This is a genomic window from Streptomyces sp. NPDC048277 (genome assembly GCF_040652235.1).
Classification (GTDB): domain Bacteria; phylum Actinomycetota; class Actinomycetes; order Streptomycetales; family Streptomycetaceae; genus Streptomyces.
Window position 1 is genome coordinate 1 of the sequence record NZ_JBEZLQ010000018.1, and the last position, 112,000, is coordinate 112,000.

General features: G+C 71.5%; 109 protein-coding genes (1 of these 109 cut by a window edge). 51 read left to right on the plus strand and 58 right to left on the minus strand.

Translation table 11 applies throughout. The features are described 5' to 3' along the window. Both AB0D85_RS33000 and AB0D85_RS33005 read right to left on the minus strand, forming a co-directional pair. The coding region (locus AB0D85_RS33000; protein WP_351219746.1) for a biotin carboxylase N-terminal domain-containing protein at window positions 1-93 on the minus strand (93 nt) is incomplete at its 3' end. Window positions 94-449: 356 nt separating this feature from the next. Continuing rightward, window positions 450-1,067: a response regulator transcription factor gene (locus tag AB0D85_RS33005; RefSeq protein ID WP_362328780.1), complete on the minus strand. Its 618-nt coding sequence runs from the start codon at window positions 1,065-1,067 to the stop codon at window positions 450-452. Between the two features lie 686 nt (window positions 1,068-1,753). Here AB0D85_RS33005 and AB0D85_RS33010 point away from each other — a divergent pair. Continuing rightward, entirely contained in the window at window positions 1,754-2,464 is a 711-nt protein-coding gene (locus AB0D85_RS33010; RefSeq protein ID WP_362328355.1) for a ScbR family autoregulator-binding transcription factor, read from the plus strand. Here AB0D85_RS33010 and AB0D85_RS33015 read toward each other — a convergent pair. Then, entirely contained in the window at window positions 2,410-3,510 is a 1,101-nt protein-coding gene (locus AB0D85_RS33015; RefSeq protein WP_362328357.1) for an NAD-dependent epimerase/dehydratase family protein, read from the minus strand. The two genes, AB0D85_RS33010 and AB0D85_RS33015, sit on opposite strands and share 55 nt — an antisense overlap. Beyond that, on the minus strand, window positions 3,507-4,649 hold the full coding sequence (locus tag AB0D85_RS33020; protein WP_362328359.1) for a ScbA/BarX family gamma-butyrolactone biosynthesis protein: 1,143 nt from the start codon (window positions 4,647-4,649) through the stop codon (window positions 3,507-3,509). Before AB0D85_RS33020 ends, AB0D85_RS33015 begins: the two co-directional genes overlap by 4 nt. Window positions 4,650-4,920: 271 nt before the next feature. Between AB0D85_RS33020 and AB0D85_RS33025 the strand changes: the two genes are divergently transcribed. Beyond that, on the plus strand, window positions 4,921-5,724 hold the full coding sequence (locus AB0D85_RS33025; RefSeq protein WP_362328361.1) for a ScbR family autoregulator-binding transcription factor: 804 nt from the start codon (window positions 4,921-4,923) through the stop codon (window positions 5,722-5,724). Between the two features lie 444 nt (window positions 5,725-6,168). Here the strand turns inward: AB0D85_RS33025 and AB0D85_RS33030 are convergent, their stop codons facing one another. Then, window positions 6,169-6,867 carry a response regulator transcription factor gene (locus AB0D85_RS33030; protein ID WP_362328363.1) on the minus strand — a complete coding sequence of 233 codons (699 nt, stop codon included), beginning with the start codon at window positions 6,865-6,867 and terminating at the stop codon, window positions 6,169-6,171. A gap of 63 nt (window positions 6,868-6,930) precedes the next feature. After that, window positions 6,931-7,623: an antibiotic biosynthesis monooxygenase gene (locus tag AB0D85_RS33035; RefSeq protein ID WP_362328365.1), complete on the minus strand. Its 693-nt coding sequence runs from the start codon at window positions 7,621-7,623 to the stop codon at window positions 6,931-6,933. Window positions 7,624-7,882: 259 nt separating this feature from the next. Between AB0D85_RS33035 and AB0D85_RS33040 the strand changes: the two genes are divergently transcribed. The 3 genes from AB0D85_RS33040 to AB0D85_RS33050 are packed head-to-tail and all read left to right on the plus strand — an operon-like array spanning window position 7,883 to window position 10,192. Further along, complete coding sequence (locus AB0D85_RS33040; RefSeq protein ID WP_362328367.1) at window positions 7,883-8,326, plus strand: nuclear transport factor 2 family protein; 444 nt, start codon at window positions 7,883-7,885, stop codon at window positions 8,324-8,326. Continuing rightward, window positions 8,323-9,642, plus strand: coding sequence for a cation:proton antiporter (locus tag AB0D85_RS33045; protein ID WP_362328369.1), 1,320 nt, complete (start codon window positions 8,323-8,325; stop codon window positions 9,640-9,642). Before AB0D85_RS33040 ends, AB0D85_RS33045 begins: the two co-directional genes overlap by 4 nt. Before the next feature lie 13 nt (window positions 9,643-9,655). Further along, a complete protein-coding gene (locus AB0D85_RS33050) occupies window positions 9,656-10,192 on the plus strand; it encodes a flavin reductase family protein (protein WP_362328371.1) in 537 nt (178 codons plus the stop codon). A gap of 105 nt (window positions 10,193-10,297) precedes the next feature. Here the strand turns inward: AB0D85_RS33050 and AB0D85_RS33055 are convergent, their stop codons facing one another. Further along, window positions 10,298-10,708, minus strand: a complete 411-nt coding sequence (locus tag AB0D85_RS33055; RefSeq protein ID WP_362328373.1) for a helix-turn-helix domain-containing protein — start codon at window positions 10,706-10,708, stop codon at window positions 10,298-10,300. Between the two features lie 171 nt (window positions 10,709-10,879). On the opposite strand from AB0D85_RS33055, the gene AB0D85_RS33060 reads away from it, so the two are divergent. From AB0D85_RS33060 to AB0D85_RS33080, 5 genes are all read left to right on the plus strand, one after another. Continuing rightward, window positions 10,880-12,382, plus strand: a complete 1,503-nt coding sequence (locus AB0D85_RS33060) for an MFS transporter (protein ID WP_362328375.1) — start codon at window positions 10,880-10,882, stop codon at window positions 12,380-12,382. Between the two features lie 13 nt (window positions 12,383-12,395). Next, complete coding sequence (locus AB0D85_RS33065; RefSeq protein ID WP_362328377.1) at window positions 12,396-12,791, plus strand: TIGR03618 family F420-dependent PPOX class oxidoreductase; 396 nt, start codon at window positions 12,396-12,398, stop codon at window positions 12,789-12,791. A 179-nt stretch (window positions 12,792-12,970) separates the two neighbouring features. After that, the gene (locus AB0D85_RS33070; protein ID WP_362328379.1) at window positions 12,971-14,455 is read left to right on the plus strand and encodes an FAD-dependent monooxygenase; all 1,485 of its coding nucleotides are present in this window, start codon (window positions 12,971-12,973) and stop codon (window positions 14,453-14,455) included. 61 nt (window positions 14,456-14,516) lie between these two features. Next, entirely contained in the window at window positions 14,517-16,244 is a 1,728-nt protein-coding gene (locus AB0D85_RS33075; RefSeq protein ID WP_362328381.1) for a tryptophan 7-halogenase, read from the plus strand. A 130-nt stretch (window positions 16,245-16,374) separates the two neighbouring features. After that, window positions 16,375-17,907, plus strand: a complete 1,533-nt coding sequence (locus tag AB0D85_RS33080) for an FAD-binding protein (protein WP_362328383.1) — start codon at window positions 16,375-16,377, stop codon at window positions 17,905-17,907. A 147-nt stretch (window positions 17,908-18,054) separates the two neighbouring features. Here the strand turns inward: AB0D85_RS33080 and AB0D85_RS33085 are convergent, their stop codons facing one another. After that, a complete protein-coding gene (locus tag AB0D85_RS33085) occupies window positions 18,055-18,642 on the minus strand; it encodes a TIGR03086 family metal-binding protein (RefSeq protein WP_362328385.1) in 588 nt (195 codons plus the stop codon). A gap of 75 nt (window positions 18,643-18,717) precedes the next feature. Here AB0D85_RS33085 and AB0D85_RS33090 point away from each other — a divergent pair, with 75 nt between their 5' ends. From AB0D85_RS33090 to AB0D85_RS33100, 3 genes are all read left to right on the plus strand, one after another. Then, complete coding sequence (locus AB0D85_RS33090) at window positions 18,718-19,686, plus strand: YafY family protein (RefSeq protein ID WP_362328387.1); 969 nt, start codon at window positions 18,718-18,720, stop codon at window positions 19,684-19,686. Window positions 19,687-19,776: 90 nt separating this feature from the next. Then, complete coding sequence (locus tag AB0D85_RS33095) at window positions 19,777-20,622, plus strand: NAD(P)H-binding protein (protein WP_362328389.1); 846 nt, start codon at window positions 19,777-19,779, stop codon at window positions 20,620-20,622. A gap of 147 nt (window positions 20,623-20,769) precedes the next feature. Beyond that, window positions 20,770-21,087: a chaplin gene (locus AB0D85_RS33100; RefSeq protein ID WP_362328391.1), complete on the plus strand. Its 318-nt coding sequence runs from the start codon at window positions 20,770-20,772 to the stop codon at window positions 21,085-21,087. 63 nt (window positions 21,088-21,150) lie between these two features. On the opposite strand, the gene AB0D85_RS33105 is transcribed toward AB0D85_RS33100, so the two are convergent. From AB0D85_RS33105 to AB0D85_RS33135, 7 genes are all read right to left on the minus strand, one after another. Next, on the minus strand, window positions 21,151-22,017 hold the full coding sequence (locus tag AB0D85_RS33105) for a tyrosinase family protein (protein ID WP_362328393.1): 867 nt from the start codon (window positions 22,015-22,017) through the stop codon (window positions 21,151-21,153). Beyond that, window positions 22,001-22,489 (minus strand): tyrosinase cofactor, encoded by a 489-nt coding sequence (locus AB0D85_RS33110; protein ID WP_362328395.1) that lies wholly within the window; start codon window positions 22,487-22,489, stop codon window positions 22,001-22,003. Before AB0D85_RS33110 ends, AB0D85_RS33105 begins: the two co-directional genes overlap by 17 nt. A gap of 124 nt (window positions 22,490-22,613) precedes the next feature. Next, on the minus strand, window positions 22,614-23,138 hold the full coding sequence (locus AB0D85_RS33115; protein ID WP_362328398.1) for a hypothetical protein: 525 nt from the start codon (window positions 23,136-23,138) through the stop codon (window positions 22,614-22,616). 109 nt (window positions 23,139-23,247) lie between these two features. Beyond that, window positions 23,248-23,832, minus strand: coding sequence for a vitamin K epoxide reductase family protein (locus AB0D85_RS33120; protein WP_362328400.1), 585 nt, complete (start codon window positions 23,830-23,832; stop codon window positions 23,248-23,250). Continuing rightward, entirely contained in the window at window positions 23,832-24,332 is a 501-nt protein-coding gene (locus AB0D85_RS33125; protein ID WP_362328402.1) for a DUF5949 family protein, read from the minus strand. The genes AB0D85_RS33120 and AB0D85_RS33125 overlap by 1 nt, the downstream gene beginning before the upstream one ends. A 156-nt stretch (window positions 24,333-24,488) precedes the next feature. Further along, window positions 24,489-24,779 carry a hypothetical protein gene (locus tag AB0D85_RS33130; protein WP_362328404.1) on the minus strand — a complete coding sequence of 97 codons (291 nt, stop codon included), beginning with the start codon at window positions 24,777-24,779 and terminating at the stop codon, window positions 24,489-24,491. A gap of 240 nt (window positions 24,780-25,019) precedes the next feature. After that, window positions 25,020-25,259: a chaplin gene (locus tag AB0D85_RS33135; RefSeq protein ID WP_362328406.1), complete on the minus strand. Its 240-nt coding sequence runs from the start codon at window positions 25,257-25,259 to the stop codon at window positions 25,020-25,022. Window positions 25,260-25,522: 263 nt separating this feature from the next. On the opposite strand from AB0D85_RS33135, the gene AB0D85_RS33140 reads away from it, so the two are divergent. The 9 genes from AB0D85_RS33140 to AB0D85_RS33180 are packed head-to-tail and all read left to right on the plus strand — an operon-like array spanning window position 25,523 to window position 35,832. After that, the gene (locus tag AB0D85_RS33140) at window positions 25,523-26,614 is read left to right on the plus strand and encodes a DUF3344 domain-containing protein (RefSeq protein WP_362328408.1); all 1,092 of its coding nucleotides are present in this window, start codon (window positions 25,523-25,525) and stop codon (window positions 26,612-26,614) included. Between the two features lie 57 nt (window positions 26,615-26,671). Then, the gene (locus AB0D85_RS33145) at window positions 26,672-27,805 is read left to right on the plus strand and encodes a glycosyltransferase (RefSeq protein WP_362328410.1); all 1,134 of its coding nucleotides are present in this window, start codon (window positions 26,672-26,674) and stop codon (window positions 27,803-27,805) included. After that, window positions 27,802-29,223: an exopolysaccharide biosynthesis polyprenyl glycosylphosphotransferase gene (locus tag AB0D85_RS33150; RefSeq protein ID WP_362328412.1), complete on the plus strand. Its 1,422-nt coding sequence runs from the start codon at window positions 27,802-27,804 to the stop codon at window positions 29,221-29,223. The genes AB0D85_RS33145 and AB0D85_RS33150 overlap by 4 nt, the downstream gene beginning before the upstream one ends. 2 nt (window positions 29,224-29,225) lie before the next feature. Next, on the plus strand, window positions 29,226-30,524 hold the full coding sequence (locus AB0D85_RS33155) for an O-antigen ligase family protein (protein ID WP_362328414.1): 1,299 nt from the start codon (window positions 29,226-29,228) through the stop codon (window positions 30,522-30,524). Then, window positions 30,521-32,194, plus strand: coding sequence for a lipid II flippase MurJ (locus tag AB0D85_RS33160; protein ID WP_362328416.1), 1,674 nt, complete (start codon window positions 30,521-30,523; stop codon window positions 32,192-32,194). Before AB0D85_RS33155 ends, AB0D85_RS33160 begins: the two co-directional genes overlap by 4 nt. Next, window positions 32,178-32,933 carry a polysaccharide deacetylase family protein gene (locus AB0D85_RS33165; protein WP_362328418.1) on the plus strand — a complete coding sequence of 252 codons (756 nt, stop codon included), beginning with the start codon at window positions 32,178-32,180 and terminating at the stop codon, window positions 32,931-32,933. The genes AB0D85_RS33160 and AB0D85_RS33165 overlap by 17 nt, the downstream gene beginning before the upstream one ends. Further along, entirely contained in the window at window positions 32,934-34,073 is a 1,140-nt protein-coding gene (locus tag AB0D85_RS33170; RefSeq protein ID WP_362328420.1) for a glycosyltransferase, read from the plus strand. It begins immediately after the preceding gene. Next, a complete protein-coding gene (locus tag AB0D85_RS33175) occupies window positions 34,070-34,717 on the plus strand; it encodes a lipopolysaccharide biosynthesis protein (RefSeq protein ID WP_362328422.1) in 648 nt (215 codons plus the stop codon). The genes AB0D85_RS33170 and AB0D85_RS33175 overlap by 4 nt, the downstream gene beginning before the upstream one ends. Further along, the gene (locus AB0D85_RS33180; protein WP_362328424.1) at window positions 34,714-35,832 is read left to right on the plus strand and encodes a GNAT family N-acetyltransferase; all 1,119 of its coding nucleotides are present in this window, start codon (window positions 34,714-34,716) and stop codon (window positions 35,830-35,832) included. Before AB0D85_RS33175 ends, AB0D85_RS33180 begins: the two co-directional genes overlap by 4 nt. Here the strand turns inward: AB0D85_RS33180 and AB0D85_RS33185 are convergent. After that, window positions 35,829-37,127, minus strand: a complete 1,299-nt coding sequence (locus tag AB0D85_RS33185; protein WP_362328426.1) for a glycosyl hydrolase — start codon at window positions 37,125-37,127, stop codon at window positions 35,829-35,831. The two genes, AB0D85_RS33180 and AB0D85_RS33185, sit on opposite strands and share 4 nt — an antisense overlap. Window positions 37,128-37,263: 136 nt before the next feature. Between AB0D85_RS33185 and AB0D85_RS33190 the strand changes: the two genes are divergently transcribed. After that, a complete protein-coding gene (locus AB0D85_RS33190; protein WP_362328428.1) occupies window positions 37,264-38,640 on the plus strand; it encodes an ATP-grasp domain-containing protein in 1,377 nt (458 codons plus the stop codon). Beyond that, on the plus strand, window positions 38,640-39,896 hold the full coding sequence (locus tag AB0D85_RS33195; protein ID WP_362328430.1) for an FAD-dependent oxidoreductase: 1,257 nt from the start codon (window positions 38,640-38,642) through the stop codon (window positions 39,894-39,896). The genes AB0D85_RS33190 and AB0D85_RS33195 overlap by 1 nt, the downstream gene beginning before the upstream one ends. 58 nt (window positions 39,897-39,954) lie before the next feature. Here the strand turns inward: AB0D85_RS33195 and AB0D85_RS33200 are convergent, their stop codons facing one another. The 3 genes from AB0D85_RS33200 to AB0D85_RS33210 form a co-directional block, all read right to left on the minus strand. Further along, window positions 39,955-40,722, minus strand: coding sequence for a chaplin family protein (locus AB0D85_RS33200; protein ID WP_362328432.1), 768 nt, complete (start codon window positions 40,720-40,722; stop codon window positions 39,955-39,957). 129 nt (window positions 40,723-40,851) lie between these two features. Next, window positions 40,852-41,079, minus strand: coding sequence for a chaplin (locus AB0D85_RS33205; RefSeq protein ID WP_362328434.1), 228 nt, complete (start codon window positions 41,077-41,079; stop codon window positions 40,852-40,854). 250 nt (window positions 41,080-41,329) lie between these two features. Continuing rightward, entirely contained in the window at window positions 41,330-41,746 is a 417-nt protein-coding gene (locus AB0D85_RS33210) for a rodlin (RefSeq protein WP_362328436.1), read from the minus strand. A gap of 269 nt (window positions 41,747-42,015) precedes the next feature. Between AB0D85_RS33210 and AB0D85_RS33215 the strand changes: the two genes are divergently transcribed. Both AB0D85_RS33215 and AB0D85_RS33220 read left to right on the plus strand, forming a co-directional pair. Next, window positions 42,016-42,432, plus strand: coding sequence for a rodlin (locus AB0D85_RS33215; RefSeq protein WP_362328438.1), 417 nt, complete (start codon window positions 42,016-42,018; stop codon window positions 42,430-42,432). Between the two features lie 230 nt (window positions 42,433-42,662). Next, window positions 42,663-43,076, plus strand: coding sequence for a rodlin (locus AB0D85_RS33220; RefSeq protein ID WP_362328440.1), 414 nt, complete (start codon window positions 42,663-42,665; stop codon window positions 43,074-43,076). A gap of 78 nt (window positions 43,077-43,154) precedes the next feature. Here AB0D85_RS33220 and AB0D85_RS33225 read toward each other — a convergent pair whose 3' ends face one another. From AB0D85_RS33225 to AB0D85_RS33245, 5 genes are all read right to left on the minus strand, one after another. After that, on the minus strand, window positions 43,155-45,065 hold the full coding sequence (locus AB0D85_RS33225) for an AMP-binding protein (RefSeq protein WP_362328442.1): 1,911 nt from the start codon (window positions 45,063-45,065) through the stop codon (window positions 43,155-43,157). Window positions 45,066-45,194: 129 nt separating this feature from the next. After that, window positions 45,195-46,706, minus strand: a complete 1,512-nt coding sequence (locus AB0D85_RS33230; protein ID WP_362328444.1) for a von Willebrand factor type A domain-containing protein — start codon at window positions 46,704-46,706, stop codon at window positions 45,195-45,197. A 157-nt stretch (window positions 46,707-46,863) separates the two neighbouring features. Beyond that, window positions 46,864-47,727 carry an ABC transporter permease gene (locus tag AB0D85_RS33235; protein WP_362328446.1) on the minus strand — a complete coding sequence of 288 codons (864 nt, stop codon included), beginning with the start codon at window positions 47,725-47,727 and terminating at the stop codon, window positions 46,864-46,866. After that, window positions 47,724-50,375: a CocE/NonD family hydrolase gene (locus AB0D85_RS33240; RefSeq protein ID WP_362328448.1), complete on the minus strand. Its 2,652-nt coding sequence runs from the start codon at window positions 50,373-50,375 to the stop codon at window positions 47,724-47,726. The genes AB0D85_RS33235 and AB0D85_RS33240 overlap by 4 nt, the downstream gene beginning before the upstream one ends. A gap of 366 nt (window positions 50,376-50,741) precedes the next feature. Beyond that, window positions 50,742-52,142: an APC family permease gene (locus AB0D85_RS33245; RefSeq protein ID WP_362328450.1), complete on the minus strand. Its 1,401-nt coding sequence runs from the start codon at window positions 52,140-52,142 to the stop codon at window positions 50,742-50,744. Between the two features lie 306 nt (window positions 52,143-52,448). Between AB0D85_RS33245 and AB0D85_RS33250 the strand changes: the two genes are divergently transcribed. Beyond that, complete coding sequence (locus AB0D85_RS33250; protein WP_362328452.1) at window positions 52,449-52,631, plus strand: hypothetical protein; 183 nt, start codon at window positions 52,449-52,451, stop codon at window positions 52,629-52,631. Continuing rightward, on the plus strand, window positions 52,628-52,765 hold the full coding sequence (locus AB0D85_RS33255; protein ID WP_362328454.1) for a hypothetical protein: 138 nt from the start codon (window positions 52,628-52,630) through the stop codon (window positions 52,763-52,765). The genes AB0D85_RS33250 and AB0D85_RS33255 overlap by 4 nt, the downstream gene beginning before the upstream one ends. A 55-nt stretch (window positions 52,766-52,820) precedes the next feature. Here AB0D85_RS33255 and mmsA read toward each other — a convergent pair whose 3' ends face one another. The 5 genes from mmsA to iolC are packed head-to-tail and all read right to left on the minus strand — an operon-like array spanning window position 52,821 to window position 58,914. Continuing rightward, the gene (gene mmsA, locus AB0D85_RS33260) at window positions 52,821-54,323 is read right to left on the minus strand and encodes a CoA-acylating methylmalonate-semialdehyde dehydrogenase (protein WP_362328456.1); all 1,503 of its coding nucleotides are present in this window, start codon (window positions 54,321-54,323) and stop codon (window positions 52,821-52,823) included. 14 nt (window positions 54,324-54,337) lie between these two features. Beyond that, a complete protein-coding gene (iolD, locus tag AB0D85_RS33265) occupies window positions 54,338-56,209 on the minus strand; it encodes a 3D-(3,5/4)-trihydroxycyclohexane-1,2-dione acylhydrolase (decyclizing) (protein ID WP_362328458.1) in 1,872 nt (623 codons plus the stop codon). Continuing rightward, window positions 56,206-57,021, minus strand: a complete 816-nt coding sequence (gene iolB, locus AB0D85_RS33270) for a 5-deoxy-glucuronate isomerase (protein WP_362328460.1) — start codon at window positions 57,019-57,021, stop codon at window positions 56,206-56,208. Before iolB ends, iolD begins: the two co-directional genes overlap by 4 nt. Window positions 57,022-57,028: 7 nt before the next feature. Then, on the minus strand, window positions 57,029-57,967 hold the full coding sequence (locus AB0D85_RS33275) for a deoxyribose-phosphate aldolase (protein ID WP_362328462.1): 939 nt from the start codon (window positions 57,965-57,967) through the stop codon (window positions 57,029-57,031). Beyond that, window positions 57,964-58,914 carry a 5-dehydro-2-deoxygluconokinase gene (iolC, locus tag AB0D85_RS33280; protein ID WP_362328464.1) on the minus strand — a complete coding sequence of 317 codons (951 nt, stop codon included), beginning with the start codon at window positions 58,912-58,914 and terminating at the stop codon, window positions 57,964-57,966. The genes AB0D85_RS33275 and iolC overlap by 4 nt, the downstream gene beginning before the upstream one ends. Window positions 58,915-59,222: 308 nt before the next feature. Between iolC and AB0D85_RS33285 the strand changes: the two genes are divergently transcribed. After that, window positions 59,223-59,423: a MerR family transcriptional regulator gene (locus tag AB0D85_RS33285; RefSeq protein ID WP_362328466.1), complete on the plus strand. Its 201-nt coding sequence runs from the start codon at window positions 59,223-59,225 to the stop codon at window positions 59,421-59,423. 40 nt (window positions 59,424-59,463) lie between these two features. Here the strand turns inward: AB0D85_RS33285 and AB0D85_RS33290 are convergent, their stop codons facing one another. Beyond that, entirely contained in the window at window positions 59,464-60,507 is a 1,044-nt protein-coding gene (locus AB0D85_RS33290; protein ID WP_362328468.1) for a zinc-dependent alcohol dehydrogenase family protein, read from the minus strand. A gap of 186 nt (window positions 60,508-60,693) precedes the next feature. After that, complete coding sequence (locus AB0D85_RS33295) at window positions 60,694-62,973, minus strand: MMPL family transporter (RefSeq protein WP_362328470.1); 2,280 nt, start codon at window positions 62,971-62,973, stop codon at window positions 60,694-60,696. A 181-nt stretch (window positions 62,974-63,154) separates the two neighbouring features. Between AB0D85_RS33295 and AB0D85_RS33300 the strand changes: the two genes are divergently transcribed. From AB0D85_RS33300 to AB0D85_RS33315, 4 genes are all read left to right on the plus strand, one after another. Beyond that, a complete protein-coding gene (locus tag AB0D85_RS33300) occupies window positions 63,155-63,829 on the plus strand; it encodes a TetR/AcrR family transcriptional regulator (protein ID WP_362328472.1) in 675 nt (224 codons plus the stop codon). Window positions 63,830-63,965: 136 nt separating this feature from the next. Further along, window positions 63,966-64,913 carry a PrsW family intramembrane metalloprotease gene (locus AB0D85_RS33305; protein ID WP_362328474.1) on the plus strand — a complete coding sequence of 316 codons (948 nt, stop codon included), beginning with the start codon at window positions 63,966-63,968 and terminating at the stop codon, window positions 64,911-64,913. A gap of 71 nt (window positions 64,914-64,984) precedes the next feature. Then, the gene (locus AB0D85_RS33310) at window positions 64,985-65,224 is read left to right on the plus strand and encodes a heavy-metal-associated domain-containing protein (protein ID WP_362328476.1); all 240 of its coding nucleotides are present in this window, start codon (window positions 64,985-64,987) and stop codon (window positions 65,222-65,224) included. Window positions 65,225-65,314: 90 nt separating this feature from the next. Beyond that, window positions 65,315-67,585 (plus strand): heavy metal translocating P-type ATPase, encoded by a 2,271-nt coding sequence (locus tag AB0D85_RS33315; protein ID WP_362328478.1) that lies wholly within the window; start codon window positions 65,315-65,317, stop codon window positions 67,583-67,585. 583 nt (window positions 67,586-68,168) lie between these two features. On the opposite strand, the gene AB0D85_RS33320 is transcribed toward AB0D85_RS33315, so the two are convergent. The 4 genes from AB0D85_RS33320 to AB0D85_RS33335 form a co-directional block, all read right to left on the minus strand. Beyond that, window positions 68,169-69,458 (minus strand): citrate synthase, encoded by a 1,290-nt coding sequence (locus AB0D85_RS33320; RefSeq protein ID WP_351690840.1) that lies wholly within the window; start codon window positions 69,456-69,458, stop codon window positions 68,169-68,171. Window positions 69,459-69,636: 178 nt separating this feature from the next. Beyond that, window positions 69,637-71,937 carry an ATP-dependent RecD-like DNA helicase gene (locus AB0D85_RS33325; RefSeq protein WP_362328481.1) on the minus strand — a complete coding sequence of 767 codons (2,301 nt, stop codon included), beginning with the start codon at window positions 71,935-71,937 and terminating at the stop codon, window positions 69,637-69,639. Window positions 71,938-71,966: 29 nt separating this feature from the next. Further along, a complete protein-coding gene (locus AB0D85_RS33330; protein WP_362328483.1) occupies window positions 71,967-72,152 on the minus strand; it encodes a DUF397 domain-containing protein in 186 nt (61 codons plus the stop codon). Between the two features lie 8 nt (window positions 72,153-72,160). Next, the gene (locus AB0D85_RS33335; RefSeq protein WP_362328485.1) at window positions 72,161-72,997 is read right to left on the minus strand and encodes a helix-turn-helix transcriptional regulator; all 837 of its coding nucleotides are present in this window, start codon (window positions 72,995-72,997) and stop codon (window positions 72,161-72,163) included. Between the two features lie 178 nt (window positions 72,998-73,175). Here AB0D85_RS33335 and AB0D85_RS33340 point away from each other — a divergent pair, with 178 nt between their 5' ends. Continuing rightward, entirely contained in the window at window positions 73,176-73,580 is a 405-nt protein-coding gene (locus AB0D85_RS33340) for an ATP-binding protein (RefSeq protein ID WP_362328487.1), read from the plus strand. A gap of 38 nt (window positions 73,581-73,618) precedes the next feature. On the opposite strand, the gene AB0D85_RS33345 is transcribed toward AB0D85_RS33340, so the two are convergent. Further along, entirely contained in the window at window positions 73,619-74,200 is a 582-nt protein-coding gene (locus tag AB0D85_RS33345; RefSeq protein ID WP_362328489.1) for a hypothetical protein, read from the minus strand. Window positions 74,201-74,341: 141 nt separating this feature from the next. Here AB0D85_RS33345 and AB0D85_RS33350 point away from each other — a divergent pair, with 141 nt between their 5' ends. The 3 genes from AB0D85_RS33350 (at window position 74,342) to AB0D85_RS33360 (ending at window position 77,178) form a co-directional block, all read left to right on the plus strand. Then, on the plus strand, window positions 74,342-75,667 hold the full coding sequence (locus AB0D85_RS33350; protein ID WP_362328491.1) for an aminotransferase class I/II-fold pyridoxal phosphate-dependent enzyme: 1,326 nt from the start codon (window positions 74,342-74,344) through the stop codon (window positions 75,665-75,667). Window positions 75,668-75,810: 143 nt separating this feature from the next. Further along, the gene (locus AB0D85_RS33355) at window positions 75,811-76,530 is read left to right on the plus strand and encodes a hypothetical protein (RefSeq protein WP_362328493.1); all 720 of its coding nucleotides are present in this window, start codon (window positions 75,811-75,813) and stop codon (window positions 76,528-76,530) included. A gap of 153 nt (window positions 76,531-76,683) precedes the next feature. After that, complete coding sequence (locus AB0D85_RS33360; RefSeq protein ID WP_362328495.1) at window positions 76,684-77,178, plus strand: proline dehydrogenase; 495 nt, start codon at window positions 76,684-76,686, stop codon at window positions 77,176-77,178. An 87-nt stretch (window positions 77,179-77,265) separates the two neighbouring features. Here AB0D85_RS33360 and AB0D85_RS33365 read toward each other — a convergent pair whose 3' ends face one another. The 7 genes from AB0D85_RS33365 to AB0D85_RS33395 all read right to left on the minus strand — a co-directional run bounded on the left by AB0D85_RS33365 (window position 77,266) and on the right by AB0D85_RS33395 (window position 83,722). Then, the gene (locus tag AB0D85_RS33365) at window positions 77,266-78,105 is read right to left on the minus strand and encodes an enoyl-CoA hydratase/isomerase family protein (RefSeq protein WP_362328497.1); all 840 of its coding nucleotides are present in this window, start codon (window positions 78,103-78,105) and stop codon (window positions 77,266-77,268) included. Beyond that, on the minus strand, window positions 78,102-79,355 hold the full coding sequence (locus AB0D85_RS33370) for a cytochrome P450 (RefSeq protein WP_362328499.1): 1,254 nt from the start codon (window positions 79,353-79,355) through the stop codon (window positions 78,102-78,104). Before AB0D85_RS33370 ends, AB0D85_RS33365 begins: the two co-directional genes overlap by 4 nt. 89 nt (window positions 79,356-79,444) lie before the next feature. Then, window positions 79,445-80,824 carry a cytochrome P450 gene (locus AB0D85_RS33375; RefSeq protein WP_362328501.1) on the minus strand — a complete coding sequence of 460 codons (1,380 nt, stop codon included), beginning with the start codon at window positions 80,822-80,824 and terminating at the stop codon, window positions 79,445-79,447. 8 nt (window positions 80,825-80,832) lie between these two features. Then, the gene (locus AB0D85_RS33380) at window positions 80,833-81,393 is read right to left on the minus strand and encodes an ATP/GTP-binding protein (protein ID WP_362328503.1); all 561 of its coding nucleotides are present in this window, start codon (window positions 81,391-81,393) and stop codon (window positions 80,833-80,835) included. A gap of 4 nt (window positions 81,394-81,397) precedes the next feature. Continuing rightward, window positions 81,398-81,784 carry a DUF742 domain-containing protein gene (locus AB0D85_RS33385; protein WP_362328505.1) on the minus strand — a complete coding sequence of 129 codons (387 nt, stop codon included), beginning with the start codon at window positions 81,782-81,784 and terminating at the stop codon, window positions 81,398-81,400. After that, window positions 81,777-82,604, minus strand: a complete 828-nt coding sequence (locus tag AB0D85_RS33390) for a roadblock/LC7 domain-containing protein (RefSeq protein ID WP_362328783.1) — start codon at window positions 82,602-82,604, stop codon at window positions 81,777-81,779. Before AB0D85_RS33390 ends, AB0D85_RS33385 begins: the two co-directional genes overlap by 8 nt. A gap of 20 nt (window positions 82,605-82,624) precedes the next feature. Next, the gene (locus AB0D85_RS33395) at window positions 82,625-83,722 is read right to left on the minus strand and encodes an ATP-binding protein (RefSeq protein ID WP_362328507.1); all 1,098 of its coding nucleotides are present in this window, start codon (window positions 83,720-83,722) and stop codon (window positions 82,625-82,627) included. 605 nt (window positions 83,723-84,327) lie between these two features. On the opposite strand from AB0D85_RS33395, the gene AB0D85_RS33400 reads away from it, so the two are divergent. Together AB0D85_RS33400 and AB0D85_RS33405 are read left to right on the plus strand one after the other, a co-directional pair. Continuing rightward, window positions 84,328-85,110, plus strand: a complete 783-nt coding sequence (locus AB0D85_RS33400) for a VOC family protein (protein ID WP_362328509.1) — start codon at window positions 84,328-84,330, stop codon at window positions 85,108-85,110. Window positions 85,111-85,226: 116 nt separating this feature from the next. Then, complete coding sequence (locus AB0D85_RS33405; protein ID WP_362328511.1) at window positions 85,227-86,120, plus strand: ferredoxin; 894 nt, start codon at window positions 85,227-85,229, stop codon at window positions 86,118-86,120. Between the two features lie 3 nt (window positions 86,121-86,123). Here AB0D85_RS33405 and AB0D85_RS33410 read toward each other — a convergent pair whose 3' ends face one another. Together AB0D85_RS33410 and AB0D85_RS33415 are read right to left on the minus strand one after the other, a co-directional pair. Beyond that, complete coding sequence (locus tag AB0D85_RS33410) at window positions 86,124-86,309, minus strand: hypothetical protein (protein ID WP_362328513.1); 186 nt, start codon at window positions 86,307-86,309, stop codon at window positions 86,124-86,126. Between the two features lie 35 nt (window positions 86,310-86,344). Continuing rightward, window positions 86,345-89,068: an FUSC family protein gene (locus AB0D85_RS33415; protein ID WP_362328515.1), complete on the minus strand. Its 2,724-nt coding sequence runs from the start codon at window positions 89,066-89,068 to the stop codon at window positions 86,345-86,347. Window positions 89,069-89,294: 226 nt separating this feature from the next. Between AB0D85_RS33415 and AB0D85_RS33420 the strand changes: the two genes are divergently transcribed. From AB0D85_RS33420 to rbsD, 5 genes are all read left to right on the plus strand, one after another. After that, the gene (locus tag AB0D85_RS33420) at window positions 89,295-90,362 is read left to right on the plus strand and encodes a LacI family DNA-binding transcriptional regulator (protein WP_362328517.1); all 1,068 of its coding nucleotides are present in this window, start codon (window positions 89,295-89,297) and stop codon (window positions 90,360-90,362) included. Beyond that, window positions 90,359-91,882 carry a sugar ABC transporter ATP-binding protein gene (locus AB0D85_RS33425; protein ID WP_362328519.1) on the plus strand — a complete coding sequence of 508 codons (1,524 nt, stop codon included), beginning with the start codon at window positions 90,359-90,361 and terminating at the stop codon, window positions 91,880-91,882. Before AB0D85_RS33420 ends, AB0D85_RS33425 begins: the two co-directional genes overlap by 4 nt. Continuing rightward, entirely contained in the window at window positions 91,872-93,818 is a 1,947-nt protein-coding gene (locus tag AB0D85_RS33430; RefSeq protein WP_362328521.1) for a substrate-binding domain-containing protein, read from the plus strand. The genes AB0D85_RS33425 and AB0D85_RS33430 overlap by 11 nt, the downstream gene beginning before the upstream one ends. An 89-nt stretch (window positions 93,819-93,907) precedes the next feature. After that, window positions 93,908-94,810 (plus strand): ribokinase, encoded by a 903-nt coding sequence (locus AB0D85_RS33435; RefSeq protein WP_362328523.1) that lies wholly within the window; start codon window positions 93,908-93,910, stop codon window positions 94,808-94,810. After that, window positions 94,807-95,196, plus strand: a complete 390-nt coding sequence (gene rbsD / locus AB0D85_RS33440) for a D-ribose pyranase (RefSeq protein ID WP_362328525.1) — start codon at window positions 94,807-94,809, stop codon at window positions 95,194-95,196. The genes AB0D85_RS33435 and rbsD overlap by 4 nt, the downstream gene beginning before the upstream one ends. A gap of 398 nt (window positions 95,197-95,594) precedes the next feature. On the opposite strand, the gene AB0D85_RS33445 is transcribed toward rbsD, so the two are convergent. From AB0D85_RS33445 to AB0D85_RS33465, 5 genes are all read right to left on the minus strand, one after another. Then, a complete protein-coding gene (locus AB0D85_RS33445; RefSeq protein ID WP_362328527.1) occupies window positions 95,595-95,945 on the minus strand; it encodes a hypothetical protein in 351 nt (116 codons plus the stop codon). A gap of 228 nt (window positions 95,946-96,173) precedes the next feature. Continuing rightward, window positions 96,174-96,545, minus strand: coding sequence for a hypothetical protein (locus AB0D85_RS33450; protein WP_362328529.1), 372 nt, complete (start codon window positions 96,543-96,545; stop codon window positions 96,174-96,176). A 221-nt stretch (window positions 96,546-96,766) separates the two neighbouring features. After that, complete coding sequence (locus AB0D85_RS33455; RefSeq protein WP_362328531.1) at window positions 96,767-97,834, minus strand: MerR family transcriptional regulator; 1,068 nt, start codon at window positions 97,832-97,834, stop codon at window positions 96,767-96,769. 45 nt (window positions 97,835-97,879) lie between these two features. Beyond that, window positions 97,880-98,146: a hypothetical protein gene (locus tag AB0D85_RS33460; protein ID WP_362328533.1), complete on the minus strand. Its 267-nt coding sequence runs from the start codon at window positions 98,144-98,146 to the stop codon at window positions 97,880-97,882. Beyond that, the gene (locus AB0D85_RS33465; RefSeq protein WP_362328535.1) at window positions 98,143-98,343 is read right to left on the minus strand and encodes a hypothetical protein; all 201 of its coding nucleotides are present in this window, start codon (window positions 98,341-98,343) and stop codon (window positions 98,143-98,145) included. The genes AB0D85_RS33460 and AB0D85_RS33465 overlap by 4 nt, the downstream gene beginning before the upstream one ends. 129 nt (window positions 98,344-98,472) lie before the next feature. Between AB0D85_RS33465 and AB0D85_RS33470 the strand changes: the two genes are divergently transcribed. Both AB0D85_RS33470 and AB0D85_RS33475 read left to right on the plus strand, forming a co-directional pair. Further along, window positions 98,473-99,297: a helix-turn-helix transcriptional regulator gene (locus tag AB0D85_RS33470; RefSeq protein WP_362328537.1), complete on the plus strand. Its 825-nt coding sequence runs from the start codon at window positions 98,473-98,475 to the stop codon at window positions 99,295-99,297. Further along, window positions 99,284-99,493 (plus strand): DUF397 domain-containing protein, encoded by a 210-nt coding sequence (locus AB0D85_RS33475; RefSeq protein WP_362328539.1) that lies wholly within the window; start codon window positions 99,284-99,286, stop codon window positions 99,491-99,493. The genes AB0D85_RS33470 and AB0D85_RS33475 overlap by 14 nt, the downstream gene beginning before the upstream one ends. A gap of 14 nt (window positions 99,494-99,507) precedes the next feature. Here the strand turns inward: AB0D85_RS33475 and AB0D85_RS33480 are convergent, their stop codons facing one another. The 5 genes from AB0D85_RS33480 to AB0D85_RS33500 form a co-directional block, all read right to left on the minus strand. Then, window positions 99,508-99,900, minus strand: a complete 393-nt coding sequence (locus AB0D85_RS33480; protein WP_362328541.1) for a hypothetical protein — start codon at window positions 99,898-99,900, stop codon at window positions 99,508-99,510. Next, window positions 99,897-100,178, minus strand: coding sequence for an Arc family DNA-binding protein (locus AB0D85_RS33485; protein WP_362328543.1), 282 nt, complete (start codon window positions 100,176-100,178; stop codon window positions 99,897-99,899). Before AB0D85_RS33485 ends, AB0D85_RS33480 begins: the two co-directional genes overlap by 4 nt. Window positions 100,179-100,258: 80 nt before the next feature. Further along, the gene (locus tag AB0D85_RS33490) at window positions 100,259-101,056 is read right to left on the minus strand and encodes a sugar phosphate isomerase/epimerase family protein (protein ID WP_362328785.1); all 798 of its coding nucleotides are present in this window, start codon (window positions 101,054-101,056) and stop codon (window positions 100,259-100,261) included. 32 nt (window positions 101,057-101,088) lie between these two features. After that, on the minus strand, window positions 101,089-102,240 hold the full coding sequence (locus AB0D85_RS33495) for a dihydrodipicolinate synthase family protein (RefSeq protein ID WP_362328545.1): 1,152 nt from the start codon (window positions 102,238-102,240) through the stop codon (window positions 101,089-101,091). Then, window positions 102,237-103,388 (minus strand): Gfo/Idh/MocA family oxidoreductase, encoded by a 1,152-nt coding sequence (locus tag AB0D85_RS33500; RefSeq protein ID WP_362328547.1) that lies wholly within the window; start codon window positions 103,386-103,388, stop codon window positions 102,237-102,239. Before AB0D85_RS33500 ends, AB0D85_RS33495 begins: the two co-directional genes overlap by 4 nt. A 239-nt stretch (window positions 103,389-103,627) precedes the next feature. Here AB0D85_RS33500 and AB0D85_RS33505 point away from each other — a divergent pair, with 239 nt between their 5' ends. Further along, window positions 103,628-104,674, plus strand: coding sequence for a LacI family DNA-binding transcriptional regulator (locus AB0D85_RS33505; RefSeq protein ID WP_362328787.1), 1,047 nt, complete (start codon window positions 103,628-103,630; stop codon window positions 104,672-104,674). A 190-nt stretch (window positions 104,675-104,864) separates the two neighbouring features. Here AB0D85_RS33505 and AB0D85_RS33510 read toward each other — a convergent pair whose 3' ends face one another. Beyond that, window positions 104,865-105,260: a hypothetical protein gene (locus tag AB0D85_RS33510; RefSeq protein ID WP_362328549.1), complete on the minus strand. Its 396-nt coding sequence runs from the start codon at window positions 105,258-105,260 to the stop codon at window positions 104,865-104,867. Between the two features lie 361 nt (window positions 105,261-105,621). Here AB0D85_RS33510 and AB0D85_RS33515 point away from each other — a divergent pair, with 361 nt between their 5' ends. Then, window positions 105,622-106,557, plus strand: coding sequence for a bifunctional helix-turn-helix transcriptional regulator/GNAT family N-acetyltransferase (locus AB0D85_RS33515; RefSeq protein WP_362328551.1), 936 nt, complete (start codon window positions 105,622-105,624; stop codon window positions 106,555-106,557). Between the two features lie 17 nt (window positions 106,558-106,574). Next, window positions 106,575-107,393, plus strand: a complete 819-nt coding sequence (locus AB0D85_RS33520) for a sugar phosphate isomerase/epimerase family protein (protein ID WP_362328553.1) — start codon at window positions 106,575-106,577, stop codon at window positions 107,391-107,393. A gap of 106 nt (window positions 107,394-107,499) precedes the next feature. Here AB0D85_RS33520 and aroA read toward each other — a convergent pair whose 3' ends face one another. Further along, a complete protein-coding gene (gene aroA, locus AB0D85_RS33525; RefSeq protein ID WP_362328555.1) occupies window positions 107,500-108,750 on the minus strand; it encodes a 3-phosphoshikimate 1-carboxyvinyltransferase in 1,251 nt (416 codons plus the stop codon). Between the two features lie 376 nt (window positions 108,751-109,126). Between aroA and AB0D85_RS33530 the strand changes: the two genes are divergently transcribed. Then, on the plus strand, window positions 109,127-110,944 hold the full coding sequence (locus AB0D85_RS33530; RefSeq protein WP_362328557.1) for a glycoside hydrolase family 3 protein: 1,818 nt from the start codon (window positions 109,127-109,129) through the stop codon (window positions 110,942-110,944). A 342-nt stretch (window positions 110,945-111,286) separates the two neighbouring features. Then, entirely contained in the window at window positions 111,287-111,892 is a 606-nt protein-coding gene (locus AB0D85_RS33535) for a hypothetical protein (RefSeq protein WP_362328559.1), read from the plus strand. A gap of 33 nt (window positions 111,893-111,925) precedes the next feature. On the opposite strand, the gene AB0D85_RS33540 is transcribed toward AB0D85_RS33535, so the two are convergent. Further along, window positions 111,926-112,000: the 3' portion of a hypothetical protein gene (locus AB0D85_RS33540; RefSeq protein WP_362328561.1), read on the minus strand. It continues 318 nt past the right edge of the window; 75 of the gene's 393 nt are visible here — the last part of the coding sequence; the start codon falls outside the window, past its right edge; it ends in the stop codon at window positions 111,926-111,928.

The window sequence follows — 112,000 nt, forward strand, 5'->3', positions numbered from 1 at the left end:
GTAGACGGCCACGCTCCCGATCCCGGCGTCCCGGCAGGCCCGGGCCACGCGGACAGCGATTTCGCCACGGTTGGCGATGAGCACCTTGCGCACGACGGCCCTCTCCTCATTCGGCAGGAATTCTGGGATGATCAAGCACGTCCGGGGGAATCCCGCTCCCGGACAATCGCCCGAATACCTGTCCATCGTCGGCGCGGCACATCGGTGCGTTCAACAGCCAACCATTAAGCCTTCAGACCAGATCTGCAGGTGGGCTACGACTTTGTTGGCGCACTGCCAGGCCAGTGTCAGAGAACTGTCAGAAGCGGCGCGGAACTCTCCTCGGACGGCGAACAGTCGACCGCCGGCCGAATACACGGGCACCAGGGAATATGGTGCCTGACGGCATACGAAAGGGCGGGCTCCGCCGTCCGGAGCCCGCCCTGTCCGAGGATCTGTGTGCGTGAATGTCAGACCGTTCCGAAGCGGAATCCCACGCCGCGGACGGTGACGATCCAGTCGCTGCCTCCGAGCTTCCCGCGAAGGCTGCTGACGTGGGTGTCCACGGTTCGCCGGGACCAGGAACCACCCCACACCTGCTGCATGATGCGCTTGCGTGTGATCACCGTCCCCGGATGGGCCGCGAGCAGATAGAGCAGGTCGAACTCCTTACGGGTCACCTCCACCGCCTCGCCGTGGAGACTGACCTCGCGGGACGCGGCGTCGATGCGCAGCGGCCCGCACGAGACCACCCGCGCGGTGACCGACTGCGGCCGGGCCCGGCGCATGACGGCATCCATCCGGGCCATCAACTCCCGGAATCCGTACGGCTTGACGAGATAGTCGTCCGCGCCGGCCTGGAGGCCGAGCACACGGTCGAGTTCCGTACCCCATCCGGTGACCGCGATGAGGGGCACATCGCTGAGCGACCGGATCGAACGACACACCTCCAGTCCGTCCAGGTCGGGCAGTTCGAGATCCAGGAGAACGATGTCGGACACCTGGTAGGCCTGGAGAGCGGCGCTGCCGGTGCCCACTCCCTCGACCTGGTGACCGTGCCGCCGCAGTCCGGCGGCCAGGGTCTCCATGTCGCCCTGGTCGTTCTCGACGACAAGAACCCGCCAACTGGTCGAGGGCCTGCGGATCTGTACTGCGAGGGACTTCCTTGCTTCCAGGGTGCTGCTCGTTGCGCCTTGGCTCACTTGCTCTCCCCCTGAACATGTCGTTCACGCTCGAGCGCCTGACGTCTCGAGCTTAAAAACCTACCTCTCGGTTTGTCAAAAAAAGACTCAGTAAACTCACACTCCGTCACAATTCTCGCCCCATTTGCGGCAATTGAGTGGGTATCAGAAGCAAGATCGACATCGAAACGTAACCGGCACCTCCCTTGCGGATCTTGAAAGCTCCTGACTTTCGACCGCAGGTTCCGTTTCCGTGACCCACTGACGGGGGCCGCGGTTTGTTCTCGGCGTCAACCAACTCGCCCCAAACGCCCCGATGTACGCCTCCATGGCCTCGCACATATGCATTGCGCGGCGCCCCGGGCGTTGGTAAACCTTCCGAAGTGTTTTTGACTGTCCGATTCCCTGCTTCCACCCGGCATTCACTCTGGCCAACACGTGGAAAAGCGTGACCTTCTGGGCAGTATTGACAGAGTGTCGACAGTGCGGGCTCCAGGCCGGGCCGACCCTCCCGGCACGAGGGAGGCCAGGAGCCGCTATAAACAGACTGTCAAGTCTGTTCTCTGGATCGCGGGATGGAAGGATGCTGGCAGGTGGGACACCAACAGGAGAGGGCGACCCGCACCCGCCGACTGATGCTGAAGTCGGCGGCGGAGGTCTTCGACCGCGAGGGCTACGCGTCGGCCAGACTGGCCGACATCAGCGCGCACGCCAGAATGAGCACCGGGGCGCTGCACTTCCACTTCGCCAACAAGGAGGACCTGGCCCGTACGGTCGTGAACGAAGCGCGCGGCATCCTGTGGCGCGCCGCCCGGATCCCGTACGAGAAGAACGGCGAGCCGCTGCAGGCCCTCGTCGACATATCGCACACGCTCGGCCAGTTGCTGTCCTGGGACGTGGTGGCCCGGTCCGGGCTCAGGCTGGACACGGAGTGGCCCAGGGGCGGGCGGCAGCAGTTCATCCACGCCTGGCACGCCTGCCTGCAGCGGCTGCTGGACCGGGCGGACGAACGGGGCACGCTCCGGCCGGAGATCCAGCCGCAGCCGCTGATCTGCGCCATCGTCGCGGCCACGACCGGCATGGGGGTGCTCATCAAGGGAGGCACCGGAGAACGGACCCGGATGGGCTTCACCGGGTTCTGGCAGGGCTTCCTGCCGGGGCTCGCCGCGTCGAACGTGCTCGACGGGCTGAACCCCGGCGGAACCACCGATCTGGTGGACTACGCGGTGACCGCGTCCCGTTACCTGCCCTACGACCCGGAGGAGGCGGCCGACGCGGAGAGGGCGGCGAAGGGCCTGCTGTGATCCGGGACCGGCCGCCGGCTGCGGTACCAGTCGGCGTACCGGGACAGCCGCTGGGCGAAACCGGCGCCGGGGTCGCATCCCAGGTCGGTCCAGAGCCGGTCGTCGGTGAACCAGTGGTCCGCCGCCAGGAGTTCCAGGTGGTGGCGGGCCGTCGGGTTGTCCCGGACCCGCGCCCGGGCGGCCTCGGCCCCGATGCCGGGCACGGACGCCGGAAGCAGGCCGTACAGGTCGGCCACCGCCGACATCAGCAGCGAACCCGGCACGGGCTCCGGGTGGTTGACGAAACGGACCCGTGCGGCGGGCGCCGCCGGCGCGAGCGCGGCCGCCATCAGCGCGCGCCCCAGTGTCCCGGCGTCGACCACCGACTGGCGGCCGCCCCAGCCGTGCGGCCCGGCCCCCAGCTCCCGCAGCAGCATCAGCACACCGGGGATCACCCAGCGGTCCCCGACCCCGTACACCAGATGGGGCCGCAGCACGATGCCGCCCGCCGCGAGGACGTGCCGCTCGGCCGCCGCCCGGGTACGGCTGGTGTCCGACACCGGCGCGACCGGCGCCGCCGCGGGCCGGACCCCGTGGAACGGACCGCGTCCGAGCACCGCCGCCGTGCTCAGGTACACGAACCGCTCGACCCCGGCCCGCCGGGCCTCCTCGACCAGGGCGCGCGTCCCCAGGTCGTTGACCTCGCACAGCAGCCGGGGATCGCCGCCGACCTGGGAGGCGCAGTGGACGACCGCGTCCACTCCGTCGCAGACGCCACGCAGCGAGGCGGGGTCGGTGAGGTCCCCCTGCACGTAGTCGATCCGATCCCGCCGCTCCCGCCGCTCCCGTCGTACGGAGCCGGTCCGGTCCCCTGCTCCGGAGCCGGTCCGATCCCCCGGTACCGAGCCGGTCCGGTTCCCTCGTACGGATCCGACCTGGGTCCCGGTTTCCGGTGGCGGCTTCCGGACCAGCAGCCGCAGCCGGACGTCCCCCGCGACGTGGGCCGCGGCCACCGCATGGCCGCCGACGAATCCGCTCGACCCCGTCACCAGGACGAGCCGGCTCACCTGCTCCCCCGCACCGTGCCGCCCAGCGTCGCGGCGAACACGGGCTCCTCCCCCTGCAGTCCCTCCACCCGCAGTACGGCTCCCTGGTCGGGGCAGGTGTCGTGCCGGGCCAGGATCCAGCAGGGCTCGGCCAGTTCGCAGTACTTCTGGAAGGAGACCCGCAGCGACGCCGGGTGGAACACATGCCCGGGCGTGAGCACGGCGGCCGCCTGCCGGGCGGCTTCCAGGAGCACCATCCCGGGGACGTGGTCGTTGGCCCGGGCGAAGAGGGTGGGGTGCGTGGTGTCCAGGCGCAGCCGCCAGCCGGGGCGGTGCTTGGAGAGGGCGAGGACCACGTCCCTGCGGTCGGCACGGCCGGTCTCGTGCGGCGGGACGGCGGGCAGCAGCGGCACCGGACGCCCGACGACGGACATCCGCTCGCCCCGCAGCCTGCCGTAGACACGGGCCGAGGTGACCGTGAGGACGCCGATGCTGGTGGCGAGCAGCCGGCCCAGGCGCTGGAAGCGCAGGTCGACCCGCATGCCCACGAGGCGTCCGGCGCGCAGCTGGACGTCCGAGCAGTCGACCACGACCTCGATCGGGCCCGACGCGCTCGCGACGGTGAAGTCCGGGGTCTCGAGCGTGTACCCGATCTCCCGCATCACGAACTGGTCGCCGACCGGGACCCCGAACGCGGCGTGCGCGAGCATCATCGTCGCCTGCCGGGTGGTCTCGGCCACCAGCATCGGGTCCTGGCGGCCGTCGGGCAGCGGGGCGAAGAAGCGGTGCGCGGCGGGCCACTCCACCGAGACGAGGAAGCGGTGTTCGGAGAGCCGCAGCCACTCCACCGGGAAGAGGTCCTCGGCGTACGGCCGGTGGCACAGCTCGGGCGTGGCCATCCCGTCGGCGGGGTGCAGCGGAACGGCCGGGCGCAGCGGAACGGTGGGGCCGGGGCGGTGGACGGGGGCGTCGCGGTCCGGGATCAGAACCGGCGAGTCGGTCTGGAAACCGGGCGGGAGAGCGATGTCGAGGGTGCCGGACATAACGTTGTGCCCACTGACCGGACCGCTCTGCCCGTTGATCCGGTGACTCTGTCCCCTGTCCTGGCAGCCCTGTCCGTCGCGCTGTTCCACGGTCGCCGCGGAGGCCGCGGCGGACACCGGTGTCACCGTGTTGAGCTGTACTGATGCGGGTGCCGTCAGGGTCGCCGCGGCCGTCCCGGCAGGGGAGTCGGGTCGGCTGGGAGCCGGTTCCGAACCACCATGAGTAGCGACTAACCGGTCGATTACAGATATGTCACAGTCAGACATGGTCTGCCCCCAGAGTCGATGAGTACGGGGTTGGTTGCCCCCCTCGACAAAAGACTGGCAGTCCGGTTCTCTTTGTGGGGCGACCTGACCAAGCTCTGACATAGAAACAGGCACCGAGGCCATGGCACGACAAGCACGAGCAATTCAGACCCGCGAGTCGATCCTGCTGGCTGCCGCCGCGGTGTTCGACGAACGCGGCTACACCACGGCGACCATCACGGAGATCATCGCGAGAGCCGGCGTCACGAAGGGGGCCCTGTACTTCCACTTCTCCTCCAAGGAGGAGCTCGCCCACGGGGTGATAGCGGCGCAGCTCGACCTCGGGCCGTTGCCCGCGCAGCGGACGAGGCTGCAGGAACTCTCGGACCAGGGGCTGCTGTTCGCCTACCTGCTGCAGAACGACCCGTTGACCCGGGCCAGTGTGGGTCTGGCGATGGACCAGTGGAACGAGGGCGTGGAGAGCGACAACCCCTTCCACGGCACGCCGTTCCAGTCCTGGGCGGACCGGCTGACCGAGGTCCTGATAGAGGCGCGCGACCGGGGGGAGTTGCTGCCGCACGTCGATCCGGCGGAGACGGCGGAGCTGCTCGCGGGTTCCTTCACCGGCATCCAGTGGACGTCCCAGGTCCTGTGCGAGCGCAAGGACCTGACGCGCCGGGCGATCGTCATGTTCCGCCACCTGCTCCCCAGTATCGCGATGCCGCAGATACTGCCCACGCTCGACCTCGCCCCGGACCGCGCCGAACGGCTGCTGGCCTCCCGTGACGCGGTCCTGGAGGGACAGGTGACGCCGGTCGAGGAGGAGAGCGGGGGCATCTCGGAGGCCGACGCCCTGCCGGAGGCCGGGGTCTTCGCGGAGGGCAAGGAGGCAAGGCGGGACGGAAAGAGCGGAGCTGCCCCGGAGGGGGAGGACAGCTCCGCCTGATCCAGGGGTGTCGGTTTCGCACGGCTCTCGAAACCGGCACCCAGGTCTGCTCCCGGCACGCCCGGGGCAGGGGCGGCTTCGGCCAGGTGCACGGCTTCGCACAAAGCCGAACACCCACGGCCGGCGGCCCGATTCACCCACCGGCCACCCACCCGGCAGCGGCCCGTCACACCACCGCCGAGACCCGCCACACGAACACTCCGCCCCGCCCCGTGCACGCCTCGGCCCACCATCGCGCCGAGACGCCCCTCAGACACCGCCCCGACCACCGCCCCCCGCACGGACCGGCGGTGCAACACCCGCGAACACCACGAGCCTCGGGGCCCGCCGCCGCCCGAGACGTGCCTCAGGTGCCGCACGGCCCACGGTTTCCCGCACGCCCAGCGGTACGACGCCCCGCGAGGACCACGAGCTCCTCGGCCTCGCACCACCCCGAGACGTATCTCAGGTGCTGTCCCGGCCGCCGACCCCCGCACGGGCCGGTGGTGGGGCCGCGTCTTCCAGGCGGTAGCCGACGCCGCGGACCGTGACGATCCAGCCGTCGCCCAGCTTGGCGCGCAGGGCGCTGACATGTGTGTCGACCGTGCGGGTGGAGATGGCCCACTCGTCCGCCCACACCCTGGCGATCAGGTCCCGGCGGGAGACCACCGTCTCCGGTGCCGAGGCCAGGAGCAGCAGGATGTCGAACTCCTTGCGGGTCAGCTCCAGTTGGCGGCCGCCGACCCACGCCTCACGGGCTCCGGGGTCCACCCGCAGCGCCCCGCAGGTCACGCCGGCCGCGTCCCCGCCGGGGGTGACGCGGCGCGCCACCGCGTTCATCCGGGCGATCAGCTCCCGGAACCCGTACGGCTTCACCAGGCAGTCGTCCGCGCCGGACCGCAGGCTGAGCACCCGGTCCATCTCGGTGTCCCGGCTGGTGAAGGTGATCAGTGGCGTACCGCCCCGGGCCCGGATCTCGGCGCACACCTGCAGACCGTCGAGATCCGGCAACTCCAGGTCGAGCAGGACGACTTCGGCCTGCTCCCACTGTTCGAGCGCCGCCCGCCCGGTGCGGGCCCGCCGGACCTGGTGGCCGTTGCGCACCAGGCGGCAGACCAGCGGCTCGGCGGTCCCGTCATCCGGATCGATCACAAGTACGCGCATTTCCTCTCCACGCCGGGCCGCTCCCCGGTGGTGCGGGACACCCCCGGTCCGCGGCCCGGAAGGTCACTCGCCCGCCGCCCGGGTGTGCACCACGCGGTAGGTGTTGGAGTCCCGCCAGACGGCGAACGCGTCCACCTGGGCGTCGGTCTTCTGACGGTCGGCCGACCGCTCCCCGGCCGGCTGGTCACGGAAGGCGTCGTAGGCCTCCTTGCTGTCCCACTGCGAGTAGACGACGACCCACTTGCCCTCGATGCCGCGCCCGCGCAGGCCGCGCAGCACGATGTGGCTGCGGTAGCCCGGCACGTCCTGGAGCCACTTCTGGCCCGCACCGAGCGCGTCGACCAGGGCGTCCTGGGTCGGCTCCATGACGCCGTACAGGTCGATGGCCGTGTAGTCGTCGCGGGAGGGGCCGATCTCGGTCTCCTCGACGCCCGACTTCTGCTGGGTGAAGACCACCTCGTTCTGCAGCAGCCGTATCGCCGTGGTGATCTCACCGAACAGCGGCAGGGTGCGGTGCTTGAACTCCTCGCCGGCGTAGCGGGTCTCGAGGTCCTCGGTGGAGCGCCACTGGATGAAGTTGGCGGTGCCGAACTTGGTCTGGCCGCTGTGCACGGTGCTGGACATCCAGCCCTCGTAGGCCGCGGCGTCGACGATCTCGCGCATCGCGGCGAGCAGGCTGTCCTGCTTCTCGGCGGAATCGGTGGAGAACAGGTTGAGCACGGTCAGGTTCTTACCGTCGGCTGCGATCTTCGGCATTCTCTCTTCTCTTCCGGTAGAGGTAAGACACGAGTGAAGGACACGGATGAAGCTCAGGGATGAGACACAGGGCGGGAATTCACCGGCCGGTGCCTCCTGAGCCAGCATGACAAGGTCGCAAGCCCCGCTGAAGTCCGCGGTGTTCAGGACTGCGCGCGGATTGTCAGGTCTTCCCCGCCCGCGTCAGGTCTTCGGCAACTGCGTCAGGTCTTCGACAACTGCACTTGGGCGCAATTGGCCCGCGCGCGATGCTCAGGTAATGAATTCAGACGCGGCAGCAGCCGAAATCAGCGTCCTGCTGGACCGATATCTGATGGGCCTTGACGACGACAAACTGGACGACGCCTGGGCGGACGCGCTGTTCAGCGCCGATGCCCGCGTCGAGTTCCCGATGAGCCGGCACGAGGGCATCGAGGGGCTCGCCGACTGGCATCGGCAGGCCCTCGACGCCTTCGCCCGCACCCAGCATCTCAACTCCCCCGCCGTGGTGGACCTGGTGGACGGGGACCGGGCGGTGCTGCGCGCCAACCTGGTCTCCACCCACGTACACCACCCGGACGCCTCCGGCGATCCGCTGTTCGTCGCCGGCACCCTCGCCCGCGGCGCGGCCCGGCGCACCGAGCGGGGCTGGCGGCTGACCGAGCTGTCGTTCCGGGCGGTCTGGTCGACCGGCACCCCGCCACAACCCAGGGCCACCCGGTGACCGGGCCGACCGTCCTGGCGGCCGGGGTACAGGACCGGCAGATCGCGACCATGCTGCTCGACATCGGCGTGATCCTGCTGGTGGGCGCCCTGCTCGGCGCGCTCGCCCGCAGGCTGGGCCAGCCCAAGGTGACCGGCGAGATCCTGGCCGGCATCCTGCTCGGGCCCAGTGTCCTCGGTCTCCTCCCCGGACATCTGACGGAGCGTCTGTTCCCCACCGACGTACGGCCGTTCCTGTCGGCGGTCTCCCAGGTGGGCCTGGTGCTGTTCATGTTCGTGGTGGGCTGGGAGTTCGAGCGGCAGCTGATCCGGCCGTACGCGCGGCTGGCGGCGAGTGTCTCGCTGTCGTCCATCGCGCTCGCCTTCGGGCTGGGCGTCGCCACGGCGGTCGTGCTGTACCCGAGCCACGACACCGTGGCCGGGCACCACATCTCCTTCCTCGCCTTCGCCACCTTCCTGGGCACCGCCATGTCGATCACGGCGTTCCCGGTACTGGCCCGGATCCTGACCGAGAACGGGCTGACGGAGACCCGGCTGGGCACGCTGTCGCTGGGCAGTGCCGCCATCGACGACGTGCTGGCCTGGTGCCTGCTCGCGTATGTGTCGGCCCTGGTCACCTCGGACGGCGACCTGGCGGGGCTGGCCCGCATCGGGGCGTACAGCGCGGTCTACGTCGCGCTGATGTTCCTGGTGGTACGGCCGCTGGTGGCCCGGCTGGTGTGGCGGTGGGCGGCCATGGAGCGCTGGAACCTGCTGCTGGCCGTGTTGTGCGCGGGGGTGTTCGCCTCGTCGTGGCTGACCTCGTGGATCGGCATCCACCAGATCTTCGGCGCGTTCCTGTTCGGCTTCGTCATGCCGCGCGAGCCCCGCCGGGTGCTCGCCGCGAACCTGCGCCGGCCGCTGGACAACGCCAGCCTCGTGCTGCTTCCGGTGTTCTTCATCGTCACCGGTCTCGGGGTCGATCTCGGCGCGCTGACCGCCACCGACTGCCTGGCCCTGGTCCTGGTCATCGCCGTGGCCTGCGCGGGCAAGCTGATCGGCGCCATCGTCCCGGCCCGGCTCTCGGGGCTGTCCTGGCGCGAGGCCAAGGACCTGGGCGTGCTGATGAACACCCGCGGTCTGACCGAACTCATCATCCTCAACGCCGCCGTGAGCCTCGGAGTCCTCGACGGCCGGATGTTCACCATGCTGGTGATCATGGCCCTCGTGACCACGGCGATGGCGGCCCCGCTGCTGTCCCCGCGCGAGCACCTCACGGCCGGCGGCACCCGGAAGGCTCGTACACCTGTCGCGGACGCCACGGCTCCGCACACCTGACGAGGGGGCTCATGTGACACCCGTCCAGCCATCGGCCCGCTACACGGACAACCGACATCTGCCGCAGCCGCCGGTCGACGGCCGTGCGCTGCGCACGGTGTGCGGAAACTTCGCCACCGGCGTCACCGTCATCACCACCGGCGACGAGAAGAACGGCGCCGCCACCACGGTGAACTCCTTCACCTCCGTCTCGCTGGAGCCGCCGCTGGTGCTGTTCTGCCTGCACCGGCAGTCCCGCCTGCGGTCCGTCCTCCACGAGTCCGGGGGCTTCGTGGTCAATTTCCTGACGCACAGTCAGGAGCGACTCGCCTGGAAGTTCGCGGGCCGCGAGTCGGCGCGTCTGACCGAGGTGCCGCACCACCGGTCCCCGGGCGGGCTGCCGGTACTCAGCGAGGCGCTGGCCTACCTGGAGTGCCGGCTCTCCGCCGAGTACGACGGCGGCGACCACGCCATCCTGCTCGGCGAGGTCACCGGCCTCGGCACGCACGCCGAGGAGACCGACCCGCTGGTCTTCTACCGGGGTTCGATGCGCGCGCTGCACGGCGCCTAGCCGTCGTTCGGCTGCGGCGCCGTCGTGGCTGGTCGCGCAGTTCCCCGCGCCCCTTCGGGGCACGGCCGAAGCCCAGGGGGCTCCATGGCTTTCACCGAGAGCACGTCAGCGCAGCGACACCGCGACCGGCTCGTCCGCCGCGTCGAACTCCCGCCTGGCCCGCTCGACCTTCCGGAGGTTCTCCGCGGACCAGTCGGCGAGGTGGGCGAAGATCGGCGCCAGGCTGCGGCCGAGCTCGCTGATCTCGTACTCCACCCGGGGCGGCACCTCGGGGTAGTACGTGCGCACCACCAGGCCGTCGCGCTCCATCTGCCGCAGCCGCTGGGTGAGCACCTTCGGCGTGATCGTGGCGATGTTGCGCTGCAGCTCGACGAAGCGCTGCCGGCCGTACTCGTTCAGCGTCCACAGGATCGGCGTCGTCCAGCGGCTGAAGACGATGTCGAGCACCGGCGAGACCGGGCACGCCAGCTCGGAATCGACCCGTGCGCCCTGCACGTCGGCGGCCTTGCTGCCCATTCGGACCCTCCCAGGAAGTCACTTTCCTCTAGGTACCTACTTTACCCAGGATGCTAGCTTCCCGGAAGACGGGTGAGTGACCCAACTCCCCGCCTCGCGCGATGCCTTGACGTCCTTCCCGTTCTCCCCGTCCCTGCCGAACACCCCTCCGTCACATCCACTAGGAGCGACATGTCGACCCAAGAGTCGTTGCGCCGTCCCCCCACCAACTCGGAATCGGCCCCGCCCCAGCGCCCCGGACTCATCCTGGCGTTCCTCTGCCTGGCCGGCTTCATGACCTTCCTCGACGTGTCGATCGTCAACGTCGCGTTGCCGACGATCGAGAAGGAACTGCACATCTCGCAGACCTCCCTGCAGTACATCGTCACCACGTACGGCATGCTGCTCGGCGGCTTCCTGCTGCTGACCGGCCGGCTCGCCGACGCGTTCGGCCGCCGCCGGATGCTGCAGACCGGCCTGCTGCTCTTCTCCGGCGCCTCGCTGCTCGCCGGGTTCGGGCAGAACGCGCCCATGCTGATCGTGGCGCGCGGCGCCCAGGGTCTCGGTGCCGCGTTCATCGCGACCGCCGCGCTGTCCCTGCTCGCCAACAACTTCAAGGAGGGCGCCGAGCGCAACAAGGCGCTCGGAGCCTGGGGCGCGCTCAGCGGTATCGCCGCCGTCGCCGGTGTCACCCTCGGCGGTCTGCTCACCGACGGGCCGGGCTGGCGCTGGATCTTCTTCATCAACGTGCCGATCGGTCTGCTGTGCGCGGTGATCGCTCCCCGGGTCGTCGGCGAGAGCCGTGCCGAGGGGCCCCGCCGTTCCTTCGACGTCGCCGGTGCCGTCACCCTGACCGCCGGTCTGGTGCTGCTCATCTTCAGCCTCGGCCAGACCGTCTCCGACTCCCACGTCCCGACCGCCCGCGTCTACGGCGGCTTCGCCCTCTCCGCCCTGCTGCTGCTCGCCTTCGTGGTGATCGAGCAGCGCACCGAGGCCCCGCTGATCCCGTTCAGCGTCTTCAAGCGCCGGTCGCTGACGGCCGCCAACGTCGTCGCCGTCCTGCTGCTCGGCACCTGCGTCACCCTGTTCTTCTTCGCCAGCCTCTTCATGCAGCAGGTCCTCGGCTGGTCGGCCCTGAAGACCGGTCTGGCGTACGTGCCGCTCGCGGTGATCGTCGCGGTCGGCGCCGGTGTCGCCTCCCAGCTGGTGACGAAGGTCGCCGCCAAGCCGGTGCTGATGACCGGTCTGACGCTGACCAGCGTGGGCATGTTCCTGCTCTGGCGGGCCCCGTCCGACGCCTCCTACCTGGTCGACCTGCTGCCCGCGTTCCTGCTCTCCGGACTGGGCCTCGGCCTGTCGTTCGTGCCGGTGCAGGTCTCCGCGTTCAGCGGCACCCAGGAGGACGAGTCGGGTCTGTCCGCCGGTCTCATCAACACCGCGCAGGAGGTCGGCGGCGCCCTCGGCCTGGCCGTGGCCGCCACCTACGCCTTCCGCCGGGTGGCGGAGCTGACCGCCTGGGCGCACGGTGACCCGGCCCGGGTGGACCACGCCCGCACCGAGGTCTTCCACGACGCGTTCATCTCGGGCGCCTGCTTCGCCGCCGCCGGTCTGCTGCTGACCCTGATCCTGATGCCGCTCACCAAGGCCTCGCACCCGGCGTCGGACCAGCCGGCCGCCGCCCCCGCCAAGGCCTGAGAACGGAGCCGGTATGCCGACGTCACTGCGGTTGTCGCCCGCGGCCGAGGCCTTCCTCGCCGAGAACCACCTGTGCACCTTCACCACGATCCGCCCCGACGGTTCGCCCCATGTGACCCCCGTGCGGTTCACCTGGGACGCCGAGGCGGGCCTGGCCCGGGTCATGACCGCGGTGACACGGCGCAAGGCCAGGAACCTGCTGGCCGCGCCGGGCAGCCGGGTCTCCCTCTGCCAGACGGTGGGCGGCCACTGGCTCACCCTGGAGGGCACCGGCACCGTCAGCGAGGACCCGTTACGGATCCAGGAGGGGGTGCGCCAGTACGCCAAGCGCTACTGGTCGCCGCCGCCGGAGCCGCCGGGCCTGGTGGTGATCGAGGTCCGGGTCGACCGGGCGCTGGGCCTGCTCTGACCCACAGCGAGGCCGACCGAGGGTGCCGGAGATTTCCCGCCGGCACCCTCGCGCGTTTCCCGGCACCTGACACAGCTGGAAATCCTCTGACGAAATTTGTCAGAGACCTGTACTTGCATCCGTTCAGCTTCTCGGGCTCCCCCGGAATACTGGAGAAAAGTCCAGTTGGGAGAGGAAACATGGACGATTTTCATGCCGACGTAATTGTCGCCGGAGCCGGCCCGGCCGGACTCATGCTCGCCGGTGAACTCCGCCTGGCAGGGCGCTCGGTGATCGTGCTCGACCGCCTGACCGAGCCCATGCAGCAGTCCCGGGCGCTCGGGTTCTCGGCCCGTACCATCGAGGAGTTCGGACAGCGCGGGCTTCTCGAACAATTCGGCGAACTCGAGACGATACCCTTCGGTCATTTCGGTGGACTGCCCATCGACTATCGCATCGTCGAGGGCGGCAATTTCGGCGTCCGCGGTGTTCCGCAGTCCCGTACCGAGGCCATTCTGAATGTCTGGGCGACCGGCCTCGGCGCCGACATCCGCCGCGGTCACGAGGTCATCGGCACGGCCCAGGACGACACCGGTGTCGAGGTGGAGGTGGCCACCGCCGACGGCGTGGAACGGCTGCGCGCCGCCTACCTGGTGGGCTGCGACGGCGCCCGCTCGACCGTGCGCCGGCTGGCCGGCATCGACTTCCCCGGCAACAGCGCCACCATCGAGATGCTGATGGCCGACGTCGCCACCAACGAGCTGCGCATCCGCCCGACCGGCGAGGTCGGCGGTTCCGGCATGGTCGTGGTCCTCCCGCTGGGCCCGCACGCCACCCGTGTCGTCGTCTTCGAGCGCGGCGCGGGCGTCCGCCCGACCCAGGAGGCGCCCAGCTTCCCCGAGGTCGCCGACGCCTTCCAGCGTGTCACCGGCGAGGACATCCACGGCTACCGGCCGCTGTGGACCAGCTACTTCACCGACGCCAGCCGCCAGGCCGCCGCCTACCGCGCGGGCCGGGTCTTCCTGGCCGGCGACGCCGCCCACATCCACCTGCCCATCGGCGCCCAGGGCATCAGCGCGGGCGTCGGCGACGTGGTGAACCTCGGCTGGAAGCTGGCCGCCGCACTGGACGGCCACGCTCCCGAGGGCCTGCTGGACACCTACCACAGCGAGCGCCACCCGGTCGGCGGCCGGATCGTCGCCAACACCCTGGTGCAGCGCTCCCTGTACCTCGGCGGCCCCGAGATGCAGCCGCTGCGCGAGCTCTTCGGCGAACTGGTCGGCATCGAGGCGGTCCGCCGCCACCTGGTCGGCCTGGTCACCGGCCTGGACATCACCTACGACATGGGCGAGGGCGGCCACCCGCTGCTCGGCCACCGGCTGCCCGACCAGGACCTGATCGTCGGCGACGAGAAGACGACCACGTACGAACTGCTCACCCGGGGCCGCGCGCTGCTGCTGAACCTGCGCGGCGGCGACGCCCTCACCGCGGCCGCCGCCGGCTGGGCCGGCCGCGTGGACGTCGTCACCGCCTCCCGGCCCGACCCCGAGGCCCCGGCCGCCGACCTGCTCGTCCGCCCCGACGGCTATATCGCCTGGGTCTCCCCCGACGGCTCCGCCGAGGGCCTGACCGCCGCCCTGCAGCGCTGGTTCGGCGCCCCCGCGGACGCCCCCACCGACAGCTGACCGCAGACCCGGTCGGCGTCGACCACCTGCGCCGACGCCTCGTCAGAAGAGGAGTTCCGAGTTGACCGGCAAGGCCGAGACAGAGATACCCGCCAAGGCCCCGGCGGAGAAGAAGGCCCCCGCGGCCGACCAGTGGACCGAGTGCGACGTCATCATCCTGGGTGCCGGGATCGGCGGCTCGATCACCGGCGCGATCCTGGCCCGGCAGGGCGCGAAGGTCGTGCTCGTCGACGCCGGCCAGCACCCGCGGTTCGCGGTCGGCGAGTCCCAGAACCCGCAGCTCGTGGAGTGGCTGCACATCCTCGCCGTGCGCTACGACGTGCCCGAGCTCAAGCACCTGCTCGACGTCAAGGCGGTCACCAAGTACATCGGCGCCCACCACGGCAGGAAGCAGAGCTTCGGTTTCGTCCGGCACGTCCCGAACCGGGAGCCGGACCCGCGCGAGGCGACGATGTTCGTCATCCCGAAGATGCTGACCGAAGCCACCCACATGTTCCGCCAGGACACCGACACCTACTACTTCAACGTCGCCGCCAAGTACGGCTGCACGCTGCGGCAGAACTGGCGCGCCACCGACCTGGACTTCGACGACGAGGGGGTGACGGTCACCGGCCAGAGCGGCGAGGTGTTCCGCGCCAAGTACCTCATCGACGCCAGCGGTTTCCGCTCGCCGCTCGCCCAGAAGTTCGACCTGCGCGAGAAGCCGTCCCGGATCAAGCACCACGCGCGGTCGCTGTTCACGCACTACGTCGGCATCAAGCCGTACGACGACGTGTGCAACTACCCCGAGGCGCTGCGGCCCCCGGCCGAGTCCCCGTTCCACGGCGGCACCCTGCACCACCTGATCGAGCGCGGCTGGTTCTGGATCATCCCGTTCGACAACTACGAGGACTCCCGCAACCCGATGTGCAGCGTGGGTCTGACCTTCGACGAGCGGCTGTACCCGCAGCCCAAGGACATGACCCCGGACGAGGAGTTCAACCACTACCTCGACAAGTACCCGGCGGTGAAGCGCCAGTTCGAGGGTGCGCGCCGGGTGCGCGAGTGGATCTCGACGCCGGACCGCATCCAGTACTCGTCGAAGCAGACGATCGGCGACCGCTGGTGCCTGATGTCGCACGCGGCCGGCTTCGTCGACCCGCTGTACTCGCGCGGTCTGTCCAACACCTTCGAGGTGGTGGACGCGCTGTGCTACCGCCTCCTGGAGGCGCTGCGCGACGACGACTTCTCCACCAAGCGCTTCGAGTACGTGGAGCGCCTGGAGCAGGGGCTGCTCACCTACAACGACATGATCGTCAACAGCTCCTACATCGCGTTCTCCCACTTCCGGCTCTGGAACGCGGTGTTCCGGGTCTGGGCCTGCTTCACCACGCCGGCCACCATGCGGCAGATCCAGGCCCGCCAGGAGTACCAGCTGGACGGCGACGACCGGCACTTCCGGGAGATGGAGAACGCCCCCTACCCGGGCCTGTGGTGGCCGGACAGCCACGCCTTCAAGCACCTGCTCGACGTGACCCACGAGACCTGTGAGCGTTACGAGGCGGGCGAGATCGACGGCGACAAGGCGGCGGACATCGTCTTCCAGGCCATCAACGACTGCGAGTCGGTCAACACGCCCTTCGGCTGGAAGGACGGCGAGGACCACCGCTTCTACCGGGCCACCACCCCCACGATGATCAAGTTCATGTGGTGGGCGAGCACCAACGGGCCCAAGGAGATGCGCGACCTGGGCCGTTCGATGCTCAAGGGCGTCGTCAAGTCCGCCGCGCGCGGCAAGAAGGTCTCCTGACCGCGCCGCACCGACCGGTCCGCGCGGGGTGCGGTGCCACCCACTCCCACTCTCCGTGCCCCGCGCGGGCCATTTCCCCCAGCCTTTCCCCCACACAGCAACCACACCCGCATCAACCATGGGACACCGCGTGATCAGTCGCAGAACTCTGCTCGGCGCCGGGTCGACCGCCGCCGGCCTCGCCCTCCTGCCCGCCGCCCCGGTCGCCGCCGAAGCCTCGTCGACAGCCTCCTCGACGCCGTGGAGCTCGCTGGCGAACCGGCTCTCGGGCACGCTCGTGCTGCCCACCGACTCCTACTACACCATCGCCCGGCAGGTGGAACTCGCGCAGTTCGACGCCGTGAACCCGCAGGCGGTCGCGTACTGCCAGAGCGCGGCGGACGTCGCGGCCTGTGTGCGCTTCGCCCAGGACCAGGGCGTGCGGACGGCCGTGCGCAGCGGCGGCCACAACTACGGCGGCTGGTCGACGACCCCCGGTCTGATCATCGACGTGTCCCGGCTCAACGCCGTCACGGTGAACAGCAGTTCGTCCGTGGACATCGGTCCGGGCGCGCAGAACGTCAACATCCTCAACGCGCTGGCACCATACGGCCTGGTGGTCAGCGAGGGCGGCTGCCCGACGGTGTGCGCCGGCGGCTTCCTCCAGGGCGGCGGCTTCGGCTTCCTGACCCGGCCGACCGGCATGGCCTGCGACGCGATCACCTCCGCCGAGCTGGTGCTGGCCGACGGCTCCACGGTGACCACGTCGGCCACCCAGTACCCGGACCTGTTCTGGGCGATCCGCGGCGGCGGTGGCGGCAACTTCGGCATCGTCACCAGGTTCACGGTCACCCCGCACAGCGGCGACCAGATGGCCTTCAGCAACCTGATCTTCCCCTACGACAGCATGGCCGACGTCCTCGACGGAGTGGCCCGCTGGCTGGTGGACGCCCCGCACACCATCGGCGGCGGCGCCTATGTGGTGCAGGCCGACGCCGCGCCCGGTTCGGTCCCGCAGGCCAACGTGTTCCTCGCCTCGCGCGGCACGCCCACCGAACTGGCCGGTGAGGCCGCCCGGTTGACCGCGCTGACGGGTGCTCCCCTGCAGCAGCAGAGCGGCGTCATGACGTACCAGCAGCTCATGATGATGATCTTCGGCTGCTCGAACCTCACCGAGGCGCAGTGCCAGCGCTCCGGGAAGACCCCGCAGGGCACGCTGTCCCGCCCGTCCTACGGCGTGGAGCGGACCCGTCTGGGCAGCAGCCCGTACCCGGCGAGCGGCTGGGCGGACGTGATGACCGCGTTCGACGCCAACCGCAGGGCGGGCCAGTCCCGTTACCTGGACTTCCACTTCTTCGGCGGCGAGGCCAACTCCCTGGCGCGCACCGACACCGCGTACGTGCACCGCGACTCGCTCTTCTCGGTCAACTACCGGGTCTTCATCAACGACCCGGCCCAGGTGACCGACGAGGCCAAGGCGGTCGCCAACTCCTGGGTGAGCAACGGCTTCGCGACGATCGACCCGCTGTCCAACGGCGAGAGCTACCAGAACTGGATGGACCCGTCGCTGAAGAACTGGAAGGTGTCGTACTACGCGGAGAACTACCCGCGGCTGACCCGCATCAAGGCCAAGTACGACCCGTACCGCTTCTTCTGCTTCCCGCAGGCCATAGGCACCGTCTGACCGCACCTCCCGGACCGCCCGCCAGGTTCCCGGCGCCACATCCCCCGGGCACCCGCAGGAACTTGGCGGGCCTCACACGAGAGGCCGCCGGACGACGCAGTCCGGCGGCCTCTCGAAGCGGTTCCTGGACGCTGACGCGTCGCGGGCTCAGGGCCTGCGGCCGTACCAGCCGACCAGGCGGTCGATGGCGAGGGCGTCCTCCGGGACGTCGACGACGGGACCGAACGGCACCTGGCCGCCGCGCGGTTCGCGGGGGACGGCGCGCTGCATGGCGGCCAGCGGGGCGGCCAGCACGGTGTCGTCCCACTCGGGGCTCTGGCCGGTCGCCTTGGCCAGGTCCCAGGTGTGCAGGACGAACTCGTTGGTGTAGATGACCGCGGCGGCGGCGCCGGGGACCGGGCCCCAGGGCAGGCCGATCTCCCGGCCCAGGATCGCGGGGTCCGACCAGACGGCCTTGAGTTCCTCGGCCCCGGCGGTCCAGGCCTTGGCCCAGTCGCCGTCGGCGACGTCCTCGGCGAAGTGCGGAACGGAGAAGAACTGCCCGCCGGCGCCGATCACGGCAACCCTGCGGACCACGGAGACGAGGTGATTGGACAGTTGGCGCACCGAGTAGTCGGGGCACGGGGTGGTGGCGTCGTAGTCCTCGGGCCGCAGCGCGGCGAGGACGGCACCGGCCAGGTCGACGGCCTTGAGCAGTCCGTCGCGCGGGTCTGCGGGCTTCGTGGTGTCGGTCATGTCATCGAGTCTCCCGACCAAACAGGCCACCCTCCGGCCACTTTCCCACCGCATTCCACGAAAGGCTGATCTCTGATGCGAGCTGACCGACTGGTGGCCGCTCTTCTCTTCCTCCAGGCGCGGGGCCGGGTGACCGCCGCGGAGCTCGCCGCCGAGCTGGAGGTCTCCGAACGCACCGCGCGGCGCGACCTGGAGGCCCTGACCGCCTCCGGCGTGCCCGTCTACGCGCAGCGCGGCCGGGGCGGCGGCTGGCGGCTGGTCGGCGGCGCCCGGACCGATCTGACCGGGCTCACCTCACCGGAGATCCAGGCCCTGTTCCTGGCCGCGGGCTCCTCGGCGGCCTCCCCCGAACTGCGCTCGGCGCTGCGCAAGTTACTGCGCGCGATCCCGGAGCCGCTGCGGCCGCACGCGGAGGCGGCGTCCCGGGCCCGGATGGTCGACGACCTGGACTGGTCGCGCACGGCCGTGATGACCGGCGGCACGCACCACAGGGCGCTGGAACGCGCGGTCCTGGACGGGGTGCGGGTGCGGCTCGGCTACGCCCGCCCGGGCCGCACGCCGAGCGACCGCACGGTGGACCCGCTGGGCCTGGTCCTCAAGGCGGGCCACTGGTACCTGGTGGCCGGCACCGACCACGGCCTGCGCTCCTTCCGGCTGGGCCGCGTCACCTCGGTCGAGGCGACAGGTGAACCGGTGCGCCGGCCCGCCGACTTCGACCTCGCGGCCGCCTGGCGCACCCTGGTCACCCAGCTGGAGGACCGGCTGTTCGCGGCTACCGTCCAGGCCTGGGCGGAGCCGGACGCCCTGTCCCTGCTCCAGCAGCTGTTCGGCGGGCGGCTGAGCATCGGCCGGCTGCTGCCGGACGGCCGCCGGGAGATCGAGGCCGCCGGTCCCTCGGTGGAGGTGCTGGCCGCGCAGCTGGCGGGCCTCGGCACCCGCGTCGAGGTGGTCGGCCCGCCCCTGGCCCGCGAGCACCTGGCCCGCCTCGGCCGCGCTCTCACGGCGCGGTACGAGGAGCCGTCACTCCATGAGGCGGCCGCATAGTCACTTTCCTCTAGGTACCTACTATCCGAAGGATGCTAGCGTCGTGAACATCAACCAACTCCCCGCTCTGCTCACCACTTTGGAGCTGTCATGATCGTTGTCACCGGAGCCTCCGGAAACGTCGGCCGTCCGCTCGTCGAGGCACTCGCCGCGGCGGGAGCGAAGGTCACCGCCGTCTCCCGCAGTCCCCTCTCCTACGACCTCCCGGAGGGCGCCCGGCATGTCCGGGCCGACCTCGCCGAGCCCGATACGCTGCGCCCCGCCGTGGACGGCGCGGACGCCCTCTTCATCCTGCTGGCCGGCGACCTGCTCGGCGGCGGAGCCCCGGCCACCGAGGTGGTGGCGGCCGCCGCGGAGGGCGGTGTACGGCGCGTGGTGCTGCTGTCCTCGCAGATCAACGGCACCCGCCCGGACGTCCTCTCGCACGGCCGGCTGCGGGAGTTCGAGGAGGCCGTACGCTCCTCGGACCTCGACTGGACGATCCTGCGGCCGGGCGGCTTCGCGTCCAACGCCTACGGCTGGGCCGAGGCGGTGCGCACCCAGCGCGCGGTGATCGCCCCGTTCGCCGACGTGGCGCTGCCGGTCGTCGACCCGGCGGACATCGCCGAGGTCGCCGCCGCCGTGCTGCGCGAGGAGGGCCACTCCGGGCAGACCTACGAGCTGACCGGGCCGGCCGCCGTCACCCCGCGGGAGCAGGCCGCCGCGTTCGCCGAGGCGCTCGGCGAGGAGGTCGGGTTCGTCGAGCTCACCCGTGAGCAGGCCCGCGAGCACATGGCGCGGTTCATGCCCGAGCCGGTGATCGACGGCACGCTCGACATCATCGGCGCACCGCTCCCCGCCGAGCAGCGGGTCAGCCCCGATGTGGAGCGGATCCTCGGCCGCCCGGCCGGCTCCTTCGCGGGCTGGGCCGAACGCAACGTCCACGCCTTCAAGTAGGGGCGAGCCACCCCCGATCCCGGCCCTTGGGGTGATGGTCCCGTGATCGGCGTGACCAGCCGCAGGTCGCGGCGTTGAACGGGGAGTGCGGCGGCTGGTCCTGCCGCCGCACTCCCCGAGCAACAAGGCAACAAGAAGGAGAACGTGATGTCTCGCATCGCGAAGGCCGCCGTCGTCGCCCTCGGCACCGGCGCTGTGGTGATCGGCGGAGCCGGCCTGGCTCTGGCCGACGCGGGCGCCAACGGCGAGGCCGTCGGCTCGCCCGGCGTGCTGTCCGGCAACGTGATCCAGGCACCGATCAACATCCCGGTCAACCTGTGCGGCAACAGCATCGACGTGGTCGGTCTGCTGAACCCCGCGTTCGGCAACACCTGCGTCAACGCAGGCCACCTCCACAAGGACGACGACCACAAGGACGACGACCACAAGGACGGCGACCACAAGGGTGGCGGCTACGGCCACTGAGCCGGCGCCCGCGGAGGAGCCCCGGTGCCTCGGCACCGGGGCTCCTCCCGTGTCCGGAGCGCCTCAGGCGTACCGGTAGATCCGGCTCATGTCCTCCAGCGACTGCGGGGTCACGTCCCAGGGCGGCAGCTTCTCGCCGCGGGCGACGACCCGTTCGTGCTGCGGGTCCGTGAGGCCCGGCGCTTTCGCCGGCAGATAGCGCCGCCCGCGGTGCCGGGCCTGCCAGCGCTCCCACTGCAGGTCGATGAAGGCGTGGTGGAGCCAGAAGACGGGGTCGTTGACGGAGGCCCCGCCGAGCATCGCCCCGCCGACCCAGCGGTGCACCCGGTTGTGGTTGCGCCAGGACGCGCTGCCGTTGCCGGTCCCCCAGCCCTCCAGCTTGTTGCGGAAGCCCCGGGTGACGGTCGAGTCCCAGGGGGAGACGTCGTACGTCGGGTCGTCCAGCGCCCAGTTCAGCTCGGCCCTGGTGGGCAGTTCGATCGGGGCGCGGGCCCGGCCCAGGTCGCGGGCGAGGAACTGCCCGTCGGTGATGCCCTCCTTGATGGTCCAGTGCCCGGCGGAGTACGCGAACGGCCCGGTCATCACCTGCTGGTCGCGGGCCCGGCCGTTCCCGCCGAGCAGGTCCTTCGTCCAGGGGACGGAGGACGGCGTGCGGTCCCTGGTCCAGTCCCAGTACGGCACGGTCACCGAGGAGTCGACCCGGCGCAGGGCGCGCTCCAGCTCCAGCAGGAAGCGGCGGTGCCAGGGCAGGAAGGAGGGCGCCATATGGGCGGTGCGCAGCCCGTCGTCGCCGTCGGGGGTGTAGTAGTCGATGTGCATCCGCACGAATTCGTCGTACTCGCCCCGGCGTTTGACCTCCAGGAACGCCTTCACCAGCCGTCTGCGCTCGCCGGCCGTCAGTCTCCCGACGTCCTTACGCACGTACGCCATGGTCTCCCCCCATGTGCATGTGGTCCCCGCCCATCGGCCCCGGGGCCAGGTCGCGCAGCCGCTGCCCGGGCCCGAGCTGGTCGACGGCCGCCCGGGCCGCCGCCAGCGGGGTCGGGTACGAGCTGTAGTGGTCGAGCATGCTGAGCCAGGAGCCGTCGGCCCGCCGCATCAGATGCAGCGGCCGGCCGTCCACCGTGACCTGCCACTCGCCCCCGCCGGCGGCCCGCCCCGCCACCAGCGCTCCGCGGATACGGCGGCCCCGGTAGGTCTCGTCGAAGGAGGTGCCCGCCGGCCCGGCCACCGCGGGCACCGGCCGGGAGGCGGCGACGACCGGGGCGAGCGCCAGCGCGGCGGCGGAGGCGAGCAGCCCCCGCGTCATCTCGCGCCGCGTCGGTCTGCCCGTCCCGGCTCTGTCCGGCTGCCCGGCCCCGGGCTCCGCCCCCACCGCCACACCACCGACTCCGACGACCATGCCCACTCCTCGTACGGTTCACCGATCGCTGTCGCTACCGGTAACCGTCCGAGGGGCCGCCCGGTCACCGCCGCGCCGCCATCCGATGCACCGTGGGCCCGAAACGGCCGTGATTAAAGGGGAGTCAGAGCCCGGGACCGGCGCCCAGGTCGCCGCCGGCGACCGTCTGCACGACCGGGGCGAGGACGCCGGCCCCGGGCTGCTTCAGGCCCGGCAGGCCGAAGTGCCGCGGGTCGGGCGCGGTGAGCGGGGCGTCGACCGACAGGCCGGGGGCGAGGGTGCGCAGGTCGGAGGCGGGGGCGTCGACGCCGACGTGGTCGAAGCGGTCGCCGAGGAGGTGCGGGAGCGGGGCCCGCAGGTCCAGGCCGGGCAGTCCGCCGCTGAGCGGGACCTGCGGCAGCAGCCGGTCCGGGAGGAGCCGGCCCTCGACATAGCGCGGCCCCTCGGGGGCGCCGGGCGTCAGCAGCGGCAGCTCCATGCCGAGCCTGGGCACCTCCGTGTTGAGGGACTTCGAGACGCCGTCCAGGGGTACGGGCACGGGGACCGTCCCGGCCGCGGCGGCGGGCACGGCGGCGGCGCCCACGGCGGCTGCCGCGGCCGCGACACCCGTGACGACGGCGGCAAGGGTTCCTCGGGTGGTCGGCTTCATGTCAGGTACGGGCCCTTTCGGAATGCGGGGAAGCGACGTCCGTACCGGGTAACGAGCCGGAAAACGACCTCAGTTCACAATTCGCCCGGGTGCAGCATTGGTCGGCTGTTCAGCTTGTCCAGAAGTCCCACCATCGGGTCAGGATCAGCATGCCGACGACCCCGATGTGCAGCAGCGGCAGCACCCAGGTGAACTCGCCGAGGAACGTGCGCAGCCACGGTGGCGCGGGCAGGAACCGGCGGCGTACGGCGAAGGAGGTGACGTACCAGAACAGGACGATGGTGGCGACCCAGGCCAGGCAGCACCACAGGCACAGCGCGCCGATCCGGTACAGCGACTGGAACTGCAGCCAGGACACGAAGCCGACGCCGAAGGCGCAGCCGGCGTCGAAGGCGAGCCAGTACCAGCCGGGGAAGCGGGCGCCGGCCAGCAGGCTCGTGCCGACGCAGACGACGACGCCGTAGGACACCAGGCCCAGCATCGGGTTGGGGAACCCGAACACCGCGGCCTGGTGGCTCTTCATCACGCTGCCGCAGGACACCACCGGGTTCAGGCTGCATCCGGGGACGAAGTGCGGGTTCTCCAGCAGCTTGAACTTGTCGAGGGTGATGACCCAGGAGGCCAGCAGCCCGGCCGCCCCCGCGACCACCGTCAGCAGCGCGAACCCCCGCCCGGCGCCCGCGGTCCCGGCCATCAGCCGCGCAGGCGGCGGGCCGGCAGCACGACGTGCGCGGCGGCCGTCAGGGTCTCCTCGGCTCCGCCGAACTCCTTGAGCGCCTCGGGGGTGACGGGCCTGCCGGGCTCGGCCTCGGGCCAGGGGCGGGTGGTGAACACCAGGTAGGCGTAACCGCGTTCGCCGACCGCGGCGAGCCACTCCGGGGGTGCGGGGCACTGGGCGTTGAGCGGGGCCAGGGTGAGGACGGCCTGGCCGGCCTCGACGAGCAGGGTGACGGGCAGGCTCGGCCGGGCGGTGCCGTCGACGAGGTCGCCGCCGACCGGCAGTCCGTTGTTCTCCAGCAGCGCCTCGATCGCGGCCGCGGTGGCCCGGGGGCCGCCCTCGGCGTCGCCGAGGGAGTAGGCCAGCAGATAGGGCATGTCGCTGCCGTCGGGGGCCTCGCCGCTCCAGGCCAGCACGACGAGGGTGCCGAGGTCGGCGACGCGGAAGGGGCGGGTGGTGCTTGGGGTTGAGGTCACCGCGCGACCTTATCGACGGGCCGCGGGGCCGCCGGGGGTCCGCTCACCCGACCGGCGGACGCCCGGCGGGTTCCGCCACACGAACGAGGGACGCCTCTCGACGTCCCTCGAACGGTGTCCCTCGAACGGCCCCGCGGCGATCCCGGCCGCACCGCCTCAGCTCTGCAGGGGCAGCCCGCCCAGCAGCGGGTTGTGCTGGTTGAGCGAGGCGGCCGCGCCCTTGACCGTGCTGAGCACGGAGTTCTTGTTCTCGGTGTCGAGGGCGTTCGACTGGTGCTGCAGCGGCATCGCCTGGTTCAGATCCAGGGGGCCCTTGGTGAGCGTGTTCACGGCGCCGTTGAGGCTGGTGGGCGTGAGTTCGGCGGTGCTGTAGGCGAACGCGGGCGCGGCGACGCCGGCGAGGGCCACGGAACCGGCCACGACGGCGGCAGCCTTCAGGGACTTCATCGGGCTTCCTTTCTGCGGGCGGCTTTCGGCAACGCAAGCCGCCGGCGGGAGTTCTGACGATGTGTCCAACGACGTACCGGCGGGCCGGAAACCCCGTGCTCACAAGACATATGAGATCCCGCAAACGCCTGTGGGACCCGGGTCGGGGCGCGGACGGCGGCGGCTCCGCGGACGCACGAACCGGCCGCCCTCCCGCGGGACGCGCGGGCGGACGGCCGGCCGAAGGGAACAGCCGCGGCGTCAGCCGTTGACGCAGGTGTTGCCGAACCCGGGGTTCAGCAGGCCGACCACGTCGATGGTGTTGCCGCAGAGGTTGATCGGCACGTGGATCGGAACCTGGATCACATTGCCGGACAGCACGCCCGGGGAGTGGGCGGCGACGCCGTTCGCGCCGCTGTCGGCGGCAGCCACACCGGCGCCGCCGGCGACGGCCGCGACGGCGGCGGTGGACAGGACCAGGCCCTTCGCGATACGCGACATGGAGAGGTGCTCCTTGAGATCGAAACAAACATCCGGGCGGATGCCCAGCGCTGTGTCAACGCGCGGCACCTGTCCGGGTTGTGCCGCCAAAGGAGTGATCTCCCGAGTGGCCGCCTTCACGATTCCGACACACATGCCCGGTTTCGACGGATTAATGCAGATGGCGATTAGAGTTGCGCATCTCCCGACTTACCCGTATTGGCATCCCATCGCACCCCTCCCGCCTCCCCCTCTCCCCTCTCCCCGAAAGGGCGAAGCCGGTCATGCGTCATCCCCTGGGCCCGCTGTTGCGCCGCACGTCGGTGAGCGCCCTCGCCCTCGCCGCGATCTGGGTACCCGGCACCGCCCGGGCGACCGCCCCGCCCGCCCCGGAATCCACGCGCATCCCCTTCGCCGAGCGCTACCACGCGGTGCTGCACGGCGGGTTCGCCCGCGCGGCCAACACATCCATCAGCTGCCGCACGGCGCCCGTCCAGGCCTCCGAACCGCCCTGCGCGGCGGCGCGCGAGGGCCGGGTCCCGGCGGTGAACGGCAGCTTCGACATGTTCTACGTCGACGTCGACGACGACCCCAACACCTACAACTCCTCCCGCGCCGAGGTCCGGCTGCCGGAGGGCGCCCGGGTGACGTACGCGCGGCTGTACTGGGGCGGCAACCTGCTGGCCGGCGAGCAGAAGCCGGCCAAGGACAACGGGCGGGTGCTGATCGCCGAACCGGGCGGCCAGTACAAGGAGTTGCTCGCCGACACCGTCGTGGGCCACCGGGTGGGCCGCGGCGCGGACGCCTTCCAGGCCTCGGCGGACGTCACCGGCCTGGTCCGGTCGAGCGGCGCGGGGCTGTGGACGGTCGGCCAGGTGAACGTGGCCATGGGAAGGTCGAGGTCCGGTGCCTGGGGCGGCTGGACACTGGTCGTGGCCTACGAGGACCCGGCGCAACCGCTGCGCGCGCTCTCCCTCTGGGACGGCTTCGACTCCCTCGACCGGCCGGCCGAGATTCGGCTGAACGGGGTACGCGCCCCGCGTGGCGCCACCGGCCAGGTGGGCCTGGTGGCCTACAACGGCGACCGGGGCGGCACGGGCGACTCGCTCACGCTCACCACCGCCGGCCGCACCCCCCGCCCGCTCGGCGACTCCGCCAACCCGGCCGACGACGTACTCAACTCCACGATCAACGACCCCGGACCGGTACGCGCCCGGCGTGAGCCCGCGTACGCCAACACGCTCGGCTACGACTCGGATGTGTTCGATCTAGGTACCGGTCTCGCGCAGGGCGGTGACCGGCCGACCTTCCGGCTCGTTTCCCAGCGCGACGCGGCGTGGGCGGGCGCGCTCTTCGCCGCCGTGGACGTGCAGTAGTGCGGCGCGTTCCCGCCCGCAGTCCCGAGCGCCCCCCGTGAGCGAGGAATCCCGCGTATGCACCGATCAGCAACCGACCCTCGGCCACGGGTCATGCACCTGACGCAACCCGTCGAGGGCGGCGTGGCCCGGGTGGTCCTGGACCTGGCGAAGGCCCAGCTCACGGCCGGTCTGCGGGTCACGGTGGCCTGCCCCGGTGGTGAACTGGCCGAGAGCGCGCGGGACCTGGGCGCCGAAGTGCGCCGGTGGCGCGCCGACCGCTCCCCGGGCGCCGGTCTCCGGCGCGAGGTACGACGGCTCGCCCACCTGCTCGACGAGGTACGGCCCGAACTGGTGCACGCGCACAGCGCCAAGGCGGGCCTCGCCGGACGGCTCGCCCTGCGCGGCCGCGTCCCGACCCTGTTCCAGCCGCACGCCTGGTCCTTCGAGGCGGTCGGCGGGGCCACCGCCGCGCTGGCGCTGCGCTGGGAGCGATGGGGCGCACGCTGGGCGCACCGGGTGGTGTGCGTCAGCGAGGCCGAGCGGGCGACCGGTGTACGCGCCGGTGTGCACGCCCGGTACGCCGTCGTCCCGAACGGCATCGACACCCAGTACTTCACCCCGGGGCCCGCCACCGGCAGGGCCCCCCTGGTGGTCTGCGTCGGCCGGCTGTGCCGGCAGAAGGGCCAGGACGTGCTGCTGCGAGCCTGGCCCCGGGTGCTCAGGCGGGTGCCGGACGCCCGGCTGGCACTGGTCGGCGACGGACCCGACCGGGACGCCCTGCGCCAACTCGCCCACGGTTCCGTCGAGTTCGTGGGCGCCACCGCGGACGTCCGGCCCTGGTACCGGGCCGCCGACCTGGTCGTGCTGCCCTCACGCTGGGAGGGCATGGCGCTGGCCCCGCTGGAGGCGATGGCCTGCGGGCGGCCGGTGCTGGTCACCGATGTCGACGGCGCCCGCGAGAGCCTGCCGCCCGCGCACGCCGCGCACTGTCTGGTACCGCCGGAGCAGCCGGATGTCCTGGCCGAGGCCGTCGCCCATCTTCTGCTCGCCCCGCAGCTGCGCGCCTCGCTCGGCGACCGGGGACGCCGGCACGTCCTGTCCACGCACGATGTGCGGCACACGACGGAGGCGGTCGCGGGGCTGTACCGCGAACTCCTCGGCGGGCGGCCGCTCATGTCCTTTGAGTGCAGGGAGTCCATCCACTCGTGACCGCGGAAAGCACCGTCCCCTCCCCCGGCCCGCAGCCACGGGAACACGGATACTCGCCCGTCTCGGTCCTGCCGGCCCGCACCTCCGGCGGCTTCCGGTTCCCGCTGCGGCGGCCGCCCGCGCGGCCCGCCTCCCCGGTGCCGCTGCCGGCCGCCGACCTGTGCGCCGCGCTGCTCGGCGCGGCCGCGCTCGACGAGGCCGTGCACCGGCCCGTCCTGGTCGGCCTGCTGGCGTGCGGGGCGATACTGCTGCGCCCGCCCGCGCCCGGCCGGATGGCGGGGGTCCTCGACGAACTGCCCGCCGTCTGCGGCCGGATCATGGTCGTCTGGCTGGGCCTCGCCGCCGCCGTCGCCGCCTGGGACCCGGACCGCGCGCTGTCCGCCCGCGCCCTGCTGCTGGGCTCCGCCCTGCATGCGGCGGCGGCGTGCGCCGGCCGCGGCCTGGTGCACTGGCGCCGCCGCCTCGCCCTGCTGCGCCACCCCCGCGCCGCCCTGGTCGTCGGCCCCGCCGCCACCGCCCAGCGGGTCGCCGCCGCCGTGCTGCGCCACCCCGGCTGCGGGGTACGGCCGGTCGGCGTCGTCGCCGAGCGCCCCGAGGGCCCCGCGGGACTGCCCGTGCTGACCACCGGCGAGGAGGTCGAGCGGGCCCTCATCCAGAACGGGGTCCGGGCCGTCCTCACCGTCCACCCCGGAGTCCGCACCGAACAGGGCCCGCTGCTGCGGGCGCTGGCCGAGTCGGGCTGCGTGGTCTGGGAGGTCGACGCGGACTCACCGGCGTACGAGATGCGCGACCAGCTCGCCGGGTTCTCCTGCCGCCGGCTGGAGATGGGATCGCGGCGGCGCGGCAGCGTCGGCAAGCGGGTGCTCGACATCGCCGTCTCCGGGACGGCGCTCGTCCTGGTCAGCCCGCTGCTCCTGCTCTTCGCCACGGTGCTCCGCCTCACCGACGGGCCCGGCGTGGTCTTCCGGCAGGAGCGCATCGGCAAGGGCGGCCGCCCCTTCACCCTGCTGAAGCTGCGCACCCACCGCCCGGTCGACGAGCACGAGGCCGCCACCCGGTGGAGCGTCGCCGGCGAGATCCGGATGAGCCGCTTCTGCCGCATCCTGCGCCAGACCTCGCTGGACGAGCTGCTCCAGCTGTGGAACGTGCTCTGGGGCGACATGAGCCTGGTCGGACCGCGCCCCGAACGGCCCTACTTCGTCGGCCAGTTCAGCCAGACCTACCCCGGCTACGCGGCCCGCCACCGGATGCGGACCGGCATCACCGGCCTCGCCCAGATCCACGGGCTGCGCGGCGACACCTCCATCGAGGACCGCGCCCGCTTCGACAACGCCTACATCGACAACTGGTCGCTGTGGCAGGACGTCTGCATCCTGCTGCGCACCGCGGCCGCGCTCGTGCGCTCGACGGGGAGCTGACCATGAGCTTCGCACTGTCCCCGGCCAGGCCCCTGCGGATGCCGCCGGTGCTGGCCGTGGCCGCCGTTCTCGCGGTCCTCGCGCTGCCGCTCACGGCCGGCGGCGGGGACGGCGGGGCCGGACCGGCCGACGCGGTGTCCGCCCTCGTGGTGCTGTACGCCGCGCTGCGGGCGGTACGGGGGCGGCGGCGGCCGTTGTCGCCGACGGCCGCGGTGATCCTGGGCATGCCGGTCGTGGGCCTGGCCGTCGCCGCGATGGGCGCGGCCTCGCCGGGGGCGGGGCTCACCGGCCTCGGCCGCTATCTCCAGGTGTTCGTCCTGGTCCCCGCCGCCGTACTGCTGCTGATCCGGGACCGCGCCGACTTCCGGCTGCTGGCCTGGTCGTTCGTGGCCCTCGCGGGGTGGGAGGGCGCGGTCGGGGTGCACCAGTACGTCACCGGGACCGGAGCGTCGTACCAGGGCGAGGAGATCCGCGCGGTCGGCACGTTCGGAGCGCAGGACGTGATGGGCATGGCGACGGTCGTGTCCTTCGGCCTCGTGTGCGCGCTCGGCCTGGCGCTCGGGCGGTCGCCGGTACGGCAGCGGGTGGCGGCGGGCGCGTGCGCGCTCGGGTTGCTGCTGCCGCTGGCCGTGTCCTTCAGCCGGGGCGCCTGGATCGCGACGGTGCTGACCTGCGGTGCCCAGCTGGCGCTCGCCGGACTGCGGCGGGCGCTCAAGGTGGCGGCGGTCGCGGTCGCGGCGGGCGTGGTGCTGGTGGGGGGCTTCGGGGTCGGTACGGCGATGCTCCAGGAGCGGCTCAGCAGCATCGGGCAGGTCACCGACGCGCCCGACCAGTCGGTGATCGACCGGTACACGCTGTGGGCGGCGGCGACCGGGATCTGGCGCCGGCACCCCGTCGACGGGGTCGGGCTGAAGAACTTCCCGGCGTACCGGGACGGACACGCGTCGCTGGCGCTGTCCTCCGGGAGCGACACGGAGGGGGCGGGGGCGGCGTACCGGAAGCAGCCGCTGCTGTCGCCGCACGACATGTATCTGCTGGTGCTGAGCGAGCAGGGGCTGCTCGGGCTGCTGGCGCTGGGCGGGAGCTGGCTGGCGTTGTTGGTGTGCGGGTTGCGGGGGCTGTGGCGCACCAAGGCTGACGGCCGTGGTCTCGACTGTGCGCTGGTGGCCTGTGGGTTGTTGGTCTGGCAGCTCGTGGACTTCGTGTACGCGGACATCGGGGGGCCGTCGACGGTGCTTACGGCCGTCGTCTTCGGGGTGGTGGCCTGGTGGGCGTTGGTGGGGACGGAGCGCGTTCGATGACAGTGACGCCTTCGAGTTCCAAGGCTTCGGGGGTACCTGCGCCGCGTGTCGACTGCGAGCCGGTGGGGGCTGATCGCGCAGTTCCCCGCGCCCCTGAAGGGGCGCCTCCCTCACGGGGTTTTCTTGCGAGGGCCGCTCTCGTCACCGCCGTGCTCTCCGTGCTCGGGTCGCTTCTCGGGCTCGTCCGGGACCAGTCCCTTGCGCGGCTCTTCGGGGCCGGGCGGGACACCGACGCCTTTCTCGTCGCCTGGACCATTCCCGAGTTCGCCGCCACTCTCCTCATCGAGGACGGACTGGCCTTCGCGCTCATCCCCGCCTTCAGCCTGGCGCTCGCGCGCAGGGCGCAGGGGGCGCCCGGCGACCCCGTGCGGGCCCTGGTCGCCGGGACGCTTCCCAAGCTCGCGCTCGCCTTCACCGCTGTCGGCGCCCTTCTCATCGGCGGGGCCCCGCAGCTCGTCGAGGTGCTCGCGCCCGGGCTCCGGGACCCCGGGCTCGCCGTCGACTGCACCCGGCTCACCGCCACCTGTGTGCTGACCTTCGGGCTGGCCGGCTACTGCAGTGCCGCCCTCCGTGCCCACCGGCGTTTTCTCGCGCCGGCCGCGATCTACGTCGCCTACAACGCCGGGATCATCACGGCGATGTTCGCCCTCGGCGGGCACTGGGGCGTGCGGTCGGCCGCGTTCGGGGTGGCGGCCGGGGGCTGCCTGATGGTCGCCGTACAACTGCCCGCCCTGCTGGGGCGGTTGCGGCGCCAGGGCAAACCGTCGGCCGGTGGTGGTGCCGTCGCCGAGTCGCAGCCCATGAACGTGGCCCTGATGGCCACCGTGCTGCTGTTCGCGCTGTGCCGACAGTCGCAGGTGCTGATCGAGCGGTTCCTCGCCTCGCATCTGCACTCCGGGGCGATCTCGCACCTGAACTACGCGCAGAAGGTCGCGCAGATCCCGATGACGATGTCGATGATGCTGTGCACGGTCACCTTCCCGGTGGTGGCCCGGGCGCTGGCCGAGGGCGACACCGAGCGGGCCCGGAGCCGGGTGGAGCGGGATCTCTCGGTGGCCGCGAGTGTCGTCCTGCTCGGCACCGCCGTGGTCGTGGCCTGTGCGCCGCAGGTCATCCGCGTCCTGTTCCAGCGCGGGGCGTTCACCCCGGACGACACCGCCGCCACCGCCGGGGTGATGCGCGTGTACGCGCTCGGACTGCTCGGGCAGACCCTGACCGGTGTGCTGGTCCGCTCCTACTTCTCGGCGGGCCGCGCCACCTGGTACCCGGTCGCCGCGATGGCCTCCGGGATCGTCGTGACCTCCTGGATCGGCGCGTTGACGGTCGGCCCGTTCGGCGTCACCGGCATCGCCGCCGCCAACGCCACCGGCATCACCGCGACCGCCGTGCTGCTGCTGGCCGGCATGGGTCCGCGCAGCGTCCCGATCCGTACCCGGCAGGTGCTGGGCGAGCTCAGCAGGCCGGTCCGGGCGGCCCTCATCGCCGCCGTCGTCGGGATCTTCGTCGCCCAGCGCCCGGCGGATCCGCTCACCGGTCTGGCCGCCGGGGCCGCGACCGTGACCGCCGTCTTCGTCCTGATCGGCTGGGCCCTGGACGCCCAGGGCTTCGCACCCGCACTCCGTTCCGTAGGCACCGTCACCCGAAGGCTCGCGCATGCCGTCTTCCACTGAGTCCGCCGAGAGGGTCGAACGCCTCTCCGGTCCCGTCCCCTGGGTCGCCATGTACCACTCGGTGGGCGACCGCTCCGACGATCCGTACCGCGTCACCGTCACCCCCGACCGGCTGGAGAGACAGCTCCGCTGGCTGCGCCGGCGGGGGCTGCGCGGGGTGCCGATCGCCGAGCTGCTCGCCGCCCGGGCCCGGGGGGAGGGACGCCGGCTGGTGGGGCTCACCTTCGACGACGGGTACGCCGACTTCCTCGACCACGCCCTGCCCCTCCTCGACCGCTGGGGCTGCGGCGCCACCCTCTTCGTGCTGCCCGGACGGCTCGGCGGCGACAACGCCTGGGATCCGCTCGGCCCGCGCAAGCCGCTGCTCACCGCCGACGGGATCCGGCGGGCGGCGGCCGACGGCGTGGAGATCGGTTCGCACGGGCTGACCCATGTCGATCTGACGAAGGCGGACACGGAGACGCTCAGGGCGGAGACCGCGCGCAGCCGGGCCCTGCTGGAGGAGCTGGTCCAGTCCCCCGTCGACGGTTTCTGCTACCCCTACGGCACCGTCGACCGGCGTGCCGTCGACGCCGTGCGGGACGCGGGATACGGCTACGCCTGCGCCATCGACCCCGGCGACCTGAACGGCGTCCACGCCCTCCCCCGGGTGCACATCGGCCAGAACGACCACGCCGTACGCCTCTTCCTGAAGTACCGGCTGCACCGGCTGCGCCGCCGTCCCGTCGAAGGACTGTGAATGAAGGCGCTGCATGTCATCACGGGGCTCGGGGTGGGCGGGGCGGAGCAGCAGCTCCGGCTGCTGCTGCGCCACCTGCCCGTCCCCTGCGATGTCGTCACGCTCACCAACCCGGGACCGGTCGCGCACGGGCTGGCCGCCGACGGGGTGCGGGTGGTCCATCTCGGCATGGCCGGGAACCGGGACCTGGGGGCGCTGCCCCGCCTGGTCCGGGTGATCCGGCGGGGCCGCTACGACCTCGTCCACACCCATCTCTACCGGGCCTGTCTGTACGGCCGGATCGCCGCCCGGCTGGCGGGGGTCCGGGCCGTGGTCGCCACCGAGCACTCCCTCGGCGACTCCCAGCTGGAGGGACGTGAACTGACCTCCGGGGTACGGGCGTTGTACCTCGCGGGCGAACGGCTCGGGCGCTCCACGGTCGCGGTCTCGCCGACCGTCGCCGAGCGGCTGCGCCGGTGGGGGGTGCCGGGGCCGCGGATCGAGGTCGTCCCGAACGGCATCGACCTGGAGCGGTTCCGCTTCGACCCGGCCGTGCGACGGCGCACCCGCGAGGCCCTGGGGCTCCCGCAGGACGCCTATGTCATCGGCGGCATCGGGCGGCTCGCGCCCGGCAAACGGTTCGACGTACTGATCGAGGCCCTGACCCAACTCCCGCCCGAGTACTGGATGTTGCTGGTGGGCGGGGGTCCGGAGGAGGGCACGCTGCGGCGCTTCGCCCGCGCTGCCGGGGTCGCCGGTCGTGTGCTGTTCACCGGCGAGCGGCCGTATGTCTCCGACCGCTCGCAGGACCCGGACCTGCCCTCCCTCACCTCCGCCATGGACGTGCTCGCCTCGCCGTCGGCGGAGGAGGCCTTCGGGCTCGCCGTCGTCGAGGCGCTGGCCGCCGGGCTGCCCGTGCTCTACAGCTCCTGCCCGGCGGTCGAGGACCTGCCGCCCGCCGCCGCCCCGGGCGCCCGCCGCATCGAGGGCGGTGCCGGCGCCTACGCCGAGGCGCTGGCCGCCGCCCGCGCCGCCGGACCCGGCCCGCGCACCGCGCCGGAGGCCGCCCGTCACTACTGCATCACCCGCAGCGCCGCCCAGCTCATGGACGTCTACGCCGCCGCACTCGCCACCACACCCCAGGGAGTCAGTACGCCATGACCGAGAACCCCATCCGAGCACCCCGTCGCTTCGCCCGCGCGGTGCGGCCCTGGTCGCTGCTGGCGGCCGGGGTCGTCGTCGGCGGCGCGCTGGGCGGCGCCTACGGACGGCTCGAACCCCGCACCTACACGGCGACCAGCTATGTCATCGCCGTCCCCACCGACAGGTCCGACACCGCGTCCACCCAGGGCTTCGCACAGGCCTACGGCCGGGTCGCCACCCAGCTCGCGGTGCTCGGGGACGCGCAGATGTGGGCCGGGGTGCCGGTGAACACCCTGCGCAACAGCGTGCAGACGGAGACCTCGCCGGACGCGCCGATGGTCGCCGTCTCGGCCACCTCGCGCCACCCCCTCCAGGCCGCCGACATGGCGAACGCGGTGGCCCGCTCGCTCGCCCAGCACGCCAACGACACCAAGGCCGACACCCACGTCGAACTCCTCCAGTTCTCCCGGGCGCTGAAGCCGACCGCGCCCTCCTCCGCGTCCCCGAAGGTGACCGGGCTCGTGGGCGCGAGCGCGGGCGGGCTGCTGGGCGGGCTGGTGCTCCTGGTACGGCCCCGGCGCCGCGAGGAGGTGACCGGGACCGCCGTACAGGCCTCCGTGCCCGGTCCCGCGGTCGCCGCCGACGTACACGGACAGCTGTGACGGCGACGGCCTACCCGACGCTCGCCGCGTACACCACCGAACTCGTCACCGACGAACGCGCCTTCGCCGAGCTGGCCCCCGCCTGGGGCCGCCTCTACCGGCGGTGCTCCACGGCCACCCCGTTCCAGAGCCACGCCTGGCTGCACTCCTGGTGGCGCTCGTACGGGGTGCCCGGACGGCTCCGCCTCGTCCTGGTGCGCCACGGCGGCGACCTGGTGGCCGCGGCCCCGCTGATGCTGGTCCGCCGGCCGCTGCCCGCGCTGGTGCCGCTCGGCGGGGCGATCTCGGACTACGCGGACGTGCTGCTCGTCGACGCCGACGACGGCCGGGTGGCGGACGCGCTCACCCAGGAGCTCGCGACGGCGGCCAGGACCGCGCTGATCGACTTCCGCGAGGTGCGGCCGGGCGGTGCGGTGGAGCGGGTCTACGACCGCTGGCGCGGGCCCTGCCGGAAGGTGCCGGACTCGCTCTGCCTGGAGCTGCCCGCGGTGTCGATGGACGAGCTGGTCACCCGGCTGCCGGCCGGCAAGGCCCAGCGGGTGCGCGCCAAGCTGCGCAAGCTGGGCTCGCTCGGGGTACGCCGGGACGTCGTGGCACCCGACGGGGTCGACACGGCGCTGCAGCGCCTCCTCGAACTGCACCGGCTCCAGTGGCAGGGCCGGAAGGTGACCACCGAGCATCTGCAGTCCCGGTTCCGGGAGCATCTGGTGCGCTCGGTGGGGCCGATGGTGCGCTCCGGGGACGCGGTGGTCACCGAGTTCCGCCTCGACGACGAGGTGGTCGCCGTCGATCTGACGCTGCTGTCGCCCAGCCTGGCCGGCGGCTATCTGTACGGGGCGCATCCACGGCTGCGGGAGCAGAAGGCGGACGTGGCGGTGATGCTCCTGGACGCCTGCACCCAGCACACCGGCACCAGCGAGCGCGGTGCGCTCAGCCTGCTGCGCGGCAACGAGCCGTACAAGCACCACTGGCGGCCCCAGCCGGTCGTCAACCAGCGGCTGTTGCTGGCCCGGCGGCGTACCGCCCCGCTGCTGACGGCGGCGCTGGGCGACGCCGCCGCCCGGCAGCGGGTCAAGGAGGTGCTGCACCGTTGGAAGGAACACCGGCAGGACTAGCGCGTACCCGGCGTGGTGGCGCAGGCGGGCGTGGCGGGCGGCTTGAGGACCGGGGTCGGCGTGGGCGTGGGTGTGGACGTGGGTGTCGGCGTCGGCGTCGCGCTGTCGGTGTGGCTGGAGAGCTCGGAGCGGTAGACCCCCGACGAGCGTGGGTTGGCCGAGCACTGCCAGACGCCGTGCGGGCAGTAGTCGGTCAGCGTGTTGTACAGCGGCTCGTGCACGTCCATCCAGGCGAGCATCCGCCGCATGTACTCGGCGTTGTCACCGTTGCGGAAGAGACCCCATTCCGGATAGGAGACGGGCTTCCCGTGGGCCTTCGCGAAATCGACGTGCTGCTGAAGCCCATAAGGCTCCCGGACCTGTTCGTCGAAGGAAATTCCGGTCGGCTGGTCGTAGGAATCCATGCCGATGATGTCGACCGTGTCGTCCCCCGGATAGCACTGCGTCCACGGTACGGCGTCGCGCCCCCGGCTCGGCGTGAAGTCGAACCTGAATTTCTGGCCCGGCACCGCACGCATGGTGGTGACGATCCTGTTCCAGTACTTCTTCCAGGCCTCCGGGTCCGGCCCGCAACGATGGGTGTAGGTAGTGCCGTTCATCTCCCAGCCGAGCACGATGACCGTGTCCGGCACCCGCAGCTCCACCAGCCGCTCGGCCAGGGCCCGGAAGTGGTGATCGAACTCCCCGGCCGCGCCCCGCGCCAGCAGTCCGCGGACGTCGGTGTCGTCGATGCCCTCCTCGTTGCGCTCCTGCATGGGGACGTTGAGGACGAGCATCCGGTCGGCCTTCTGCCGCCGCCAGTGCGCCCAGACGTCCAGGAAGCCGGGGGCGCCCTCGATGTCGCTCCACCGGTCGCCGGGCAGATACGTGTGCGCGACCTTCAGCTCGGTGCCGCCGAGCCAGCTGCTCAGCTGGGCCATGCGCGCCACCCCCAGCGGGCCGGAGTCGAGGAACGCCCCGAAGGCCGGGGGCACGGGCGCGACGGGCGCGGGACTGGCCGTTGTGGGTGTGGGCGTGGGACGCGCCGGGACCGGTGTGGGACTCACCGGTGCCGGAGCGTGGCCCGCCGGGACGGGCAGGGGAGCCGCCGACGCCGGGACGGACGTCGTGGGAGTCGGAGCCGGTGCCGGGTCCGTGACCCGCGCCGCCCCCGCGCCCGCGCCCGCGCCCACGCCCACGCCCGCGGCGAATCCCGGACCGGCGGTCAGGGCCGCCGAGGCGACCACGACCGCCGCCGCGACCACGGCCCGACGGCACGACCGGGACCTCGGCCGCATTCGTTGCTGCGGAGCCATGCCTGCTCCTTTCTCCTCCAGTTCTCTGACAGTTCTCTGACACTCAGTCATATCAATATGAATTCCGCCAGTGTGATTGCGGCTTTCGGGTGTCCCGAAAGCCCGCACGGGTGAACCGACGCAAAGGAAAAGGTCCGTGTCGCTGCTAGACATCCGGGTTCCCGCGGTTCTGCTGCGGATCGACCGGAATCCCTTTCACCACGGCACCCTGGGGGCCGTGCGCTCCCTCGGCAGAGCCGGCGTGGAGGTCCATGTGGTCGCCGAGTCCACCGGAAGTCCGGTCCGCAAGTCCCGTTTCGTACGACAGCTGCATCCGCCGCCGGCACCGGGCGCGTCGCCCGCCGAGATCGCGGCCGCACTGGACACGGTGGCGGCGCGGATCGCCCGTCCGGCGGTGCTGATCCCGATGGACGACGCGAGCGCCATCGCGGTCGGCCGGCACCGCGAGGACCTCGCCCCCTCCTACCTGCTCCCGCAGCAGCCCGCCGCGCTGCCGGAACGGGTCGCCGACAAGGCGGAGTTGGCCGAGGTGTGTGTGGCGGCCGGGATCCCGCACCCGCAGACGCTGGTCCCGGACAGCGCCGAGCAGGCCGCCGCCGCTGCCTGGCGGCTCGGCCTTCCGGTGGTCGCCAAGTGGAGTCGGCCCTGGCTGGTGCCGGCCGGGTCCGGGCTGCGCAGCACGGTCGTGGTGCGTTCGGCGCGGGAGGCGCGGGAGCTGTTCCTGCGGGCCGAGGAGGCGGGCAGCAGGCTGCTGCTCCAGCAGTTCCTGCCGCCGGGCCCGGACCGCGACTGGTTCTTCCACGGCTACGCCGACCGCACCGGGGCGGTGCGCGCGGGCGGCCCCGGCCGCAAGCAGCGGGCCTGGCCGCGCGGGGCGGGCCTCACGGCCGTCGGCCTGTGGACACCCAACGCGCAGGTCCAGGCGCTGGCCGAGCGGCTCACCGGCGAGCTGGGCTTCCGGGGCATCTTCGACCTGGACTTCCGGCGCTGCGGCAGCACCGGCCGCTACCACCTGCTGGACTTCAACCCGCGTCCCGGCGCCCAGTTCCGGCTCTTCGCCGACAGCGCGGGCCTGGACGTCGTACGCGCCCTGCACCTGGACCTGACCCACCGTCCGCTGCCCGCCGGGGTGCCGCTGGCCGGGCGGGCGTTCGTGGTGGAGAACTACGCGCCGCTGAGCGCGCTGCGCCCGGCCCCGCGCGGGCGGGAGCTGGCCTGGAGCGCCCCGGACGACCGGGGGCCGGGCCTCGCGATGTGGGCGCTGTGGGGCCGGCACGTGACGGGCCGGCTCCTGGACCGGCTGCACCGCGGCATGACCCTCCCGGCCTCGCGACCGCTCTCCGCCGTGGTCCGCCAGGCCGGGGAACCGGCGGGGGAACGGGCCGGGGCACCGGCCGGGTCCCGGGCCGGTTCACGGGCCGGTGAGCCCGCCCTGACCGGCCTGGACGAGGAACTCTCCGGTCTGACCGGCCGGTCCGCGATGTCCGACGACGAGAAAGCGAGCAGCTGCTGATGTACGACCTGCTGGTGGTGGGCGCGGGCCCGTACGGCCTGTCCATCGCCTCCCATGCCGCGGCGGCGGGCCTGAACGTGCGGGTCTTCGGCCGCCCGATGGCGTCCTGGCGTGACCACATGCCCCGTGGGATGTTCCTCAAGTCCGAGCCCTGGGCCTCCAACCTGTCGGACCCCGAGGCGCGTTGGCGGCTGGACGTCTACTGCGCGGGCCGGGGGGTGGCGGCCGAGCACGGGCGGCCGATCCCGCTGGACATGTTCAGCGAGTACGGCCTGTGGTTCGCCCGCAACGCGGCCCCGGCCGTCGACGAGCGCACGGTCACCCGTGTCGCGCCCCGGGACGGCGGCTTCGAGGTCACCACGGCGGACGGCGAGACCGTGCCGGGCCGGACCGTCGCCCTCGCCATCGGTGTGCTGCCGTTCGTCGAGATCCCCGCCGCCCTGCGCGGCCTCTCCCCCGACCTGGTCTCGCACAGCAGCCACCACGCCGACCTCGACCGCTTCGCGGGCCGGGACGTCACGGTGATCGGCGGCGGTCAGGCGGCCCTGGAGACGGCCGCGATCCTCGCCGAACAGGGCAGCAGGGTAAGGGTGTTGGTACGCGCCGACGAACTGTGCTGGAACGAGGTGCCGCCGCCCTGGGAGCGCCCCTGGTGGCAGTCGGCCCGCTCCCCGCACAGCGGGCTCGGCCCCGGCTGGCGCAACTGGTTCTACTCCGAGCGGCCGGGCCTGTACCGGCGGCTCGCGGAGCCGACCCGGGCCCGGATCGCGGCCACCGCCCTCGGTCCGGCCGGCGCCTGGTGGGTGCGGGAGCGGGTGGAGTCCGGGGTGGAGGTGCTGCTCGGCCGCGAGGTGACGGCGGCCCGCGCGACGGCGGGCGGGGTGCGCCTGGACACCGGGATCCGGGGCGGCGGGGTGGGCACGCTGGAGACCGAACACGTCATCGCGGCCACGGGGTTCAAGGCCACCCGGGAGCGGCTCGGGCTGCTGGCCGGCGAGGTCCGCACGACGCTGGTGACGGGGGCCGACGGGGCGCCGGAGGTCGGCCGGGACTTCGAGTCGTCGTACCCCGGGCTGTTCCTGGCCGGTCTGATCACGGCGGCGGGCTTCGGCCCGGCGATGCGCTTCGTGCACGGCGCCACGTTCACCGCGGGCACGCTGGTGCGCGGGGTACGGCGGCGGCTGCGCTCGGGCCCGGCCGGCTGGGGCGTCCCGGCGGGGCGCCGGGAGCGGACACCGGACGCGGTGCGCGGCTGACGGGCGGGTGCCGGGCGTCTGGGGCGTCCGGCACCCGTCGTCTCCACTACGGCACGGACTACGACCGGCGGGACGTGGCCCGGCCCCGCCGGTACAGGATCGTCCCGCCCGCGATCAGTACGGCGCTGGCGGCCGAGGCCGCGAGCATGCCCTCACTGCCGGTGTGCGCGAGGGTGGGCGGCGCTCCGTGCTGCTGCCCACCACCGGGCGGAGTCGTGAGGCTCGGCGGGGTCGAGTGGCGCGGCGGGGTCGAGTGGGCCGGTGGACTCGGCGGAGTGGAATGGGCCGGCGGGCTCGGCGGAGTGGAGTGGCGCGGCGGTGCCGGCGGAGTGGAGTGGCCGGGCGGGGACGGCGGGGTCGAGTGGCCCGGCGGAGTGTCGGTGCAGGGGGGAGAGTTGTGGCCGCCGTGGGGAGGCGGGGTGTCCTGACCGTAGGAGGGCGGGGTCTGCCCACCGTGGGAGGGCGGGGCCGAGTCGCCGTACGCGGGAGGCGCGTCGCCGTAGCCGGAGTCGCCGTAACCCGAGTCCCGGTGGTGGCCGTAGGGCATCCCGTGGAAGCGGCTGTCGGAGTGCCTGTGCGAATCCGAGGTGTTGACACAGGAGTTGCCGAAGGCCGGGTTCAACGCGGAGGCCGCGTCGACCGAGTTGCCGCAGATGTTGATCGGTACGTTCACCGGGGCCTGGACGTTGTTGCCGGACAGGACGCCCGGTGAGCCGCCCGCGGCCCCGGTCGCGTCCGAGTCGGCGAATGCGGGACTTCCGTACAGGGACAGAATGCTCGTCGCGGCGGCGGCCGCGAACACTCCCCTGCTGAGGGTCTGTCGCAATCTCGTTGTCTTCCTGCTTGTTGCTGCTCGAAGAATGGGGAAGGCCGGCCTCGGAGCGCGGATGCGAAGGACCGGCGCTCCGGGGCCGGCCGTGAATCAGCCGGGGGCTGCTGCGCTGCGCCGACTTCGTCAGCCGTTGACGCAGGTGTTGCCGAGCGTGGGGTTCAGCAGCGCGATGATGTCGATGGTGTTGCCGCAGAGGTTGATCGGCACGTGGATCGGGATCTGGATCACGTTGCCGGAGAGAACGCCCGGGGAACCGACGGCGGCACCCTCCGCACCGGCGTCCGCGAAGGCCGGGGCGGCACCGCCCAGGGCCAGGATCGCGCCGACGACGACAGCTGCGGTCTTCTTCATGAACTATCCCTTCTCTTCGGTCATGCCCGTGTGACGGCCGAAACCGAGGCGAGCACAGCATGGTCGGCTCGCACCATGACCGGCAGGATGTAGAACGAGGAATAGACGGAGAAGGAAACTACGGAACGCGTGCCGTCCGGTAATTCACTCGAACGCCTTCACAGAATTGACGTCACGGGGAAGGCAGCAAAAAAGCCGTTCGGGCGACGCGTAATCACACGCCGCCCGAACGGATTTCACCTCACCGGAATCACTGGTTGGCGATGCCGTTCGCGGAGAGCACCGCGATGTCGTCCACCAGGTGCGACAGCGGCTCGTCGCCCTTGGCCTGCGTCGAGTTCTCCGCACACTGCTGGTTCTGCGCGGCGGACAGGATCGGCACGTCCTGCAGGACGCCGACGGATGCGAGGCCGGAGACCACGCTCTGGACGTTCGCCTTCAGGGGCAGGCCGACACAGAGCTTGTTCAGCGAGCCCCCGACCAGGGTGGCCTGGGGGCTCATGTTGCCCTTGGTCACCGCGTTGCCGAACGCCTCATGGGCGCCGTTGCCGCTGGCGGAGGTGGTGCCGTTGTCATTGCCGGTGGCAAGCGCCTGGGGGGCTGCCGCCGCCGACACACCTACGACGGACACGGCGACCGCCGCCGCGGCCATTGCCTTCTTCAGCATTTCGCTTTTCCTTTCCCGGCTTTGAGCCAAGACGGACGTTCCTGCCCGGCATCAACCGCTCGCATCCGGAATGGTTGCGGCACGGGCCCGGTACGTCACCCGATCGGACCGGTGGCTCGGCCCGAATTCCCCGTGAACACTGGGCGGGTGACGGAATCGGGGTTTGCCGGGCCGTGGGCCATTGGAGTGAAGGGGAGCAACCAACCGGATCACCGGCAGTTGACCAGGGCGCTCCGGTGGACGGGGTGTCCTCAGAAGGGAATTGACAAGTGATCAAGAAGATTCTGGCCTCCGCCGCTGTCGCAGCCTCCGTCGTCGGCGTCTCGGCCGCGGCCGCGGCGCCGGCCCTGGCCACCGGCAACGACCACGGCACCACCTCGGCCAGCGGCAACGGCGCCTTCCAGTCGTTCGGCAACTCCGCCACGTACGGCAACATGAGCCCCCAGATGGCGCTCATCCAGGGCTCCTTCAACAAGCCGTGCATCGCCCTGCCCGCGAAGCTGAACCTCCAGAGCGTGGCCGCCGTCGGTGCCGCCGTCGGCGTTCTGCAGGACGTGCCGATCCTGTCCGCGCCGCAGAACCAGCAGTGCGTCGAGAACTCGACGCAGGCCAAGGGCGACGAGCCGCTGTCGCACATCCTGGACGACATCGCGATCCTGGCCGCGAACGGCGTCAAGAACCGGTAGTCCGGACCTCCCCCGCCCCCAAGGGCCTCGACCGACGGGCCGCCGACTTCTCGGCGGCCCGTCGGCCTGTGAGGCGCCATCCCACGATTCCGTCCGGGCGAACGGGGTGTTTATCGAGTTATCGGACTCGGTTACTCCAATCGGGGCAAAGGACGCAACCCCGGCGGGTCCCCGGCCGTTGATGATCACGCAGCTCCTCCCCGGAGTCCGCCTTTTCGAAGGGAACAAACATGAAGAAGCTGTGGGCAACCGCGGCTGTCGCCGCCACCGTCGCCGGCCTCGCCGCCACGGCCGCCCCCCAGGCCCTGGCGACCGGCAACGACCACGGCACCACCTCGGCCAGCGGCAACGGCGCCAAGTCCGAGTTCGGCAACTCGGCCACGTTCGGCGACCAGAGCCCGCAGCTCTCGCTGGTCCAGGGCACGCTGAACAAGCCGTGCATCGCCCTGCCGGTCAAGGCCAACATCCAGAGCGTGGTCGCCGGTGCCGCCGCCGTCGGCGTCCTGCAGGACGTGCCGATCCTCTCCGCGCCGCAGAACCAGCAGTGCGTCGAGAACTCGACCCAGGCCAAGGGCGACGAGCCGCTGTCGCACATCCTGTCCGACATCGCGGCCCTCTCCGCCAACGGTGCCGGCAACAGGTAGTCCTGACACTCCGCGGGCGGCGGGTCACCGGTTCTTCCGGTGGCCCGCCGCCTTCGTCGTGCGGGGTGCGGCTGCTTCCTACTTCCGGTAGAGCGCCTCGATCTCGTCGGCGTAACGGGCGGTCACCGCATGCCGTTTGAGCTTGAGCGACGGGGTGAGCAGCCCGTTGTCCTCGGTGAACTCGCCCTCGACCAGGGCGAAGGAGCGGATCGACTCGGCGCGGGAGACGGCCTCGTTGGTGTAGTCGACCGCCTTCTGCACCTCGGCCCGCATCCTGTCGTCGCGCACCAGCTCGGACAGCGGGGTGTCCGGCGGCAGCTTCCGTACGGACAGCCAGTGGGCGACCGCCTCCGGGTCGAGGGTGACCAGCGCGGCGACGAAGGGCCGGTTGTCGCCGACCACCAGGCACTGGCCGACCGGCGAGCGGCTGCGCAGCCGGTCCTCCAGGACGGCCGGGGAGACGTTCTTGCCGCCGGAGGTGACCAGGAGGTCCTTCTTGCGGCCGGTGATGGTGAGATAGCCGTCCTCGTCCAGCGCCCCGAGGTCGCCGGTCGCGAACCAGCCGTCGTCCGGGAGGACTTCGGCGGTCGCGGCCGGGTTCTGCCAGTACGACCCGAAGACCACCGGCCCCTTGATCAGCACCTCGCCGTCGTCGGCGATCCGGACGGCGGTCCCGGGAATGGGCTGTCCGACCGTGCCGGGGCGGGGTGCCAGCGGCGGCACGATGGTGGCGGCCGCGCTGGTCTCGGTCAGGCCGTAGCCCTCGTAGACGACGATCCCGGCGGCCTGGAAGAACAGGTTGAGGTTCCGGTCGAGCGGCGAGCCGCCGCTGATGGCGTACCGCATCCGGCCGCCGAGTTCCTTGCGGACACGGCGGTAGACCAGCAGGTCGTACAGCGCCCAGGCGGCGTACAGGCCCGGCCCCGGCCCCTTCCCCGTGCCGAGGAACCTGCCGAGATACGCCTCGGCGAACCGCACCCCGATCCGCTCGGCGCGGTCGAAGGAGGCGGCGCGCCCGATCTTCTCGGCCGTCGCCCGCCCGGTGTCGTGGATCTTCTCGAAGAGGTACGGCACCCCGACCAGGAACGTCGGCCGGAACTCCCGGAGCGCGGGCCGGAGTTCGTCCGGTCTCACGCTCGGGAAGTGGCCCATCTCGATACGGCCCATCAGACACGCGATCTGGAGCGTGCGGCCCAGGATGTGGGCGAGCGGGAGGAACAGCAGGGTGGAGGCGGTCTGGCCGGTGACCGCCTGGAAGACGGGGTGCAGCAGCTCGACCGTGTTGGCGGCCTCGGCGTGCAGGTTGGCGTGGGTGAGGACACAGCCCTTGGGGCGGCCGGTGGTGCCGGAGGTGTAGCAGACCGTGGCGGTGGTCTCGGGGGTGAGGGTGCCACGGCGCTTGGTCACCTCCTCGTCCGGGATGTCCCGGCCGAGGAGGGTGAGATCGGTGACCGCGTCCGCGTCGAGTTCCCAGATGCTCGGGGGTTCGGGGTGCGCGGCGGTCCCGGCGGTCACGGTGGCGGTGTTCCCCGGGGTCTCGGTGACGATGTGACGGGCGCCGGAGTCCCTGACGATCCACTCCACCTGGTCCGCGGAGGAGGTGGGGTAGACCGGGACGGTCACACCGCCGGCCGCCCAGACGGCGAAGTCGAGGACGGTCCACTCGTAGCGGGTGCGGGACATGACGGCGACGCGGTCGCCTGCGGCGAGGCCGGCGGCGATCAACCCCTTCGCCACGGAGGTCACTTGGGCGGCGAAGGCGGCTGCGGTGACGGTGCCCTCGCCGCGCCGGATCGCCGTGGCGTCGGGAGCCTCGGCGGCGTTGGTGTACGGGAGGTCGGCGAGGGAGCCGGTGGTGAGGGGTGGGGCGAGGTGCTCCCGGTGCACCTCGCGTACGACACCGGCTGCGTCCCTGGTGAGCTCGATCCTGCCTCGGTCGGCCAGGTCTGTCCGTTGCCTTGCCCGCTTGAGGTCCTTGCGTACGCCCATGGGGCGTCAACTTACTCATAAGTAAGGGTTGGTCAATGGGTTCGGACGGGTCGAGTTTCGGGTGCGGGTGGGTGGGGGTTGAGCGCGCCCACGCGGCGGTAGCCGCATATCGAATACAGCCCCGCGCCCCTAACGGGGCGCTGCCTCACCGATCGCTGTTGACAGTTCGGCTACGTCCTTGTCCTCGGTCACCTCTGCCAGAGTCGTTGCCCGGGACTGGAGCTCTGCGAGGCTCGGCGCTCCCGGGATGTCGTAGTCGCCGCCCGCCAGTGCGTCCGCGAAGTACGCTGCCACGGCCGTTACCTGGAAGCGCGGGGACGTTGTCCAGACCGAGTCGTGCAGGGCGTCCGTCTCCATCGCGCCCGTGTTCTCGTGCGGGGTGCGGGTGTCGGGGTCCAGCCAGCGGACCGTGGCCGTCGCCAGGTGGCCGTCCGTGCCGGGGTTGGTGCGGACCGCGTAGAGGGCGGTGACCGTGTGGCCGGGGCCCACCTCGCCGCCGTCCACACGGTCGTTGCGGAAGTCCTGGTCGGCGACCTTGCGGTCCTGGTAGCCGATGAGGCGGAACTCGGCGACCGTGTGCGGGTCGAAGGCCACCTGGGCCTTGGCGTCGCGGGCCACCAGGTCGATGTTCTGCGGGAGTTGGCGGCAGAAGACCTCGGTCGCGGTCGCGGTGTCGGAGACGTACGTCGTGTGGCCGTCGCCCTTGTCGGCGAGGCGTTCCATGAGCGCGTCGCCGTAGTCGCTGCCCACTCCCACGCCGAACAGGGTGATGCCGTACTCGCGGCGGTCGCCGTCGATGCGTTCGAGGATGGCGTCCGGGTCGGTCTCGCCGTCGTTGGCGAGGCCGTCGGAGATCAGGACGACCCGGTTGGTGCCGTTCTTGCGCAGGCCCTCGACGGCGGTGGCGTAGCCGGTCTCCACGCCCTCGCCGAGGTTGGTGGAGGAGCGGGCGGACAGGCCGTCGACGGCGTCGTGGATCTCGGCGCGGTGACCGCCCAGGCGGGTCATCGGCAGGACCTTCTCGGCGTGTTCGCTGAACGTGACGATCGCGACCGAGTCGTCGTCGCGCAGCCGGTCGGTCATCGTGTCCAGGGACTTCTTGGCGAGGTCCAGGCGGCCCGGTTCGTCCATGGAGCCGGAGACGTCGATGACGAAGGTGAGGGCGGCCGGCGGGCGGTCGTCGGTGTCCTCGGCGGGCCGGGTGGTGAGGCCGACGCGGACCAGGGACCAGTTCGGCCTGCTGGTGCGGGCGCCGTCGACGGTGACCGTGAAGCCGTTGTGGTCGGGGGTGCGGTAGTCCTGGCGGAAGCTGTTGACGAATTCCTCGGGGCGGATGGTCGTGGGGTCCGGGCGACCGCCGTCGGCGAGGGTGCGGCGGGCGTAGCCGTAGGAGGCGGTGTCGACGTCGAGGGCGAAGGTGGAGAGGTGGTCGGAGGACGGGCTGGTGGCGGAACCGGTGGCGGCGGAGGTGGGTCCGTCGCCCCGCGCCCGGGAGGGGGCCGGGGCCGGGAGGCCGTTGCTGTGGTTCGTGCTGCTCGCGTGGTCCTCGTCCGCGCCGCAGGCCGTCAGCAGCAGCGCGCCCGCGGTGGTCAGGGCGAGCAGTGCCCCGCACGCCTGTCGTCGGGTCCGGTGTCGGTCCATCGCGTGTACCCCCTGTGCCGGTCGGAGTCGACTTCCTGACTTTCTGTCGACTCTGACGGCGCAGGGGGCCGGAACGTGCGCGCCGATGCGTTGCGGATGGATCTCGAAGAGGCCACGGACCAGCGGCGTCGAGGCCGGAGGGAGATCGTCCGGTGACCTAGGAGACCACGTCCTTGCGGGCGAAACCCCGGAAGGCCAGGGCGAACAGCACCAGGGCGTACGTTATGGAGACCGCGGTGCCCTGGATCATGCCGGACCACTCGGGATGCGGCTGTACGGCGTCCGCCCAGGCGAACTGCCAGTGCGCGGGCAGGAAGTCGCGCCAGTGGCCGAGGGCGGTGACCGCGTCCAGGACGTTGCCGACGATGGTCAGGCCGACCGCGCCGCCGACCGCGCCGAGAGGTGCGTCGGTCTTGGTGGAGAGCCAGAACGCCAGCCCGGCGGTGACCAGTTGGGACACGAAGATGTACGCCACCACGACCGCGAGGCGCTGGGTCGCCGTGCCGGTGTCGAGCGCGCCGCCGGTCGGGATCTGGAGCGGGCCCCAGCCGTAGGCGGCCGTGCCGACGGCCAGGGCGACCAGCGGCAGCAGGATCATCGCGGCCAGGCTGAGGCCCAGCGCGACGACCAGCTTGGACCACAGCAGCCGGGCCCTCGGCACGGGTGCGGCCAGCAGATAGCGCAGCGAGGACCAGCTGGCCTCCGAGGCCACCGTGTCCCCGCAGAACAGGGCGACCGGGATGACCAGCAGGAAGCCCGCCGACACGAACAGGTTGACCGCGGCGAAGTTGGCGCCGGAGGCGGTGGCCGTGTCCATCAGGGTGACGGTGCCGTTGCGGTCGCCCGGGGTGCCGCCGATGGCGAACGCGATCACCAGCACGAACGGCAGGGCGGCCAGGATCCCGCCCATCACCATCGTGCGGCGGCGCTTGAGCTGGCGGGCCAGTTCGACGCGCAGTGGCAGGGTGCGGCCCGCCCGGTAACCGGAGGCGACCGCGGCTCCCTCGGCGAGCGTGCTCATGCGGAACCTCCGATCAGGGTCAGGAAGGCGTCTTCCAGACGGCGGTGCGGGCCGACGGACGCCACGGGCACGTCGAGCCGTACGAGTTCGGCGACCAGGCGCGGTGCGCTGCCGCCGGGGTCCATACGGACCAGGAGACCGTCGTCCGTGCGGGTCACCGAGGCGACGCCGGACAGCGCGGCCACCTTCTCCACGACGGGCTCCTCCACGGGCGTGCCCGTGCCGACGAGGAGGGTGTCGCCGGAGCCGATGATCTGGCCGACGGGGCCGGCCTGTATCAGCCGGCCGCGGTCCATCACCACGAGGTGGGTGCAGGACTGCTCGACCTCGGCGAGGAGATGGCTGGAGACGATCACCGTGCGGCCGGCGGCCGCGTAGCGGATCATCACCTCGCGCATCTCGCGGATCTGCGGCGGGTCGAGGCCGTTGGTCGGTTCGTCGAGGATGAGCAGGTCCGGCAGGCCGAGCATGGCCTGGGCGATGGCCAGGCGCTGGCGCATGCCCTGCGAGTAGGTGCGGACCGCGCGGGCCAGCGCGTCGCCGAGGCCCGCGATCTCCAGGGCCTCCTCCATGTGGGAGTCCTCCGGCGGGCGGCCGGTCGCCTGCCAGTACAGCTCCAGGTTCTCCCGGCCGGAGAGGTGCGGCAGGAAGCCCGCGCCCTCCACGAAGGCGCCGACCCTGGAGAGGACGGGCGCGCCCGGGCGGATGGCGTGGCCGAAGACCCGGATCTCACCGTCGTCCGGCTTGATCAGGCCCATCAGCATGCGCAGTGTGGTGGTCTTGCCCGCGCCGTTGGGGCCGAGGAGGCCGAGGACCTGGCCCTTCTCCACGCGGAAGGACAGCTCCCGCACCGCGTACCGCTCGGTCGAGCCCGCGTAGCGCTTGCTCAGGTCCGTTATCTGGAGCGGGACTTCGGCCAGCTCCGGGGCGGGGGCCGGACCGGCGGTACGGCGGCGGCCGGTGACCAGCAGGGCCAGGGCGGCGACCGCGCCGGCCAGCGGCAGCCACCACACCCAGGCGGGCAGTGCCGCGGCGGCCGTGTCCACCTTGGGTGCGGTCGGCACGCTCAGGGCGCCCTTGAGGGAGACGGTGTAGGTCGCCGGGGCGGTCGGGGAGGCGTAGCCGAGGTCGGTGGAGGCGAGGACCAGACGGATCCGGTGGCCCTTCTGGACCTCGTGGTCGATGGCCGGGAGCGTGATCGTGACGTCCTTGCCGGACCTGGCTCCCTCGACCCGGATCGGGGCGACCAGCTGCGAGGGCAGTACCTGCTGGGTGCCGTCCGGGCCGACGTCGTACACCTTGCCGAACAGGACGACGTCGTCGCTGGTCGAGGTGAGGTGCACGGTGGCCGTGGGGGTGCCGGTGATCTGCACGTTGTCGGCCACGGGGGCGGAGTCGAAGTGCGCGTACTGGCCCGGGAAGTCCAGGGAGATGCCGACGCCGAGGGAGGAGAGCTGGGCGAGGCCGCCGGCGCCGCCGAGGCCGGGCAGGGCGGAGACGCCGGGCGGGGAGGCGCCCGCCGGGTTCTCGATGCGCTGGGTGCCGCCGGTCAGGGCGATGGACTTCCGGTCGTCCTCCAGGCCGGGGTAGCTGCCCGAGGTCGCGCCGCGCAGCTGGGCGGCGCCGGTGGTGGAGTCGACGCCTCCGGTGCGGGTGATCCGGAAGGCCGGGCCGGTGTCGGCGGCCTTGTCGCCCTTCAGGTAGCGGTCGAACCAGGAGGTCGTCCGGGCCTCGACGCGGCTGGTCTCCAGGTCGCCGCCGTCGTGGCCGCCGGCGATCCAGTCGACGTCGACGGGGGCGCCGTTGGCCTTGATCGCCTTGGCGGCGGCGTCGGACTGGGAGAGCGTGAAGAGGGAGTCGGTCTGGCCCTGGAAGAGCAGGGTCGGCACCTTGATGCGGGCGCCGACGGCCGACGGTGAGCGTTCTTCGAGGAGCTTGACCGCGGCCGCGTCCGGCTTGCCCGACTCGGCGACCCGGTCGTACATCGCGCACAGCGCCGGATCGAACTTGGCGCAGCCGCCGCCGGTGTTGAAGAAGATCCCGGCCCACAGCTTCTTGAACACGCCGTCGGGGAACAGGGCGTCCGCGAGGTTCCAGTACGTGATCGAGGGGGCGATCGCGTCGACCCGGTTGTCGTAGGCGGCGGCGAGGAGCGAGATCGCACCGCCGTACGACCCGCCCGCCATGCCGACCCGCGGGTCACCGGCCTTGTCGAGCTGGACCTGCGGCTGGGTCGCCAGCCAGTCGATGAGCCGGGAGACGTCGGCGACCTCGCCCTTCGGGTCGTTGAGGCCGATCTTCCCGGTGGACCTGCCGAAGCCGCGGGCGGACCAGGTGAGGACCGCGTAGCCGTCGCGGGCGAGGTCCTCGGCCTCGGCGCGCATGTCGTCCTTGCTGCCCCCGAAGCCGTGGGCGAGGAGGACCGCGGGGCGTCGGCCGGTGCCGGGCGTGGTGAAGAACGAGGTGTCCAGACGTACCCCGTCCACCGCCATGACCTTGTCGGCGCGGTGGACGGCCGGTGCGTCGTCGGAGGCGGCGACGGCCGTCCAGGTACCGGCACCGACGAGCACGACGACGGCGGCCGCGGCGGAGAGCAGCCGTCGCGGCCGCCGGAGCAACGCTCGTAGGCCGGGGGGTCGAAGATCCATGCTTCAACGGTACGGGCCCGGACCGACATCCGATGCCGACGCTGGGGTGAACCCCCGGCCATCCCCGAGGAGTACGGACGCGTTGCCGCGTACTTCGGCCGCGGTACACCGGGTTGACGTCGGGTGCGGGCGGGCGGGGGTTGCCGCGCCCCCGGAAAGGTACTCCGGTCCGTTGCGAACGTTGCGCGCCGTCGTGGCTGGTCGCGCCCACGCGGCGGAGCCGCAGATGTCAGAGCCCCGCGCCCCTGGGGCGGCTGCTCTTCCCGGTGCTCGCAGCGCAGCGCCGCTCAGCGGAATCCCGCCGCCGCGGCGATCAGCCACGACGGCGGGTTCCGGCGGTGCCGTGCACAGCCCGGCCCCGCACCTTTAACGGGGTGCCACGTCCTCCGGGATCGACACCACCCAGTGGGTCTCCTTGCGGGGGCGGAGGTAGAAGGCCCAGTACAGGGTGGCTACCGCCGTGATGCCGCCGGTCCAGAGGAGGTAGGTCGTCTCCTGCTGGGTGAGGATGTAGGCGAGGACCGCGATCAGGAGGACCGGCATCGCCGGCCACAGGGGCATCCGCCAGGCCGGGGTGTGCTTGTGGTGGCCTCGGCGGGACAGCAGGGCGGCGATCGCCACCAGGAGGTACATGCCCGTCACCGAGACGCCCGTCACGCCGTACAGGGTGTCGAGGTTGACGAAGCAGAGGAGGGCTCCGGGGACGCCGACCGCGAGGGTGGCGACCCAGGGGGAGCCGAAGCGGCCCAGCTTGGAGAGGGCGCTGTTGACCGGGGCCGGCCAGGCCTTGTCACGGGCCGAGGCGAACAGGACGCGGGAGTTCTGGATGACCATGACGATGCCCGCGTTGATGATCGCGAGGGCCACGCAGAGGCTGACGAAGGTGCCGACCGCGGAGTTCGACCAGGCGGTGACCATGGAGCTGATGTCGCCGCCGGTGAGGGCCTTGATGTCGGTCGCGCCCATGGTGATCGCGGCCACCGGGACCAGGATGACCACCGTGGAGATCGCGAGCGTGGCGAGGACCGTGCGGGCGACGTTGCGGCGGGGGTTCTCCAGTTCCTCGGAGAGGTAGACGGCCGTCGAGAAGCCCTGGGTGACGAAGAGGGCGATGGCCAGGCCGGAGACCACCAGCATCGCGGTGACGGTGGTGGTGTGGCCGCCGGAGTCGGCGACCTGCATGGAGGTGAGGCTGCCGACTCCCCGGTGGCTGTGGGAGAAGCCGAGCACGGCCACCACGCCCGCCGCGATGACCTCCAGGACCAGGAAGATGCCGGTGATCCAGGCGTTCGCGCGCAGGTCCAGCAGACCGGCGAGGGTCGCCAGGAGCATCACACCGGCGCCGGTCATGGCCGGGTCGAGATGGACGAGCGGGGCCAGGTAGTCGGCCGTGCCCATCGCGATCACCGGGGGCACGATCATCACGACCAGGAGGGAGAGGACGAAGACCAGCCAGCCGGCCAGGCGTCCCGCCATCGTGGACACCATCGCGTACTCGCCGCCCGCGCTCGGGATGAGGGTGCCGAGTTCGGAGTAGCAGAACGCCACGGCGATACAGAGGAGGGAGCCGATGGCGATCGTCAGGGCGGTGGCGGTGCCGAGGGAGCCGAACAGGTCGGGGACGACCACGAAGAGCGTGGAGGCCGGGGTGACGCAGGAGAGGGTGAGGAGGGTGCCGCCGACCACGCCGATCGAGCGCTTGAGCTTCTGCGGGCTGTCCGAGACCTCCGCGGAGGCCGTCTCAACAGGGTGGAGCGTGTCGGTCATGAAGCGGTTCCGATCGACTTGAGCGGCGAGGAATGTCGGCCGGGAGTGCTATCGCCTCCGGCGGCTCGTCTTGTGCGTCTCTTCGTCCGCTCCCGGTTGCGATGCATGGAACCCCGACGAAAACCATCACGTCAATGGTCGTTAACCTACGGAATCCGTAGATCCACTCGGCGTTTTCCGCGTATACGGCAGCACGAGGGAGGCCATTCCATGGCGTCGGCCCGTACGGGAATCGCAGCGCGGGCGTCAAAAAAACATGAGGACGTCCGGTATCCGGACCCGAATCACAGCAATGGGTGGGGACTCATGAAGCTGAAGTACACCGCTGGACGGCAGGCGCTCCAGCACAGCGCGACGATCCGGACGCTGTTCGTGAAGGGCGCCTACTACTACAACGTCGACCCCCAGGCCTTCAGCGGGGGCAGCGGTGGCAACCCGGCGGCCACGGTGAAGTACCTCAAGTACGCGAGAAGTACGCGAGCGACGTGAAGGACCTCGGCAAGGCGACCGTGACCATGGACTTCGAGAAGTTCGGCGCCACCGCCCCGGTGCAGGCCCCGCCCGCCGCCCGGACCGCCGACCTCACCAAGGCGGTCGAGGACGCGCGGAAGAAGCAGGGCTGACTCCGGAAACGCCGGTGCCCCGGCCCTCCTCGGAGGGGCGGGGCACCGTACGGCCTCAGTGGTTGCGCGGGAAGCCCAGGTCGACGCCCGCGGGGGCCTCGGACGGGTCGGGCCAGCGGGTGGTGACGACCTTGCCGCGGGTGTAGAAGTGCGTGCCGTCGTTGCCGTAGATGTGGTGGTCGCCGAAGAGCGAGTCCTTCCAGCCGCCGAAGGAGTGGTAGCCGACGGGGACCGGGATCGGGACGTTCACGCCGACCATGCCCGCCTCGATCTCCAGCTGGAAGCGGCGGGCGGCGCCGCCGTCCCGGGTGAAGATCGCGGTGCCGTTGCCGAACGGCGAGCTGTTGATGAGGGCGACACCGTCCTCGTAGGTGTCCACGCGCAGGACGCACAGGACCGGGCCGAAGATCTCGTCCGTGTAGGCCTTGGCGGTCGTGGGGACCTTGTCGAGGAGCGAGATGCCGATCCAGTGGCCGTCCTCGAAGCCCTCGACCGTGTAGCCGGTGCCGTCCAGGACGACCTCGCAGCCCTCGGCCGCCGCGCCCTCGACGTAGGAGGCCACCTTGTCGCGGTGCACGGCCGTGATCAGCGGGCCCATCTCGGACGTCGGGTCGTTGCCGGGACCGATCTTGATCTTCTCGGCGCGCTCGCGGATCTTCTCCACCAGCTCGTCGCCGATCGCGCCGACCGCCACGACCGCCGAGATGGCCATGCAGCGCTCGCCGGCGGAGCCGTAGGCGGCGGAGACGGCCGCGTCGGCCGCCGCGTCCAGGTCGGCGTCGGGGAGGACCAGCATGTGGTTCTTGGCGCCGCCCAGGGCCTGCACGCGCTTGTGGTTCGCGGCGGCGGTGGTGTGGATGTAGCGGGCGATCGGGGTCGAGCCGACGAAGGAGACCGCCTTGACGTCCGGGTGCTCCAGGAGACGGTCCACGGCCACCTTGTCGCCGTGCACGACGTTGAAGACGCCGTCGGGCAGCCCGGCCTCGGCCAGCAGCTCGGCGATCTTGATGGACGCCGACGGGTCCTTCTCGGACGGCTTCAGCACGAACGTGTTGCCGCACGCGATGGCCATCGGGAACATCCACATCGGGACCATCGCCGGGAAGTTGAACGGCGTGATGCCCGCGACGACGCCCAGCGGCTGGCGGATCGAGGAGACGTCCACACGGGTCGCGACCTGCGTGGACAGCTCGCCCTTCAGCTGCACGCTGATACCGCACGCCAGGTCGACGATCTCCAGGCCACGGGCCACCTCGCCGAGCGCGTCGCTGTGCACCTTGCCGTGCTCGGCGGTGATCAGCTCGGCGATGGCGTCGCGGTTGGCGTCGAGCAGGGCACGGAAGCGGAACAGGATCTCCGTGCGCTTGGCCAGCGAGGACTGGCCCCAGGACACGTAGGCGTCCTTCGCCGCCGCCACCGCCGCGTCCACCTCGTCGACCGAGGCGAACGCGACCTTCGTGGTGACCGCGCCGGTGGCCGGGTCGGTGACCGGCCCGAAGTTGCCCGACGTGCCGTCGACGGACTTGCCGCCGATCCAGTGGTTGACGATCTTCGTCATGACCGGTTACTCCTTCACAGATGGCGGCGTCGGGTCGAGACGTGCCGTTCGTAGAGCTCACGTGCCTTGACCGCGGCGGATCGGGTCGCGGTCGCGGCCACGGGTACATCCCACCAGGCCTGCGCCGGAGGCGGGCCCGACACTGTGTCTGCGGTTTCGGTCTCCACGTAGACACATGTGGGAGTGTCGGCGGCCCGTGCCTCGGCGAGCGCCGTGCGCAGGTCGCGGACGGTCTTCGCGCGCAGGACGCGCATCCCGAGGCTGGCCGCGTTGGCGGCCAGGTCGACGGGCAGCGGAGCGCCCGTGAAGGTGCCGTCGTCCGCGGGGAAGCGGTAGGCGGTGCCGAACCGCTCGCCGCCCACCGACTCGGACAGTCCGCCGATGGAGGCGTAGCCGTGGTTCTGCACCAGCAGCACCTTGATGGCTATCCCCTCCTGTACGGCGGTGACTATCTCCGTCGGCATCATCAGATACGTGCCGTCGCCGACCAGCGCCCACACGTTCCGCTCCGGCGCCGCGAGTTTCACCCCGATGGCGGCCGGTATCTCGTAGCCCATGCACGAGTAGCCGTACTCCAGGTGGTACTGGTCGTACGACCGTGCCCGCCACAGCCTGTGCAGGTCGCCGGGGAGGGAGCCGGCCGCGTTGACGATCACGTCGGAGTCGTCGGCGAGGGCGTCCAGGACGCCGAGGACCTGCGGCTGGGTGGGGCGGACGTCGGGCTCGTCGGCCTCGTAGCAGGCGTCGACGCGCTGCTCCCAGCGCTCCTTGTCCTCGGTGTACTCGGTGACGTACGAGTCGGTGGTCCGGTGGCCGTCCAGGGCCTTCTTCAGCTCCGCAAGGGCGCTGCGGGCGTCGGCGATCAGGGGCAGGCCGGCGAGTTTGTGGCCGTCGTAGGGCGCGATGTTGAGGTTGAGGAAGCGGACGTCCGGGTTCTCGAAGAGGGTGCCGGAGGCCGTGGTGAAGTCGGTGTAGCGGGTGCCGACGCCGATCACCAGGTCGGCGGTGCGGGCGAGTTCGTCGGCGGTGGCGGTTCCGGTGTGGCCGACGCCGCCGACGTCCTGCGGGTGGTCCCAGCGCAGCGAGCCCTTGCCGGCCTGGGTGGAGGCGACCGGGATGCGGGTGGCCTCGGCGAACTCGGCGAGCACGGCTTCGGCGCGGCTGTGGTGGACCCCGCCGCCGGCGATGACCACGGGGCGGCGCGCGTCCCTGATCGCCCGTACGGCCGCGGCGAGTTCATCGGGATCGGCACCGGGCCGCCGTACGGTCCACACCCGGTCCGCGAAGAACGCCTCGGGCCAGTCGTACGCCTCGGCCTGGACGTCCTGCGGGAGGGCCAGGGTCACGGCGCCGGTCTCGACGGGGTCGGTGAGGACCCGCAGGGCGGCGAGCGCGGAGGGGATCAGCTGCTCGGGGCGGGTGATCCGGTCGAAGAACTTGGACACCGGGCGGAGGGTGTCGTTCACGGACATGTCGGCCGCGTGCGGGACTTCGAGCTGCTGCAGGACCGGGTCGGCGGGGCGGGTGGCGAAGACGTCGCCGGGCAGGAGCAGGACCGGGAGGTGGTTGATCGTGGCGAGGGCGGCGCCGGTGACCAGGTTGGTGGCGCCGGGGCCGATGGAGGTGGTGACGGCGTGTGTGGAGAGACGGTTCGATTGACGCGCGTAGCCGACCGCCGCGTGCACCATGGCCTGTTCGTTGCGGCCCTGGTGGTACGGCATCTCGTCCAGGTGCTCCAGGAGTGCCTGGCCGAGCCCGGCCACGTTGCCGTGGCCGAAGATGCCCCAGGTGGCGGCGATGAGGCGGCGGCGCTCGCCGTCCCGCTCGCTGTACTGGACGGCGAGGAAGCGGACGAGCGCCTGCGCGACGGTCAACCGAATCGTCATCGGTAACCCTCCGTGTGGTCCGGGTGGAAGCAGATCCGCCACTCCCGCGTCGCACCCGGCCCCGCCATGACGTTCAGGTAGTACATGTCGTGCCCGGGCTGCGCGATCGACGGGCCGTGCCAGCCATCGGGAACGAGCACGGCGTCGCCGGAGCGGACCTCGGCGAGGACGTCGGTACCGCCCTCACGGGAGGGGAATACGCGCTGATACCCGATACCGTTCGGTCCGTCGATCTCGAAGTAGTAGATCTCCTCCAGCTCCGACTCCTCGCCGGGCCGGTGCTCGTCGTGCTTGTGCGGCGGGTACGAGGACCAGTTGCCGCCGGGCGTGATCACCTCGACGGCGATCAGCTTGTCGCAGTCGAAGGCGGTGGCGGAGGCGAAGTTGCGCACCTGCCGGGCGCTGGTGCCGCTGCCGCGGTCTTCGACGGGAACCTCCGGCGCGGGGCCGTAGCGGGCGGGGAGTCGTCGCTCGCACTTCGCTCCTGCCAGGGCGAAGCGGCCTCCCGCGCCGGAGGCGATCTGGACCTGGGCGTCCCGGGGCACGTACACGAAGTCCGAGACTCCGCTGAACACGCTCTCCCGGCCCAGGATCTGGAACTCTTGTCCCTCTGTTCGCACCGTACATCCGCCCTGTAGCGGAAGCACGATCCACTCACTGTCCCCGGTGGTGAACAAATGCGTTCCCCCCGGGGCCAGTTCGACGATCCGCAGGCTGCTGTGCGCCCAACCGGCCCGCTTGGGGTCGATGTCGAGCGCGTACTGGGCGTTCGCGGTCGAACCCTTGCTCAGGTGCAGCTCGTTGGTCGTCATCAGGGCCTCACAGAAGTCCTACGGCGGTGTCGACGGCGGCGGCCACGTCGCCGTCCGCCGGGTACAGCAGCGAGCGGCCGACCACCAGGCCGCGCACGGTGGGCAGTTGCAGGGCGCTGCGCCACTTCTCGTACGCCCCGTCCTGGTCGTCGCCGACCTCACCGCCGAGCAGCACGGCGGGGAGCGTGGACGTCTCCATGACCTGGGCCATGTCGTCGGGGTCGTCCGTCACCGGCACCTTGAGCCAGGTGTAGGCCGAACTCCCGCCCAGGCCCGAGGCGATGGCGATGGACCTGGTGACCGCTTCCGGGGACAGGTCGTTCCTGACCTTGCCCTCGGGGGTGCGCCGGCTGATGAACGGCTCGACGAAGACCGGCAGTCGGCGTGCGGCCATGTCGTCGATGGCGCGGGCGGTGGACTCCAGGGTGGTGAGGGAGCCCGGGTCGTCGTAGTCGATGCGCAGGAGCAGCTTGCCGGCGTCGAACCCGAGGCGCTGTATGTCCTCGGCGCGGTGGCCGGTGAACCGGTCGTCGAGCTCGAAGGAGGCGCCCTGCAGGCCGCCCCGGTTCATCGAGCCCATGACGACCTTGTTGTCGAGGACGCCGAGCAGGAGCAGGTCGTCCAGGATGTCGGCGGTGGCGAGGACACCGTCGACGCCGGGCCGGGACAGCGCCAGGCAGAGGCGCTCCAGCAGCTCCGCGCGGTTGGCCATGGCGAGCTTGTCGCCGCCCACGCCGAGGGCGCCGCGGGCCGGGTGGTCGGCGGCGACGATCATCAGCTTGCCGTCCTCGTTGAGGAGCGGACGGCGGGCTCTTCGCGCGGCCGCCTCGGCGATGGCCTCGGGGTGGTGGGTGCGGGTGCGGACGAGGGCGGAGATGTCCACGGACGGCTGCTTGGCGGGGTCGCCGCCCTCGTGATGGGCGCCCGCGACGCGGCCGGCCCTCACAGCACCGCTCCGGCGGCGAGCGCGGCGTCGATCTCTTCCGGCGTCGGCATCGCGGAGGAGCACTCCAGGCGCGAGGCGACGATGGCACCGGCCGCGTTGGCGTGCCGCATGGTCTTCTCCAGGTCCCAGCCTTCGAGGAGGCCGTTGCAGAGGGAGCCGCCGAAGGCGTCACCGGCGCCGAGACCGTTGAGAACGTTCACGGGCAGCGGCGGCACCTCGGCGGAGTCGCCGTTCCGGTTGACGGCGAGGACACCCTTGGGGCCCTGCTTGACCACGGCGATCTCGACACCGGCGTCGAGCAGCGCCTGGGCCGCGGCCTGCGGCTCGCGCACGCCGGTCGCGACCTCGACCTCGTCGAGGTTGCCGACGGCGACGGTGGCGTGCTTCAGCGCCTCGGCGTAGAACGGGCGGGCCGACGCCGGGTCCTTCCAGAACATGGGGCGCCAGTCCAGGTCGAAGACCGTGGTACCCGACTTGGCGCGGTGCGCGAGGGCCGCGAGGGTCGCCGTGCGGCTGGGCTCCTCGCTCAGTCCGGTGCCGGTGATCCAGAAGATACGGGCGTCGCGGACGGCGTCGAGGTCCAGTTCGTGGGCGTCGATCTCCAGGTCCGGGGCCTTGGGCTGCCGGTAGAAGTACAGCGGGAAGTCGTCCGGCGGGAAGATCTCGCAGAACGTGACGGGGGTGTTCAGGCCGGGGACGGAGGTGACCCAGCGGTCGTCGACGCCGAAGCCCTGGAGGGCCTCGTGCAGGTAGGCGCCGAAGGCGTCCTCGCCGGTGCGGGTGATGACGGCGGTGCTGCGGCCGAGACGGGCGGCCGCCACGGCCACGTTGGTCGCCGACCCGCCGAGGAACTTGCCGAAGGACGACACCTGGGCGAGCGGGACACCGGTCTGGAGCGGATAGAGGTCCACCCCGATCCGCCCCATGGTGATCAGGTCGTACGCCATCGGCTTCCCTTCGTCACGGCTCTCCCCCGGTTTGTAGTCCCGGGGAGGGAGTCGTGTCAATGGTTTGTCCGGACATTCGGACGACAAGGTGAGAGGGCATACATACCTCGGTCGTGTCACAAATGCCACTCATCTGTCACACGTGTCACAGCTACGCGAGTTCCCGGTCACACCAGGCCTACAGCCGCTTGCGCACAGTCACTCTCCGTCGTTCACCGGACACAGGCTTTGTGATCGCCAGCGCAGCGCCCGGCTCCCCCGCCGACCTTCCCGGTCGCCGCCGCGGTGCGCGCAGGGAGGTGCATCTCATGACCGACCGAAGGCTCTGGTCCTACAAGGAGATCGCGGCGCACATCCGGGTACAGCCCGACACCGTGCGCTCCTACCGCAAGCACGGGCTCCTCCCGCCTCCCGACCACGTCGAGCGCGGCAAACCGTACTGGTACGCCGACACGGTCCGCGCCTGGGTCGCGTCCAGGCCGGGGAACAGGGGCCGCAGAGACATCTGAACCGCCCGCCCCGCCCGCCGGGGGCGGGGCGGCGAGTGCGTCAGGCCCACGGCTGGATGACCGTCACCCCCGCCCCCGGTGCCGTGCCCATCGCCGCCAGGGCCTCGGGGACCGCGTCCAGGGTGATCGTGGAGGTCACGAGACGGTCGGGGCGCAGGATGCCGGCGCGGACCAGTTCGAGCATGGCGGGGTAGGTGTGGGCGGCCATGCCGTGGCTGCCGAGGAGTTCGAGTTCCAGGGCGATGGCGCGGGCCATCGGCAGCGGGGTGTTGCCGTCCGGGGAAGGGAGCAGGCCCACCTGGACGTGCCGGCCGCGTCGGCGCAGGGAGTTGACGGAGGCGGCGGCGGTGAGCGGGGAGCCGAGGGCGTCCAGGGAGAGATGGGTGCCGCCGGCGGTGAGGTCGCGGACCGCGGCCGCCGGGTCGCCGGCGTCCGTGGCGTCCACGCCGTGGGCCGCGCCGAACCGCCGTGCCAGGTCCAGGGCTTGGGGCGACACGTCGACCGCCACCACCCGTGCGCCCGACGCCGCCGCGATCATCACCGCCGACAGGCCCACGCCCCCGCAGCCGTACACCGACACCCACTCCCCCGCCGCGACCCGGCCCTGCTGCACCACCGCACGGAAGGCGGTAGCGAAGCGGCAGCCCAGGGCGGCGGCGGTGGCATACGACATGCCGTCCGGGATCGCCACCAGGTTCACCTCGGCGTGGTCCAGCGCCACGTACTGGGCGAAGGAGCCCCAGTGGGTGAAGCCGGGCTGGGTCTGGCGTTCGCAGACCTGCTGGTCGCCGGCCGCGCAGGACGGGCAGCCGCCGCAGGCGCAGACGAAGGGGACCGTGACCCGGTCGCCGGGGCGCCAGCCGGTCACCCCGGCACCGACCGACTCGACGACACCGGCGAGTTCATGGCCGGGGACGTGCGGGAGGGTGATGTCCGGGTCGTGGCCCATCCAGCCGTGCCAGTCGCTCCGGCACAGACCGGTGGCCTCGACGCGGACGACCACACCGTGGGGGGCGGGGGTGGGGTCGGGAACCTCTCGCACTTCGGCGGGCGTGGCGTAACGGTCGAAGACGACTGCTCGCATACGGGCGTGCTCCTTCGGGGGGTGCGCGACGGCCGGGAACTCCTGCCGGACGATCCTGCCCCGAAGGGGGCGCGGGGCGGTATCGATGCGCGGCCGCCGCCGCGCGGGCGCGACCAGCCACGACGGCGCCGCGGACCAGCCACGGCATGTCACCGCACAGCCGGCGGAGCGCTCTGCGCCCGGCTCTCAGCGCGAGCCGGCCGGAGAAGGAGTCTCCCCGGGGACGTCGGCCTCGGTCGCGTCCTCCCGCTCCTCCGGGTCATCGGCCGACCCCGCGTCCTCCCGGGACACCGGCCGCTCGCCCTCGCTCAGGCCGAACCGCTCGTGGAACCGCCGCAGCGGCCCCGGCGCCCACCAGGTCGCCCTCCCCGTCAGCCGCATGATCGCCGGGACCAGGAGGCTGCGGACCACCATCGCGTCCATCAGCACCGCCAGCGCGATGCCCAGGCCCAGCATCTTGGTGTTGGTGACCCTCGATGTGCCGATCGCCACCATCACCACGGCCAGGATGACCGCCGCCGCGGTGATCAGCCCTCCCGTGCGCTGAAGGCCGAGACGCACCGCGCGCTCGTGGTCGCCCGTCCGGTCGTACTCCTCCTTGATGCGGGAGAGCAGGAACACTCCGTAGTCCATCGAGAGGCCGAACGCCACGCAGAACATCAGGACCGGGAGCGTGGTCTCGATCGAGCCGGGGCTGGTGAAGCCCAGCAGGTTGGAGAGATGGCCGTCCTGGAAGACCCAGACCACCGCGCCGAACATCGCCGTGAGGCTGAGGGCGTTGAGCAGGACCGCCTGGACCGGGATCACCACGCTGCCCGTGAGGAGGAAGACGAGCAGCAGGGTGACGATCGCTATGAACGCCGCCGCCCACGGGAGGCGTTCCCCTATCGCGTGCTTGGAGTCGACCAGTACGGCCGCGGTTCCCGTCACCTTGGTGTCGAAGGGGGCCTTCAGCTCGCGCAGGTCACCGACCAGGCGCTGGGCGTCGTCGCCCACCGCCTCGCCCTTCGGCTGCACCGTGAAGTACGCCGAGTCGCCCCGCACCAGGGGTCCGGTGACCCCGGCCACCCCTGGCAGGGCCGCCACCCGCCGCTCGTACGCCGTGTACTGCGCCTCGGTCGCCGCGCCCTCGGCCAGGACCTCCAGGCCGCCGCCGGGGTTGCCCGGGAAGCCCTCCCGGATGTGCTGCTGGACGACATGGGACTCGGCGGTGGCCGGGAGCTGGCGGTCGTCAGCCGTGCCGAACTTCACGCCCAGGAAGGGCAGTCCGAGCACGATCAGCAGGACCGTGGTGCCTATCGCGAAGAAGGGGGCCCGGCGCATGACGAGCGTCGCGGCGCGGGCCCAGGCCGTGCCCTCCGCGCCGGACGGCCGTGCCTGCCCGCCCCTGGGGAACAGTCGGCGCAGGTCCAGGGAGTTGACCCGGTGCCCCAGCAGGACCAGGGCCGCCGGGAGCAGGATCAGGGCGGCCGCCGCGGCCAGCAGGACCACCGCCATGCCGGCGTAGGCGAAGGAGCGCAGGAAGTACTGGGGGAAGACGAGCATCGCCGCCAGGGAGACCGCGACCGTCAGGGCCGAGAACAGCACCGTGCGGCCCGCTGTGCGCAGGGTCGTGGCCACGGCCGTCAACGGGTCGGCGCCCGTGGACAGTTCCTCGCGGAAGCGGCGGACGATGAAGAGTGCGTAGTCGATGGCCAGGCCCAGCCCCAGGGCCGTGGTCAGGTTCATCGCGAAGACGGAGACGTCCGTGAAGGACGTCAGGCCGCGCAGCACCGCGTTCGTGCCGAGGATCGCGACGATGCCGATGCCCAGCGGGAGCAGGGCCGCGATCGCGCTGCCGAAGACCATCACCAGCAGGATCAGGGTGATGGGCAGGGCGATCAGCTCGGCGCGGGCCAGGTCCTCCTTGATGATCGTCTGCATGTCGTGGCGTACGGCCACCATGCCGCCGACCTTGACCGTCACCGGTCCGTGGGTGCCCCGGTAGTGCGGGGCGATGCGGTCCAGGGTGTCGGCCGCGGCCTTCTCGTCGCCCGTGATGCGCGCCGCGATCAGGGCCTCATGGCCGTCCTCGGCGCGCAGGGACGGTGACCCGGTCCCCCAGTACGAGCCGACCCCTATGACGCCCTTCTCGGCCGACAGCCGTGCGACCAGGGACTTCGCCTCGGCCGCCACCGCCGGGGTGTCCACCGACCCGGAACCCGCGTTCACCAGGAGCAGCAGGTTCGGCTGGGAGTCCGGGAACTCCCGCTCCAGTGCCTTCGTCGCGTACGTCGACTCGGCGGCCGGGTCCTCCCAGCCGCCGCTGCCCAGCCGGTCCGCGACCCCGCTGCCGGCCAGCACGGCGAGCGCGGTGATCACCAGGGCGAGCAGCAGGGAGAGCCGTGGCCGGGCGGTCACGAACCGGGTCCAGCTCCCCACGCGGGGCCTGCTCCCGGCCTCCGAGGGCTTGTTGACTTCGGTCATCCTGCGGTGTCCCCTTCACCGTGACCGCTGCTCATCGGGTACGCATCCGCTCCGCGCACAGGGCAGCATGGGTCGGCCATTGCCATCTAGACTGGCAAACACGAGACGTCGCTCGCGTTTCACCAGAATGCGAGCGACCGCTCGTGTTTGTCAATCGCGTCCGGAGAGCTGGGGACAACGCGTGCCCGACGAGCCCGAGAAGTCAGAGAAGCCCGAGACCACGGGCAGGGAGCAGCCGCGCCGTCGGCAGGCTCGCGGCGAGCGACGCATCCAGCAGCTGCTCGACGCCGCCGCCTCGGTCTTCTGCACCACGGGCTACACGGCCGCCAGCACCAACGCCATCGCCCGCGAGGCAGGCGTCTCCCCCGGCACGCTCTACCAGTTCTTCCCGAACAAAGAGGCGATCGCGATCGAGATGGGCGACCGGCTCGTGCACGAGATGCGGGAGACCTACGGCGAGGCACTCGCACCGGTCGCCCCCGGCACGCCGCTCGCGGAGGCGGTCGGCGCGGCCGTGGACCGCTTCATCGCGTTCAACACCGAGCGCCCCGTGTTCTTCGCGCTGATGCACGGCCCCGACCTGCCCGGCGGGATCACCGAGGCCCACGACGCCCTGCACACCGCCCTGATCGGCCGGGTCGAGGACCTGCTCGCCTCGCTCCTCCCGCCCGACGCCGACAAGGCCCATGTCACCCGCACGGCGCACGTCTGCCTGGGCATCTACAAGGCGGGGCTGGAACTGGCGCTCGGCCACCAGGACGCCGAGCGCGAGGCGTACATCCAGGAGATCAAGGACGTACTCGTCCGCTATCTCGACCCCCTGGTCGGCGACCCCCTCGCCCGGCCCACCGGCTGACCGCACAGGGCCGGACGGCCACTCCCCCGAGCCCCCGGACTGCGACATACGTCATGTATGCCTAATGTGCGAGTAAATCTCCGCATTTCACATACAGTCATGCAGGCGTACCGCAGGAGCACCAGGGGGACCCGCCGTGACCCACTCGCACCCCGGCCGGCCGCAGGCCCGTATCCCCGGTCCGCAGCAGCCGCCACCGCCGTACCCCCGCATCCGGGCCGGCCTGTGGAAGCGCTGCCTCGGCGGCGGGCTCGCCCTGTGGGCGCTGACCGCGGTGGTCACGTACGCGACGAGGAACACCACGCTGCTGCCGACCCTGATCCTGCTCGGCAGCTTTCTCGTGCCGGTCGTCTTCGTCCTCTGGGCGTACGAGCGGCACGGCCGTGACCTGGGCGTCAGTGCGATCCTCGGCTGTTTCCTGACCGGCGGCACGCTCGGGGTGCTGGGCGCCTCGGTGATGGAGTTCTACCTCGTCCACCCGTCCTGGGGGATGTTCGTGGCCGTCGGCCTGATCGAGGAGGCGGTGAAGCTCGGCGCGCTGGTGTTCGTGCTGCGCCGGCTGCCCGGCATCCGGGGCATACGGGCCGGTCTGGTGCTCGGCGCCGCCGTCGGCTTCGGCTTCGCGGCCCTGGAGAGCTCCGGGTACGCCTTCAACGCGGCGGTCTCCACCGAGGGCATCGACCTGCGGGCGCTGATCGAGACGGAGATCCTGCGCGGGGTGCCGGCCCCCTTCGGGCACGGTCTGTGGACGGCGATCGCGGGCGGCGTACTGCTCTCGTACCGGCGTCCGAACGGGCGTTTCCGGTTCACCGGTCCGGTCGTCGGCACCTACGTCGGCGTCGCGCTGCTGCACGCTCTGTGGGACTCCACGCACGGCGTCGCGATCTGGCTGGTGGCACATCTGGCCGGCACCGGCCTGGACCGGCAGCTGTTCGCCGAGGGGTACATCCCGCGCCCCACCGCGACACAGGAGCACCTCTTCACCCTGTTCTCGGTCGGTCTGCTGGTGCTCGTCTCACTGCTCGGCGTCGCCTGGGTGTGTTCGCTGACGCGCCGCGATCCCTCTTGGAGAAATACCCCCTAGGGGTATAGTGTGAAAACAGTGGGGCCCTCGTGGGCCCCATCGGCCCCACACGCCTCGACGAGGAGAACGACATGACCGCCCAGACCGACCTCCCGGGCTCCGTCACCGCCGTCTACAAGGTGACCGGCATGAGCTGCGGACACTGTGAGGGTTCCCTCTCCGCCGAGCTCTCCGAACTCCCCGGCGTCACCTCGGTGAAGGCCGTCGCGGCCAGCGGCGAGGTCACGGTGGTCTCCGAGGCCCCGCTCGACGAGGCGGCCGTGCGCGCCGCCGTCGACGAGGCCGGCTACGAGCTCGTCGGCCGCGCCTGAGAACACCCCCTTCACCAGGAACTTCACCGGGCCGTACCGACCAGCTGATACTGGATCCGTGCGGCCCGGTCCGATGTCTGGAGTCCGGACATGAGCAGCACCACCACCGCACAGACACCGATAGCCCCGGTACCACCGGCACCGCCGGCCGAGACCTCCGAGGTCGAGCTGCTGATCGGCGGCATGACCTGTGCCTCCTGCGCCGCCCGGGTCGAGAAGAAGCTCAACCGCATGGACGGCGTCACCGCCACGGTGAACTACGCGACCGAGAAGGCGCGGGTCACATACCCCGGGGGGGTTCAGGTCGCCGACCTGATCGCCACGGTCGAGAAGACCGGGTACACGGCCGAGGAGCCCTCGCCGCCGGAGCCGCAGTCACAGCCGGAGGCCGAGCCGGGCCGGGATCCCGAACTGGCCGCCCTGCGCCACCGCCTGCTCGTCTCCGTGCTGCTCGCCGCGCCGGTCGTGCTGCTCGCCATGGTTCCGGCGCTGCAGTTCGACAACTGGCAGTGGCTGTCCCTGACGCTCACCGCCCCCGTCGTCGTCTGGGGCGGCTGGCAGTTCCACCGGGCCGCCTGGACCAACGCCCGGCACGGTGCCGCCACCATGGACACCCTGGTCTCGGTCGGCACGCTGGCCGCGTTCGGCTGGTCGCTGTGGGCGCTGTTCCTCGGCGACGCGGGCATGGCCGGCATGCACGACGAGTTCCGGTTCACCGTCTCGCGCATGGACAGCGCGTCCACCATCTACCTGGAGGTGGCGGCCGGGGTCGTCGCGCTGATCCTGCTGGGCCGCTATCTGGAGGCGCGCTCCAAGCGCCGGGCGGGCGCGGCCCTCAAAGCCCTGATGGAGCTGGGCGCCAAGGACGTGGCCGTCCTGAGGAACGGCCGTGAGGTACGGGTCCCGGTGGCGTCCCTGGCCGTCGGCGACCGGTTCGTCGTACGGCCCGGGGAGAAGGTCGCCACCGACGGGACCGTGGTCGAGGGCGCGTCCGCGGTGGACGCGTCGATGCTGACCGGCGAGTCGGTGCCGGTGGACGTGACCGTCGGCGACGCCGTCACGGGCGCGGCCGTCAACGCGGGCGGGCGGCTGGTCGTGGAGGCGACGCGGGTCGGCGCGGACACGCAGCTCGCGCGGATGGCGAAGCTGGTGGAGGACGCGCAGAACGGCAAGGCCGAGGTGCAGCGCCTCGCCGACCGGATCTCCGCCGTGTTCGTCCCGGCCGTCATCCTGGTCGCGCTCGCCACCTTCGGGGTCTGGCTCGGCGTCACGGGCGACACGGCCGCCGCGTTCACGGCCGCCGTCGCCGTGCTGATCATCGCCTGCCCGTGCGCGCTGGGCCTGGCCACGCCGACCGCGCTGATGGTCGGCACCGGGCGGGGCGCGCAGCTCGGCATTCTCATCAAGGGTCCCGAGGTGCTGGAGTCCACGCGCCGGGTCGACACCGTCGTGCTCGACAAGACCGGGACGGTCACCACCGGCCGGATGAGCCTTCAGGACGTGTACGCCGTCGAGGGCGCCGACAAGGACGAGGTGCTGCGGCTCGCCGGGGCGGTCGAGCACGCCTCCGAGCATCCGGTCGCGCGGGCGGTCGCCGCGGGGGCCGGGGAGCGGGTCGGGCCGCTGCCCGCGGTCGAGCACTTCGAGAACGTCCCGGGGCGGGGCGTCCGTGGGCGCGTGGCGGGCCGTGAGGTGGCCGTGGGCCGCCTGTTCGACGTGGTGCCGGAGGAGTTGACCCAGGCGCGCTCCCGGGCCGAGCAGGAGGGTCGTACGGCCGTCCTGGTCGGGTGGGACGGAGAGGCCCGGGGGATTCTCGCCGTCGCCGACGCGGTCAAGGAGACCAGCGCCGAGGCGGTGCGCGGACTGCGCGCGCTCGGGCTGACGCCGGTGCTGCTGACCGGCGACAACCGGGCGGTGGCCGAGGCGGTCGCGCGGGCGGTCGGGATCGACGCCGAGCACGTGATCGCCGAGGTGCTGCCCGAGGACAAGGTCGACGTCGTACGACGGCTGCAGGGCGAGGGGCGGACGGTCGCCATGGTCGGCGACGGCGTCAACGACGCGGCCGCGCTGGCCACCGCCGATCTGGGGCTCGCGATGGGCACGGGGACGGACGCGGCGATCGAGGCCGGCGATCTGACCCTGGTGCGCGGCGATCTCCGGGTGGCGGCCGACGCGATCCGGCTGTCCCGGCGGACCCTCGCCACCATCAAGGGCAACCTCGTATGGGCGTTCGGCTACAACGTGGCCGCGCTCCCGCTGGCGGCCGCGGGACTGCTGAACCCGATGATCGCGGGGGCCGCGATGGCCTTCTCGTCGGTGTTCGTGGTGACCAACAGCCTGCGGCTGCGCACCTTCCGCTGAAGTTACCGGCGGTTCGGCCCAGCTGATGTAAGAGTCCCCCTAGAGTCCAACGCGCACCTCACATAAGCTCTTCACAAGGCTCGCGCATCATCCTTACGCTTGAGCTCCGATCGCCATATCGGGGCTCTTGCGCATCTATCGGACAGATGCAAGAGACGCAGATCACAGTGATGTGAACGTAACCATCGAAGGGGTTCGAAGGTCTAAGTTGGCGATGTCAGAGAAGCGTCTTGGGGGGCGCTGACCTGGCATCTGGGGATGTCTTGGGGGACTTCCTCAGAGATGCGTTGCCGGGGCACGTACGTCGGGAAGCTTTGAGCGGCCCTCCCGTTCCGTACGGGTCCCGGCAGATCGCACCGCATCACTGGATGTAGTACGGCGAGTTCTGCTCGTTGTGCTCAAAGCAGCGTTTCAGGCGCTGCCGTACCGAGCGCCCGGCCGGATCCCGTGGGGGGAATCCGCACCGGGACACGGGAAGGCGCCCTGGTCGCCGGCCCGTGGGGGGACCGGCGCTCCAGGGCGCCTTCTGCTATGCCCGTACGGCGGGGGCACCGATGGACGGCGCCCCCTGGCCCGGCAGGTGTCAGCGCTCCTCGACCGGCACGAAGTCGCGCTCGACGACGCCCGTGTAGATCTGGCGCGGGCGGCCGATGCGGGAGCCCGGCTCCTTGATCATTTCCTGCCACTGGGCGATCCAGCCCGGGAGGCGGCCGAGGGCGAACAGGACCGTGAACATCTCGGTCGGGAAGCCCATGGCGCGGTAGATCAGGCCGGTGTAGAAGTCCACGTTCGGGTAGAGGTTGCGCGAGACGAAGTAGTCGTCGGAGAGCGCGTGCTCCTCCAGCTTCAGCGCGATGTCCAGCAGCTCGTCGGACTTGCCGAGAGCGGAGAGGACGTCGTGCGCGGCCGACTTGATGATCTTGGCGCGCGGGTCGAAGGACTTGTAGACCCGGTGGCCGAAGCCCATCAGACGGACGCCGTCCTCCTTGTTCTTCACCTTGCGGATGAAGGAGTCGACATCGCCGCCGTTGGCCTGGATGCCCTCCAGCATCTCCAGCACGGACTGGTTGGCGCCACCGTGCAGCGGGCCCCAGAGCGCGGAGATACCGGCGGAGATCGACGCGAACATGTTCGCCTGCGACGAGCCGACCAGACGGACCGTCGACGTCGAACAGTTCTGCTCGTGGTCCGCGTGCAGGATCAGCAGCTTGTCCAGCGCCGAGACGACGACCGGGTCCAGCTCGTAGTCCTGCGCCGGCACCGAGAACGTCATGCGCAGGAAGTTCTCCACGTAGGAGAGGTCGTTGCGCGGGTAGACGAACGGGTGGCCGACCGACTTCTTGTACGCGTACGCGGCAATGGTCGGAAGCTTGGCGAGCAGGCGGATGGTGGAGAGGTCGCGCTGCTTCGCGTCGAACGGGTTGTGGCTGTCCTGGTAGAAGGTGGACAGCGCCGAGACGACCGACGACAGCATGGCCATCGGGTGCGCGTCGCGCGGGAAGCCCCGGTAGAAGTTCTTGACGTCCTCGTGCAGCAGCGTGTGCCGCGTGATCTCGTTCTTGAACGTGGTGAGCTCGTCCACGGTCGGCAGCTCACCGTTGATCAGCAGGTACGCCACCTCAAGGAAGGTGGAGCGCTCCGCCAGCTGCTCGATCGGGTAGCCGCGGTAGCGAAGGATGCCCGCCTCACCGTCGAGGTAGGTGATGGCGGATTTATAGGCAGCGGTGTTGCCGTAACCGCTGTCCAAGGTCACGAGACCGGTCTGGGCGCGGAGCTTCCCGATGTCGAAGCCCTTGTCGCCGACGGTGCTGTCGACCACCGGGTAGGTGTACTCGCCGTCGCCGTACCGCAGTACTACAGAGTTGTCGCTCACGTCTTCCCTCACCGACGTAGTGCCTCATCTTCGAGGTGCCCTGACTGTCTCTACCATCCCCCATTTGGCTCAGGAGAGTGCACTCGGGGTCGACCGTTGGGCCCATCGGCGGCACTCAGTGCCGCCAACCTGCTCATCCTGCCCCCTTGTCTCCCCATCTGGAAGTGGTCTGTGACCTTCACGACTCATTTGATCGATCATTTTTTTGGATACCACCGCGGGTACCGCTCCCGCCGAGCCTGAAGTCCAGCGCGGTGCAGCGCCGACCTGCGGACACGGTGCGCACCGCCTGCCCGATCGCCTTGCGCGAACCGACGAGAACGACCAGCTTCTTGGCGCGGGTGACCGCCGTGTAGATGAGGTTCCGCTGGAGCATCATCCACGCGCCCGTGGTGACCGGAATCACCACGGCGGGATATTCACTCCCCTGTGAACGGTGGATGGTCACCGCGTAGGCATGGGCCAGTTCGTCCAGTTCGTCGAATTCGTACGGCACCTCCTCGTCCTCGTCCGTCAGCACCGTGAGGCGCTGATCGACCGGGTCGAGCGCGGTGACGACGCCCACGGTGCCGTTGAAGACACCGTTCTTGCCCTTCTCGTAGTTGTTGCGGATCTGGGTGACCTTGTCCCCGACCCGGAAGACCCGCCCGCCGAACCGCTTCTCGGGCAGGTCGGGGCGGCCGGGGGTGATGGCCTGCTGGAGGAGTCCGTTGAGCACCCCTGCTCCGGCCGGCCCCCGGTGCATGGGCGCGAGCACCTGTACGTCCCGCCGCGGATCGAGCCCGAACCTGGCCGGAATCCGCCGGGCCGCGACGTCCACCGTCAGTTTCCCCGCCTCCTCCGTCTCGTCCTCCACGAAGAGAAAGAAGTCGTTCATGCCGTCGGTGACGGGGTGCTGCCCGGCGTTGATCCGGTGCGCGTTGGTCACCACCCCCGACTGCTGGGCCTGCCGGAACACGCGCGTGAGGCGCACCGCCGGGATCGGACCGCCGTCGGCGAGCAGGTCACGCAGCACCTCTCCGGCCCCGACGCTGGGCAGTTGGTCGACGTCCCCGACAAAGAGCAGATGCGCACCGGGCGGTACGGCCTTCACCAGCTTGTTCGCGAGCAGCAGGTCCAGCATCGACGCCTCGTCGACCACCACCAGGTCGGCGTCGAGCGGCCGGTCCCGGTCGTAGGCCGCGTCCCCGCCGGGCCTCAGCTCCAGCAGCCGGTGCACGGTCGACGCCTCGGCACCGGTCAGCTCGGCGAGCCGCTTGGCGGCCCGCCCGGTGGGCGCGGCGAGCACCACCTTGGCCTTCTTCGCCCGCGCCAGCTCCACGATCGACCTGACGGTGAACGACTTCCCGCAGCCGGGCCCACCCGTCAGCACGGCGACCTTCTCCGTCAACGCCAGCCTGACGGCGGCCTCCTGCTCGGGGGCGAGATCGGCGCCGGTACGGTCCTTCAGCCAGGCGAGGGCCTTGTCCCAGGCGACGTCCCGGAACGCCGGCATCCGGTCGTCCTCCGTCCGCAGCAGGCGCAACAGCTGGGAGGCGAGGGCGACTTCGGCGCGGTGGAAGGGGACGAGGTAGACGGCGGTGACGGTTTCGGCGTCCGGGGTGGGACCGGGCAGCTTCTCCCGTACGACGCCCGGGTCCTCCCCGTCCTCGGGCGGCGCCGCCAGTTCGCCGAGGCAGTCGATGACAAGTCCCGTGTCGACCTGGAGGAGTTTCACCGCGTCCGCGATGAGCCGCTCCTCCGGGAGGTAGCAGTGCCCCTGGTCGGCGGACTGCGACAGCGCGTACTGCAGCCCGGCCTTCACCCGCTCCGGGCTGTCATGGGGGATCCCGACGGACTGGGCGATCTTGTCCGCCGTCAGGAACCCGATGCCCCAGACGTCGGCGGCGAGCCGGTAGGGCTGGTTCTTCACGACGGAGATCGACGCGTCGCCGTACTTCTTGTAGATCCGCACGGCGATCGACGTCGACACCTCGACGGTCTGGAGGAAGAGCATGACCTCCTTGATCGCCTTCTGCTCCTCCCAGGCGTCGGCGATCTTCCTGGTCCGCTTCGGCCCGAGCCCCGGCACCTCGACCAGCCGCTTCGGCTCCTCCTCGATGATCCGGAGGGTGTCCGTCCCGAAGTGCTGGGTGATCCGGTCCGCGAACACCGGCCCGATGCCCTTGACCAGCCCCGACCCCAGATAACGCCGCATCCCCTGCACGGTGGCGGGCAGCACGGTCGTGTAGTTCTCGACGGTGAACTGCTTCCCGTACTGCGGATGCGACCCCCACCGCCCCTCCATCCGCAGCGACTCCCCCACCTGGGCACCGAGCAGCGCGCCGACGACCGTGAGGAGATCGCCGGCGCCTCTGCCGGTGTCGACACGGGCGACGGTGTAGCCGTTCTCCTCGTTGGCGTACGTGATGCGTTCGAGCACGCCTTCGACGGTGGCGAGTCGTCGTTCGCCTGTGGGGGTCCCCGCCTGCTGAGCCATGAACCGACGGTACTGGTGAGGACTGACAGTCAGCGGAGCGGTGTGGATTTCAGGGCGTCGAGGAAGGTGGTGAAGGCGGGGGCGGGGAAGGTGAGGGTGGCGCGGGCGGGGGTTTTGGAGTCGCGGACGGCTATGCGGGCGGGGGTGGTCGCGATCTCCACACAGTCATTGCCGTCGCCCTCGCCCGAGTAGGACGACTTCCGCCAGGTGTCCATGGGGTGCCTCACAGCTCTTTCGCCAGGTTGTGGATGAAGTCACGCGACCGTCCGGGGTCGAGTGACACATCCTCAACCCTACGGAAGCGCGTTCGATAGACGTTGAGCTGAGACTCGGAGTCGATGAACACCGAGCCATGAGGAGCGTCGCGCACCACGGTGTCCAACCCGGGTACGCGTCCGCCCACGTACGTCATCGTGCTGGAGGCTGTGGCGAAGTCGTCCAGGTCGAAGGGGACGACCCGCACGGTGATGTGGTCCGCCTCGGAGCGCTCAAGGAGCCTCGCGAGTTGGGCCCGGGAGGCGGAACGGTCACGGACCCTCATACGCAGGGCCGACTCGTGGATCACCAACTTGTACGGGATGGTGATCTGCTGACGCCTCATACGGTGACGTACGCGCAACTCCAGCTCACTGGAGGTCAGCTCGGGCAACCTGGCCGAGAAGACCGCACGGGCGTAGTCCTCCGTCTGCATCAGGCCCGGCACATACAGGATGGCCACTTCATGGCGGAACGAGCCGTGGTGATCCAGTTCGGCGAGATCCAGGAACGACGTCGGCAGCTTCCACCGGTACTCCTCCCACCAGCCGCGTGTCCGGTCCGTGGCCATGGCCACCAGGGCGTCGACGAACTCCGTGTCCAGACAGGCGTAGTGGGATACAAGGCGTCGCAGACGCTCCTCGCTCACACCGGCGAGTCCGGTCTCGAGATGGCTCATCTGGGCGCGATTCGCTCCCAGCAGTGCTGCCGCTTCGATGGCGGTGAGCCCCGCAGCCTCGCGGAGTCTGCGCAACTCGATGCCCAAGCGCATCTGGCGTGCGGTTGCTTCGCGCCTCAGGGGCATCAATTGCTCCTCGTTCGGGGGCGGATCACGCGATCAGCTTGCTCGGTCACACATGTTAGCCCTACCGTCAGTGACGCAACACATACGCAGCGGAAGTGCACCGCTCCGTCCTGCCGTGACGGCCGCGGCAACGCCACCGCGCGTGAGTCTCCCCCACAACCACCGGAGTTGATGACGCATGCCCGACGCCTGGGAGTACACCCTCACCATCCCCAACGACCTCCGGGCGGTCACCGTCAGCCGTCACACCCTCAGACTCGTGCTCACCGCACACGGACTCGCCCGTTTCCTCGACATCGCCGAACTCCTCGCCACAGAGCTGGTCTCCAACGCCGTACGGCACACGAAGGGCCCCGCCGCCCTGCGCGTCCGCTGGTCGCCTCCCGGCACCCTCCGGATCGGCGCGTGGGACGCGGACCCCGAACCGCCGGAGCCGCCCGTGCCGTTGGAGGGGATCGGGGAGCTGGAGGAAGGGCGGGGACTGGCGCTCGTACGGGCCTGCTCGGACCTGTGGGGCTGGCAGCCGCTGTCCAGGTACGGCAACCGGGGCAAGTACGTGTGGTGCGAGCTGGCCGCGGCGTAGACCGGCCACGCCTCCAGCAGGGCTCGGCCCACCTTGGCTCAATCCTGCTCCTGCCGCCATTCACGAGGCCAATTCCCGGACGGGGGCGGGGGCCCGACGACTCCGAGTTCACTACGGGCGGCCGCGTAGAAGGAATCACGTCTCCGGCTCACCCGCTGCGAGTCGCGAATCCACCCCTCGACGTCGTCCCTCTGCTCCCGCGCATGCAGTTCCAACGTCCAGACAGCCTCATGCCATGACCGCGCCGCCACGACGGTGCCGGCGTCGCCGACCAGCAGAACGGACTCCCACAGCGTGGCCCGCCGGGCTTCGGCTTCGGCAAGGAGCTGCAGCCCGGCGGCTGGTTCCAGCGGATCCACGACGTTCGCGTACCCCAGTGCCGCACCGATGCGCTGGGTTATCCAGATCTGCTCCTTGAGGGCATTGCCGTATCGCGCGTACACGTCGAACTTCTTCTCCTGCCAGCGCTCGGCCTGCACTCGGCGCCATCGTGTCCGTTCCGTCAGCGTCGTGGTGGCATACGAGCCGGCGGCGCCGACCGCGACTCCCAACAACGTGGCCAGCTGATCCACAAACACCGCATCCCCCTGCATGTTCGACGGCCCGGAAACAGGCAGCATGAGATCCCTTCCCGTGGCTGCGTGATGCAGGCCGAAGCCGTGGGCCGCACCGGCATCCCTCCATACCCAGCAGCTTTGACATAGGACATATTCAATATGACCTATGTCAAATGTTATGGTCGTGGGAGGAGGTGGTGTCCGGTGCAGATCAGCGGGACGACGGCGACGGAGATCGCGGACAGTGTGCGGGACCTGATCGCGTCGGGTCGGTTGGCGTCGCAGGACCTGCTCCCGCCGGTGCGCAAGCTGGCCGAGGAGCTGGGGGTGAACCGGAACACCGTGGCCTCGGCGTACCGGCAGCTGGTGGCCGCCGGTGCGGCGGAGACCCGCGGCCGCGGTGGGACGGTCGTGACGGGGGTGCCGCAACTGGCCGGTGAGGGAGCGTGGTTCGGTGGCCGCCTGATCGATCTGGCCAGCGGCAACCCGGATCCGGAACTGCTCCCCGATGCGCTGCAGGCGCTCCGTGGCGGCGGGTACCGGCCCGCGTTGTACGGCGCGCCGTCGGTCGATCCGGACCTCGCCGCCTGGGGGCGGGCGCAGTTCTCGCCGGACGTCTCCGTGGACGGTTTCCGGGTTCTGGTCACGCATGGCGCGGTGGATGCCACGGAGCGGCTGTTGACCGCCCATCTCACCCGGGGTGACGCGGTTGCGGTGGAGGACCCGTGCTTCCTGGCCAGCATCGGCACCCTGCGGCTGAACGGTTTTCGCACTGCCGCGGTCCCGGTCGACGATGCGGGGATGCGGCCCGAGGCCCTGCGGGCGGCGTTGGAGTCCGGGGTGCGGGCGGTGGTGTGCACGCCGCGGGCCCACAACCCGACCGGTGTGAGCGTCACGCGCGAGCGCGCCGCCGAACTGCGGTCGGTCCTTGAGGCGTTTCCCCGGGTCCTGATCGTCGAGGACGATCACTTCTGGGCGGTCTCCAACGTGCCGTACCACCGGATCACGCCGCCCGGGACCTCACGGTGGGCGTTGGTGCGTTCGGTGTCGAAGTTCCTCGGGCCGGATCTTCGGCTCGCGCTCGTCGCCACCGACGAGGACAGCGCCCAGCGCCTGCAGACGCGGCTGAACACCGGGACGACGTGGGTGAGCCGGCTGCTGCAGCACGCCGTGTGCGGGATGCTGCGTGATCCGCAGGTGCACGAGCTGACCGCGCGGGCGCGCGACGCCTACGCCGAGCGCAGTTCACTTCTGCTGGCCGAGCTGGGCGCGCGGGGCATCGGGCGTCCGGCCGGTTACCGGCCGGACGGCCTTAACGTCTGGGTGCCACTGGGCACGGAGGCCCGTCCGGTCGCGGACGCGCTGGCGCGGCGCGGGTGGGCGGTCCGGCCCGGCCACCTCTTTGCCGCCGGGACCGGCACCGGCGAGGAGATCAGGGTGACCACCTCCACGCTCACCGTGCAGCAGGCACGCGACTTCGCCGACGACCTCGCCGCCGTCCTCCCCGTCCTCCCCGTCCACCCCACCTGACCCGCCGCGCACCGCGCCGGGACCGGCCGGCTGCCGTCGAGGCGGCCCGGTCTTCGCTTTCGACCACCACCCACCGCCGGAGGCATGCGTCATCGCGGCGGACTGCTCCCCTGACACGCACAACCAGAGAGGCCGGCACAGCCATGCGCACACACATCGTCGTCCACGAGGCGTTCGAGGCCCCGGGGGCCTTCGAGAACTGGGCCATGTCCCGGGGCCACGACCTCGCCTTCTCCCGGGTCCACGAAGGCGACGCGCTGCCCGTGTCCGTCCAGGACATCGACCTGCTGATCGTGATGGGCGGCCCTCAGCAGCCCGGCACGACCGTCGAGGAGTGCGCGCACTTCGACGCAGCCGCGGAGAAGGCCCTCATCTCCTCCTGTATCGAGGCGGACAAGGCCGTCATCGGTATCTGCCTCGGTGCCCAGCTCGTCGGTGAGTCGCTCGGCGCCGCCTGGGCACCCAGCCCGAACACGGAGATCGGCTCCTTTCCCGTCACGCTCACCGACGCGGGCCGCGAGCACCCCTTCCTCACCGGCTTCGGGGACTCCTTCGACACCGGCCACTGGCACAACGACATGCCCGGCCTCACCGACGAGGCGACCGTGCTGGCCACCAGCGCCGGATGCCCCCGCCAGATCGTCGCCTACAGCCGTTACGTGTACGGCTTCCAGTGCCACATGGAGTTCACCCCGGACTGCATCGAGGCCCTGATAGAGCACGACGAGAAGGAACTGGCCGCACTCGCCGACCGACCCTACGTCCAGCAGCCCGACCAGCTGCGTGCCAACGACTACACGGAGATGAACGCCAAGCTCACGACGTTCCTCGACCGGCTCGCCGCGGACTATGCCGCCCGCTGAACAGCGGCAGGCCCTCGGTGTCGACGACCATGTGCCACTTGCGACCGTAAGGCGAGCCCCGGGTGCACGCACCGCAGCAGCCGTCAGGCTGGATGCGGCGGTACGTGCAGTCGCCGGAGCCGGTGGGCCGTCCGGGCCCGGCAGACTGGCCCCATGGACGCTGGTCTCGCCGCCCTGTTGGGCGCCGCCGTCGGTTCGCCGGCCACCCTTGGCGCCGCGCTCGTGAACGGGCGGGCGCAGGCGCGGGCGCAGCACGATCAGTGGCGCCGTCAGCACCGCCGCGACGCATACGCCGGGTACCTCGGCGCCCTCCATGACCGCGACATCGCCATGGACGCGGTCCTCGACGCGCTGCGCTCCGACGCGCCCGACCTGTCCGACGTCGACGAGAAGACACGCCGCTTCGTCGCCCTGGCCCGTGAGGTGCACCGGGCCGTCGAAGTCGTGATCCTCGAAGGGCCGGCCGCCCTCGCGGACGTCGCCGAACGTGTCACCCACGCCTCCGACGACCTGTCCCACGTCATGCGGCGGACGGCGGAGGACACGCACGCGGGAGACACCGCCCGCAGAACCGAGGACGCCGCCCTCGCCACCGAACGGGAGCGGACTGACGTCGGCGGCCCTGTCGGGCTTCGGCGCCCCGAGTGATACGACAGCCCCGGTCCCGGGCGCCCAGTGCACGCGTTCTGCGCGACTGGGCGGCCGCGGGGCCGGGGCTTTGCGTGGTGGCGTCGGTCAGCGGGGCTGGGTGAGTTGGGCGGCGAGGAGGTGGGCGTCGAGGAGGGCCGTGTCGGTGGTGCGGGCGGCCTTCGCGTAACCGGTGAGCATGCGTTTGGTCAGGACGAGCGCCTGCGGCGAGCGTCGGGCGAGGGGCCTGGTCCAGGCGGTGACGGCGGTGTCCAGCTGGTCCAGGGGGGCGACCTTGTGGAGGAGGCCCAGGCGGTGGGCGGTGGAGGCGTCGAACTCGTCGCAGGTGAGCATGAGTTCGCGGATCCGGGCGGCGCCCGCCTCCGTGATCAGGCGGCCCATGGCGCCGCCCCAGGCGGGGGCGAGGCCGAGGCCCAGTTCCGGCATGCGGAAGCGGCAGGTGTCCGCACCCGCGCGCAGGTCGCAGTAGGCGGCCAGGGCCAGGCCCGCGCCGATGACCTTGCCGTGCAGACGGGCGATCGTCACGGCGTGGGTGTTCTCCAGGGCCTGGCAGACCCGTTGGGCCTTGTCCGCGATGCGGCGCAACGCGGCTCCGGTCGGGTCGGCGACCAGAGCGTCCTGGTACTCCCGGCGGTCCGCGCCCAGGCAGAAGTCCTCGCCCAGGGAGGAGAGGACGAGGATACGGATGTCGGGCTGCTCGTGGAGGCCGTCGAGGACGGCGATGAGCGCGTCCAGGACGGCGGCGCTCAGGACGTCGTCCTGGGTGGTGGACGGGTTGAGCCGGACGTGGAGGACCGGGCCGTCCAGGGCGAGGGTCAGAGGGGCGGGGTGGGCGGGCCCGGGCTGGGCACTCAGGGGGGCGGCGGGGGACACATCCTGGGCATCGGGGGCCACGTCCAGGGTGTCGGGGGCTACCGGCAGGTTCATGACAGTGCTAGGTCCAGATTCATGAGGCGCCTGAAGGCCACCCGGCGGGAGGCCCACTCGGGGCGGCGGACCAGGGTGAGCCGGGGCAGGCGGGTGATCATCGCGCGGAGGAGGGCCTGGGCCTCCAGGCGGGCCAGGGGTGCGCCCAGGCAGTGGTGGATGCCCCCGCTGAACGCGATGTGGGTCGGGTTGCGGCGTGGATCGAAGGAGTCGGGGTCGGTGAACCGGGCCGGGTCCCGGTGGGCGGCGCCCACCATGAGGTGGACCATCTCCCCCTCGTGGACCTCGACGCCCTCCAGGACGCAGTCCTGGGCGGCGACCCGGCTGATGACGTGGATGGGAGGGTCGTAGCGCAGTGCCTCCTCCACGAACCCGGGGACGAGGTCGGGTTCGGCGGCGAGACGGCCCCAGCGGTCGGGGTCCTCGACCAGGAGGTAGGTCATCATGGACAGCAGGGTCGCGGTCGTGTCCAGGGCTGCCAGCAGGACGAACAGGGTGAGGGAGTAGACCATGTCGTCGGCCTTGTCCCGGTCGTCCGGTTCCAGTTCGTCCCAGGTGGCTATCCACCGGGACACGGGGTCCTCGCCGGGCCGGGCGCGCCGCTCCCGCACCACGGCCATGACGTAGGAGCGCAGTTCGGCCATGGCCACGTCCGAGCGGGCCAACTGGGCGGCGTTGGGCAGCAGTTCCTGGGTGAAGACCTGTTCATGGGTCAGTTCGCGCAGGCGCGGCCAGTCCGCGCTCGGCAGCCCCAGCCAGTCGCCGATGGTGGCGACGGGAAGTTCCTCGCTCACCAGGTCGATGAAGTCCGCCTCACCGGCGCGCAGACGGTCGTGCAGGGTGTCCACGAGACGGTCGGCCACCTCGCTCACCCGGCCGCTCAGCTGCTCGATGGTGGAGCGGCCGAAGTTGCCCGCCGACCTGCGCACCCGGGTGTGCTCCGGGGGGTTGAGCGCGGGCAGGGTACGGCTGATCTCCCGGGAGGACGGGGCGCTCCAGCGGGTGCGTTCCCCCTGTCGCTCACGCCAGTTGCTGTCGGGTTCGAGCCAGGCGGGGCTGCGCAAAATCCGGTCACAGGTGCCGAATCCGGTCACCAGATGACCGCCCCAGGGGGCGGGGCTGACGTCGCCCCGCCCCCGGAGCTCTGCGTAGAACGGGAATGGGTCGGCCTGTCCTTCAGCCGTCCGAAGACGGTGGAACAGGGAAACGGTGGCGCGACGATCCGCTGACGGTGTCGTGACACTCCCCACGATGACGGCTCCTTTCTGCCAGCCGCCATCCGTACCCGCCGGATGATTGAAGCATCCAGTAACCCAGTACTTTCATAGGGTTACCTACGTCACTCGCCATTCACCCAGGCACGGAAACGGCTGAACAGCCCGCCGCTCTTGGGGCGCGGCGCCGCGTGGGCCGGCCGGCCGGCCGAGACCGACTGCGGAAGAGCGGCGGACGACTGCGCCGGCTGGCCGGAAGACGGTGCCGCGGGGCGGTTTCCGGCCGCGTGCGGCACGGTGCGGGGGGTATACCGGATGGGCACGGTCACCAGCGAGCGGCTCCACGGGGTCGCCACCCATGCGAGTTCCTTGAAGGGGACCCGCACCTCGACGTCGGGCAGCCGGTTGAGCAGGGACTCGACGGCCGTGGCCGCGATCATGAACGCCGGGTCCTTGGCCGGGCACGCGTGCGGGCCCGCGCCGAAGGCCAGATGGGCCTTGGAGCTGAGCTGCTCGCGGTGCTCGGTCAGCTTGGGGTCGGTGTTCGCCGCCGCGAAGGAGATCAGCACCGGGTCGCCCGCCCGCAGCGTCCGGTCCCCCAGCTCGACGTCCTGGGTGGGGTAGTGGCCCGCGTAGTTGGCGATCGGCGCGTAGTTCCAGAGTGTCTTCACGACCGCGTCCTCGACCGGCAGACCGCTCGGCCAGTCGTCGCTGAGGTACAGCGCGGCGCTGGTGCCGATCGAGGCCGACAGGGGCGCGGTTCCGCCGGACAGCAGGGTCACGAGCTGGTGCAGCACCTCCTCGTCGGTGAGCCGGGCGGAGTGCACCATCAGCCGGGTGGTGAGGTCCTCACCGGGCTGCCGGCGCTTGAGTTCGATCAGTTCGGCGAGCGCGCCGCCCAGGGTCTCGTCGGCCCCCGGGGTGCCCTGGAAGATGCCGGTGATCCCGGCGATGACGCGGTCGCCGAGCTCGGGCGGGCAGCCGAACAGGTCGCCGAAGACCAGCAGGGGCAGCGGCTGGGCGTAGGCGGCCATCAGCTCGGCCTGGCCGAGGGCCTCGGAGCTGAAACGGCTGATCAGGTAGTCGGCCGACTGCTGGGTCAGCCGGACCAGCCGGCCCTGGTCGACGGTGGCGAGGCTGTCCGTGACCGCCTGCCGCAGCCGGGCGTGCGCCGCGCCGTCGCTGAACAGGGCGTTGGGGCGGTAGCCCATCATGGGCAGGGCCGGGCTGTCCGCCGGCACCTTCCCCTCGTTCAGGGCGTTCCAGCGGCGCGAGTCCCGCACGAACAGGGTCGGGTTCTGCAGGATGTACAGACTGGCGTCGTAACTGGTCACCAGCTCGACCTCGACGTCCGGCGCGATGTCGACCGGGGCGCTGGGCCCCAGCGAGCGCAGCTGGGCGTACACGCTCTCGGGGTCGGAGCCGAAGTCGGCCCCGTACAACGGGACGTTGCCGTGTGCGGGGCAACCGGCCGGTATCCCGGCCTTGTCGAAGGGCTGTTGCATGGTGGCTCCTAGCCGAGTGAGGACAAGAGGTGCTTCACGAGTGTGATGAGTGCCTGCATCGAGGAGTCCTGGTCACGGACGTCGCAGTCGATGACCGGGGTCTCCTCGGAGATGTTGAGTGCCTCGCACACCTCGTCCAGCGGGAACTGGCTCTTCCCGTCGAAGGTGTTGACACCGATGACGTAGGGCAGGCCGAACGCCTCGACCAGGTCCAGGATGGGGAACGTCTCCTCCAGCCGGTCGGGGTCCACCAGGACCAGCGCACCCAGCGCGCCCCGGGACAGCCCCTCCCACATCTGCTTGAACCGTTCCTGCCCGGGGGTTCCGAAGATGTAGAGGACCAGGTCCTCGCTGAGGGTCAGACGCCCGAAGTCCATGGCCACGGTCGTGGTCGTCTTGTCCGGGGTCTCGGAGAGGTCGTCGAGTCCCTCGCTGGCCTCGGTGATCTCCTCTTCGGTCTGGAGCGGCTCGATCTCGGAGACGCTTCCGATGTACGTGGTCTTCCCGACCGCGAAGTGGCCCACGACCAGGACCTTCACGGAGCGGGAGACGTCGGGATCCAGATACACGTAGTTACGCTCCGGTTCGTATGCGCATCAGGCCGTCGAGCACGGCGGTGAGCAGGACGGGGTCGTGGCGTTCGGCGTGGGGCACCGGATTCCGCACATGGATCAGACCGTCCTCGGCCATCTGCGCCAGCAGGATGCGGACGATGCCCAGGGGCAGTTGGGTGTGGGCGGCGACCTCGGCGACCGAGAGGAAGCCGTCCGCGATCAGGTCCATGACCGTACGGGCCTCGGGGGCCAGCGTGCGGGCCGCCGCCACGGCGCCGTCCCGGGCCGTGATGATCGTGGTGTGCTCGTACTCGCTGTCCCGTGGCAGCGCGCGCCCCTGCGCGATGACGAAGAGTGGGACTAATGGGGCCGTCAGCTCCAGCTCGGCGTCCAGGTCCTCATGCATCGCCCGCCCTCCCTCCCTGAGCGACCGGCCCCGCGGTGAGCGCGGGCATCGTGTCACTCAGACGTACGGTGAACTCCTCGATATCGCTGCCGTGTTCGGCCGCCGCCGCGAGGAAGGCACCCTCGCCGGCCGCGATCAGGAACACCCAGCCGTGCTCGAACTCGATGACCGTCTGGATCCAGTCGTCGTCCTGCCGCCCGCCCGCGAACGGGGCGGTCGCCCGGCTGTAGGCGTGGATGCCCGTCATGGCCGCCGAGATCGTGTCCGCGAGGTTCCTGCCGATCCCCGCGCTCGCCCCGCGCGGCAGACCGTCCGCGCCGAGCAGCAGAGCGTGCAGGGCGCCCGGCACCGATGCCACCGCCTTGTCCAGCTCCGCGAGAACGAAGACCCCTCCGCCCTCCGCCTCACGCGTGGCCGAGGGACCGTCCCCGGTCTGGGCCGCGTCACCGGCGGTCACCCGCGGCGGGGCCGTGAGGTTGTTGCCCAGCCGGGAGACCAGCCGGTTCATACGGAACGAGAGCTGCTCCATGTCGACGTCCGGCTCCGCGGCGGCGGCCAGGTAGGCCCCCTGCCCGGCCCCGATCAGGAACACCCAGCCGTGCTGGAACTCGATGACCGTCTGGATCCACTGCCGGTCCCGCGACGGCCCGGCGAAGTGGGCGGTGGCCCGGCTGAGCGACTGCATCCCCGCCATGGCGGCGGAGATGGTCCGCACGTCCTGGCCGGTCAGGCCGTCCGTGGCCCCGCGCGGTATGCCGTCCGCGGACAGCACCACGGCGTGCCGTGCCCGGGGCACGTTGTCCACGATGTCCTGGACCATCCAGGACAGGTCTGGCGTACTCATGCGTTCTCGGACCCTCCGGGCGTCGGGATGTCGAAGGAGCCCGTGTCACGCGCGGACTGCGTGCCGCGCTGCAGGGCCGCCAGGCTGCCGGTGCCGCGCCGGGCGGTGCGCCGGGGCGTCTGCTCCGCACCCGTGGTGATACCGGTGGGCGACATACGCGAGCCACGCTTCGGCAGGCCGCCCGCCGTGCGCGCCGGCTTGCCGGCCTCCATCGGCCGGATGCTGCTCACGGGCGCCTCGGTGGCCGGCGGCAGGGTCTCCTCCATGGTCCACAGCTCCTCGGGCAGCAGGACGACGGCTCGTACGCCGCCGTACCGGGAGACGCCGGTGACATCCACCGTGAAACCGTGCTGACTGGCGATCAGACCGATCACCGGGAAGCCGAACTTCGGCTGGGTGCCCAGCTGGGACAGGCGGGGGAGGTCCTGGCCGGACAGCAGTGCGCCCGCCCGCTGCCGCTCCTCGTCGCCCATGCCGACGCCGGCGTCGTCGATGATGATGCACAGGTTCTTCTGGACCTGCCGGAAGGTGACCTCGATCGGCGCGTCCGCCTGGGAGAAGCTGGCGGCGTTGTCGAGGAGTTCGGCGACCGCGAGGGCGACCGGCGCGACGGCGGAGGCCTTCAGCGCGATGCCGCTCGGCTGCATGATCTCGACCCGCTGGAAGTTGCGGATCTGGCTCTGGGCGCTGCGGACGACGTCGTAGACGCTGGCGGGCTGGTTGCGGCGGCCCAGCGGCGCGCCGCACATGACCGCGATGCCCTGCGCCTTGCGGGCCATCTGCGCGTTGGCGTGGGTGATGTCCATCAGGTCGGACAGGACCGCGTGGCCGCCGTACTCGCGCTGGACCCCGTCCAGGAGGGTGGTCTGCTCGGCCGCGAGGCTCTGCAGGAAGCGGGCGGCGCCCTTGAGGACCGCCTTGGTGTTCTCCTCGGCGGCCTGCTCCGCCTCGCGGATGACACCGTCCTGCTCGTCCCGAAGCTTCGTCAGATCGACCTGCATACGGTCGAGTTCACCCTGCGTGTACCGCAGCCGCGCCTCCAGCGCGGCCTCCGACTCCTTCTTTCTCCTCCCCAGGCCCCTGCTGCGGAGCACGAGTGCGACGACTGCGGCTGTGGCTATCACCGCTATCGCAACCAGGCACCAAAGAAGCACGTCTTGAGTCATGGAAACCTTTCCCGGCGCGTGGCATGCAGGCGTCAACGGATACGCCTGGCAAGGATCCGCAACCCGTCCAGGGGACTGCATGACTGATTGATGCGGAGTGCTGACCGCGTTCAGGCTCAGGGTGTGAGCAAAAGTGGATCAAGGTCGCAGACGGCGGAATGCTATCACCGTCAACTCCAGTATCAGAGTTCACTCCTTCCGCTTTCACAGGGTCAACATGTCTGCCTGTTAAGGGGCGTTGACGATGCCGTTGCGCGCAGGTCCCCGCACCGGTGGGGCGCGAGCACGCGGACCCCGGCACCCGACGTGAACACTCGGGGGCGCGGGGCTGAACGTCCGGTTCCGGCGGGGCTCGGACCGGTACGGCCCCGGAGCTGGTCCCGGTGCCGGACCGGCGCCGAACGAGGCGGCGCCGCGAGCGGGTGCTCGCGGTCCGGCGCTGACGGACATGACCGGCACGGGTGGCGGAATCCCCGTAAGGCGGTAAGGGTGGGCGGCGGAGGACTTCATCGCGCGCAGGGAGAACGTGCAACATGCCCGAGATCACCACTCCGTATGCGACCGGCACCCCGTGCTGGGTCGATCTGATGGCGCAGGACCAGCAGGCGGCGCTGGACTTCTACCGTGACCTGTTCGGCTGGCAGGGCGAGGTCGGCGGGGCCGACTTCGGCGGATACGCCGTCTGCACACTGCACGGCAAGCCGGTGGCCGGCATCGGCGCGGCCATGGCGCCCGAGGGACAGCCCGAGCCGCCGACCGTCTGGACCACCTATCTGGCCAGCACCGACGCCCAGGCCACCCAGGACGCGATCGTCTCGGCGGGCGGCACCCTGATCGCCCCGGTGATGGACGTCGGCACGATCGGCCGGATGCTGATCGCCGCCGACCCGCAGGGCGCCGTGTTCGGAGTGTGGCAGCCGGTCGAGTTCCACGGCGCCGGGCTGGTCAACGAGCCGGGCACGCTGATCTGGAACGAGCTGAACACCACCGACGTACCCGGCGCGACCGGCTTCTACGGCGAGGCCTTCGGCATCGAGATCCAGCCCATGGAGGGCGCCGACGGGACCTACTGGTCGCTGAACGTCGGCAGCAAGGGCGTCGGCGGCGCCGCCCGGCTCGGGGACGAACGGCCCGGCACCCCGCCGCACTGGCTGACGTACTTCGCGGTGGACGACGTCGACTCCACCGTGGACGCGCTGGTCAAGCGGAACGGCACGGTGCTCGCACCGCCGTTCGAGATGATGGCCGGCCGGATGTCCGTGGTCGCCGACCCGCAGGGCGCGGTCTTCGCGGTCTTCAAGCCCAAGCCGATGTGAGCCCCGGCAGAGCAGCCCGCTGCCGCAAGCACCAGCCCCGGACCCCCTTCCCCTTTCCGTACGGCCGGGGATACCCCTGAGAGGACCGACGGACGGTACGGAAGGGGCACGGGACCATGGGCGCAGAACGGACCGGGCACGGCTGGTGGGTGGACGGACGCTGCACGAACTGCGATGTCGCGCGGCAGTTCGCCCCGGGACTGATCGGCGAGGTCGGCGGCCGTTCCGCCGTGCTGCGCCAGCCGCGCGACGAGGCGGAGACCGGGCGCTTACACGCGGCCGCGCACGCCTGCCCCACCCGGTCCGTCCGCCCCCCGGACGGCCGGCTGGACCCGGCGCGGGACCCCTTCCCCATGCCCCTCGACGACACCGGCACGGTCCACCTGTGCGGGCACAACTCCCCGCACACCGCCGGCGCCAACTCCTACCTCCTCCGCCGCCCCGACGGCACGTCGCTGATGGTGGACACCCCGCGCTGGAACCCGGTCCTCGCCGCGCGCCACGAGGCGCTGGGCCCGGTCACCGACGTGCTGCTCACCCATCGCGACCACGCCGCGCACGGACGCCGGTACGCCGACCGCTTCGGCGCCCGGCTCTGGATCCACGAGGGCGACCTCGACGCCGCCCCGGACGCCGACCGGGTGCTGCGCGGCACCGAGCCGGCCGAGATCACCGACGGCGTGCTCGCCCTCCCCTTCCCCGGTCACACCCGGGGCAGCGTGCTCTACGTCGCGGACGAGCGGTACTGCTTCAGCGGCGACAGCTTCTACTGGTCGCGTACGACGGCGGACCTCGAGGTGGCCGAGAGCGTCACCTGGTACGACATCCGGATACTGGCCGCGTCCCTGGCCCGCGCCGCCGACCGGCTGCGCTTCGAGTGGCTGCTCCCGGGCCACGGCGACCGCCGCCACCTCCCCCACGACGACATGACCGCGCGGCTACGGCACCTGGCCACCCGCACCCGGGACCTCCGACCCCGCCCGGTGGACTTCACCGCGGTCCGCTGGTGACGGTCACTCCGCCGCGCCGGTCCGCCGACGGCGTACGATCCCCCGCACCCAGGCCAGCAGGAACACCGCGTAGCCGACGGTCACCCCGATCGCCCAGGTGGCCGAAAGCCTGCCGCCGAGGATCAGGGATCCTTCCAGGAGCGCGACGCAGAGCAGGATCAGGCCGTCACGTATCTCGCTACGGATCACGTCCGCCACCTTAGAACGACCACCGGCGCCTCCCCTTACCCGCCCGCCACGCTCCCCCTCGCCGCCGTGGCGACGCCGGACTGGAGGCGGCGGGCGGCGTCGACGTGGTCGCCGGTCCAGATGACGCGGACGGCGGTGCCGGTGGCCCGGCCCGTGTCGTCGACGAGGTCCGAGCGGACGGACTCGACGAGGCGCGCGGCGGCCTCGGGACGGCGCTGGAGCGGCGCCGGGACCGCCGTACCGGCGTCGAGGCACACCGCGAGCGACCGGTACCAGCCGGCGACCCGGCTCGCGGCACCGAGAACGACCCGATGCGCCTCGGTCCGCCCACCGCCGTCGCGCTCGGCCGCACACGGATCGCCGCCCCTGCCGCTGTCCGTGTCGCTCCACAGTGACACCACCGCGTCCGCCGCCAGCCGCAGTGCGACCACGCCCGTGACCAGCGTGGCCATGTCGGCCAGGGTCGCCGACTTGGCACCCCGTTCGGCCAGGTAGGTGCGGAACGCGTCGTCGAGGCGGCGGGCGGCGGCCGCGGCCTCGCGGCCGACCGTGTCCACCGCGGCCGCGGGATGCCCCAGGGCGCGCGCGACGGCGTCGGCGAGGTAACCGGCGCTGTCGGTGTAGGCCGCGGCGAGCGCCCGGTGGACGGCGGCCGCGGCGCCCCGGGGCCAGAAGAACACGGCGACGACGATGCTGACCGCACAGCCCAGGGCGATGTCCTGGACGCGGAGCAGGGCGACGTGGAAGTCGGGGTCGTGGCCGATGTTGAACAGCACGACCAGGGTCACGGCGAACGCTGCCTGCCCCGCCGCGAAGGAGATGGCGGCGGGCGCGATCCCGGCCATCAGGATGGCGACCGGGAGGACGAACCACAGGGCGGTGCCGTGGTGCCCGATCAGGTGCAGCAGCCCGGCGCCCACGATCGAGCCGACCACCGTGCCGGCGACCGCGCGCAGGGCGTTCTGGCCCGTGCTGAGCGCGTTGGAGCGCAGCACCGACAGGGTGCCGAGCAGCACCCAGAAGGAGTGCTGTACGTCGGTCACGCCGGCCAGCAGGACTGCGATGCCCAGTCCCACGGCGCCGCGCAGGCTGTTGTGCAGCCACACCGAACCGCGGCCCAGATGCGCCGCGGCCCGTTCGCGGGCCGACGTCAGCGCGGCGGCCGACGCGTCCGGGTCACGGCCGAGGAGCCGGTCGATCCAGCCGCGCTGCTCGGCGGCGGCGGCGAGCCGCACGTTGCCGGCGATCTGCAGGACGGCGAACCCGAGTTCCTGGGCGCGGAAGGACAGGTCGAGGACGGCGAGGAACCCGTAGACGTCGGCCTCGCCGGTGCCGACGGGATGGTGGGCGGGCAGCCGGGCCGTGGAGCTCCGCTCCATGCCGCGCAGGGCCGCCCGCAGCTCGTCGGCGGCCGTGCACAGCGGTCCGGGGTCGCCGTGCCGCAGGTCGGTGAGGAGACCGGCGGCGTGGTCGAGAACGTCGGCGGCCAGCAGCCGCACGGTCCGGGCGGCCGGATCGCAGGCCGGAGCCGGGTCGGTCCGGAAGGGCCGGTCCCCCAGGATCCCGCACAGCCAGGTCAGTTCGTCGACCAGCCGCACCAGGGCACGCGAGGTCGCGGACAGCCCGGTGGGCCGGTACGGCGTGGCATCGAACACGGCCCGCAACTCCGCACTGGCCCCAGCGGTGCACTCCATGGCAAACCGCCGCCGCGCGGCATCCACGGCGGGGTCGGGGGCCGGGTGCGAGGAGGGGGCCGGACCCCGGTGCGGGGCGGGCTCCGAGGCGGAGTCCAGATGCGGGGCGAGATCCGGGTACGGGACGGGACCCGAGGCGGAGTCCAGATGCGGGGCTGCCGAGTCCACTCCGGCCGGGTCCGAGGCCGCCGGCTCCGAAGCCGCCCAGTCCACTCCGGCCTGATCCGACACAGCCGACTGCGAAGCAGCCCGGTCCACTCCAGCCCGGTCCGACTCGGCCTGGTCGAAGGCCGCCGACGCCGAGGCATCCCGGTCTCCTCCCTCCTCGTCCGACACCGCCGACGCCGAGGCAGCCCGGTCCGCTCCAGCCGGTCCCCAGGAGGCAGAACCCCCTCCGCCAACCGGTCCCGAAGGGACAGACCCCGCACCTTCAGCCGAGCCCGAAGAAGCAGAACCCTCGCCCCCAGCCGACTCCGAAGCAACAGAATCCCGCCCCGCCAACCCCGACGCATCCGCCCGCAGGTCCTCCGCCGCGGCCCGGCACGCCCGGACCGCCGGTGTGCCGAGGGGGTCGGCCACGGGGCGCGGCCACAGCAGGCAGACCGCGGGCAGTGCCGCCGCCGCCGCGAGGCCCGCCCCCGCGAGCCGGGCGGGCAGGTCCGCCAGCGGTGCCGGTGACGCCACCGGCAGGACGAAGGCCAGCAGCAGCGCCGTGGAGCTTCCCGCCAGCACCGAGCTGACGACTCCGGCGAACAGCACGGCGAAGCCGACCAGCACGGTCACGGCGACCGCGAGCCAGAGCGGCCGGGCCACCAGCGTGCCCACGCTGATCAGCACCAGCCAGGCCACCGCGAGCCCCGCCTGCGCCCGCAGCCGTTCCAGCATCGGGCCGGTGAAATCGACCAGCAGCAGCATCGAGAACGCGCCGAACGCGGCGAAGCTCGCCATCGTCGGGGAGTGGAACACCTGACCGCACAGCGCGAACAGGGCGGGCATCAGCAGCGCGGTCCGCGCGGCCCGCCGGGTCGCCGCCAGGTCCGGATCGTGCGCACGCAACCACCCCACACCACACATATGAGGCACGGCCCCGGACGCACCGCAACCCGGCGAGGGTGAATAAAGCGCCCGATAACTACACATATCACCCACTCGGCCGCATCGGTCACATCGGTCACGATTGGATTTCGGCCACCCCCACCCCCTTGCCACACCCCCGTGTAATCGATTCCAATCCTCGGTACACGAAAGCGTGTAATCGATTCCACGAGTTCCACGAGGAGGTGGAGCGACGATGGCGAGCATCAAGGACGTCGCCGCCCAGGCCGGCGTGTCCGTCGCCACGGTGTCCCGTGTCCTGAACGACCATCCGTCGGTCAGCGACGACGCCCGCACCCGGGTCCTGGCCGCCGTCGAGACGCTGGGCTACCGCCCGAACGCCGTCGCCCGTTCCCTGCGCACCGACCAGACCCGCACCCTCGGCCTGGTCATCAGCGACGTACTCAACCCGTACTTCACGGAACTCGCCCGCTCGGTCGAGGAAGAGGCCCGCGCGCTCGGCTACAGCGTCATCATCGGCAACGCCGACGAACGTCCCGACCTGCAGGACCATCACGTACGGACGCTGCTCGACCGCCGGATCGACGGCCTGCTCGTCTCCCCCACCGACGGCGGCTCGCCGCTGATGCTGGAGGCCGCGCGGGCCGGTACGCCCATGGTGTTCGTCGACCGGTGGATCCCGGGCGTCGACGTCCCCGTCGTACGCGCCGACGGCCGGGCCGCCATACGGGACCTCGTCGCGCATCTGCACCGGCTGGGGCACCGCAGGCTCGCGATCATCGCCGGGCCCGCCGCCACCACGACCGGCAGCGAGCGCGTCGAGGCCTTCCGGGAGGCGCTCGCCGAGTACGGCCTCTCCCTCCCGGACGCCTACATAGGCCAGGGCGACTTCCAGGCCGAGAGCGGGCGCCGGGTCACCGAGGGCTTCCTCGACCTGCCCGAGCCGCCCGAGGTCGTCTTCGCCGCCGACAACCTGATGGCGCTCGGCGCGCTGGACGCGATCCGGGCGCGCGGGCTGCGGGTGCCGGAGGACATGGCGCTGGCCGCGTTCGACGACATCCCCTGGTTCGTGCACACCGACCCGCCCATCACGGCGATCGCCCAGCCCACGGGCGAGCTGGGCCGCGCCGCCGTACGCGCGCTGATCGACCGTATCGAGGGCCGGACTCCCCGGTCCGTCACCCTCCCGGCCCGGCTCGTCGCCCGCCGCTCGTGCGGCGAAAACCCGGACGAGAGCCCGGACGAGAGCCCGGACGAGAACCCCCACGGCAACCAGACCCCTGTGCAAAGGAGCACGTCGTGAGCAACCCGGACGAGTTGCTGCGCATCGAGGGCATACGGAAGTCCTTCCCCGGCGTGGTCGCGCTCGACGGCGTCGACTTCGATCTGCGCCGGGGCGAGGTCCACGTACTCCTCGGTGAGAACGGCGCGGGCAAGAGCACCCTCATCAAGATGCTCTCCGGCGCCTACACGCCCGACGAGGGGCGCATCCTGGCCGGCGGCGAGGAGGTGCGCATCCATGGTGCGCAGGACTCCGAGCGCCTCGGGATCGCCACCATCTACCAGGAGTTCAACCTCGTTCCCGATCTCACGGTCGCCGAGAACATCTTCCTGGGCCGGCAGCCGCGCCGGTTCGGAATGATCGACCGGAAGCGGATGGAGGCCGACGCGGAGGTGCTGCTCGCCCGTGTGGGCGTGCCCGTCTCGCCCCGCGCGCTCGTCCGCGAGCTCGGTATCGCCCGGCTCCAGATGGTCGAGATCGCCAAGGCGCTCAGCCTGGACGCGCGCGTGCTCATCATGGACGAGCCGACCGCGGTGCTCACCTCGGAGGAGGTGGAGAAGCTCTTCGCGATCGTGCGGCAGCTGCGCGAGGACGGCGTCGGGATCGTCTTCATCACGCATCACCTGGAGGAGATCGCCGCCCTGGGGGACCGGGTGACGGTCATCCGGGACGGGAAGTCCGTCGGGCAGGTGCCCGCCTCCACCCCGGAGGCCGAGCTGGTACGGCTCATGGTCGGCCGCTCCATCGAGCAGCAGTACCCGCGCGAGCGGGCCGAGACCGGTGCCGCCCTGCTCTCCGTCGAGGGGCTGACCCGCGACGGCGTCTTCCACGACGTGAGCTTCGAGGTGCACGCCGGGGAGGTCGTGGGGATCGCGGGCCTGGTGGGTGCGGGCCGTACGGAGGTCGTACGGGCGGTGTTCGGCGCCGATCCGTACGACAAGGGCGCGGTGAAGGTCTCCGGTACGGCGCTGAAGCGGGCCGACGTCAACGCGGCCATGTCCGCCGGGATCGGGCTGGTCCCCGAGGACCGCAAGGGGCAGGGGCTGGTCCTTGGCGCCTCCGTCGAGGAGAACCTCGGCCTGGTGACCTTGCGGAAAGCCACCCGGGCCGGGATCGTCGACCTCAGGGCGCAGCATGCCGCCGCCGAGCGGATCGCCCGGCAGCTGGGCGTCCGGATGGCGGGCCTCGGGCAGCACGTGCGCACGCTCTCCGGCGGCAACCAGCAGAAGGTCGTCATCGGCAAGTGGCTGCTCGCCGACACCAAGGTGCTGATCCTCGACGAGCCCACGCGCGGTATCGACGTCGGCGCCAAGGTCGAGATCTACCAACTGATCAATGAGCTGACGGCCGCCGGAGCCGCCGTACTGATGATCTCCAGCGATCTGCCCGAGGTCCTCGGCATGAGCGACCGGGTGCTGGTGATGGCCCAGGGCCGGATCGCGGGCGAGCTCTCCGCCGCCGAGGCCACCCAGGACTCCGTGATGGCACTCGCCGTCAGCAACCCCACCACGACCGACAAGGAGGCCGCTCGTGGCCACTGACACGCTCAAGGGCAACACATCGGGCGCCGGTGGCGCCGCGGCCGTGCGCCGGCTGCTCCTCGACAACGGCGCGCTCACCGCGCTGATCGTCCTCATCATCGCGATGTCGGCGCTGTCGGGGGACTTCCTCACCACCGACAACCTGCTGAACGTCGGCGTCCAGGCGGCCGTGACGGCCATCCTCGCCTTCGGTGTGACCTTCGTGATCGTCTCGGCGGGCATCGACCTGTCGGTGGGCTCGGTGGCGGCCCTGTCGGCCACCGTGCTGGCGTGGAGCTGCACCCAGCACGGGGTCCCGGTCGTCATCGCGGTGGTGCTGGCGGTCCTGACCGGTGTCGCGGCCGGTCTCGTCAACGGCTTCCTGATCGCGTACGGCAAGCTGCCGTCGTTCATCGCGACGCTCGCGATGCTGTCGGTGGCGCGCGGTCTGTCGCTGGTGATCTCCGAAGGCTCCCCGATCGCCTTCCCCGACTCGGTCTCGCACCTCGGTGACACGCTCGGCGGCTGGCTGCCGGTGCCGGTCCTCGTCATGGTCGTCATGGGGCTCGTCGCGGCCTTCGTGCTCGGCCGGACGTACATCGGCCGCTCGATGTACGCGATCGGCGGCAACGAGGAGGCCGCCCGGCTGTCCGGGCTGCGGGTGTCGAAGCAGAAGCTCGCCATCTACGCGCTGTCCGGGCTGTTCGCGGCCGTCGCGGGCGTCGTGCTGGCCGCCCGGCTGTCCTCCGCGCAGCCGCAGGCCGCCAACGGCTACGAGCTGGACGCCATCGCCGCGGTCGTGATCGGCGGCGCCTCGCTGGCCGGCGGCACGGGCAAGGCCTCCGGCACGCTGATCGGCGCGCTGATCCTCGCGGTGCTGCGCAACGGTCTCAACCTGCTGAACGTGTCCGCCTTCTGGCAGCAGGTCGTCATCGGTGTGGTCATCGCGCTGGCGGTGCTCCTGGACACCATGCGCCGCAAGGCCGGGGCCACCCCGGCGGCCCCCCGGATCGGCGGGAGCAAGGGCAGGCAGGCCGGGACGTACGCGCTCGCGGTGGTCATCACCGTGGCGCTGGCGGCCGCGACCTCCTTCCTGCACTCGGGCTCCGCCTCCGGCACCCCGAGGGTCGGGCTGTCCCTGTCCACCCTCAACAACCCGTTCTTCGTGCAGATCCGGTCCGGCGCCCAGGCCGAGGCGAAGAAGCTGGGCGTGGACCTGACCGTCACGGACGCCCAGAACGACGCCTCGCAGCAGGCCAACCAGCTGCAGAACTTCACCAGCTCGGGACTCGGCGCGATCATCGTCAACCCGGTGGACTCGGACGCGGCGAGCAACTCCGTGAAGGCCGCCGACAAGGCGAACATCCCTGTCATCGCCGTCGACCGGGGCGTCAACAACGCCAAGACCGACACCCTGGTCGCCTCCGACAACGTCGCCGGCGGTGAGCTGGCCGCCAAGACGATCGCCGAGAAGCTCGGCGGCCACGGCAAGATCGTGATCCTGCAGGGCCAGGCCGGCACCTCCGCCGCCCGCGAGCGCGCGCAGGGCTTCGCCAACGGTCTCAAGGCCTACCCCGGCATCCAGGTGGTGGCCCAGCAGCCGGCCGACTTCGACCGCACCAAGGGCCTCGACGTGATGTCGAACCTGCTGCAGGCCCACCCGGACGTCCAGGGCGTCATCGCCGCCAACGACGAGATGGCGCTCGGCGCGATCAAGGCGCTGGGCTCCAAGGCCGGCACGTCGGTGTCGGTGGTCGGCTTCGACGGCACCCCGGACGGCCTGACCGCGGTGAAGAACGGCACGCTGTACGCCTCGGTCGCCCAGCAGCCCTCCCAGCTCGGGAAGATCGCCGTGGACAACGCGCTCAGGGCGATCCAGGACAAGAAGGTCGACCCGATGATCAAGGTGCCGGTGAAGGTGATCACGAAGGAGAACGTGGCCGGCTTCACGGGCTGAGCCACCGAGGGACACCGAAGGAGGCGGCCGGACGGTTCAATGCATGTGAACCCCGGCCGCCTCAACCCATTTCCGTAGGGAGTCATTTGATGTACGACTACGACCTCCTGGTCGTGGGATCGGCCAACGCCGACCTGGTGATCGGCGTCGACCGGCGGCCGGCCGCCGGTGAGACGGTGCTCGGCGGCGACCTCGCCACGCACCCCGGCGGCAAGGGCGCCAACCAGGCGGTCGCGGCCGCCCGGCTCGGCGCCCGTACCGCGCTGCTGGCCCGGGTCGGCGACGACGCGCACGGCGGTCTGCTGCTCGACTCGCAGCGGGCGGCCGGGGTGGACACGGTGGGCGTGCTGGTGGGCGGGGCGCCGACGGGCGTCGCGCTGATCACCGTGGACCCCTCCGGCGACAACAGCATCGTGGTGTCGCCGGGCGCGAACAGCCGTCTCGCACCGGCGGACGTACGGGCCGCGGCCGGCCTCTTCCACGCCTCCCGGGTGGTCTCCGCCCAGCTGGAGATCCCGCTGGAGACGGTACGGGAGGTCGTACGGAGCCTGGCCCCCGACAGCCGGTTCGTCCTCAACCCCTCCCCGCCGCAGCCCCTTCCGGACGAGGTCCTCGCGGCCTGCGACCCGCTGATCGTGAACGAGCACGAGGCGAAGGTGCTCCTCGGCGAGGCGTGCGTGAGCGGGGAACCGGCCGACTGGGCGCGGCTCCTGCTCGCGAAGGGCCCGAGGTCCGTGGTGGTGACGCTGGGCGCGGAGGGCGCGCTGGTGGCCGACGGCCAGGGGGTGGAGTCGGTGCCGTCCGTGAAGGTGGACGCGGTGGACACCACGGGCGCCGGTGACGCGTTCACGGCGGCCCTCGCGGTACGGCTCGGGGCGGGCGCGTCGCTCCCGGAGGCGGCGGCGTACGCGGCCCGGGTGGGGGCGGCGGCGGTGACGAAGCGCGGTGCGCAGGAGTCGTACCCGACGGCGGCGGAGGTCGAGGCGCTGTGAAGAAGGCGGGGATCCTCAATCGTCATCTCGCGGGCGCGCTGGCCGAGTTGGGGCACGGGCACACGGTGCTGGTGTGCGACGCCGGGATGCCGATCCCGAAGGGGCCGCGGGTCGTGGACCTCGCGTTCCGGGCCGGGGTGCCGTCCTTCGCGGAGGTGCTGGAAGGGCTGCTGGGCGAGCTGGTCGTGGAGGGCGCGACGGCGGCGAGCGAGGTCCGCCGGGCCAACCCGGCCGCCGCGAAGCTGCTGGACGGCCACTTCCCCGGCCTGGTCCTGGTCCCGCACGAGACGCTGAAGGACCTGTCGGCGGACGCGCATCTGGTCGTACGCACGGGCGAGGCACGGCCGTACGCGAACGTACTGCTGCGCTGCGGGGTGTTCTTCTAGGGCCCTTCTATGGCCCTGACCAAGGCCCTGACCAGGGCCCGGACATGCTTCGAGGGGGCCCGGTCGGTCGACCGAACCCCCTCGGCTTTCCCCTCCGTATCAGAACCCCCGCGATCCCCCCAGATCCCCCTCCGAAAGTTCCGATGCCAGGTACGACCGGCGAGGCGGGGGGAGGGTTGTACGGGGGGCGAAGTTTTTTCCGGGGCCGTCGGCGGGGGCGTGCCGACCGGCTCTGACAAGCAATTAAGGACAATCTCAGGCAACGGCAAAGACAGGTGGCCCATAGGGTCCCTACGATCCTCAGGGCGCGGACACGCCCCAACGACACCTGCCCCACCCCGGATCGGACGGGGTGGGGCAGGATTCTCAGCGGTGTCGGTCGGGGGTGACCGGCGTGATCAGCGGACCTCGACGTCGACCGTCTTGGAGACCGTCTTGCCGTCCTTCACGCGCAGCACCTCGACGCCCTTGTCGTCGAGCTTCTGGGCGATCTTGTAGGCGCCCTTCTTGACCTTCGCCGTGCCGGGCAGGGACTGCCACTTCTTGCCGTCCTTGACCTGGAGGGTCACCGTGCTGCCGTCCTTGATGCCGGTGGTCTTGCCGGTGAAGGTGACGGCATCGCCGAGCTGGACGTGGGCGGCGCCGGCCTTGATGGTGAGCGCCGGGGCGGGGGCCGCGACGGCGGCCGTGGCACCGGCGGCGAGGAGCACGGCGGAAAACGCGGAAACGGTGGCGATACGTACGTTCACAGGAATCTCCTTGGTTTTGAATGGGTTTTTCCAACCGCAATTCCAAGCCCTTTGCCCGTCCTCGCGGCCGACCCGAACTCTATAGACACGACCGGCCGGGAAGCGGTTCCTGCCGAACGGAAAAAACTCGAATCGACAGGTGAACCACAGAAAATCGAGAAGGGCGACCGTCCCTGAGCAGGGAACATAAGGAGGACCTGTGTGAAGAAGTCCTCACACAGGACGGGGTCAGCGCCGTCCGGGCGTCTGCGTCTGCGTCCGCACCTGGACGGAGACGCTGCTGGAGACCGCCCTGCCGTCCGTGACGCGCAGCACCTCGACCCCCTCGTCGTCGAACTTCTCGTCGAGCCGGTAGGCGCCCGCGTCGAGGGTCGCCGTCCCAGGCAGCGACTGCCAGCCGCCGCCGTCCTTGACCTGGAGGGTCACCTGGCTGCCGTCCTCGACACCGGTGGCCCTGCCGGTGAAGGTGACGACGTCGCCCAGCTGGACGGTGGTGGCGCTGGGCCTGATGGTGAGGGTCTGGGCGGGAGCCGCGGCAGCGGCGGTGGCGCCGACGGCGAGGGCCATGGCGGAGAACGCGGAAACAACGGCTACGCGCATTTTCACAAGAAACTCCTTGGCTGATGATGTCCTTTTCCGCCGCGATTCCGAGTCCCTTGCTCGCCCTCGCGGCCGACTCGAATCGTATAGACACAACCAGCCGGGACGGAGTTCCCATGCACTTATAAATCGCGAATCAACAGTCGGACCACAGCAATTCAAAACCGACGGCCCACGCGAACAGGGAATATAGAAAAGACCTGTGCGAGGTGAACGTACCGTCAGTTCTCCAGACGGACCGGCATCAGGAGCGAGAAGGCGTCCTCGTCGTCGGGCCGGCGGATCGCGATCGGCGCCGTGGGCGCGCCGAACTCCAGAACCAGTCGGTCGCGGGCCCCGGCGGCCAGCGCGTCCAGCAGGAACTCACGGTTGACGGCGACGCGGTCGGGGTCTTCGTCGACATCGGCGCAGAGGGTCACCGCGCCGCCGTCCGCCACCCTGAGCAGGCTGAGGTCGGGCGCTCCATCCTCTCCGGAACGGACAGGGCCGGTCTCCAGAGCGTGCCGGAAAGCCGCCACCTCGACGGCAGTACGGCGGCCGCCGGCCCGGGGCAGGAGGCGACGGTAGTCGGGGAAGTCGTGGTCGAGGCACCGACCGGCCACCTGCCTGTCCCCCGCCTCCAAGGTCACACGGTCGCCGTCGAGGGAAAGTCCCACGGGTCCCTCGCCGTCCAGCAGCGCACGCATCGCGTCGGCGAGCGGCGTGGGCACGATGACCTGTACCCGGGGCCCCTCATGCCCAGTGACACCGGCCCGCGCGAGCGCCATTCGGTACCGGTCGGTGGCCACGGCACGAAGGCTCTCGCCCTCGATGTCGAACAGAACCCCGCCGAGCATCGGCAGCTCGGGATCGGTACTCGCCGCGAATCGAACCGCGTCCAGCACGGCTGCCAGTTCCGGCGCGGCGACGGACAGCCGTACGGTGGCGTTGCGGAGCGAGGTCATGGCATTCTCCCGGTGATCGAGTTGGGCTCGGAGTGCGGAGAACTCGCCGCGGGCGTCGGACAGCCCCTGTTCGAGACGGCGCAGATGCGCCCCGAGCAGTTTCCGGACCAGACCGGTGTCCGCGCCGGACCAGCTGGCCAGCACCAGCCGGATGTCCGCCAGCGGCATCCCGGCCCGGCGCAGACAGGCCAGCAGCCGGGCCTCCGCGAGCTGCTCGGGCCCGTACCAGCGATAACCGCTCGCCGGATCCACCCAGGCCGGGACCAGCACACCGGCACGGTCGTAGAACCGCAGCGCGCTCACGCCCAGGCCGCTGTCACGGGCCATCTCCCCGATGCTGCGCATGTCGTTCTCCACACCGGCACTCTGGGCCCTGCACAAGGTCGAGGGTCAACCCGACCGTGCGCCCCTGCTCTCGGCGACACGCTTGACGTCCCTCAACGACTCGCTCAGCCGCCGCGCGAGGTAACGGAGTTCCTCGGCGGTCAGCCGCTGCTCCGCGAGGAGTTCGGCCGCGTGGTCGAGCAGGTCGCCCGCCATGCCGAGGTGCATGCTCTCGATCCGGTCGGCGAGCCGGGAGACGTATCCCGTCCCGTCGCCCACGAGATAACCGGGTTTGCCGTCCGCACCGGTCCACGGAAGCAGGCGCCCGCTCATACGTAGGTCTCCACGCCGTCGAGATAGGGGCGGACGAGCGGGCTGTCCTCGCCGCGCAAGGGGGCTTCGCCCCTGCGGTACGCCGTCGGGCGGCCGACGTACGGGCACGAGTACGGATACGTGTAGCGCCGTCGCCCGCGAGCGGGCAGGAAGAACCGGAGCAACGGCTCGACCAGCCGGGCCAGGAGATGTGTCATGCCGACCTGCCTTCTCACCTGCGGTGACTTCGTTGTGTGGTGATTCCCTCACAGAGTGGGGTCGGAGGTGGCTACGCTTCCAGGGGTGTGCCCTTGACAGAGCCTTTGTCAGGAAAGGGAGTTGGCCGCATGAGCGAGCGCCAGAAGCCTCGGACGCAACGCGAGAAGTACGGAGAGGAGCTGAGACTGCGGCGCGCTGCGGCCGGTCTCACCCAGGAGGAACTGGGCGAACTGGTCGTGTGCTCGCCCACGTTGATCAGCCACTTCGAGGCGGGGCGGCGGCTGCCGAAGCCGGACGACGCCCGCCGGATCGACCGGGCCGTCAAGACTGACGGGTTCTTCGAACGGTGGCTGGAGGACCTGGACTCGAAGTACGTCGACCATTTCGCGGCAGTGGCCGAACTTGAGCAGCAGGCCACGCTGATCCAGCAGTTCGCGCTCTCGCTGGTGCCAGGCGTGTTGCAGACCGATGGCTACGCACGTGCCGTCTTCCGCTCCTACCGGCCGAACTACACCGCCGAGGAACTTGACGAGCTCGTTGTCATCCGAACAAAACGCCGCCGCCTCCTCGACGGACCTTCGCAGCCTGTCGTCTGGACGTTGTTCGACGAATCCGTGCTGCGCCGCCGCGTCGGTGGCCCACAGGTCATGGCCGAACAACTGCACAAGATCGCGGACCTGGCCGAGGCGGGGCGACTGCGGCTGCATGTGCTGCCGTACGGCGTCGGGGCACACGCGCTCCAACAGAGCTACCTCACGCTGATGAATTTCGCCGACGCCGCTCCGGTGGCCTACGTCGAGGCCTTTCTCACTGGCCACTTGATGGACGACCCGGCGCTGGTGACCGCCAGCGAGACCTCCTACGCTCTAGCGCTGAGCGACGCGTTGTCGCAGCAGGAGTCACTTGCCCTCGTCAGAGCGGCAGCGGAGGAACACGCACATGGCCAGCAGTGAGCACACCCTCACCGGGTGGTACAAGTCCAGCTACAGCGGCGGCGACCAGGGCGATTGCCTCGAAGTAGCCCGCGGCCACGCCACCGTCCCCGTCCGTGACAGCAAGGCCGGGTCCACCGGCCCCGCGTTGGTCTTCTCGGCAGACGGCTGGGCCGCGTTCGTCGGGGCCGTGCGGGACGGGCGGATCAGTAGCTGAGGCCCGGAACGCCCTCAGCGGTTCAGGTCCATGACCCCGACGCCGAGCCCTTCGTACGGCTCCGGTGCCACGGAGGCGATCAGGCCGCCCATGGGGAGCGTCTGGTTCGGCCGCGCGACGTGCACAGCGGCGGAAACACCGAAGTCGAAGCCCGCGCGGCCCAGTTCGGCGATGGTGACCGCCATGGAGTAGTCGTCGTCGACGAGATGGAGTACGCCCACCAGCACGCCCACGTGGTCGACGATCCCGGCACGTTGGCGCTCGGCCTCCAGGAGACACAGGACAGGCACCCACAGACGCATGTCATCACTGGCGGCAGCGGCATGGATCAGGCCGGAGACCTGCTTGTCGCCGCCCATCGCCAGGAGGGTGGGGGTGTCGAGGACGTAGTGCTCGGTCCAGCTCAAAGGTCCGGCTCCGTCTCGGCCGAGGCGGCACGGTGAGCGGCGGCGGCCTCCCGCATCTTGCGCCGCATCTCGGCGGACTCCTCGTCCGAAACGTAGTGCCCGAAGCGCTCGGCAAGCAGCGCGCGCGTGCGGTCGGCCCGCTCCCTGATCTGCTCGGGGGTCAGCGTCTGCGCGGCTATGTCCTGCATGAGGGCGCGGAGGCTGGTGCCTCGCGCCTCGGCCACGGCGGCCAGCTGGTCACGGACTTCTGCGGGCACACGGATCATGACGTCGGACATGCGTCGAGTATACGCCACGTATACGTCACCATGCGGCGGCGGCCGGAGAACAGGTCCGCTTCTTCGGCCGCCCCGCTGAACTACGCCGCGTGCGCCACGAAGCGTTCCGCCGTCTCCGCGAGCACCTCCCGGCCGTCCCGGGCCCACAGGGCGTCGTTGAAGAGTTCGACCTCGATGGGACCGGTGTAGCCGGCCGCCTCCACGTAGCCCTTCCACTCCCGCATGTCGATCGCGCCGTCGCCGATCTGGCCGCGGCCGTTGAGGACGCCCTCGGGCAGCGGGGTGGTCCAGTCGGCGAGCTGGAAGGTGTGGATACGGCCGCCCGCGCCGGCCCGGGCGATCTGCGCGGGCGCCTGGTCGTCCCACCAGATGTGGTACGTGTCCACGGTGACGCCGACCTGGTGCGCGGGGAAGCGTTCCGCGAGGTCCAGGGCCTGGGTGAGGGTGGAGACCACACAGCGGTCGGAGGCGTACATGGGGTGGAGGGGTTCGATGGCGAGCCGGACACCGTGCTGTTCGGCGTAGGGGCCCAGCTCGGCGAGGGCGTCGGCGATCCGCTCCCGGGCACCGTGCAGGTCCTTGGAGCCCGCCGGGAGGCCGCCGGAGACCAGGACGAGGGTGTCCGTGCCGAGGGTCGCGGCCTCCTCGATCGCCCGCCGGTTGTCGGCCAGGGCGGCGGCACGCTCGTCCGGGTCGATCGCCGTGAAGAAGCCGCCCCGGCACAGCGTGGTGACCGTCAGGCCCGCCTCGCGGACCAGCTTGGCGGTCGCCTCGACGCCGTACGACTGCACCGGCTCGCGCCACAGGCCGACGCCCGGCACGCCCAGCTCCAGGCAGGCGTCGGCCAGTTCGGGCAGCGACAGCTGCTTGACGGTCATCTGGTTGATCGAGAAGCGGGACAGGTCGCCGGTCACTGGGTCACTCCGTACAGGGCGAGCAGGGTCTTCATCCGCTCCTCGGCCAGCTTCGGGTCCGGGAACAGGCCCAGGCCGTCGGCGAGTTCGTAGGCACGGGCGAAGTGCGGGAGCGAGCGGGCCGACTGGAGGCCGCCGACCATGGTGAAGTGCGACTGGTGGCCGGCCAGCCAGGCCAGGAAGACCACGCCCGTCTTGTAGAAGCGGGTGGGGGTCTGGAAGAGGTGCCGGGAGAGTTCGACGGTGGGGTCGAGGAGGGCACGGAAGCCGGCCGTGTCGCCCGTGTCCAGGACCCGGACCGCCTGTGCCGCCAGCGGGCCCAGCGGGTCGAAGATGCCGAGCAGGGCGTGGCTGAAGCCCTGGTCGTCGCCCGCGATCAGCTCGGGGTAGTTGAAGTCGTCGCCGGTGTAGCAGCGGACGCCCTGCGGGAGGCGGCGGCGCAGGTCGACCTCGCGCTGCGCGTCCAGCAGCGACACCTTGATGCCGTCGACCTTGTCGGGGTGGGCGGCGATGACCTCCAGGAAGACGTCCGTGGCCGCGTCGAGGTCGCTCGCCCCCCAGTAGCCCTCCAGCGCCGGGTCGAACATCGGGCCCAGCCAGTGCAGGACCACCGGCTCGGCGGACTGGCGCAGCAGGTGGCCGTAGACGTCGAGGTAGTCCTCGGGTCCCGAGGCGGCCGCCGCGAGCGCCCGGGAGGCCATCAGGATGGCCTGGGCGCCGGACTCCTCGACGAGCGCGAGCTGCTCCTCGTAGGCGGCCCGGATCTCCGCGAGGGTGCCGCCGGTGATCTGGTCGGTGCCCACACCGCAGGCGATCCGGCCGCCGACGGCCTTGGCCTCGGCGGCGCTGCGGCGGATCAGCTCGGCCGCGCCCGCCCAGTCCAGGCCCATTCCGCGCTGGGCGGTGTCCATCGCCTCGGCGACACCCAGGCCGTGCGACCACAGGTGGCGGCGGAAGGCGAGGGTGGCGTCCCAGTCGACGGCCGCGGGCGAGTCGGGGTTCGTGTCCGCGAAGGGGTCGGCGACGACGTGCGCCGCCGAGAAGACCGTACGGGAGGTGAACGGGGTGCCGGGGGTGAGGGCGAGCGGCTCGGTGCGCGGCTCGTACGTCCGCAGCTCCCCGCCCTCCGAAGGCAGTCGGATGGTCACAGCGCGATCTCCGGAACGTCGATACGGCGGCCCTCCGCCGAGGACTTCAGGCCCAGCTCGGCGAGCTGGACGCCACGGGCGCCGGCCAGCAGGTCCCAGTGGTAGGGCGCGTCGGCGTAGACATGCCTGAGGAAGAGCTCCCACTGGGCCTTGAAGCCGTTGTCGAACTCGGTGTTGTCCGGGATCTCCTGCCACTGCTCGCGGAAGGCGTAGGTGGCCGGGATGTCGGGGTTCCAGACCGGCTTGGGGGTCATGCTGCGGTGCTGGATCCGGCAGTTGCGCAGTCCGGCGACCGCTGAGCCTTCGGTGCCGTCGACCTGGAACTCGACCAGTTCGTCGCGGTTGACGCGGACCGCCCAGGAGGAGTTGATCTGGGCGATGGCGCCGCCGTCGAGCTCGAAGACGCCGTAGGCGGCGTCGTCGGCGGTGGCGTCGTAGGGCTTGCCGCCCTCGTCCCAGCGCTGCGGGATGTGGGTGGCGGTGAGGGCCTGGACGGACTTCACGCGGCCGAACAGCTCGTGCAGCACGTACTCCCAGTGCGGGAACATGTCGACGACGATGCCGCCGCCGTCCTCCGCGCGGTAGTTCCAGGACGGGCGCTGCGCCTCCTGCCAGTCGCCCTCGAAGACCCAGTAGCCGAACTCGCCGCGGATGGAGAGGATCCGGCCGAAGAAGCCGCCGTCGATGAGGCGCTTGAGCTTGAGCAGGCCGGGCAGGAACAGCTTGTCCTGGACGACGCCGTGCTTGATGCCCTTCGCGGAGGCGAGCCGGGCCAGCTCCAGGGCGCCCTCCAGACCGGTCGCGGTCGGCTTCTCGGTGTAGATGTGCTTCCCGGCGGCGATGGCCTGCTTGATGGCCTCCTCGCGGGCGGAGGTGACCTGGGCGTCGAAGTAGATGTCCACGGTCGGGTCGGCCAGCACCGCCGCCACATCCGTGGAGATGTGCTCGATCCCGTGCCGGTCGGCGATCTCGCGGAGCGCGTGCTCCCGGCGGCCGACGAGGATCGGTTCGGGCCACAGCACGGTGCCGTCGCCGAGGTCGAGACCGCCCTGTTCGCGCAGCGCGAGGATCGAGCGGACGAGGTGCTGGCGGTAGCCCATGCGCCCGGTCACGCCGTTCATGGCGATACGCACCGTCTTGCGTGTCACGTGTTTCCCTTCGTCCGCGTGCGTCTCAGCAACGCAGCAAGCGCTTTCTATACAGTCTGAAGCTAGCCTTTCACCAGTGGTCTGTACAAGACCGTGATGGGGTCGAGTTGTTCGAGGGGGCGAACAACCGGAGCGGATGGCCTTATGGTCTGCACGGCAAGGGGGCTTCCTTTGATCAGGCTGTGGACGAGCAGCTGTACAACGGCGTACGACGAGATGCGCGACCGGAGGACGACGAGATGACGGTGACCCTGGCGGACGTGGCGGCCCGCGCCCAGGTCTCGCCCGCGACAGTGTCGCGCGTACTGAACGGCAACTACCCAGTGGCGGCGACCACTCGGGAGCGGGTACTGCGGGCGGTGGACGAGCTGGACTACGTCCTGAACGGGCCGGCGAGCGCGCTCGCGGCCGCCACCTCGGACCTGGTGGGCATCCTCGTGAACGACATCGCGGACCCGTTCTTCGGGATCATGGCGAGCGCGATCCAGGCCGAGATCGGCGGCCCGGGCGGCCGCGCGGGCGGCGAACGGCTCGCTGTGGTGTGCAACACAGGGGGGTCGCCGGAGCGCGAACTGACGTATCTGACCCTGCTGCAGCGGCAGCGGGCGGCGGCGGTGATCCTGACCGGCGGGGCGATGGAGAACGCGCCGCACGCGGCGGCGGTCGCGGCGAAGCTGCGCAAGCTGGCGGACGCGGGGACCCGGGTGGTGCTGTGCGGGCGGCCGCCGGCGCCGGAGACGGACGCGGTGGCGCTGACCTTCGACAACCGCGGGGGCGGCAAGCAGCTGACCGAGCATCTCATCGGGCTCGGCCACCGGCGCCTCGGCTACATCGCGGGTCCGGAGGAGCGGACGACCACCCGGCACCGCCTGGAGGGCCACCGCGCGGCACTGGCCGCGGCCGGGATCGAGGAGGACCCGCGCTGGACCGTGCACGGGCGGTACGACCGCCGGGCGGGGTACGAGGCGACGCTGGAGCTGCTGCGCCGGGACCCGACGCTCACGGCGGTGGTGGCGGCCAACGACTCCGTCGCGCTGGGGGCGTGCGCCGCGCTGCGGGAGTCGGGACTGCGGATCCCGGCGGACGTGTCGGTGGCCGGCTTCGACGACCTGCCGTTCAGCATCGACGCGGTGCCCTCGCTGACGACGGTGCGGCTGCCGCTGGCGGAGGCCGGGGCGCGGGCCGGGCGTATCGCCATGGGCCGCGAGGAGCCGCCGCCGGGCGGGATCGCGACGGTCCGGGGGGAGCTGATGGTGCGGGGGTCCTCGGGTGTGCCGCGGGCGTGACCTTCGGGCGTACCGCGGAACGGGCCGCGGCGAGGACGTTCAGGGGCGCGGCTCAGGTGCCCCCCGAACACCCTCGCCGCCCCTGAGGCGGTGACGGGGGGTGGTTCTGACGCACGGATCCGGGTGCCCTGAGGTCGGGCACCCGGATCCACCTTTTGCCGTCAGACGGCGTCAAAGACTGCGAACCGGCTCACCGGCCGCCGCCACCGCCACCACCGCCGTGACCGCCACCGCCGCCACCACCGTGGTCGCCGCCGCCACCACCGCCGTGGTCGCCGCCGCCGCCACCATGGTCGCCGCCGCCGTAGCCGCCACCACCGTGGTCGCCACCGCCGCCACCGCCACGGTCGTAACCGCCGTAGCCGCCGTAGCCGCCACCGCCGTAGCCACCACCACCGTGGTCGCCACCGCCGCCACCGCCGTGGCCGCCGCCGCCACCGCCGCCGTAGTCCTGATAAGCGACGACGTGGTCCGGTGCGGAGTGGACGGCCGCGCTGGCGACGCCGGCTCCGGCCGCGAGTGCCAGGATCGGTGCCGCAACGGCAGCGATGGCGACTCTCTTGATGCGAGTGCTGTGCGCGCGCATGATTCGCCCCTCTCCGAGGGTGTGGTTTCTTACGACGGCCGCGTCAGGGGCCGCCCTGCGTGCACTCCAGAGCCTGCGCGCAGCTCTGAGCGCGTCCGCCGCCCGCGATGCCGGTTCTCCGCACCGCCCGGGCTCTCCGGCGGACCACGTCACGCCCGAAGTTGAAACGGACATAAGTGACGTTCGTGTATAAACCTACGACGCTGATGCGACGAAGTCAAAAGCAGGACCAGGCCCAGGCAAAAAGAACAAGTAAAGCCTGCGGGGCCGCTGTTCGGGCCGAGACCTTCCGGCCGGGCGGGCCGCCGGGATAGCCTCGGAGGACGGTATCTCTGACTCAGTCAACCATCGGGGTCCAGCCATGACCGTCCAGGACATCCGTGCCTTCAACCGCTTCTACACCAACGTCATCGGCGCCCTCGACTACGGCCGCCACCTCTACGCCCCGTACACCCTCACCGAGGCCCGCGTGCTGTACGAGCTGGCGCACTCCACCGACACCGACGCGGCCGACCTGCGGGCGGATCTGGCACTGGACGCCGGGTACTTGAGCCGGATCCTCAACAAATTCGAGGAGGCCGGGCTGATCGGGCGCGCCCCCTCCGAGAAGGACCCCCGGCGCCGGCGCGTGTCCCTCACCGGGGCGGGGCGGGCCGCCGCCGAGCTGCTCGACGAGCGGGCCCGGGACTCGGTCGGCTCGCTGCTCGGCGCCGTCGACCCCGGGGAGCGGCCGCGCCTGGCCGAGGCCATGCGCACCATCCGTACGATCCTCGGCGACGCGCACACCCCCGACGGCACCGGCGAGGTCGTGCTGCGCGAGCCGCACCCCGGCGACCTGGGCTGGATCGTGCAGCGCAACGCCGCCCTCTATGCCACCGAGTACGGCTTCAACGCCGACTACGAGGGGCTCGTGGCCCGGATCGTCGCCGACTTCGCCGAGGACCACGACCCGCACCTGGAGCGGGTCTGGATCGCCGAGTGGGCCGGGCGGCCCATGGGCTGCGTGATGTGCGTACGGGACGACGCCCCCGGCACCGCACGGCTGCGGCTGCTGCTCGTCGAACCGGAGGCCCGGGGACTGGGCATCGGGGACCGGCTGGTCACCGCCGTGATCGACTTCGCGCGCGGGGTCGGCTACCGGGACCTGGTCCTGTGGACCAACGACATCCTGTCCGCCGCCCGCCGCATCTACCAGCGGCACGGTTTCGTCCTCACCGCCGAGAAACCGCACCGCTCCTTCGGCAAGGACCTGGTCGGCCAGGACTGGCGGCTGGACCTCCACGGAACGGGTGAGTGAGACGTAGGTTGGTGAGTATGAGGTTCGCCTTCTCCACCCTCGGGGTTCCCGGACTGGCGGTGTCGGACGTGCTCGCACTCGCCACGGCCCACGGCTACCACGGCGTCGAACTGCGCGCCCATCCGGAGGAGCCCGTGCACCCGGGCCTCGGCCCGGCCGAACGCGCCGACGTGGCCGCCGAGTTCAAGGCGGCCGGGGTGGAGGTCCTGGGCGTCGCGGGGTACGCGCGCGTCGCGGGGTACGCGCGCGTCGCGGCGCCCGGCGCGGACGCCCCGGTGCTCGACGAGGTGCGCCGGCTCCTCCAGCTGGCTCATGACCTGGGCGCGTCCTTCGTCCGGGTCTTCCCCGGCGCCGACCCCTCCGTACCGTCCGCCGAGTCCGACGCGATCGCCGCCCGGCGGCTGGGCACGGTCGCCGAGGACGCCTCCGCGCTGGGGGTACGGGTCCTCCTGGAGACCCATGACTCGCACCGCACCGGCGCCGCCGCGATCCGGGTGCTGGGCCCGGTCGGCCACCGCATGGCCGGAGCGCTCTGGGACGTGATGCACACCTGGCTGGGCGGCGAGCAGCCCGCCGAGACCTACGCGGCCCTCGCGCCGTACCTCGGCTATGTCCAGGTCAAGGACATCGCCTCGGCGGACGACACCACCCCGCTGCCGCTCGGCGCCGGGATACTGCCGCTCTCCGACTGCGTCGAGGTGCTCTCCCGGCACGGCTGGGACGGCTGGCTGTGCTGGGAGTACGAGAAACGCTGGTACGAGACGGCACCCCCGCTCCCGGACCTGCTGACAGCGGGCCGGGACCATCTGGCCCGACTGCTCAACGAGTCGGCATGAACGCGGTGGCCCGCCGGCTCACCGTACGGCGGTGAACCCGGCCACCCGCTCCTCCGGCAAGGGCCCCCGCAAGGTATAGGTCACGTCCGGAGTCTCGTCGAGGCGGTCACGCGGCGTCGAGCGGGATTTCCCACCCGGTCGTCAGGTCCCCGAACGCCTCGTGGAAGTCCGGGAACGTCTTCTTCACGCATCCCGGGTCGTCGAAGGAGATGCCGGGCGTGCGGAGGCCGGTCACCGCGAAGGACATGACGATGCGGTGGTCGCCGAAGGTCTTGATCTCGGCCGGGGCGGGGGTGCCGGGCCGGATCTCGATCCAGTCGTCGCCCGTGGCGACCTCGACGCCCAGCCGGCGCAGGTTCTCCGCACAGGCGTCGAGCCGGTCGCACTCCTTCACCCGCGTGTTGGCCACGTCCTCGATCCGGACCGGGCCGTCCGCGAAGGGGGCGATGGCCGCGAGGGTGGGCATGGTGTCGGAGATGTCCCGCATGGTGACGGTGAGGCCCCGGAGTCCGCCGGTGCCGCGGACGGTCGTACGGTCCTCGGCGATCTCCACGTCCGCGCCCATCCGCCGCAGTACGTCGACGAAGCCCAGGTCGCCCTGGAGCGCGCCCCGTCCGAGCCCCGGGACGGTGACCTCGCGGCCCGTCACGGCCGCCGCCGCGAAGAAGTAGCTGGCGGTGGACGCGTCGGGCTCGATCGCGTAGGTCGTGGCCCGGTAGCCGCCGGCCGGGACGACGAAGACCTCGCCCTCCCGTGCCACCTCCACCCCGAACGACCGCATCATCGCGATCGTGATCTCCACGTACGGCGCGGAGACCAGGTCCGTCACCCGGATCCGCAGGCCCCTGCGGGTGAGCGGGCCGAGCAGGAGCAGCGCGGTCAGGTACTGCGAGGACTGCCCGGCGTCGAGCGTCACCTCGCCGCCGTCCACCCCGGCGGCCTCGATGCGCAGCGGGTGGTGGCCCTCCGCCCCCTCGTGACGCAGGTCGACCCCGAGGTCGCGCAGGGCGCGGGTGAGCGGGGCGAGGGGGCGGCGGCGCATCTGCTCGGACGCGTCGAAGCGGTAGCTGCCGTGACCGGCCGCCGCGAGGGTGGGCAGGAAGCGGGCGGTGGTGGCGCCGTCCCGGCAGTAGACCTCGGCCTCGGGCAGCGCGGGGCCCTGCGGGCGGCCGTCCACCTGCCAGGTGTCCGGGGTACGGCCGACCCGGTAGCCGAGCCGGGCCAGGCCCTCGGCGAAGCCCTCGGTGTCGTCGGAGCGGAGGGGGCGGACGAGGGTGGTGACTCCGTCGGCGGCGGCCGCGAGGAAGAGGGCGCGGGCGGTGACGGACTTGGAACCGGGGATCTCGACGAGGGGCATCCGCCCATGATCGCGGGTCGGGGGTTTCCGGTGCGGGGGGTTTCCACAGGGTGGAACGGGTCGTTCTTCGGGTGCGGGCTGATGGGGGCTGGTCGCGCAGTTCCCCGCGCCCCTGGCGGGGCGCTGTCCCTGGCGTCTCTTCAATCCCGCCGCTCCCTAGTCAGGGAAAAACGTCGCCGCCAGGGAACCCGGTCCCCTCCCCGTCCGTCCAAGGCCCAGGCTGTCGGAAGAGTCTCCGTGGTGTGGTGTCGGCCCTCGCTGCTGGCTGCGATCGCTGACCTACCCTCTCCGCCGCACCACGGCCGTCGGCCCGCCGCCATCGACGTGCCCCCCTCCAATGCGCCGATGGCGGCCCCTTTCCGGCTACCGTGCGGACATGCCCTCCAGACGTACCGTCCTCGCCGCCGGCGCAGGCGTCACCACGGCCCTGGCACTCGGCACCTCCGCACACGCCGGCACCTCCGACGACCAGCGGCTGCGCGCCCTCATCTCGCGCATGACCCTCCAGGAGAAGGTCGGCCAGCTGTTCGTGGCGCGGGTCTACGGCCACTCGGCCACCGACCCCGACCAGGCCGACATCGACGCCAACCTCAAGGAGATCGGCGTCCGCACCGCCACCGAGCTGATCGCGAAGTACCGGGTCGGCGGGATCATCTACTTCACCTGGACGCACAACACCCGCAACCCGCGGCAGATCGCCGACCTCTCCAACGGGATCCAGAAGGCGTCCCTCGACCAGCCGCGCGGTCTGCCCGTCCTCATCGCCACCGACCAGGAGCACGGCGCCGTCTGCCGGATCGGCAGGCCCGCCGCCCTCCTCCCGGGCGCGATGGCGATCGGGGCGGGCGGCTCACGCGCCGACGCCCGTGCCGTCGGCCGGATCTCCGGCACGGAGCTGCGGGCGATGGGCGTCCGCCAGGACTACTCCCCCGACGCCGACGTCAACGTGAACCCGGCCAACCCGATCATCGGCGTACGGTCCTTCGGTGCCGACCCGGACGCGGTCGGCGCCCTGGTCGCCGCCGAGGTCGAGGGGTACCAGGCCGTCGGCGTCGCGGCCACCGCCAAGCACTTCCCGGGGCACGGCGACACCGCCGTGGACAGCCACACCGGTTTCCCGGTGATCACCCACAGCCGGGAGCTGTGGGAGAAGCTGGACGCGGTGCCGTTCCGGGCGGCGGTCAAGGCCGGTATCGACTCGGTCATGACCGCGCACATCCAGTTCCCGGCCCTGGACGACTCCGGCGACCCGGCCACCCTCTCCCACCCCGTCGTCACCGGCATCCTGCGCGGCGAACTCGGCTACGACGGGGTGGTGGTGACCGACTCGCTGGGCATGGCGGGCGTCCGCACGAAGTACGGCGACGACCGCGTCCCCGTGCTCGCCCTCAAGGCCGGTGTCGACCAGCTCCTCGACGCGCCCGCCCTCGACGTCGCGTGGAACGCCGTTCTGAAGGCCGTACAGGGCGGGGAGCTGACCGAGTCCCGGCTCGACGAGTCGATCCTGCGGATCCTGCGGCTGAAGTCCCGGCTGGGGCTGCTGGACCGGCCGTACGTCAACGTCAAGGACGTCGGCCGGGTGGTCGGCACGGCGCAGCACCTCGCCGCCGCCGACCGCATCGCCGAGCGGACGACCACCCTGCTGGTCAACGAGGGCGGCCTGCTCCCCCTCTCCCCCCGTACGCACGGCACGCTGCTGGTGGTCGGCGCCGACCCGGCCTCCCCGTCCGGTACGACGGGCCCGCCCACCGGTGTGCTCGCCGCCGCCCTCTCCGAACTCGGCTTCTCCGCCACCGCGTTGTCCACCGGTACGGAGCCCACGGCCGCGACGATCGACAGGGCGGTCGCGGCGGCCCAGGGGGTGGACGCGGTCGTGGTCGGCACGTACAACGTGACGGCGGGCGGCGGGCAGCAGCGGCTCGTGGCACAACTCGTCGCGACCGGGCGGCCGGTGGTCGCGGTGGCCGTGCGCAACCCGTACGACGTGGCCCAACTGCCCACCGCCAAGGCCTGCCTGGCCGCCTACTCCTGGACCGACGTCGAACTGCGCGCCGCCGCCCGGGTGATCGCGGGGCAGGTGGCACCGCGCGGCAGACTGCCGGTGCCGGTGCAGCGGGCGGACGATCCGGCGCAGGTGCTGTATCCCATCGGCCACGGGCTGACGTACCAGACGTACGTAACGGACCGGGCGTAACACCCCCAAAGGGCGGAAAGCCTCCCGCACAGCTGGCGTGCACCGCGGTCGCGGGCCACGCTGGCTAGGGGGTGTCCGGCGGATCAGGTCGGCTGCAAGAAACGGCACCTCTCGGCCGACCGGGAGCGGGGTCTGGTGCGTGCAGCTGCAAGGCGGAGGAGGCGTAGACATAAGCCGCTGCCGCGGCGGGCGACGCGGTGGGGGCACCTCCCGGCCGAAGGCTGGGGGACGTCGGCGACCGACGACAACGCCGCTGGGGGCACCCCCTCTGGGGGAGCGCGTGCCAGACCCCGCGACCCCGGCATGATCCGCCGGACACCCCCTAGGGGCCCGGGGGGTGTCATGTTCGTGAGACGTTCGGTGGGGGTGCTGGTCGCGGCCCTGTTGCTGACGGGGTGTTGGCGGTCCTCGTCCGGGGAGCCGGCGGGCAGCGCGCGGTCGACGGCGGGGGAGACGGTGCCCGGGTACGGCGAGCGGTTCCTCGCGGTCGGCGAGTGCAGTTCGTTCGGGACCGCCGGCTTCACCGAGGTGCCGTGCACGAGCGAGCGGGCGGCGGCCCGGGTCGTCGCCCGGTACGACGGCGGCATCGCCGACGGGCCGCCGTGCCCCGGCACCACCGACTTCGTGCTGCACATCAGTGCCCAGCGCACCGGCGGCGAGGCCGGTGCCGTAACGATCCCGCAGGGCTACGCCTGTATGCGCAATCTGGAGCCGCCGCACCCCGGTGACCCCGGCGGGGGCGGCGGACCGCGCACCATCGTCGGCGACTGTGTCTACGGCTCGGGCCACGGCCAGGTCCGCGAGACCGCCTGCGACGGCTCGGGAAAGCGCAAACCCCAGTACAAGGTGGTACGGGCGGCGACCTCGCGCACCGACTGCCCGGCGTCGACCACCCTCTACGTCCAGCTCGGCGGGGAACGGCCGGTGGGCTGCGCCCGCCGCGTGTGAACGCCGGGCGTCAGCCCCGGCCCGGTCCGGGCCTCAGCAGAGGATCCACCCCGAGCTCACCGAGCTCCGCCCCACCGAGCCCTTCACCCACACGCACCGGTGCCCGGC

Excerpts from the sequence above, each read along its gene's own strand:
- AB0D85_RS33170 (WP_362328420.1), top strand. The coding sequence starts at position 32,934 with ATGAAGGCGCTGCATGTCATCACGGGGCTCGGGGTGGGCGGGGCGGAG.
- AB0D85_RS33510 (WP_362328549.1), bottom strand. The coding sequence starts at position 105,260 with ATGCGCGCGCACAGCACTCGCATCAAGAGAGTCGCCATCGCTGCCGTT.
- AB0D85_RS33295 (WP_362328470.1), bottom strand. The coding sequence starts at position 62,973 with ATGACCGAAGTCAACAAGCCCTCGGAGGCCGGGAGCAGGCCCCGCGTG.
- AB0D85_RS33515 (WP_362328551.1), top strand. The coding sequence starts at position 105,622 with ATGACCGTCCAGGACATCCGTGCCTTCAACCGCTTCTACACCAACGTC.
- AB0D85_RS33330 (WP_362328483.1), bottom strand. The coding sequence starts at position 72,152 with ATGGACACCTGGCGGAAGTCGTCCTACTCGGGCGAGGGCGACGGCAAT.
- AB0D85_RS33465 (WP_362328535.1), bottom strand. The coding sequence starts at position 98,343 with ATGACACATCTCCTGGCCCGGCTGGTCGAGCCGTTGCTCCGGTTCTTC.
- AB0D85_RS33060 (WP_362328375.1), top strand. The coding sequence starts at position 10,880 with ATGTCGACCCAAGAGTCGTTGCGCCGTCCCCCCACCAACTCGGAATCG.
- AB0D85_RS33520 (WP_362328553.1), top strand. The coding sequence starts at position 106,575 with ATGAGGTTCGCCTTCTCCACCCTCGGGGTTCCCGGACTGGCGGTGTCG.
- AB0D85_RS33110 (WP_362328395.1), bottom strand. The coding sequence starts at position 22,489 with ATGGTCGTCGGAGTCGGTGGTGTGGCGGTGGGGGCGGAGCCCGGGGCC.
- AB0D85_RS33435 (WP_362328523.1), top strand. The coding sequence starts at position 93,908 with ATGTACGACTACGACCTCCTGGTCGTGGGATCGGCCAACGCCGACCTG.
- AB0D85_RS33030 (WP_362328363.1), bottom strand. The coding sequence starts at position 6,867 with ATGCGCGTACTTGTGATCGATCCGGATGACGGGACCGCCGAGCCGCTG.
- AB0D85_RS33085 (WP_362328385.1), bottom strand. The coding sequence starts at position 18,642 with ATGACCGACACCACGAAGCCCGCAGACCCGCGCGACGGACTGCTCAAG.
- AB0D85_RS33460 (WP_362328533.1), bottom strand. The coding sequence starts at position 98,146 with ATGAGCGGGCGCCTGCTTCCGTGGACCGGTGCGGACGGCAAACCCGGT.
- AB0D85_RS33455 (WP_362328531.1), bottom strand. The coding sequence starts at position 97,834 with ATGCGCAGCATCGGGGAGATGGCCCGTGACAGCGGCCTGGGCGTGAGC.
- AB0D85_RS33355 (WP_362328493.1), top strand. The coding sequence starts at position 75,811 with ATGCGCACACACATCGTCGTCCACGAGGCGTTCGAGGCCCCGGGGGCC.
- AB0D85_RS33345 (WP_362328489.1), bottom strand. The coding sequence starts at position 74,200 with ATGCTGCCTGTTTCCGGGCCGTCGAACATGCAGGGGGATGCGGTGTTT.
- AB0D85_RS33375 (WP_362328501.1), bottom strand. The coding sequence starts at position 80,824 with ATGCAACAGCCCTTCGACAAGGCCGGGATACCGGCCGGTTGCCCCGCA.
- AB0D85_RS33340 (WP_362328487.1), top strand. The coding sequence starts at position 73,176 with ATGCCCGACGCCTGGGAGTACACCCTCACCATCCCCAACGACCTCCGG.
- AB0D85_RS33120 (WP_362328400.1), bottom strand. The coding sequence starts at position 23,832 with ATGGCCGGGACCGCGGGCGCCGGGCGGGGGTTCGCGCTGCTGACGGTG.
- AB0D85_RS33160 (WP_362328416.1), top strand. The coding sequence starts at position 30,521 with ATGACAGTGACGCCTTCGAGTTCCAAGGCTTCGGGGGTACCTGCGCCG.
- AB0D85_RS33035 (WP_362328365.1), bottom strand. The coding sequence starts at position 7,623 with ATGCCGAAGATCGCAGCCGACGGTAAGAACCTGACCGTGCTCAACCTG.
- AB0D85_RS33505 (WP_362328787.1), top strand. The coding sequence starts at position 103,628 with ATGACGGTGACCCTGGCGGACGTGGCGGCCCGCGCCCAGGTCTCGCCC.
- AB0D85_RS33405 (WP_362328511.1), top strand. The coding sequence starts at position 85,227 with ATGGGCGCAGAACGGACCGGGCACGGCTGGTGGGTGGACGGACGCTGC.
- AB0D85_RS33390 (WP_362328783.1), bottom strand. The coding sequence starts at position 82,604 with ATGGTCCAGGACATCGTGGACAACGTGCCCCGGGCACGGCACGCCGTG.
- iolC (WP_362328464.1), bottom strand. The coding sequence starts at position 58,914 with ATGGCGTACGACCTGATCACCATGGGGCGGATCGGGGTGGACCTCTAT.
- AB0D85_RS33100 (WP_362328391.1), top strand. The coding sequence starts at position 20,770 with ATGTCTCGCATCGCGAAGGCCGCCGTCGTCGCCCTCGGCACCGGCGCT.
- iolD (WP_362328458.1), bottom strand. The coding sequence starts at position 56,209 with ATGACGATTCGGTTGACCGTCGCGCAGGCGCTCGTCCGCTTCCTCGCC.
- AB0D85_RS33115 (WP_362328398.1), bottom strand. The coding sequence starts at position 23,138 with ATGAAGCCGACCACCCGAGGAACCCTTGCCGCCGTCGTCACGGGTGTC.
- AB0D85_RS33225 (WP_362328442.1), bottom strand. The coding sequence starts at position 45,065 with ATGGGCGTACGCAAGGACCTCAAGCGGGCAAGGCAACGGACAGACCTG.
- AB0D85_RS33145 (WP_362328410.1), top strand. The coding sequence starts at position 26,672 with ATGCACCGATCAGCAACCGACCCTCGGCCACGGGTCATGCACCTGACG.
- AB0D85_RS33325 (WP_362328481.1), bottom strand. The coding sequence starts at position 71,937 with ATGGCTCAGCAGGCGGGGACCCCCACAGGCGAACGACGACTCGCCACC.
- AB0D85_RS33185 (WP_362328426.1), bottom strand. The coding sequence starts at position 37,127 with ATGGCTCCGCAGCAACGAATGCGGCCGAGGTCCCGGTCGTGCCGTCGG.
- AB0D85_RS33230 (WP_362328444.1), bottom strand. The coding sequence starts at position 46,706 with ATGGACCGACACCGGACCCGACGACAGGCGTGCGGGGCACTGCTCGCC.
- AB0D85_RS33140 (WP_362328408.1), top strand. The coding sequence starts at position 25,523 with ATGCGTCATCCCCTGGGCCCGCTGTTGCGCCGCACGTCGGTGAGCGCC.
- AB0D85_RS33310 (WP_362328476.1), top strand. The coding sequence starts at position 64,985 with ATGACCGCCCAGACCGACCTCCCGGGCTCCGTCACCGCCGTCTACAAG.
- AB0D85_RS33385 (WP_362328505.1), bottom strand. The coding sequence starts at position 81,784 with ATGCATGAGGACCTGGACGCCGAGCTGGAGCTGACGGCCCCATTAGTC.
- AB0D85_RS33315 (WP_362328478.1), top strand. The coding sequence starts at position 65,315 with ATGAGCAGCACCACCACCGCACAGACACCGATAGCCCCGGTACCACCG.
- mmsA (WP_362328456.1), bottom strand. The coding sequence starts at position 54,323 with ATGACGAAGATCGTCAACCACTGGATCGGCGGCAAGTCCGTCGACGGC.
- AB0D85_RS33070 (WP_362328379.1), top strand. The coding sequence starts at position 12,971 with ATGGACGATTTTCATGCCGACGTAATTGTCGCCGGAGCCGGCCCGGCC.
- AB0D85_RS33420 (WP_362328517.1), top strand. The coding sequence starts at position 89,295 with ATGGCGAGCATCAAGGACGTCGCCGCCCAGGCCGGCGTGTCCGTCGCC.
- AB0D85_RS33130 (WP_362328404.1), bottom strand. The coding sequence starts at position 24,779 with ATGAAGTCCCTGAAGGCTGCCGCCGTCGTGGCCGGTTCCGTGGCCCTC.
- AB0D85_RS33055 (WP_362328373.1), bottom strand. The coding sequence starts at position 10,708 with ATGGGCAGCAAGGCCGCCGACGTGCAGGGCGCACGGGTCGATTCCGAG.
- AB0D85_RS33175 (WP_362328422.1), top strand. The coding sequence starts at position 34,070 with ATGACCGAGAACCCCATCCGAGCACCCCGTCGCTTCGCCCGCGCGGTG.
- AB0D85_RS33400 (WP_362328509.1), top strand. The coding sequence starts at position 84,328 with ATGCCCGAGATCACCACTCCGTATGCGACCGGCACCCCGTGCTGGGTC.
- AB0D85_RS33535 (WP_362328559.1), top strand. The coding sequence starts at position 111,287 with ATGTTCGTGAGACGTTCGGTGGGGGTGCTGGTCGCGGCCCTGTTGCTG.
- AB0D85_RS33025 (WP_362328361.1), top strand. The coding sequence starts at position 4,921 with ATGGCACGACAAGCACGAGCAATTCAGACCCGCGAGTCGATCCTGCTG.
- AB0D85_RS33365 (WP_362328497.1), bottom strand. The coding sequence starts at position 78,105 with ATGAACCTGCCGGTAGCCCCCGACACCCTGGACGTGGCCCCCGATGCC.
- AB0D85_RS33005 (WP_362328780.1), bottom strand. The coding sequence starts at position 1,067 with ATGGAGACCCTGGCCGCCGGACTGCGGCGGCACGGTCACCAGGTCGAG.
- AB0D85_RS33475 (WP_362328539.1), top strand. The coding sequence starts at position 99,284 with ATGGCCAGCAGTGAGCACACCCTCACCGGGTGGTACAAGTCCAGCTAC.
- AB0D85_RS33040 (WP_362328367.1), top strand. The coding sequence starts at position 7,883 with ATGAATTCAGACGCGGCAGCAGCCGAAATCAGCGTCCTGCTGGACCGA.
- aroA (WP_362328555.1), bottom strand. The coding sequence starts at position 108,750 with ATGCCCCTCGTCGAGATCCCCGGTTCCAAGTCCGTCACCGCCCGCGCC.
- AB0D85_RS33095 (WP_362328389.1), top strand. The coding sequence starts at position 19,777 with ATGATCGTTGTCACCGGAGCCTCCGGAAACGTCGGCCGTCCGCTCGTC.
- AB0D85_RS33485 (WP_362328543.1), bottom strand. The coding sequence starts at position 100,178 with ATGTCCGACGTCATGATCCGTGTGCCCGCAGAAGTCCGTGACCAGCTG.
- AB0D85_RS33155 (WP_362328414.1), top strand. The coding sequence starts at position 29,226 with ATGAGCTTCGCACTGTCCCCGGCCAGGCCCCTGCGGATGCCGCCGGTG.
- AB0D85_RS33195 (WP_362328430.1), top strand. The coding sequence starts at position 38,640 with ATGTACGACCTGCTGGTGGTGGGCGCGGGCCCGTACGGCCTGTCCATC.
- AB0D85_RS33490 (WP_362328785.1), bottom strand. The coding sequence starts at position 101,056 with ATGACCGTCAAGCAGCTGTCGCTGCCCGAACTGGCCGACGCCTGCCTG.
- AB0D85_RS33290 (WP_362328468.1), bottom strand. The coding sequence starts at position 60,507 with ATGCGAGCAGTCGTCTTCGACCGTTACGCCACGCCCGCCGAAGTGCGA.
- AB0D85_RS33210 (WP_362328436.1), bottom strand. The coding sequence starts at position 41,746 with ATGCTGAAGAAGGCAATGGCCGCGGCGGCGGTCGCCGTGTCCGTCGTA.
- AB0D85_RS33360 (WP_362328495.1), top strand. The coding sequence starts at position 76,684 with ATGGACGCTGGTCTCGCCGCCCTGTTGGGCGCCGCCGTCGGTTCGCCG.
- AB0D85_RS33470 (WP_362328537.1), top strand. The coding sequence starts at position 98,473 with ATGAGCGAGCGCCAGAAGCCTCGGACGCAACGCGAGAAGTACGGAGAG.
- AB0D85_RS33285 (WP_362328466.1), top strand. The coding sequence starts at position 59,223 with ATGACCGACCGAAGGCTCTGGTCCTACAAGGAGATCGCGGCGCACATC.
- AB0D85_RS33250 (WP_362328452.1), top strand. The coding sequence starts at position 52,449 with ATGAAGCTGAAGTACACCGCTGGACGGCAGGCGCTCCAGCACAGCGCG.
- AB0D85_RS33335 (WP_362328485.1), bottom strand. The coding sequence starts at position 72,997 with ATGCCCCTGAGGCGCGAAGCAACCGCACGCCAGATGCGCTTGGGCATC.
- AB0D85_RS33450 (WP_362328529.1), bottom strand. The coding sequence starts at position 96,545 with ATGCGCGTAGCCGTTGTTTCCGCGTTCTCCGCCATGGCCCTCGCCGTC.
- AB0D85_RS33220 (WP_362328440.1), top strand. The coding sequence starts at position 42,663 with ATGAAGAAGCTGTGGGCAACCGCGGCTGTCGCCGCCACCGTCGCCGGC.
- AB0D85_RS33105 (WP_362328393.1), bottom strand. The coding sequence starts at position 22,017 with ATGGCGTACGTGCGTAAGGACGTCGGGAGACTGACGGCCGGCGAGCGC.
- AB0D85_RS33065 (WP_362328377.1), top strand. The coding sequence starts at position 12,396 with ATGCCGACGTCACTGCGGTTGTCGCCCGCGGCCGAGGCCTTCCTCGCC.
- AB0D85_RS33240 (WP_362328448.1), bottom strand. The coding sequence starts at position 50,375 with ATGGATCTTCGACCCCCCGGCCTACGAGCGTTGCTCCGGCGGCCGCGA.
- AB0D85_RS33135 (WP_362328406.1), bottom strand. The coding sequence starts at position 25,259 with ATGTCGCGTATCGCGAAGGGCCTGGTCCTGTCCACCGCCGCCGTCGCG.
- AB0D85_RS33205 (WP_362328434.1), bottom strand. The coding sequence starts at position 41,079 with ATGAAGAAGACCGCAGCTGTCGTCGTCGGCGCGATCCTGGCCCTGGGC.
- AB0D85_RS33530 (WP_362328557.1), top strand. The coding sequence starts at position 109,127 with ATGCCCTCCAGACGTACCGTCCTCGCCGCCGGCGCAGGCGTCACCACG.
- AB0D85_RS33090 (WP_362328387.1), top strand. The coding sequence starts at position 18,718 with ATGCGAGCTGACCGACTGGTGGCCGCTCTTCTCTTCCTCCAGGCGCGG.
- iolB (WP_362328460.1), bottom strand. The coding sequence starts at position 57,021 with ATGACGACCAACGAGCTGCACCTGAGCAAGGGTTCGACCGCGAACGCC.
- AB0D85_RS33245 (WP_362328450.1), bottom strand. The coding sequence starts at position 52,142 with ATGACCGACACGCTCCACCCTGTTGAGACGGCCTCCGCGGAGGTCTCG.
- AB0D85_RS33165 (WP_362328418.1), top strand. The coding sequence starts at position 32,178 with ATGCCGTCTTCCACTGAGTCCGCCGAGAGGGTCGAACGCCTCTCCGGT.
- AB0D85_RS33235 (WP_362328446.1), bottom strand. The coding sequence starts at position 47,727 with ATGAGCACGCTCGCCGAGGGAGCCGCGGTCGCCTCCGGTTACCGGGCG.